Source organism: Azospirillum thiophilum, assembly GCF_001305595.1.
In the GTDB taxonomy this organism is placed as follows: domain Bacteria; phylum Pseudomonadota; class Alphaproteobacteria; order Azospirillales; family Azospirillaceae; genus Azospirillum; species Azospirillum thiophilum.
This window is the reverse complement of sequence record NZ_CP012402.1, coordinates 684,570-799,912: the sequence shown is the minus strand read 5'-3', so window position 1 is coordinate 799,912 and position 115,343 is coordinate 684,570. Positions and strand designations below refer to the sequence as shown.

General features: G+C 65.3%; 96 protein-coding genes and 1 pseudogene (2 of these 97 cut by a window edge). 47 read left to right on the top strand and 50 right to left on the bottom strand.

Features of this window, described 5'->3' with window-relative positions; genetic code table 11:
* The 4 genes from AL072_RS17140 to AL072_RS17125 all read right to left on the bottom strand — a co-directional run.
* Window positions 1-26: the 5' portion of a sensor domain-containing diguanylate cyclase gene (locus AL072_RS17140; protein ID WP_045583377.1), read on the bottom strand. 1,420 nt of this gene lie to the left of the window's left edge; only the first 26 of its 1,446 coding nucleotides appear in the window; it begins with the start codon at window positions 24-26; its stop codon lies beyond the left edge, outside the window.
* Window positions 27-37: 11 nt separating this feature from the next.
* On the bottom strand, window positions 38-1,573 hold the full coding sequence (locus AL072_RS17135; RefSeq protein ID WP_245636820.1) for an ABC transporter substrate-binding protein: 1,536 nt from the start codon (window positions 1,571-1,573) through the stop codon (window positions 38-40).
* 93 nt (window positions 1,574-1,666) lie between these two features.
* Window positions 1,667-4,315, bottom strand: a complete 2,649-nt coding sequence (locus AL072_RS17130) for a sensor histidine kinase (RefSeq protein WP_245636819.1) — start codon at window positions 4,313-4,315, stop codon at window positions 1,667-1,669.
* 250 nt (window positions 4,316-4,565) lie between these two features.
* Entirely contained in the window at window positions 4,566-5,546 is a 981-nt protein-coding gene (locus tag AL072_RS17125; protein WP_045583047.1) for a choline ABC transporter substrate-binding protein, read from the bottom strand.
* 151 nt (window positions 5,547-5,697) lie between these two features.
* Between AL072_RS17125 and betI the strand changes: the two genes are divergently transcribed.
* Window positions 5,698-6,273 carry a transcriptional regulator BetI gene (gene betI / locus AL072_RS17120; RefSeq protein WP_045583048.1) on the top strand — a complete coding sequence of 192 codons (576 nt, stop codon included), beginning with the start codon at window positions 5,698-5,700 and terminating at the stop codon, window positions 6,271-6,273.
* 2 nt (window positions 6,274-6,275) lie between these two features.
* Here the strand turns inward: betI and AL072_RS17115 are convergent, their stop codons facing one another.
* Together AL072_RS17115 and AL072_RS17110 are read right to left on the bottom strand one after the other, a co-directional pair.
* Complete coding sequence (locus AL072_RS17115) at window positions 6,276-7,172, bottom strand: ABC transporter permease (RefSeq protein ID WP_060721726.1); 897 nt, start codon at window positions 7,170-7,172, stop codon at window positions 6,276-6,278.
* Window positions 7,165-8,301 (bottom strand): quaternary amine ABC transporter ATP-binding protein, encoded by a 1,137-nt coding sequence (locus AL072_RS17110; RefSeq protein ID WP_342669604.1) that lies wholly within the window; start codon window positions 8,299-8,301, stop codon window positions 7,165-7,167. Before AL072_RS17110 ends, AL072_RS17115 begins: the two co-directional genes overlap by 8 nt.
* Before the next feature lie 714 nt (window positions 8,302-9,015).
* Here AL072_RS17110 and AL072_RS17105 point away from each other — a divergent pair.
* From AL072_RS17105 to AL072_RS17070, 8 genes are all read left to right on the top strand, one after another.
* A complete protein-coding gene (locus AL072_RS17105; RefSeq protein ID WP_245636818.1) occupies window positions 9,016-10,425 on the top strand; it encodes a globin-coupled sensor protein in 1,410 nt (469 codons plus the stop codon).
* A 181-nt stretch (window positions 10,426-10,606) separates the two neighbouring features.
* Window positions 10,607-11,629, top strand: coding sequence for an AbrB family transcriptional regulator (locus AL072_RS17100; RefSeq protein ID WP_045583051.1), 1,023 nt, complete (start codon window positions 10,607-10,609; stop codon window positions 11,627-11,629).
* A 99-nt stretch (window positions 11,630-11,728) separates the two neighbouring features.
* Window positions 11,729-12,889: a trans-sulfuration enzyme family protein gene (locus AL072_RS17095; protein WP_045583052.1), complete on the top strand. Its 1,161-nt coding sequence runs from the start codon at window positions 11,729-11,731 to the stop codon at window positions 12,887-12,889.
* A 157-nt stretch (window positions 12,890-13,046) separates the two neighbouring features.
* On the top strand, window positions 13,047-14,321 hold the full coding sequence (locus AL072_RS17090; protein WP_045583053.1) for an imelysin family protein: 1,275 nt from the start codon (window positions 13,047-13,049) through the stop codon (window positions 14,319-14,321).
* A 128-nt stretch (window positions 14,322-14,449) separates the two neighbouring features.
* The gene (locus AL072_RS17085) at window positions 14,450-15,934 is read left to right on the top strand and encodes a multicopper oxidase family protein (RefSeq protein WP_045583054.1); all 1,485 of its coding nucleotides are present in this window, start codon (window positions 14,450-14,452) and stop codon (window positions 15,932-15,934) included.
* Window positions 15,927-17,222, top strand: a complete 1,296-nt coding sequence (locus AL072_RS17080) for a di-heme oxidoredictase family protein (RefSeq protein WP_082109038.1) — start codon at window positions 15,927-15,929, stop codon at window positions 17,220-17,222. The genes AL072_RS17085 and AL072_RS17080 overlap by 8 nt, the downstream gene beginning before the upstream one ends.
* 51 nt (window positions 17,223-17,273) lie before the next feature.
* Complete coding sequence (locus AL072_RS17075; protein WP_045583055.1) at window positions 17,274-18,389, top strand: imelysin family protein; 1,116 nt, start codon at window positions 17,274-17,276, stop codon at window positions 18,387-18,389.
* A 3-nt stretch (window positions 18,390-18,392) separates the two neighbouring features.
* Window positions 18,393-19,553 carry a DUF1513 domain-containing protein gene (locus tag AL072_RS17070; RefSeq protein WP_245636817.1) on the top strand — a complete coding sequence of 387 codons (1,161 nt, stop codon included), beginning with the start codon at window positions 18,393-18,395 and terminating at the stop codon, window positions 19,551-19,553.
* A gap of 24 nt (window positions 19,554-19,577) precedes the next feature.
* Here the strand turns inward: AL072_RS17070 and fghA are convergent, their stop codons facing one another.
* Window positions 19,578-20,429 (bottom strand): S-formylglutathione hydrolase, encoded by an 852-nt coding sequence (gene fghA / locus AL072_RS17065; protein WP_045583057.1) that lies wholly within the window; start codon window positions 20,427-20,429, stop codon window positions 19,578-19,580.
* 67 nt (window positions 20,430-20,496) lie between these two features.
* Window positions 20,497-21,615 (bottom strand): S-(hydroxymethyl)glutathione dehydrogenase/class III alcohol dehydrogenase, encoded by a 1,119-nt coding sequence (locus tag AL072_RS17060; protein WP_045583058.1) that lies wholly within the window; start codon window positions 21,613-21,615, stop codon window positions 20,497-20,499.
* A 137-nt stretch (window positions 21,616-21,752) separates the two neighbouring features.
* On the opposite strand from AL072_RS17060, the gene AL072_RS17055 reads away from it, so the two are divergent.
* Both AL072_RS17055 and AL072_RS17050 read left to right on the top strand, forming a co-directional pair.
* Complete coding sequence (locus tag AL072_RS17055; RefSeq protein WP_045583059.1) at window positions 21,753-22,649, top strand: LysR family transcriptional regulator; 897 nt, start codon at window positions 21,753-21,755, stop codon at window positions 22,647-22,649.
* Window positions 22,650-22,735: 86 nt separating this feature from the next.
* Window positions 22,736-23,284: a hypothetical protein gene (locus AL072_RS17050; protein WP_045583382.1), complete on the top strand. Its 549-nt coding sequence runs from the start codon at window positions 22,736-22,738 to the stop codon at window positions 23,282-23,284.
* 30 nt (window positions 23,285-23,314) lie between these two features.
* On the opposite strand, the gene AL072_RS17045 is transcribed toward AL072_RS17050, so the two are convergent.
* Genes AL072_RS17045 through AL072_RS17035 form a run of 3 tightly spaced genes read right to left on the bottom strand, consistent with a single transcriptional unit; the run spans window position 23,315 to window position 26,902 of the window.
* Window positions 23,315-23,914 carry a PqiC family protein gene (locus tag AL072_RS17045; protein WP_245636816.1) on the bottom strand — a complete coding sequence of 200 codons (600 nt, stop codon included), beginning with the start codon at window positions 23,912-23,914 and terminating at the stop codon, window positions 23,315-23,317.
* A gap of 26 nt (window positions 23,915-23,940) precedes the next feature.
* Entirely contained in the window at window positions 23,941-25,623 is a 1,683-nt protein-coding gene (locus AL072_RS17040; protein WP_045583061.1) for a PqiB family protein, read from the bottom strand.
* On the bottom strand, window positions 25,616-26,902 hold the full coding sequence (locus AL072_RS17035) for a paraquat-inducible protein A (protein ID WP_245636815.1): 1,287 nt from the start codon (window positions 26,900-26,902) through the stop codon (window positions 25,616-25,618). The genes AL072_RS17040 and AL072_RS17035 overlap by 8 nt, the downstream gene beginning before the upstream one ends.
* 137 nt (window positions 26,903-27,039) lie before the next feature.
* Between AL072_RS17035 and AL072_RS17030 the strand changes: the two genes are divergently transcribed.
* From AL072_RS17030 to AL072_RS16980, 11 genes are all read left to right on the top strand, one after another.
* Window positions 27,040-27,942, top strand: coding sequence for a histidine utilization transcriptional repressor HutC (locus AL072_RS17030; protein WP_245636814.1), 903 nt, complete (start codon window positions 27,040-27,042; stop codon window positions 27,940-27,942).
* 65 nt (window positions 27,943-28,007) lie between these two features.
* Entirely contained in the window at window positions 28,008-28,838 is an 831-nt protein-coding gene (locus tag AL072_RS17025; RefSeq protein ID WP_045583384.1) for a transporter substrate-binding domain-containing protein, read from the top strand.
* Between the two features lie 73 nt (window positions 28,839-28,911).
* Window positions 28,912-29,559 carry an amino acid ABC transporter permease gene (locus AL072_RS17020; protein ID WP_045583063.1) on the top strand — a complete coding sequence of 216 codons (648 nt, stop codon included), beginning with the start codon at window positions 28,912-28,914 and terminating at the stop codon, window positions 29,557-29,559.
* Between the two features lie 4 nt (window positions 29,560-29,563).
* Window positions 29,564-30,268 carry an amino acid ABC transporter permease gene (locus AL072_RS17015; protein ID WP_045583064.1) on the top strand — a complete coding sequence of 235 codons (705 nt, stop codon included), beginning with the start codon at window positions 29,564-29,566 and terminating at the stop codon, window positions 30,266-30,268.
* Window positions 30,268-31,095, top strand: coding sequence for an amino acid ABC transporter ATP-binding protein (locus AL072_RS17010; protein ID WP_045583065.1), 828 nt, complete (start codon window positions 30,268-30,270; stop codon window positions 31,093-31,095). Before AL072_RS17015 ends, AL072_RS17010 begins: the two co-directional genes overlap by 1 nt.
* Window positions 31,096-31,317: 222 nt before the next feature.
* On the top strand, window positions 31,318-31,992 hold the full coding sequence (locus tag AL072_RS17005; protein ID WP_045583066.1) for an energy-coupling factor ABC transporter ATP-binding protein: 675 nt from the start codon (window positions 31,318-31,320) through the stop codon (window positions 31,990-31,992).
* A complete protein-coding gene (locus AL072_RS17000; protein ID WP_045583067.1) occupies window positions 31,992-32,633 on the top strand; it encodes an energy-coupling factor transporter transmembrane component T family protein in 642 nt (213 codons plus the stop codon). The genes AL072_RS17005 and AL072_RS17000 overlap by 1 nt, the downstream gene beginning before the upstream one ends.
* 27 nt (window positions 32,634-32,660) lie before the next feature.
* Window positions 32,661-33,209, top strand: a complete 549-nt coding sequence (locus tag AL072_RS16995; RefSeq protein WP_144428271.1) for a biotin transporter BioY — start codon at window positions 32,661-32,663, stop codon at window positions 33,207-33,209.
* Window positions 33,210-33,237: 28 nt separating this feature from the next.
* Window positions 33,238-34,683, top strand: a complete 1,446-nt coding sequence (locus tag AL072_RS16990) for a class I adenylate-forming enzyme family protein (RefSeq protein ID WP_245636813.1) — start codon at window positions 33,238-33,240, stop codon at window positions 34,681-34,683.
* Complete coding sequence (locus AL072_RS16985) at window positions 34,680-35,852, top strand: thiolase family protein (RefSeq protein ID WP_045583069.1); 1,173 nt, start codon at window positions 34,680-34,682, stop codon at window positions 35,850-35,852. Before AL072_RS16990 ends, AL072_RS16985 begins: the two co-directional genes overlap by 4 nt.
* Window positions 35,849-37,084, top strand: a complete 1,236-nt coding sequence (locus AL072_RS16980) for an MFS transporter (protein WP_045583070.1) — start codon at window positions 35,849-35,851, stop codon at window positions 37,082-37,084. Before AL072_RS16985 ends, AL072_RS16980 begins: the two co-directional genes overlap by 4 nt.
* A 65-nt stretch (window positions 37,085-37,149) precedes the next feature.
* On the opposite strand, the gene purT is transcribed toward AL072_RS16980, so the two are convergent.
* Together purT and AL072_RS35120 are read right to left on the bottom strand one after the other, a co-directional pair.
* Window positions 37,150-38,319: a formate-dependent phosphoribosylglycinamide formyltransferase gene (purT, locus tag AL072_RS16975; protein ID WP_045583071.1), complete on the bottom strand. Its 1,170-nt coding sequence runs from the start codon at window positions 38,317-38,319 to the stop codon at window positions 37,150-37,152.
* Window positions 38,320-38,420: 101 nt separating this feature from the next.
* Window positions 38,421-38,582, bottom strand: a complete 162-nt coding sequence (locus AL072_RS35120) for a hypothetical protein (RefSeq protein ID WP_162492058.1) — start codon at window positions 38,580-38,582, stop codon at window positions 38,421-38,423.
* On the opposite strand from AL072_RS35120, the gene AL072_RS16970 reads away from it, so the two are divergent.
* Window positions 38,581-38,943, top strand: a complete 363-nt coding sequence (locus AL072_RS16970; RefSeq protein WP_245636812.1) for a hypothetical protein — start codon at window positions 38,581-38,583, stop codon at window positions 38,941-38,943. The genes AL072_RS35120 and AL072_RS16970 overlap by 2 nt on opposite strands.
* Before the next feature lie 7 nt (window positions 38,944-38,950).
* On the opposite strand, the gene AL072_RS16965 is transcribed toward AL072_RS16970, so the two are convergent.
* The 5 genes from AL072_RS16965 to AL072_RS16945 all read right to left on the bottom strand — a co-directional run bounded on the left by AL072_RS16965 (window position 38,951) and on the right by AL072_RS16945 (window position 48,282).
* Window positions 38,951-39,226, bottom strand: coding sequence for a DUF5985 family protein (locus tag AL072_RS16965; RefSeq protein ID WP_045583073.1), 276 nt, complete (start codon window positions 39,224-39,226; stop codon window positions 38,951-38,953).
* On the bottom strand, window positions 39,226-39,495 hold the full coding sequence (locus AL072_RS16960; RefSeq protein ID WP_045583074.1) for a DUF5985 family protein: 270 nt from the start codon (window positions 39,493-39,495) through the stop codon (window positions 39,226-39,228). The genes AL072_RS16965 and AL072_RS16960 overlap by 1 nt, the downstream gene beginning before the upstream one ends.
* 85 nt (window positions 39,496-39,580) lie before the next feature.
* Complete coding sequence (locus tag AL072_RS16955) at window positions 39,581-39,955, bottom strand: hypothetical protein (RefSeq protein WP_045583386.1); 375 nt, start codon at window positions 39,953-39,955, stop codon at window positions 39,581-39,583.
* A 66-nt stretch (window positions 39,956-40,021) separates the two neighbouring features.
* The gene (locus AL072_RS16950; protein WP_045583075.1) at window positions 40,022-42,157 is read right to left on the bottom strand and encodes a response regulator; all 2,136 of its coding nucleotides are present in this window, start codon (window positions 42,155-42,157) and stop codon (window positions 40,022-40,024) included.
* Between the two features lie 227 nt (window positions 42,158-42,384).
* Window positions 42,385-48,282, bottom strand: coding sequence for a hybrid sensor histidine kinase/response regulator (locus AL072_RS16945; RefSeq protein WP_245636811.1), 5,898 nt, complete (start codon window positions 48,280-48,282; stop codon window positions 42,385-42,387).
* 965 nt (window positions 48,283-49,247) lie between these two features.
* Here AL072_RS16945 and msrP point away from each other — a divergent pair.
* Both msrP and AL072_RS16935 read left to right on the top strand, forming a co-directional pair.
* Window positions 49,248-50,195 carry a protein-methionine-sulfoxide reductase catalytic subunit MsrP gene (msrP, locus tag AL072_RS16940; protein ID WP_045583076.1) on the top strand — a complete coding sequence of 316 codons (948 nt, stop codon included), beginning with the start codon at window positions 49,248-49,250 and terminating at the stop codon, window positions 50,193-50,195.
* Between the two features lie 2 nt (window positions 50,196-50,197).
* The gene (locus AL072_RS16935; RefSeq protein WP_045583077.1) at window positions 50,198-50,932 is read left to right on the top strand and encodes a protein-methionine-sulfoxide reductase heme-binding subunit MsrQ; all 735 of its coding nucleotides are present in this window, start codon (window positions 50,198-50,200) and stop codon (window positions 50,930-50,932) included.
* Here AL072_RS16935 and AL072_RS16930 read toward each other — a convergent pair.
* The 4 genes from AL072_RS16930 to AL072_RS16915 all read right to left on the bottom strand — a co-directional run bounded on the left by AL072_RS16930 (window position 50,844) and on the right by AL072_RS16915 (window position 56,237).
* The gene (locus AL072_RS16930) at window positions 50,844-51,518 is read right to left on the bottom strand and encodes a dienelactone hydrolase family protein (protein ID WP_045583078.1); all 675 of its coding nucleotides are present in this window, start codon (window positions 51,516-51,518) and stop codon (window positions 50,844-50,846) included. The genes AL072_RS16935 and AL072_RS16930 overlap by 89 nt on opposite strands.
* Window positions 51,519-51,686: 168 nt before the next feature.
* Window positions 51,687-52,364 (bottom strand): GntR family transcriptional regulator, encoded by a 678-nt coding sequence (locus AL072_RS16925; RefSeq protein ID WP_082109041.1) that lies wholly within the window; start codon window positions 52,362-52,364, stop codon window positions 51,687-51,689.
* 111 nt (window positions 52,365-52,475) lie between these two features.
* On the bottom strand, window positions 52,476-53,204 hold the full coding sequence (locus tag AL072_RS16920; protein WP_045583079.1) for an amino acid ABC transporter ATP-binding protein: 729 nt from the start codon (window positions 53,202-53,204) through the stop codon (window positions 52,476-52,478).
* A 66-nt stretch (window positions 53,205-53,270) separates the two neighbouring features.
* Window positions 53,271-56,237 (bottom strand): FAD-dependent oxidoreductase, encoded by a 2,967-nt coding sequence (locus AL072_RS16915; protein ID WP_045583080.1) that lies wholly within the window; start codon window positions 56,235-56,237, stop codon window positions 53,271-53,273.
* A gap of 151 nt (window positions 56,238-56,388) precedes the next feature.
* On the opposite strand from AL072_RS16915, the gene AL072_RS16910 reads away from it, so the two are divergent.
* The 7 genes from AL072_RS16910 (at window position 56,389) to AL072_RS34380 (ending at window position 61,818) form a co-directional block, all read left to right on the top strand.
* On the top strand, window positions 56,389-57,309 hold the full coding sequence (locus AL072_RS16910; RefSeq protein ID WP_045583081.1) for a dihydrodipicolinate synthase family protein: 921 nt from the start codon (window positions 56,389-56,391) through the stop codon (window positions 57,307-57,309).
* 47 nt (window positions 57,310-57,356) lie between these two features.
* A complete protein-coding gene (locus AL072_RS16905) occupies window positions 57,357-58,199 on the top strand; it encodes an ABC transporter substrate-binding protein (RefSeq protein WP_045583082.1) in 843 nt (280 codons plus the stop codon).
* 78 nt (window positions 58,200-58,277) lie between these two features.
* The gene (locus tag AL072_RS16900) at window positions 58,278-58,973 is read left to right on the top strand and encodes an amino acid ABC transporter permease (RefSeq protein ID WP_045583083.1); all 696 of its coding nucleotides are present in this window, start codon (window positions 58,278-58,280) and stop codon (window positions 58,971-58,973) included.
* A gap of 10 nt (window positions 58,974-58,983) precedes the next feature.
* Window positions 58,984-59,667 carry a GntR family transcriptional regulator gene (locus AL072_RS16895; protein WP_045583084.1) on the top strand — a complete coding sequence of 228 codons (684 nt, stop codon included), beginning with the start codon at window positions 58,984-58,986 and terminating at the stop codon, window positions 59,665-59,667.
* A gap of 45 nt (window positions 59,668-59,712) precedes the next feature.
* A complete protein-coding gene (gene hydA / locus AL072_RS16890; protein ID WP_045583085.1) occupies window positions 59,713-61,137 on the top strand; it encodes a dihydropyrimidinase in 1,425 nt (474 codons plus the stop codon).
* A gap of 108 nt (window positions 61,138-61,245) precedes the next feature.
* Window positions 61,246-61,662: a DUF3830 family protein gene (locus tag AL072_RS16885; protein ID WP_045583086.1), complete on the top strand. Its 417-nt coding sequence runs from the start codon at window positions 61,246-61,248 to the stop codon at window positions 61,660-61,662.
* Between the two features lie 18 nt (window positions 61,663-61,680).
* Entirely contained in the window at window positions 61,681-61,818 is a 138-nt protein-coding gene (locus tag AL072_RS34380) for an ATP-binding protein (protein WP_425388591.1), read from the top strand.
* Window positions 61,819-62,057: 239 nt separating this feature from the next.
* On the opposite strand, the gene AL072_RS16880 is transcribed toward AL072_RS34380, so the two are convergent.
* From AL072_RS16880 to AL072_RS36120, 6 genes are all read right to left on the bottom strand, one after another.
* Window positions 62,058-63,101, bottom strand: coding sequence for a sensor histidine kinase (locus tag AL072_RS16880; RefSeq protein WP_045583087.1), 1,044 nt, complete (start codon window positions 63,099-63,101; stop codon window positions 62,058-62,060).
* A 177-nt stretch (window positions 63,102-63,278) separates the two neighbouring features.
* Window positions 63,279-65,192 carry a 1-deoxy-D-xylulose-5-phosphate synthase gene (gene dxs / locus AL072_RS16875; protein ID WP_045583088.1) on the bottom strand — a complete coding sequence of 638 codons (1,914 nt, stop codon included), beginning with the start codon at window positions 65,190-65,192 and terminating at the stop codon, window positions 63,279-63,281.
* Between the two features lie 25 nt (window positions 65,193-65,217).
* A complete protein-coding gene (locus tag AL072_RS16870) occupies window positions 65,218-66,120 on the bottom strand; it encodes a polyprenyl synthetase family protein (protein ID WP_045583089.1) in 903 nt (300 codons plus the stop codon).
* A gap of 1 nt (window position 66,121) precedes the next feature.
* Complete coding sequence (locus AL072_RS16865) at window positions 66,122-66,421, bottom strand: exodeoxyribonuclease VII small subunit (protein WP_045583090.1); 300 nt, start codon at window positions 66,419-66,421, stop codon at window positions 66,122-66,124.
* Window positions 66,422-66,559: 138 nt separating this feature from the next.
* Window positions 66,560-67,489: a histone deacetylase family protein gene (locus tag AL072_RS16860; RefSeq protein ID WP_045583091.1), complete on the bottom strand. Its 930-nt coding sequence runs from the start codon at window positions 67,487-67,489 to the stop codon at window positions 66,560-66,562.
* Window positions 67,490-67,845: 356 nt separating this feature from the next.
* Entirely contained in the window at window positions 67,846-68,235 is a 390-nt protein-coding gene (locus AL072_RS36120) for a sulfurtransferase TusA family protein (RefSeq protein ID WP_342669603.1), read from the bottom strand.
* 168 nt (window positions 68,236-68,403) lie between these two features.
* On the opposite strand from AL072_RS36120, the gene AL072_RS16850 reads away from it, so the two are divergent.
* Complete coding sequence (locus AL072_RS16850; protein WP_045583093.1) at window positions 68,404-68,784, top strand: ArsR/SmtB family transcription factor; 381 nt, start codon at window positions 68,404-68,406, stop codon at window positions 68,782-68,784.
* 31 nt (window positions 68,785-68,815) lie between these two features.
* Here the strand turns inward: AL072_RS16850 and AL072_RS16845 are convergent, their stop codons facing one another.
* Window positions 68,816-69,202, bottom strand: coding sequence for a DUF423 domain-containing protein (locus AL072_RS16845; protein WP_045583094.1), 387 nt, complete (start codon window positions 69,200-69,202; stop codon window positions 68,816-68,818).
* A gap of 92 nt (window positions 69,203-69,294) precedes the next feature.
* Here AL072_RS16845 and AL072_RS16840 point away from each other — a divergent pair, with 92 nt between their 5' ends.
* Complete coding sequence (locus AL072_RS16840; protein ID WP_245636810.1) at window positions 69,295-70,068, top strand: glycosyltransferase family 2 protein; 774 nt, start codon at window positions 69,295-69,297, stop codon at window positions 70,066-70,068.
* Window positions 70,069-70,336: 268 nt separating this feature from the next.
* Here the strand turns inward: AL072_RS16840 and AL072_RS16835 are convergent, their stop codons facing one another.
* From AL072_RS16835 to AL072_RS16795, 10 genes are all read right to left on the bottom strand, one after another.
* Window positions 70,337-71,716 carry an amidase gene (locus tag AL072_RS16835; protein WP_045583095.1) on the bottom strand — a complete coding sequence of 460 codons (1,380 nt, stop codon included), beginning with the start codon at window positions 71,714-71,716 and terminating at the stop codon, window positions 70,337-70,339.
* An 84-nt stretch (window positions 71,717-71,800) separates the two neighbouring features.
* Window positions 71,801-72,574 carry an HNH endonuclease family protein gene (locus AL072_RS16830; protein WP_052710109.1) on the bottom strand — a complete coding sequence of 258 codons (774 nt, stop codon included), beginning with the start codon at window positions 72,572-72,574 and terminating at the stop codon, window positions 71,801-71,803.
* A gap of 120 nt (window positions 72,575-72,694) precedes the next feature.
* Complete coding sequence (locus AL072_RS16825) at window positions 72,695-73,639, bottom strand: SDR family oxidoreductase (RefSeq protein WP_045583096.1); 945 nt, start codon at window positions 73,637-73,639, stop codon at window positions 72,695-72,697.
* Window positions 73,640-74,092: 453 nt separating this feature from the next.
* Window positions 74,093-75,262: a phosphoserine transaminase gene (locus tag AL072_RS16820; protein ID WP_045583097.1), complete on the bottom strand. Its 1,170-nt coding sequence runs from the start codon at window positions 75,260-75,262 to the stop codon at window positions 74,093-74,095.
* A gap of 315 nt (window positions 75,263-75,577) precedes the next feature.
* Entirely contained in the window at window positions 75,578-76,036 is a 459-nt protein-coding gene (locus tag AL072_RS16815; RefSeq protein ID WP_245636809.1) for a hypothetical protein, read from the bottom strand.
* A 135-nt stretch (window positions 76,037-76,171) separates the two neighbouring features.
* On the bottom strand, window positions 76,172-76,483 hold the full coding sequence (locus AL072_RS33545) for a hypothetical protein (protein ID WP_082109077.1): 312 nt from the start codon (window positions 76,481-76,483) through the stop codon (window positions 76,172-76,174).
* A 154-nt stretch (window positions 76,484-76,637) separates the two neighbouring features.
* A complete protein-coding gene (locus tag AL072_RS16810; protein ID WP_045583099.1) occupies window positions 76,638-78,257 on the bottom strand; it encodes an EAL domain-containing protein in 1,620 nt (539 codons plus the stop codon).
* 208 nt (window positions 78,258-78,465) lie between these two features.
* Window positions 78,466-78,936 (bottom strand): hypothetical protein, encoded by a 471-nt coding sequence (locus tag AL072_RS34375; RefSeq protein WP_144428270.1) that lies wholly within the window; start codon window positions 78,934-78,936, stop codon window positions 78,466-78,468.
* A 290-nt stretch (window positions 78,937-79,226) separates the two neighbouring features.
* Entirely contained in the window at window positions 79,227-81,284 is a 2,058-nt protein-coding gene (locus AL072_RS16800) for a sensor domain-containing protein (protein WP_045583101.1), read from the bottom strand.
* A 458-nt stretch (window positions 81,285-81,742) separates the two neighbouring features.
* Complete coding sequence (locus AL072_RS16795; RefSeq protein WP_425388590.1) at window positions 81,743-81,922, bottom strand: zinc-finger domain-containing protein; 180 nt, start codon at window positions 81,920-81,922, stop codon at window positions 81,743-81,745.
* A gap of 189 nt (window positions 81,923-82,111) precedes the next feature.
* Here AL072_RS16795 and AL072_RS16790 point away from each other — a divergent pair, with 189 nt between their 5' ends.
* From AL072_RS16790 to AL072_RS33540, 3 genes are all read left to right on the top strand, one after another.
* Window positions 82,112-83,110: an ABC transporter ATP-binding protein gene (locus AL072_RS16790; protein WP_045583103.1), complete on the top strand. Its 999-nt coding sequence runs from the start codon at window positions 82,112-82,114 to the stop codon at window positions 83,108-83,110.
* Window positions 83,111-83,174: 64 nt separating this feature from the next.
* Window positions 83,175-84,092 (top strand): alpha/beta hydrolase, encoded by a 918-nt coding sequence (locus AL072_RS16785; RefSeq protein ID WP_245636808.1) that lies wholly within the window; start codon window positions 83,175-83,177, stop codon window positions 84,090-84,092.
* A gap of 278 nt (window positions 84,093-84,370) precedes the next feature.
* A complete protein-coding gene (locus tag AL072_RS33540) occupies window positions 84,371-84,592 on the top strand; it encodes a hypothetical protein (RefSeq protein ID WP_245636807.1) in 222 nt (73 codons plus the stop codon).
* 79 nt (window positions 84,593-84,671) lie between these two features.
* On the opposite strand, the gene AL072_RS16780 is transcribed toward AL072_RS33540, so the two are convergent.
* Window positions 84,672-87,992, bottom strand: coding sequence for a maltotransferase domain-containing protein (locus AL072_RS16780; protein ID WP_052710111.1), 3,321 nt, complete (start codon window positions 87,990-87,992; stop codon window positions 84,672-84,674).
* 227 nt (window positions 87,993-88,219) lie between these two features.
* On the opposite strand from AL072_RS16780, the gene AL072_RS16775 reads away from it, so the two are divergent.
* The 4 genes from AL072_RS16775 (at window position 88,220) to AL072_RS16760 (ending at window position 94,483) form a co-directional block, all read left to right on the top strand.
* Window positions 88,220-89,065 carry a polyphosphate kinase 2 family protein gene (locus tag AL072_RS16775; RefSeq protein ID WP_052710112.1) on the top strand — a complete coding sequence of 282 codons (846 nt, stop codon included), beginning with the start codon at window positions 88,220-88,222 and terminating at the stop codon, window positions 89,063-89,065.
* 174 nt (window positions 89,066-89,239) lie between these two features.
* Window positions 89,240-90,052, top strand: coding sequence for an alpha/beta hydrolase (locus AL072_RS16770; protein ID WP_245636806.1), 813 nt, complete (start codon window positions 89,240-89,242; stop codon window positions 90,050-90,052).
* 30 nt (window positions 90,053-90,082) lie between these two features.
* The gene (locus AL072_RS16765; RefSeq protein ID WP_281178662.1) at window positions 90,083-91,261 is read left to right on the top strand and encodes an efflux RND transporter periplasmic adaptor subunit; all 1,179 of its coding nucleotides are present in this window, start codon (window positions 90,083-90,085) and stop codon (window positions 91,259-91,261) included.
* A 24-nt stretch (window positions 91,262-91,285) separates the two neighbouring features.
* A complete protein-coding gene (locus AL072_RS16760; protein WP_045583106.1) occupies window positions 91,286-94,483 on the top strand; it encodes an efflux RND transporter permease subunit in 3,198 nt (1,065 codons plus the stop codon).
* Between the two features lie 83 nt (window positions 94,484-94,566).
* On the opposite strand, the gene AL072_RS16755 is transcribed toward AL072_RS16760, so the two are convergent.
* From AL072_RS16755 to AL072_RS34370, 5 genes are all read right to left on the bottom strand, one after another.
* On the bottom strand, window positions 94,567-96,801 hold the full coding sequence (locus tag AL072_RS16755) for a tetratricopeptide repeat protein (protein WP_144428268.1): 2,235 nt from the start codon (window positions 96,799-96,801) through the stop codon (window positions 94,567-94,569).
* Between the two features lie 23 nt (window positions 96,802-96,824).
* Window positions 96,825-97,790 carry a hypothetical protein gene (locus AL072_RS16750; RefSeq protein WP_144428267.1) on the bottom strand — a complete coding sequence of 322 codons (966 nt, stop codon included), beginning with the start codon at window positions 97,788-97,790 and terminating at the stop codon, window positions 96,825-96,827.
* Window positions 97,791-98,181: 391 nt separating this feature from the next.
* Window positions 98,182-98,874, bottom strand: a complete 693-nt coding sequence (locus tag AL072_RS16745; RefSeq protein ID WP_045583109.1) for a helix-turn-helix domain-containing protein — start codon at window positions 98,872-98,874, stop codon at window positions 98,182-98,184.
* A gap of 190 nt (window positions 98,875-99,064) precedes the next feature.
* On the bottom strand, window positions 99,065-99,223 hold the full coding sequence (locus AL072_RS34945) for a hypothetical protein (RefSeq protein ID WP_158511076.1): 159 nt from the start codon (window positions 99,221-99,223) through the stop codon (window positions 99,065-99,067).
* Window positions 99,224-100,183: 960 nt separating this feature from the next.
* On the bottom strand, window positions 100,184-100,597 hold the full coding sequence (locus tag AL072_RS34370) for a hypothetical protein (protein WP_144428266.1): 414 nt from the start codon (window positions 100,595-100,597) through the stop codon (window positions 100,184-100,186).
* 358 nt (window positions 100,598-100,955) lie between these two features.
* On the opposite strand from AL072_RS34370, the gene AL072_RS16740 reads away from it, so the two are divergent.
* From AL072_RS16740 to AL072_RS16735, 3 genes and pseudogenes are all read left to right on the top strand, one after another.
* Window positions 100,956-102,032 (top strand): IS5 family transposase, encoded by a 1,077-nt coding sequence (locus AL072_RS16740; RefSeq protein WP_045583110.1) that lies wholly within the window; start codon window positions 100,956-100,958, stop codon window positions 102,030-102,032.
* Window positions 102,033-102,364: 332 nt separating this feature from the next.
* On the top strand, window positions 102,365-103,408 hold the full coding sequence (locus AL072_RS34365) for a helix-turn-helix transcriptional regulator (RefSeq protein WP_144428265.1): 1,044 nt from the start codon (window positions 102,365-102,367) through the stop codon (window positions 103,406-103,408).
* Window positions 103,409-103,452: 44 nt separating this feature from the next.
* Window positions 103,453-104,256, top strand: a pseudogene (locus tag AL072_RS16735) (IS5 family transposase).
* A gap of 362 nt (window positions 104,257-104,618) precedes the next feature.
* Here AL072_RS16735 and AL072_RS16730 read toward each other — a convergent pair.
* The 3 genes from AL072_RS16730 to rraA form a co-directional block, all read right to left on the bottom strand.
* Window positions 104,619-106,499, bottom strand: coding sequence for a right-handed parallel beta-helix repeat-containing protein (locus AL072_RS16730; protein ID WP_045583111.1), 1,881 nt, complete (start codon window positions 106,497-106,499; stop codon window positions 104,619-104,621).
* Window positions 106,500-106,835: 336 nt separating this feature from the next.
* Window positions 106,836-109,427, bottom strand: a complete 2,592-nt coding sequence (gene acnB / locus AL072_RS16725) for a bifunctional aconitate hydratase 2/2-methylisocitrate dehydratase (protein WP_045583112.1) — start codon at window positions 109,425-109,427, stop codon at window positions 106,836-106,838.
* Window positions 109,428-109,629: 202 nt separating this feature from the next.
* A complete protein-coding gene (gene rraA / locus AL072_RS16720) occupies window positions 109,630-110,160 on the bottom strand; it encodes a ribonuclease E activity regulator RraA (protein ID WP_045583113.1) in 531 nt (176 codons plus the stop codon).
* Window positions 110,161-110,356: 196 nt separating this feature from the next.
* Between rraA and AL072_RS16715 the strand changes: the two genes are divergently transcribed.
* Window positions 110,357-110,746 (top strand): hypothetical protein, encoded by a 390-nt coding sequence (locus tag AL072_RS16715; RefSeq protein ID WP_082109044.1) that lies wholly within the window; start codon window positions 110,357-110,359, stop codon window positions 110,744-110,746.
* Window positions 110,747-110,756: 10 nt separating this feature from the next.
* Here AL072_RS16715 and AL072_RS16710 read toward each other — a convergent pair whose 3' ends face one another.
* Both AL072_RS16710 and AL072_RS16705 read right to left on the bottom strand, forming a co-directional pair.
* Window positions 110,757-112,145 carry an ATP-binding protein gene (locus AL072_RS16710; protein ID WP_052710113.1) on the bottom strand — a complete coding sequence of 463 codons (1,389 nt, stop codon included), beginning with the start codon at window positions 112,143-112,145 and terminating at the stop codon, window positions 110,757-110,759.
* A complete protein-coding gene (locus AL072_RS16705) occupies window positions 112,145-112,831 on the bottom strand; it encodes a response regulator transcription factor (protein ID WP_045583115.1) in 687 nt (228 codons plus the stop codon). The genes AL072_RS16710 and AL072_RS16705 overlap by 1 nt, the downstream gene beginning before the upstream one ends.
* A gap of 162 nt (window positions 112,832-112,993) precedes the next feature.
* On the opposite strand from AL072_RS16705, the gene AL072_RS16700 reads away from it, so the two are divergent.
* Both AL072_RS16700 and AL072_RS16695 read left to right on the top strand, forming a co-directional pair.
* The gene (locus tag AL072_RS16700; RefSeq protein WP_063840355.1) at window positions 112,994-114,475 is read left to right on the top strand and encodes an efflux transporter outer membrane subunit; all 1,482 of its coding nucleotides are present in this window, start codon (window positions 112,994-112,996) and stop codon (window positions 114,473-114,475) included.
* Window positions 114,472-115,343, top strand: partial view of an efflux RND transporter periplasmic adaptor subunit gene (locus tag AL072_RS16695; protein ID WP_063840356.1) — the 5' portion only. 349 nt of this gene lie beyond the right edge of the window; the window shows 872 of its 1,221 coding nt (coding positions 1-872); it begins with the start codon at window positions 114,472-114,474; its stop codon lies beyond the right edge, outside the window. Before AL072_RS16700 ends, AL072_RS16695 begins: the two co-directional genes overlap by 4 nt.

The following is a 115,343-nucleotide window of genomic DNA, read 5'->3' as shown; positions in this document are numbered from 1 at the left end:
AACAGTTCCTCGTCTCGGTTGGACATGGCGGCGGCGCTCACTCGCTCTCGATGTCGACGCCCGTGAACACCTGGAGGAAGGGATCGATCCGGTAATTCCGGACTTCCCTGCGCAGGGCGACGGACACGATGGAGTGGGCGATGGGGTACCAGGGCAATTCCTGATGGAAGATGCGTTGCGCCGCGTGGTAATGAGCGATGCGTTCCTCCTGTACGCTGGTGCGCTTGGCCTTCACCACTTGGTCTTCGAAGGCGGAGTTGCACCATTTGGCGAAGTTGCCGCCGCCAGGGCGGGCGGCGTCGCAGCCCAGCAACAAGAACAGGAAATTGTCCGGATCGCCGTTATCACCGGTCCAGCCATAGATCGCCATGTCATGTTCGCCCAGCGCCAAGCGGCGGCGGTATTCCCGCCACTCGTCGGTAACCAGATTAACCTTGATGCCGACGCGCTCCAAATTGGCCTGGATCAGTTCCGCCGCGCGCTTGCCGTTGGGCATGTAGGCACGGGCGACCGGTGGGTACCACAGATCGAGTGTGAAGCCGCCCGCATGCCCCGCCTCGGCCAGCAGTCTGCGGGCTTCGTTCTGGTCGAAGGGATAATCCCCGATGCTGTCGTCGTAGGACCACATGATCGGCGGAATCGGGTTCTTGGCCGGCCGGCCGGCCTCCTGATAGACCGCGTCGAGCAGCATCTGCTTGTCGACCGCCAGCGTGATGGCGCGGCGCACCCGCGCATCGTCGAGCGGGGCCTTGCGCGTGTTGAAAGCCATATAGTCGAGGTTCAGTCCCTCGCGCCGTTGAACAACCAGATTTGGATCCCTGCCGATCTTCGCCAATTCGGCCGGGTTTGGAAAAACCATCAGGTGGCATTCGCCTGACCGCAATTTGTTCAGCCGCACCGCGGCGTTGGGATTGATGGCGAAGATCAGGGTGTCCAGCGGCTGGCGCCCGCCCCAATATCCTTCGAAAGCCTTGTAGCGGATCGCCACGTCCTTCTGGAAGGAAACCAATTGGAACGGTCCGGTGCCGACCGCCTCCTCGTCGAACAGGTCCAGCGTGCCGGCTTCCATCAGGGCCGCGGCATATTCCGCCGACTGGATCGAGGAGAAGGGCATGGCTAGGTTGGCCAGGAACGGGGCCTCCGGCCGATTCAGCGTAATGCGGACGGTATGGTCGTCAATCCTGTCCACTGCCTTCAGCAGCGCAGCCATCGACATATCCTTGAAATAGTCGTAGGTCGCCCTGCCCACCTTGTGAAAGGGATGGCCGTCCTTCCATTGCCGCTCGATGGAGAACAGCACGTCGTCCGCATTGAACAGCCGGGTCGGCGTGAAACGGTCGTTGGCATGGAAGCGCACGTCGCGGCGCAGCCTGAACTCGTAGGTTAGGCCGTCTTCCGACACCGTGTAGGATTCCGCCAGACCGGGCATCACACGAGTGGTGCCGCGCACGAACTCAATCAGATTGTTGTAGAGCGGCAATGCCGCATTCATGCTGGTGCCGGTGGTGGTGACCTGCGGATTGAAGCTTTCCGGATTAGCCTCTGAACAAAATACCAGGGACTTGTCCGCCATTGCCGGCCCGGCTGCCGTCAAGCCCAAAAGAAGAGTGGAAACGGCCAAACCTCTTGCAAAGGGATTCATCCGAAACGTCCGGGACACCAGCATTCAATGCTCCAGCGAAGACTGTGCCTCAACCAATGATCTCATGTTATCAGTAGCAAAACGACGTGGGAAGCGAATGGTGAAACGGACACCGTAGCCAACGGCACTGTCGACCGACACCCGGCCACCCAGCGCATTCGCCACTAAGTTGTAAACAATGTGCAGGCCGAGCCCGGTGTTCCCTGCCCCGCGCCGGGTGGTGAAGAAGGGATCGAACACCCGCCCCAGATGGATCGGTGCGATACCCTTGCCATCGTCGGCATAGACCAGTTCCACCATGTCGGGCATGATCGGCGCCGCGGTGATGGACAGATGGCCCTGCTGACCCTGGTCATAGGCGTGGGCGATCGAGTTCATCACCAGATTGGTCAGGATTTGCGCCAGCACACCGGGATGGCCGTCGATCTCCACAGGTTCGGGGCACTCCACCCGCAAGGTATGACCGGCCCGCCGCCATGACGGGCTGAGACTGGTCGCCAGATCCTCCAGATAAGGCTTCAGCATGAAACATCGTGCCTCCCCGCTGGTCTGGTCAGCTGCGACCTGCTTGAAACTCTGCACCAGTTCACCCGCTTGCCGCAGGTTCAGCACCATCAACCGGGTCAACTCCTCCGCCGTGCTATGGAAATCGATGAAATCGCCGCGGCGCAGGCTCCCGTCGCGGGCCAGCCGTACGACTGCTTCCAGCCTGTCCTGTAGATGGGTCGCGCCCATCAACGCATTGCCGAGCGGGGTGTTGATCTCATGCGCCACACCGGCAACGAGCGCTCCAAGCGAGGCCATCTTCTCGGCCTGGATCAGGTCGGCCTGGGTGCGGCGCAGGTCCTCCAGAGCATGATCGGCACGTTCCTTCGCTTGGCGCGCCGCCTGCTCGCGCAGGCCGATCTCGCGGATGAAGAAGTCGGCGGCCCGGGCCATCGCCCCGAACTCGTCACGGCGGCGGGTGCCGTCGATGCGGCCAGCCAGCGGATCGTCTGCCAACCGGGTCATCTGTTCTTGCAGGCGCAGCACCGGCCGGCTGATCGAACGCGCGACGACCAGGGCCGCACCACCGCCCAGCAGCAGGCCGATGGTCGCGCCCACGATCAGGATGCGGGTCAGCAATTCGCCGATGCCGGCGGCCTCGTCGCGGAAGGTCTCGTCCAACTGCCTTGCGGTCTCCACCAGGGCACCAGCGTTGCGATCCATGGCAACCAGCAGTTGGTTCAGTCGGCGTAGCCCCGCCGCAGTGCGTCCCAGGCTGTCGCGCCAGTTGCGGATCGCCGACAGCACCTCATCCTGCAACAGCGGCGACATGGGCAGGCTGCGGACGGTCGCCAGCAGGATGCCGGCATCGTCGACGATCCGATCCGCCTCATCCGCGTCGCGTACCGCGACCGCTTCGGCCGCCCGGCGGCCCAGCCGCAAGGCGACGACGGCGACGTTCTGGGTCTCCTGTTCCGTATCGTTGGCCTGGATGGCATAGGCGATCAGCTGTACCACCTCGTCCTGCACCGCGGCGTAGCCGGTGGACTTCACCATCAGGATTCGGGCGGTCAATGCCTCGATGGCCGCCGCCGCCTCGGTACCGGCACGCTGGGCCTCCTCCAGCGCCTGCTGCGCCTCGGCGGATCGCTCCTGTGCCTCGCGCAGACGGTCGAGCGGCAGACGCAACGACGGCAGCAACGAGGACAGGTAGGTCACGTCGGGCTGGCGGTCCAACGTGCCGGTCAGGACCAGCGCCCGCACCGCAGGCAGGGTCCGGATCACCTGCTCTGCAAGCATGCGTTCGGCCAGCGTGCCGCCATCCGCGGCATTGGCCACGACGTCGACCGCATGCTCAAAGCCCTCCAGCGCCGCGTCCCGCCCGGTCTGCGCTTCGCGCAGGGCGATGACCGAAGCTTGCAGCGCGGCGACTGCGGAGGCATAGCGGACGGCGGCCTCTTGCGCCGGATAGCGGTCGGCAAGCGGATCGGTCCGTCGCAGGGCGTCCCGAAGCCGAGCGGTGGTGGCGAACAGTTTGTCGGTTGCGATGCGGAAATCGGCGGGGGTTGATGGTTGCCCGGTGCCGAAGGCCAAGCCGGCGACATGCTGCGCCTCCATCCGCTGCAGGGACAGCATCGCCTCGCGCAGGTCATGGGCGCCGTCCACCACGTCGCGGCTGTCACGCAGGCGCCGGTCGGCCTCGGTCAGCGATCCCAACAGGTCGACATTTGCGGCATGCTGCCGTTCGCGGGCACGGTCGGTCAGGGCCATCAGCGAGGCGGCGTAGCGTCCCATGTCGTCAACCGCCGCGTCATTGGCTTCGGTCACCGCAATGAAGGCATGCATCTGACCGACATAGCGCTCCAGAACCATGGTAGCGCGCTCTACTTCCTGCCGGTGAGCGCTGGTGGACCCGACCTTGTCCAGCCGGCGGAGTTCGGCACCGGCTGCGTCAGACAGCGCCACGAACCGGGCAGCACGGCCGGAACGCTCGGCGGGAGCGACCTGGAGATAATCGATGCGAGCCGCAGTCGCGGCCAACACGTCGCGGTGGACCGATCCGGCCAGCACCGCAGCTTCATACACCCGCTCGCCGCGGCCCAAAAGCAGCCCGCCGGCGATGGCGATCACAGCCGCCACGGCGACCGGAACGCCTCCCACCACCGCAATGCGCGAGCGAATCCTCATGGCGCCGCCACCGCAAGCGCAGGTGTGCACGCTTCCCATGCAACGCGCCGTGATCGAAAAAAGGATGATGGGCGATCCGCCACGAGCGCTCCGAACTCAGGACCATCTGGGCCTTATCAGAGCAACGGGCTGGGGCAAAGGGATAAAGAACAGCATGCACAAGGGGCAGTGCCCTTGTGCGGCATCCGCGGTTGCCGCCTCCTTCCGCATCATCGATGGGACGGATGGCGGCAACCCATTGCTGGAGTTTCTACGACTTTGTCGGAACCCCGAGCTTCGACCGGACGGCGGCCAAGCCGTCCTTCCCGTCCAGGGTGGTGACACCGGACAACCAGCGCTCAAGAGTCTCGGGGTTCTTCTTCAGCCAGGCCTTGGCAGCGGCATCGGGCTTCTTGTTGCCATTCATGATGTCGTCCATGACGGCGTTTTCCATGTCCAGCGTGAAGCTCAGGTTGGACAGCAGCGTGCCGACGTTCGGGCATTCCGCGGCATAGCCCTTCCGGACGTTGGTGGCCACGGTGGCGCCCCCCAGATTGGGACCGAACCAGTCGTCGCCCCCTTCCAGATAGGTCAGCTCGAAGCTCTTGTTCATCGGGTGCGGTTCCCAACCCAGGAAGACCATCCACCCCTTGGAGCGCGCCGCCCGCTTGACCTCGGCCAGCATGCCGGCCTCGCTAGACTCAACCAGTTTAAAATCCTTCAAACCGAAGGCATCCGCCTTCAGCATCTTGTCTATGATCAGGTTGCCGTCGTTGCCAGCCTCGATCCCATAGATCTTGCCGCCCAGCTTGTCCTTGAACTTCACGATGTCGGTGAAGGTCTTCAACCCGGCGTCGGCTGCATATTTCGGCACCGCCAGCGTGTATTTCGCACCTTCCAGGTTGACGCGCGCCACCTCGACCGAGCCGTCTTCCAACACCGGCTTCAAAAAGGGCTCCATCGTCGGCATCCAATTGCCGAGGAAGACATCCAGCGACTTGGTCTTGAGGCCCGTATAGACCAGCGGGACCGAAGACATGATGGTGGTCGGCTTGTAGCCCAGCGCGTCCAGCGTGACGGAGGCAAGCGCAGTCGTCGCCGCAATGTCGGTCCAGCCCACGTCGCCGAAACGCACGGACTTGCAGGAGGCCGGATCGGCAGCAGACGCGCCGCCGGTCGCCAGCGACAGGATTGCCGCAACCCCTGCCAGAACACCCGCTACCCTCTTGGCCGGAGCCTTCCATTCCGTCATGTAGTCAACTCCACTTCTTCTGTTTTCGTTTCTTCTGTTCTGTCGTTTTCGCAATCGACGGAACGGGGAAAATGGCGCATCTGTTGCCACGCAAGCCAAGGCGCCGGTTCGGACCGGAGCCGGCGGAGAAGGACAGGAGACCACACACCCCATGCCCAAAGTCGGAATGGAACCGATCCGCCGCCGTCAGTTGATCGACGCCACCATCACCTCGATGGGCGAGCATGGGTTGGCCGACACCACGGTCCAGACGATCAGCCGTGGCGCGGGCGTGTCGCCCGGCATTATCCATCATTATTTCGGCGGCAAGGACGAACTGCTGGCCGCAACCATGCGCAGCATGCTGCAACAGTTGCGCGACGACGCGACACAACGGCTGGCGACTGCCACCTCTCCGCGTGCTCGGCTGGAGGCGATCGTCGATTGCAACTTCGCCCCCGGTCAGTTCGAGCCTCGGGTGGTCGCCGCCTGGCTGGGCTTCTGGGCGCAAGCGCCGCACAATCCGGCGCTGGCGCGGTTGCAGCGGATCAACGCCCGGCGCCTGCATTCCAACCTGCTGCACGCGCTGCGCCCGCTGCTGCCGGCGGACCGTGCGGAGCGGGTGGCCGTCGGGCTGGCGGCGATGATCGACGGATTGTGGCTGCGCTTCGCCCTGACCGGCGCCATCGATGGCAGCGCCGCGCGCGCCGTGGCGCTGGGCTACCTCGATTCCGAACTCGACGCCTAGGATCACCGCCACCACCGGTGCCGCTTCGCCTGGCTTGCAGGGGGGCGGCCGAAGCTCTGGGTGATGCGGTCAAGCATGACGGCGAGCAGAACGACGCTCAACCCGCTCTGCACGCCGAGACCGATGTCCAACCGCTGGATGCCCTGGAGCACCACATTGCCGAGGCCGCCGGCACCGATCATAGAGGCGACGACGATCATCGACAGCGCCATCATCATGGTCTGGTTGACGCCGGCCATGATCGACGGCAGGGCGTTGGGCAACTGCACCTTGTACAGCAGCTGATGGTCGCGGCAGCCGAAGGCACGGCCGGCCTCCACCAGTTCCGCCGGCACCTGCCGGATGCCCAGTGCGGTCAAACGCACCGCTGGCGGCATGGCAAAGACAACCGTGGCTATGATGCCCGGCACCCGACCCAGGCCGAAGAACATCACGGCGGGGATCAGGTAGACGAAGGCCGGCATCGTCTGCATCAGGTCGAGCAGCGTCTTGCCGACCCCGTCGGCCATTTTGCTGCGCGCCATCCAGATGCCCAGCGGCACGCCGCCGGCCAGGCTGAGCACGGTGGAGGCGAGCACGAGGCCGAGCGTCGAGACCGTCGGTTCCCACAATCCCATGACGAAGATCGCCCCCAGAGCCAGCAGGGTGAACAGGGCAAAGCCGCGGCCAACCCGCCACAGCGCGATCCCTACCATGATAAGCGCCAGCATCCAGGGTGGTGCCCCCAGCAGCACCCCGTCCAGCGCGCCGCCCACCCCATCCACCACGCCGGCGATGGCGTCCAGGGCGGGCTGCCCATGGTCGAGGATCGCCGTTACCAGCCATTCGGAGCCACGGGCGATGCCGCCGCCGATGGTCTCGCTCAGGCGCTCCACGTCGAGGAAATCCGCCTCAGCCATGTCGAACCCCGAGGCCGACGCCGTCGCAGCGGTCGAGCGCCGCCAGCAAAGTCGTGCGCGAGATCACGCCGACCAGGCGGCCGTCCGCTTCGACCACCGGCAATGGACAGGGGGCCGCCGCAACCCGACCCAGCAGCGTGTTCAGCGGTGCGTCCGCAGCCACCGGCTCAAGTCCGAACAGGGCGGACGCGCCGCCGCCGGCCAGGACGCCGCGGAAATGGCCGGCGGCGTCGGTCCGGTAGCGGAAACGCGCCGGTTCTCCCTCATCACCCCGGCTCGCGTCGCTTGGTGGGCGGGCTATGTCGCGGGCACGCAGCAGGCGCGACGCATCGACGCCACGGAAGAAGGCGCGAACATAGTCGTCGGCCGGCGCACGCAGGATCTCGGCTGGAGTCCCGATCTGGGCGATGCGCCCGTCTTCCATCACCGCGATGCGGTCGGCCAGGCGCATTGCCTCCTCCGCGTCGTGGGAGATGAAGACGATGGTGCGCGCGTCCTCGCGCTGCAGCCGGAGAAGCTCGTCCTGCATGTCGGAACGGATCAGCGGGTCCAGTGCCGAGAAGGCCTCGTCCATCAGCATGATGGTTGGATTCTTGGCGAGCGCGCGGGCCAGTCCGACGCGCTGCTGCATGCCGCCCGACAGTTCGTTCGGGTAGCGGTCGGCATAGGCGCCCAGTCCCACCCGCTCCAGGGCTGCCAGTGCCGCTTTACGCCGTTGCAATCGCGGCATCCCGGCAATTTCCAACCCGAAGGCGGCGTTCTCAAGCGCATTACGGTTGGGCAACAGGGCGAAGGACTGGAAAACCATGCTCATGTCCCGCCGTAGCACCGAAACCAGTTCGGCCTGCGTCAGTCTGGTCAGGTCGCGACCATCCAGCCTGATCTCCCCCTCCGACGGTTCGACCAGCCGGTTGAGCAACCGCAGGATGGTCGATTTGCCGGAGCCCGACAATCCCATGATGACGAAGATTTCGCCGGCCCGGATCTCGAATCCGGCATCGACCACCCCGACACTGACGTTCAGCCTTTGCAACACCTCAGCCTTCGTGGCGCCACGGTGAAGCATTTCCAGCGCCGGACGAGGGTCGTCGGCGAACACTTTCCGCAGGCCGCGAACAGCCAAACGCACCTCTCCCGTTCTCGTTGAAGACGAGGCGGCAGGCGGAGGCGGGATCACGGTCATGGCAAGACTTCCAGAAGGCAAAGGCTCGGAGAGCGACAATAGGGCCGTAGATTGCCCCGGGACGAGAGCGCGGTCGATAGCGGCGTTCATGGAGTTTGCATTTTGATGACGCCGAGGCGCGATTGACCGGGCGGGCAAAGGGCTTTATTTTTGATTGATCGTTCAATGAAAAGAGATTTTGTTGATATTACGGCGGATCCGCGGGCTCATACTGTCGAGCATCACTTAACAGTTGGATCGATTCGAACGGTTGCCACATCCATCTCGTCCCCCCATCGGAGACCACGACCTCATCCCCGCACAGGCTCTCTCTCAATCAACGATTTGCCTCGACAAGGCTTGCAAAGAACGTTTGATTATACGCGAAGCGAGCAATCAGGATAATATCAATAATATTTTTGCAGTGATTCAATTCTAATATTTCTATCTGGTTAAAGCTACCTCTGACGAAAGTCAGATGGATAAGCCAAGAACGTAAGTAAAATATTCCATTACGAACGTTCTAGACTTTCAGATCACCCGTAACAAAATATTTATCTAAAAGATTACACTTTATTCACATCGCTCTATCGTGTTTAATAATTTTAATGCATACTGCAGTATGCCGGCAACGTAGATCGCGGAAATCGTATCAAACGTCGGTTTAAAAAGCCGTCGGCTGTGACGGCCGCACGCAGGAATTTGGAAAATAAAGGATATCCGATTATGAATGTCGATCTGTCCAATAGGCACGCGAATCGCCTGGCTGCCTTCTCGATCACCGACGGGGATCTCCGCCTGCTGCAGAAAAACTGCGACTTCGCGGAACGACACCTTCCCGGTCTTTTGCAGCAATGGCACCGTCACTTCTCCGCTTGGCCGGAAATCCAGTCGGCTTTGACCTTGCCTGAAGTTCATGCCGCCCGTGTCGATCATTGGACGCGCGCCGCATCCGGCCGGATCGACTCTGCGTTCGGCGACTCGGCTCGCCGACTGGCGTCGCTGTTCTACGAGAATGGCGTGCCGGCCTATGCGGTTTCGATCTGCCATTACATCGTCAGTTCCAACATTGCCCGTGAACTGGGCCTGACCGGCGGCAGCGACGATGGCATGCTGGCCGGGCTGTTCGGTGCCGCCGACCGCCGCACCCGGGCCGCACAATTGGAGGCGCTGACCAAGGTGGCGTGGTTCGACATGGAACTGTTGCTGGAGACCTACAAAGAAGCGGAGGAACGCAGCAAGCGCGCCACGCTGGACGAACTTGCCGGGAACTTCGAGCACAGCGTGCAGAGCATCGTCGAGGGCACGGTCGCCGCCTCCAACCAGATGCAGGCTCACGCCCAGCGCATGTCAGAGATTGCCGGCGCCACCAGCCGCCGCTCGTCCGATGTGGCGTCGGAGACGGAAGTCGCCTCGGCAAGCATGCAGACGGTCGCCAGCGCCACGGAGCAGCTTTCGGCCTCCATCGCCGACATCAGCCGCCACGTCAACGAATCCTCCCGCATCTCGACCTCGGCGGTTGAGGAGGCCGAACGGACCAAGGATACGGTCAGCGGCCTGGAAGCGGCGGCACAGCGCATCGGCGAGGTGGTAAGCCTCATCAACAACATCGCCAGCCAGACCAACCTGTTGGCTTTGAACGCCACCATCGAGGCGGCGCGCGCCGGCGAGGCGGGCAAGGGGTTTGCCGTCGTTGCCAACGAAGTGAAGCATCTCGCCAACCAGACCGCCAAGGCGACGGAGGACATTTCCGTCCAGATCGCCGGAATGCAGAATGCCGCAGGCAGTGCCGCCGAAGCGATCCATGGGGTCGGCCGCACCATCACCCATATCAACGAGATCGTCACCACCGTCGCCGCCACGGTGGAGGAGCAGGCCGCCGCCACCCAGGAAATCACCCGCAACGTTCAGGAGGTCGCGATCGGCGCCCGCCGGGTCACCACTTCGATCGGACAGGTGACGCAATCCTCGTCGGAAACAGGCGACATCGCGCATGAAGTGCTGTCGGCCGCCGGTCTGCTGCATCGGCAGGCTGACGAACTGCATCGCGGCGTTGGCGACTTCCTGGCCCGCATCCGCTCCGCCCGCTGAGCCCGCAAGGCCACCCTCCCGCATCGCGACGCATGGCTGCCTCCTCCGGCCGCGCCGGTTCCATGGCTGGACGGAAGGGGCTACCGGCGGGCAGCATGCCAAGGGTGCGAATCATTTGTGCAGGTATGAGTCCGTGGCGGATTTTTGGAAAGGAGCGGGGCGTAACCAGCTGAAATCCGCGATGCAGTGGGCGGGCCTGCTTATCCTGTCGGCGATGGCGACGCTGGCGCTGAATGAGATCGGCCTTGCTGCCGCTTGGTTGATCGGCCCGATGATCGCAGCCATCGCGCTGGGGGTCGGCGGTGCCTCGGTCCGAGTGCCGACATCGGGCTTCACAGTGGCCCAAGCCATCATCGGCTGCCTCGTCGCGCATGCGGTCACCCCATCGATCCTGCTTTCCATAGCCCATAACTGGCCGTTGATGCTGGGTACGGTCGGGCTGACGGTGCTGGTCAGTGGCGTCGTCGGTTGGCTGTTCGTCCGCTATGGCAGCCTGCCGGGCACCACCGCCGCTTGGGGCGTATCGCCGGGCGCCGCCTCCGCCATGGTCGCGATAGCCGGGGATTATGGTGCCGACGCCCGGCTGGTGGCGGTGATGCAATATCTGCGCGTTGTCCTGGTCGTGCTGAGCGCTTCACTTGTGACACATGCACTGACTTCCGGGTCGCCGGGAGCCATCCTGCCGGCGGCACCGGTCGAGGCACTGGATCCCCGAGGGCTGGCCGCCACTCTGTTGGTCGCGGCAGTCGGAGGCTGGATCGGACATCGGTTCCATATCCCGTCGGGCGCTTTGCTGGTACCGATGGTGCTGGGCGCCCTCGTCCAATCCGGAGCGGGAGTGGCACTGCAGCTTCCGCAGCCGCTGCTGACCATCACCTACACCGTGATCGGTTGGAGCATCGGCCTGCGCTTCACCCGCGAGGTACTCGGCCACGCCCTGCGCGCGGTGCCGCAGATGCTGCTGTCGACCGGGTTGATGATTGCGCTGTGCGGCCTTTCGGCCTGGATGCTGGTCACCCTGCTTCCGACCGACCCGCTGACCGCCTTCCTAGCCACCAGCCCGGGCGGACTCGATTCGGTTGTGGTGATCGCGCTCGGCACCGGCGTCGACCTGCCGCTGGTCCTGGCATTGCAGACCTTGCGGCTGTTCGTGGTGGTGCTGACCGGTCCGCCGCTGGCCCGCCTGATCGCCCGCTACGCCTGAGCCTCCCCCAAATGGACCGGCGGCCACGGCCGCACCGTTGCGCCGGCCCTGCCCACGGCTCTACTGTTCTCTCTCCTCTTTCTCCGGAGTGCCCCGGCAATGACCGACCAGCCCCATCGCCCCGAAACCATCGCCGCCGGCGCCCTGGGATTCGAGGATGCCGCCAGCGGCGCGGTCATTCCGCCGATCCACCCGTCGACCACCTATGTCCGCGATCCCGACAACGGCTACAGCCGGGGCCGCGTCTATGCGCGCGCCGACAATCCAACCTTCGACATTCCGGCCCGCACCATCACAGAGCTGGAAAAGGGCGTCGACACGCTATTATTCGCATCCGGCATGGCCGCAGCAACGGCGGTGTTCCAGGCGCTGGACCCGGGCGACCATGTGGTGGTGCCGGAAGTGATGTACTGGGCCTTCCGAAATTGGGTGCATGGGCCGGCCACACGCTGGGGCTTGCGGGTCGAAGGGGTTGACACCAGCAACACCGATGCGGTGCGCGCTGCGCTGCGACCGGGCGAAACCCGGCTGGTGTGGGTGGAGACGCCCGCCAATCCGCTGTGGACCATCACCGACATCGCAGCGGTGGCGGAACTGGCGCATGAGGCCGGCGCGTATCTGGCGGTGGACAGCACGGTGGCGACCCCGGTGCTGACCCGGCCGCTGGAACTGGGCGCCGACATCGTCATGCATTCGGCGACCAAGTACCTCAACGGCCATTCGGATGTCGTCGCCGGCACGCTGACCGCAGCCCGCATGGACGAATTCTGGCGCCGGATCAAGGCGGTGCAGGCCCAGCAAGGTGGTATTCTCGGCAGTTTCGAGGCATGGTTGCTCCAACGCGGCCTGCGCACCCTGTTCGCGCGCGTCCGTTGGCAAAGTGCCGCCGCCATGTCGCTTTCGGAGCGTTTGTCCATCCATCCGCAGGTGGCCGAAGTGCTCTATCCCGGCCTGCCTGGCTTCCATGGCCACGGCATCGCCGCCCGGCAGATGACCGGCGGCTTCGGCGGCATGCTGTCGATCCGGGTGAAGGGAAATGGAAGTGCCCAAGCCACCCAGGCGGCCATCGACACCGCTGCCCGCGTCGGCATCTGGCGCCGCGCTACGTCTCTGGGCGGCGTGGAAAGCCTGATCGAGCATCGCTCCAGCATCGAAGGTCCATCTTCTCCGGTGCCGGGCGATCTGTTGCGCCTGTCGGTTGGATTGGAGTCTCCGGACGACCTGTTCGAGGATCTGGATCAGGCTCTGCGCCGGGGCTGACCTGCGCCCCGGTCACCACCTTTTCGCCGGCCGTTAGCGGAATCCGAGTATCCCCAGCGCGGATAGGGCTTGACAGTGAGAATGATTCGCGACGTTATTCGCTGAGAATCAGTCGCACATTTGTCAATACCGACCACCGACGTTCGAGGAGACCTCCATGTCGAAGCGCGCTGCCGGCCTCGCCGCCGTAGCCGTCGTTGCCCTTCTGCCCTTCGCCGCCAATGCGGCGGCGCCGGCTTACAAGGACGTGGCGAAGAACTACGCCGACATCGCCCATGCCGCCTATGAGGACGCCACCAACGGCGCAAAGGCGCTGAAGAAGGCGGTGGACGCCCTGGTCGCCAACCCGACCGAGGAAAACCTGGCGAAGGCGCGCGACGTCTGGAAGACCGCCCGCGTTCCCTACATGCAGACGGAAGCCTTCCGTTTCGGCAATCCGATCGTCGACGAATGGGAAGGCAAGGTCAACGCATGGCCGCTGGACGAGGGCCTGATCGACTATGTCGACGATGGCTATGCCGGCGGCGAAAGCAACCCCTATGCCAAGGCGAATGTCATCGCCAACCCGAAGATCACGGCCGGCGGCAAGACGATCAACGCCACCAAGATCACCAAGGATCTGCTTGCCGGCAAGTTGCACGAGGCCGGCAAGGTGGAGGCGAACGTCGCCACCGGCTACCATGCGGTCGAATTCCTGCTGTGGGGCCAGGATCTGCACGGCACCGGTCCCGGCGCAGGCGAGCGCAAGGCGACCGACTATGCCAAGGGCAAGGACTGCACCAACGGCCACTGCGACCGCCGCGCCCAGTATCTGACCGTCGCCACCCAGATGCTGATCGACGACTTGGCCGAGATGACCGCCGACTGGGCGCCGAAGGGCAAGGCACGCGCCTCCATCGCCAAGACGCCTGAGAGCGAGGGCGTCGCCCGCATGCTGACCGGTCTGGGCTCCCTCAGCTACGGTGAACTTGCCGGCGAGCGCATGAAGCTCGGCCTGATGCTGCATGATCCGGAAGAGGAGCACGACTGCTTCTCCGACAACACGCACAACTCGCATTATTACGACGAAGTCGGCATGGTGAACGTCTACAACGGCAACTACAAGCGCACCGACGGCAAGACCGTTTCTGGCGCTTCGCTGTCGCAGTTGGTCGCCGCCAAGTCCACCGATGCTGACGCCGCGGTCAAGGCCGCCATGGCCGACACCATGAAGGCGATGCAGGCGATCAAGGACACCGCCGACAGCGGCAAGATGGCCTACGACCAGATGATTGCCGCCGACAACGACGAAGGCAACAAGCTGGTCGCCACCGCCGTCGACCGTCTCGTCGACCAGAAGAAGGCGCTGGAAGGCGCCGTCAACGCTCTTGGCGTCTCCATCACCGTCGAGGGTTCCGACAGCCTTGACGACCCGTCGAAGGTCGGCAAGTAAACAGCGTCTTCCGGCTCCGGTCCCGCGCCCGCGCATGACCGCTCCCTTCCTTCCCTTCCGGACCGATCCGGCGTGGGGAATGCGGGGCCGGAGCCGTTCTTTTGCCTTTCGCTTTTTGGACCGCCGTAATGCCGCACCGCCTCGCCGACCCGCTGTCCCGCCGTGCCGTCCTGCGCGCCGGGGGTGTCGCCTTCGCGGCGACGGCACTCGGCGGCACCGGCCTCACGGCACCGGCCGCCGGTGCGCTGAAAGCCGGCCTTGCCGATCCTGCCCCGGTCACCGCCAGCGGCGATCTGGTCGAGGTGGAACTGGTCGCCCGCCAGCGCATGCAACGGATCCTGCCGGAGCCGGCCGCACCATCGCCGCTGATCACCTATGCCGACAGCTTCCCCGGTCCGATCGTCCGCATGCGCAAGGGCCAGCGGCTGCGCGCCACCCTGGTGAACGAGTTGGAGGAGCATACCTCCGTCCACTGGCACGGCATCCGCCTGCCGAACCTGGAAGACGGCGTGCCCTACCTGACCCAACCGCCGACCAGGCCCGGCGAACGCCATGTCTATGAATTCACCCCACCCGACGCCGGCTCCTTTTTCTTCCATCCCCACTGCAATACGGTGGAACTGCTGGGCCGCGGGCTGGCCGGCATCCTGATCGTCGAGGAACCGGATGCCCCGAAATTCGACGCCGATGTGGTCTGCCTGGTCAAGGACTGGCAGATCGACAAGAGCGGCAGCTTCGGTACCTTCATCACCGACCGCGGTGCCTCGCGCGCCGGCACCTTCGGCAGCGTTTCCACCGTCAACGGCGCAATCGATCCGGTCATCGAAGTGCCAGCCAACGGCGACATCCGTGCCCGCTTCTACAACATCGATAGCACCCGCGTCGTCGATCTGCGGATCGAGGGGGCGGAGGCGTGGATCGTCGCGGTCGACGGCAACCCTCTGCCGCCGCGGCCGCTGGACGGCTGGCCGATGGGGCCGGCGATGCGCATCGATGTGCTGTTCCGCGCCCCTGCCAAGGCTGGACAGAGCCTGCGCCTGACCAACGTCTATTCGGCCGAACCCAAGCCGCTCGCCACCTTCCGGGCCATCGGCCCGGCCCGGCCCAACAAGCGCTTCAAGCCGCGCGCCCTGCCGGCCGCCGGCATCCCGGAGCCCGATCTGAAGAACGCGCCGGTCATTCCGATGGCCTTCTCAGCCACCGCGGTGGCCCAGGGCTTCGACGCTGCGACGATAGCCGGCCTGCCCTATGCCGATTCGCTGTGCCTGTCGGAAAAGACCTTCTGGGCGATCAACCAGCAGAGCTGGCCGGAAGGCGGACACGAGCGCCTGCCGCCGCCGCTGGTCACTTTGGAAAAGGGCCGCAGCTACGTCTTCGAATTGGCCAACCTGACGCCGCACCTGCACCCGATCCATATCCACGGATACACCTTCAAGGTGCTGTCGTCGGACGGACGCAAAGTGGTGCCGCACCACGCCGATACCGTGTTGCTGGAACCCAAGGAGCGCCTGCGCGTCGCGATCAAGGCCGACAATCCTGGTGACTGGATGTTCCACTGCCACATCATCGAACATCAGGACACCGGCATGATGGGATACATCCGCGTTGCTTGAGTCCCGCCTTTCAAAGCTCCGCCGTGCCGCCCTTGCCGCCGGCCTGCTGCTGTCCCTCGCCCCAGCGGCCCCCGCAGCACATGCCGCCGAAAGCCTCGACAACCGCATCGGCGAGGCGCTGTTCCGCCGCATGTGGGTTGCCGCACCCACCGCCACCCAGGCGGCCGACGGTCTCGGCCCGCTCTACAACGCGCGGTCCTGTGCGACCTGCCATCCGCGCGGCGCCGGTGGCCGTCCGCCCGACCCGGCGGTGGAGGGCGATCAGGGCGTCGGCTACGCCATCAAGCTGAACGACGACCCTGTCTATGGCCGTCAGATCCAGTCGAATGCCGTTCTGAGGCAGGTGATCGAAGGTCGTCCGCGCGTCACCTACCGCGAGGAGGAGATCCGCTTTCCCGACGGCGCCATTGTCCGGCTGCGCCGCCCGACACCGGTGGTGACCGACCTGGGCTATGGTCCGCTGGCGGAAGCGACGGTGATGTCCGCCCGCGTGCCTCCGCGGGTCCATGGCATGGGGTTGCTCGACCGCATCCCGGCCGGCGAGATCGAGGCCGAGGCGGCGCGGCAGGCGGCAGCCGCCGGCCCGGTGGCCGGGCGGGTGAACCGCGTGACGGTTGCCGGCAAGCCCGAAGTCGGCCGTTTCGGCTGGAAGGCCATGCATCCGACATTGGACCATCAGGATGCGGAAGCCTTCAGCCTCGACATCGGCATGTCGACACCGGCCTTCCGTGATCCCTGGGGCGACTGCACCCCTGTACAAACCGCCTGCCGCGCGGCGCCGCACGGCGATTCGAAGCAGTTCGAAGGGTTGGAGATTCCCAGCACGGTCATCGGCCTGATCGACGGCTATCTGCGCGACCTGCCGCCCGACGGCAGCCTGGAGGCTTCGAAGGACAAAGCCGGCATCGCGCTTTTCATCGACACCGGCTGTGCCGCCTGTCACCGCCCGTCCTGGCGGACGGCCGTGGCTCCGGCCCATCCGAGCCTGTCCGACCGCGACATTTTTCCGCACAGCGACATGCTTCTGCACGACCTCGGGCCGGGGCTGGCCGACGCCCTGCCAATGGGCGAGGCCCGCGGCCAGGACTGGCGCACCACGCCGCTGTGGGGCCTGAACCGGCTGGCTGCGAAGGACGGGCAACTGTCCCTGCTTCATGATGGCCGCGCCCGCAGCGTGACCGAGGCGATCCTCTGGCATGGTGGCGAGGCCGAGGAGGCCAAGGGCCGCTTCATGAACCTGCCTGCTGAGGCGCGGAAACGGCTGGTGCGCTACGTGCTGGGTTTGTAAAGGAAGAGCGGGATTTTCCTTTGCGGAAAACGACAGAAGGAATGTGATGGTATGCGACGCCGCATAGTGCTTGGACTGATGTCGGCCGCCGCCGCCGTGGCGGCGCTGCTGCCGCGAACGCCGGCCTTCGCCGCCCGCCAGTCCGACAAGGACAGCGCCTTCCTCGTCGGCATGGTCCGCAGCCACGCCCTGCCCCGCTTCGACGCACTGGCGGGTGCCGCCACCGCCTATGCCGATACGCTCGACCGCTTTGCCACCGGTCCGACAGCGGCAGGGTTGGATGAGGCGCGGGCCGCCCATGTCAAGGTCACCGACGCCTGGGCCGGGGCCCAGCATCTCCGGCCGGGGCCGCTGACGCTGAACCTGCGCGCCGATCGCATGTCCTTCTGGCCGGAGCGGCCGGGTGTCGTCCAACGGCAGATCGCGCAGATCCTGCGCGACCAGGACCAGCGGCTGCTGCAGCCGGGCGCGCTCGCCCGCCAGAGCGCGGCGGTCCAGGGTCTGACCGTGCTGGAGCGTCTGCTGTTCGATGAGAATGTCACCGTGGACAGTTTCACCGGCAGCGACGCCAAGCATTTCCGCGCCCAGCTCGCCGCCGCTGCCGCCCACAATATCGCCGCCATCGCCACCGACTCGCGCGATGGCTGGAAGGAGTTGGAGGCGCCGCTGGCCGCCGGCCAACCCACCATGCTCGGCCCGACCGCATCCGAAGCGGTCAACACGCTGTTCTCCTCCGCCATCACCGCGATGCAGGTCATCATCGACCAGAAGCTGATGGCTCCGCTCGGTACTGGCATCGAGGACGCCAAGCCGACGGTGGTGGAGGCGTTGCGCAGCGGTCGCGCGCTCCGCAACATTGCGCTGAACCTGGAGGGGCTGCGGGCTCTGCTGATGGGCGAGCATGGCGGTCCGGGGTTCGTCACGCTGCTGCCCGCCAACGACGACGGCGCCACCGCCAAGCAGGCCATCGATGAGAGCTTTGCCGCCGCCATCAGCGCCATCGAGGCGGTGCCCGGCCCGCTGAACAAGGCAATTGCCGATCCCGCCGCCCGCAAGAAGACCGACGGAGCGCTGCGCCTGATCAAGGCGGCTCGGGTGGAGATGCTGGGGACGCTCGCCCCTCTGCTCGACATCACGCTGGGCTTCAACGAACTGGATGGAGACTGAGCCATGACGGGGAATGGGGCGATGGGCCGTCGGAACCTCCTCGGCGTGCTGGCCGGCAAAGCGCTTGGGGCCCGTCTGCTGGCGGGTGGACGCCTGCTGGGCGGCGGACTGCTCGCCGTCCTGTCAGGCAAGGCGCACGCTGGAGCCGCCGGCACGATCTACCTGAATGCCTATGCCACAGCCGGTGCCGAGCCCAGCTTCGGCGTCGCGGCGCTGGATGGAACCGGCAAGCTGCTGTTCACGACCGCAACCCCCGGCCGCGCCCACGGCATCGTGCCGCGCCCCGGCATCGCCGAGGCCGCTGTCTTCGCCCGCCGGCCGGGACGCTGGTTCCAGACCCTGTCGCTGGCCGACGGCACCCCCGGGCCGGTGGTGCGTGCGCTCGACGACCGCCGCTTCACCGGTCATGGCGACTATTCCGCCGACGGCCGCATCCTCTATGTTGCCGAGGACGACGTCCCGCGCGAAGAGGGCGCCATCGGCATCTATGACGCCACCGACGGCTACCACCGCATCGGCGCCATCCCGACCCACGGGCTTGGTCCGCATGAACTGATCCTGATGCACGACGGTACGACGCTGGCGGTCGCCAACGGCGGGGTCATCACCCATCCCGACACCGGGCGGGCCAAGCTGAATCTCGACAGCATGGATTCGTCGCTGACCTATGTGGAGGCGGCGACCGGCACGCTGCTCGACAAGGTCCATCTGCCGGAGGAGCACGCCAATCTCGGCATCCGTCACATCGCCCTGCTGGAGGACGGTGGCATCGCCTTCGGCGTGCAGGACGAACGGCCGATCGGCATGCTGCAGCCCCTGACCGGCGCGCACCGGCCCGGCGGCGCCATCCGCCTGTTCGACACTCCGGAGGATGTGCTGTCGCGCATGCAGGGCTATATCGGCAGCGTCGCGTCGGACGGTATGACCGTCGCCGCCAGTTCGCCGATGGGCGGGGTGATCGGGCTGTGGGACGCCGGGAGCGGGGCCTGGCTCGGCTCCACCGCGCTTGCCGACGGCTGCGGACTGGCGCCGAACGGCGACGGCTATCTGGCGACCAGCGGGTTGGGCGTGATCGAGACGGTGTCGAAAACCGCCGCCGCCGGACCGGAGCGCCGGGCGCCGGCTTTCCGCTGGGATAACCACCTTACGCGGCGGGTGGCCTGACCCGGTGTTGCCCGGCACGGCGATTCAGGCCAGCAGCGCCGCCGCATGGTGGCGCAGATGGTCCTCAATGAAGGTGCTGATGAAGAAATAGCTGTGGTCGTAGCCCGGCTGCATCCGCAGCGTCAGCGGATGGCCTGCCGCCTCGGCTGCCGCGACCAGTGCCTGCGGCTTCAATTGGGTCTCCAGGAACCCGTCGCGATCCCCTTGGTCGATCAGGATCGGCAGGCGTTCGGCAGCCTCCGCGATGAGGGCGCAGGCATCCCATTCCAGCCAACGGTCGCGATCCAGGCCGAGGTAGCGCTCGAACGCCTTCTCTCCCCACGGCACCGCCGTCGGGTTGACGATGGGCGAGAAGGCCGACACCGCCTTGTAGAAGCCCGGATGTTTCAGTGCGCAGACCAGCGCGCCATGTCCGCCCATCGAATGGCCGGCGATGGACCGGTTGCCGGTCACCGGGAAATTGGCCTCGATCAATGCCGGCAGTTCCCGCGTCACGTAATCGTGCATGCGGTAGTTGCGCGCCCAGGGCTCTTCGGTCGCATCGACGTAGAATCCGGCACCCTGGCCGAAGTCCCATGCCCCGTCGGGATCTCCCGGCACCCCGTCGCCGCGCGGGCTGGTGTCGGGGGCGACGATGGCCAGCCCCAGTTCGGCGGTGACGCGGAAGGCACCGGCCTTCTGGGTGAAATTCTCGTCAGTGCAGGTCAGGCCGGACAGCCAGTAAAGGACTGGCACCGAAGCTCCGGCCTCCACCTGCGGCGGCAGAAAGATCGCGAAGGTCATCGCGCAGTCCACCGCCGCGGATTGATGCCGCACCTGCTTCAGCCAGCCGCCGAAGACGCGGGTTTCCGACAGGATGGTGAGGGAGTCGGTCATGGAGGCGCCTTTGTGAAAACGAATGCCGGGAAGAGGCCCTCTCCCAGGTCCGGAGAGGGTGATTCCGTCACTGGTTGTACAGGATGACCGAGCGGATGCTCTTGCCCTCATGCATCAGGTCGAAGGCGTGGTTGATGTCCTCCAGGCCCATGGTATGGGTGATGAAGGTATCCAGCTCGAACTCGCCGCGCAGATAGCGCTCCACATACTCCGGCAGCTCCGAGCGGCCCTTGACGCCGCCGAAGGCGGACCCGCGCCAGACGCGGCCGGTGACCAGCTGGAATGGGCGGGTGGAGATCTCCTCTCCGGCGCCGGCGACGCCGATGATCACCGACTCGCCCCAGCCCTTGTGGCAGCATTCCAGCGCGGCGCGCATGATCTTCACGTTGCCGATGCACTCGAAGCTGTAATCGACGCCGCCATCGGTCATCTCGACCAGAACCTCCTGGATCGGACGGTCGTAGTCCATCGGATTGACGACGTCGGTGGCGCCCAGCTGCTTGGCGATCTCGAACTTCGACGGGTTGATGTCGATGCCGATGATGCGGCTGGCCTTGGCCATGGTGGCGCCGATGATGGCCGACAGGCCGATGCCGCCGAGGCCGAAGATCGCGACGGTCGAACCGGGCTCGACCTTCGCGGTGTTCATCACCGCGCCCATGCCGGTGGTGACTCCGCAGCCCAGCAGGCAGACCTTCTCCAGCGGGGCGGCCTTGTTGATCTTGGCGAGCGCGATCTCGGGCAGCACCGTGTATTCGGAGAAGGTCGAGGTCCCCATATAGTGGGCGATCTCCTTGCCCTTCAGGGAGAAGCGGCTGGTGCCGTCGGGCATCAGGCCCTTGCCCTGGGTGGCGCGGATCGCCTGACACAGGTTGGTCTTGCCGGACAGGCAGAATTTGCACTTGCCGCATTCCGGCGTGTAGAGCGGGATCACATGGTCGCCGACCGCCACCGAGGTGACGCCGGGACCGACCTCGACCACCACGCCGCCACCTTCATGGCCGAGGATGCAGGGGAACACGCCTTCCGAATCCTTGCCGGACAGGGTGTAGGCGTCGGTATGGCAGACGCCGGTGGCGACGATGCGAACCATCACCTCGCCAGCCTTGGGCGCCGCGACCTCGACCTCTTCGATCTCGAGCGGACGGTTGGCTTCCCAAGCGACGGCGGCGCGTGACAGGACCATGTGGGCTATCCTTCCCAGAAAGCGGATTGGCAATTGGTTGCCGCAGTGTAGACCGCTGCCGGTCATTGCCAGAACGGCAAATTCGAGAATAGATTTTTGCTGTATGGGGATAATCGGCAAGGAAGGTTGGAGGTGCCATGAGCGGATGGGACGGCATCGACGAGTTCGTGGCGGTGGCGGAAGCCGGCAGCTTTTCTCGAGCGGCAGAGCGGCTGCGGGTTTCGTCCTCCCATGTCAGCCGCTGCGTCGCGCGGCTGGAGGATCGATTGCAGGCCCCGCTGTTCTACCGGACGACCCGAAAGGTCAGCCTGACGGAGAGCGGCCGTACCTTTCTCGCCCGTTGCCAGCGGCTGGCGGAGCAGCGTGACGATGCCTTCCTGGCCGTGGGCGCCCTTCAGGGCGGCGACAGCGAGGTGAAGGGCCTGCTGCGGATGACCTGCGCCACCGCCTATGGCGAGCAGTTCGTCATGCCGCTGATCAACAGCCTGATGGAGCGCAATCCGCAACTGAGCATCGAGGTGGAACTGACCAACCGCCGCCTCGATCTGGTGCAGGAGGGCTACGATCTGGCGATCCGGTTGGGCCGTCTCAGCGAGTCCAGTCTGGTCGCGACCCGCATCGCCCCGCGGGTGATGCATCTGTGCGCCGCCCCCACCTATCTGGAGCGGCATGGTGCACCGGGCAACCTTGCGGACCTGGGCACCCATCAATGCCTGATCGGGACTGCCGACCATTGGCTGTTCGACGACAGTGGCCAGGACTGGCTGTTCCGCCCACGTGGCCGCTGGCGCTGCAACAGCGGCTTTTCCGTTCTGGACGCGGCGCTGCGCGGCTTCGGGCTTTGCCAGTTGCCGGATTATTACGTGCGGGGACCGGTTGCCGAAGGTCGGCTGGTCTCCCTGCTCGACCGCCACCGCCCCCCCAACACCGCGGTATGGGCGGTCTATCCGCAGAAGCGGCATGCCCCGCCCAAGGTCCATGCGGCGATCCGGCATCTGAAGGACGGTCTGGCGCGGAGAACGGAATATCGCTGAGCCAGCGATATTTGCAAATGCGAATCACTTGCAATTGGGGCGAGGCGGTCATAGGCTGCTTCAGTTCATCGCAAGTGGAGTTCGCCATGACGACCATGTCGTCCCATCGCCGGGCCACACCGTGCCGCGAGCGGTTCCAGGACCTGCGTACGGCGGAGGCGCTGGTCGTCTCCGTCCTGCGGCTGTGGGCGGAGCCCCTGCGGGAGCCCGACCGTCCGCATCCGCACTGGCAGGATGGAATGACCGCAGCCGGCCTGTCCAACGACGCTGCGGTTGCGTTCGATACGTTGATGCGGATCGTGCTGGCTGCCACCACCCGTCCACTCGACCTGCACCGGCCGCCCTGCCCCGCGCTGGGTACCGACGAAGCCATGCTGCTCGACATGTTGCGGCTGGTCCAACAAGACCGTCATGGCGAGGCCGGGCTGTTGATGAACGACTGGCTGCCGCTGGCTGGAGTGCGGATGGCGATGGCGCCGCTCTGCGTCCTGGCGTCGGCATTGACCCGCGCTGGCCTGCAGATGCCCGACCCCTCCGACGCGCCTCTTACAGACAGAGCGATTGACAGGGTTAACGCAAGGCGGATGGAACGCGTGCAGCCGGTGGCCGACCGCGGCGCCACCCTGCTGCACTGACGCGGTTCCGCCGCGATGCCGGTCTTGCGGCTACCGCCGCACCCCGGTGGCGATGCGGTCGGTAAAGGCGGCGACCGCCTGACTCATCGCCCGGACCAGGGTATCCGGCTCGGCATCGGCGGCCGGAATCTCCACGGTCTCGCGCGATGGGCCGATCCTGCGACCAGCCGTTCGGCCGCCTGCCATGTCAATCGACAGGCTCCATTGCGCATCCAGCACAACACGGCCGGCCCTGTCGGCGTCGAACCGCAGGATGGTGACGGCCAGCACCGCGGTCCCCTCCGCCACGGAGGCCCCTGCCACCGGCAGAACGGTCATTCCAGGCAACCGTGCCGCCAGATCGGCGGCGAGGGTGGAGCGCAATCCGTCGGCCAGCGGTTCGGCCCAGCGATCGAATTCCAGAGCTTCGACCCGGTTGCCGTCGATGCGGCGCACGATCTGCGGTCGGTCGATCAGCATGGGCAAATCCAGCGATCCGAGCGCCAGCACCTGAGGTGTCGTCCGGGTTGCCTGCACCGATCCGGACGGTGGAACCATCGCCAATGTGTAGAGCCGGCTGTCCGGCGTCGATTGACAAGCTGCCAGCAACAGAAGCGGTGCCGCCAGCACCGCCCCTCGCCATCCGCGCATCCACCTCATTGCGTTCCCTCTTGTCGTCACGGTGTCTTGCCCCGAAGCAGTGCTTCCGGATGGCGCTCCAGGTAATCTGCCAGCACACGGAAGGAGCGCGCGGCGTCATTCAGCTGCCGCAGCACGCCGGACAGGTCGGCTTGTCCGCCTCCACCGCCCAGCAGGCCGTTGGCGCTGTTCAGCGTGCCTTGGGCAGCGGTGGCCACGCCGCGCAGGCTCTTGACCAGCTCCGGCAATTGACGTCCGGTATCGCGCATCAGCACATCGGCACTGCCCAACGCCTTGGCGAGCGCCGCCAGCGAACGCGCGAGGTCCGGCGAACCGGCAACGCCGGTTACGGACTGCAAAGTACCGCGCAGATCGGCGACCAGCCCGTCCAGCGGCAGCGCCGCCACCTTGTCCAACACGGCGCCGGCCGACCGGGTGATCGAATCGATATCGCTGGAGGCAACGGTCGGCAGTTCTGACCGCTCGGTCCCTGGCGCTGTCGGCGGATGGCCGGGTTCATAGTCGAAGGACACCAGCTTCTGCCCGGTCAGCAGATTGCCCGACGCGAGCCGGCCCCGCATGCCCTTCTCCACCTGCACGGCGATCAGCGTGCGCACCGCCGGTTCGTCCATCGGCTTGCCGTCGATCACGGCATAGGTCCGGGCCACCAGATCGGGTTCGATGTCAATCTCCACCGGAATGTGCAGTTCCTGCCGGGCCTCGTCATATTCCAGCCGAACCGCCGAGACATGGCCGACGGTCAGGCCGCGCATCAGCACCGGCGCTCCAGCCTGCAGCCCCTGGACCGATCCGGCGAACTCCAACCGGTAGCGCACACGCAGCCGGTCGCGGGCCGCCGCCGCGGTCGCCTGATCCTCGTAAAGCGTGAAGCTGGCCCAGTCCTTCGCGGGGCCCCCTGCTTGAGGGTCGGGCGGAGTTTCCAGCACCACGCCGCCCAACGCCAACGTCTTCAGGGACTCCGTCTGGAACTTGAAGCCGTCCGCTCCGGCGGAGATCTGGATGCCCGATGAGCGCCAGAAACGGCTTCCCTCATGCACGAGCCCCTCGTACGGCGCGCGGACGAAGATCGATACCGACACCATCCGGTCCTGTGGTGACAGGCTGTAACCCATTACCTCGCCGACCTGGACGCCGCGGAAATAGACCGGGGATCCCTGGGCCAGCGACCCCAGTTGTTCCGTCTTGAGGTTGAAGCTGCGGCCGGGCACGTCGGCGCGGATCACCGGCGGTTCGTCGAGTGCGTCGAATTCCCGCCGGTCGTCGCCGCCGCCGGGCTCCATTTCGACATAGGTGCCCGACACCACGGTGCTCAGCCCCGACACTCCGCCAAGCCCGAGACGCGGCGCCACCACCCAGAAGCGGGTCCCGTCCTTGAGGTGGCGGGTGGCGGTGCGGTCCATCCGCGCGGTCGCGACCACTTGCGACAGGTCGTCAGACAGCCTGACCGATTCGATGACGCCCAGTTCGACGTTCTTGTGCTTGATCCGGGTCCGCCCCGCCTCCAAACCGTCGCCGGACTGGAAAGTGATGACGATCTGCGGCCCGCGTTCCTCCAGCCAGCGCCAGCCGAGCCATCCCGCTATCAATGCCGCGACCAGCGGCAGCAGCCACAGGAAGGACAGGCGCCGACGCGTGGAAACATCCACCTCGGGCGGATGAGGCGGTGGGATCGGTAAAGGCTGTTGGCCGGCTTCAGTCATGCCGCCGCTCCTCCGCCCGGTCCCACATGACGCGGGGGTCGAAGACATGGCTGGCCAGCATGGTCAGGATGACCACGGCGGCAAAGGCGATCGCGCCGGTATCGGCACGCACGGAGGCGACGGCGCCGAACTGCACCAGCGCCGTAAGGATGGCGATCATGAATACGTCCACGTTGGACCAACGCCCGATGGCATCGATGAAACGATAGAGACGGGTCCGTCCCTGCAGCCTGACGGCCGATCCGCGCCATGCCGTGACGACGAACCATGCCAGACCGCCCAGCTTCAGGACCGGAACGGCGACGCTGGCAACGAAGACCAGCAGTGCCAACGGCCACATGCCCGAGCCGGCCAACTCCCCGACGCCGCCCAGGATCGTGCTGGGGTCGCCCTGGCCGAAATTGACGACGGTCATCACCGGCAACAGGTTGGCCGGCACATACAGGATGGCGCTCGTTGCCACGAGCGCGGTCGTTCGTCCCAGGCTGTCGGGCTCGCGTGCATGCAGACGGCTGCCGCAGCGGGTGCAACGGTGCGGATCGGCACCGCCATCACAGGAGTGGATGCGTCCGCATACCGAACAGGCGATCCAGCGATGAGGGGGAGGCGCCGGATCGGACGGCACATGGTCGATCGCCGACCATAATGCCCGGCGGTCGAGCCACTGGTCCATCACCGTGATCGCCAGCACGTAGCCGCCCAGCGCCAACCCACCGGCCAGCACCTCGGCATTGGCAAATCCATACAGCTTGGAATAACCGACCAGTAGCCCGAGGAGGAAAACATCCAGCATTGCCCATGGGCGCAGGACCTCGGTCAGGGCGAACAGCCGGGCGGTCGCCCTCGGCGAAGCGGCGGACCGCCCGGTGTGCAGGCGCAGCATCACGGCGATGACCCCCGCGACGCGTGCCACCGGCGCCCCCAGCACCAGCAGGCCGACCAGAAGCGCCAGCGGCCACATACCCTGAGCGGCCAGCGCCTCGATTCCGGTCGTCACCAGCCCTGCCCTGTCGTTGCCCTGGATATGCACGGCCATCAGCGGTTTAACGGCGATCAGCCCCAGCAGCAGCAGCGCCGTCAACGCCATCGGCAACGCATGCTGCGGACCGCCCGCCACATGCCGGTACAACAACGCGCTACATCGGGTACAGCCGGCACGACCGCCAGGCGGCAAGGAACGGACCTGATGCAGCCGTCCGCAATCCGGACAGGCGACCAGATCGTCACGGACCACTCCCTGCACTCCACTCAACCCAACCTTGCCCGACACTGTCGACATGCAAGCACTCGAACCGATTCCATCAGGAAAACCCGCACTCCAATTGGCTTTTTTGAGCTGCAACACAAGCCCTGGCAAAGGGAATAGGCGAAAATCTGCTGCGATGCAGCAAGGAAAGGCATTGGCAGGGACCAAGCGTGGAATTCACGATTGACCGTCGGATTATGTACATACATTATCTTCGAAACGTCATATCGCAGCGCGGCGCGGAGAGCGGGGTGCAGGGGTTGGCACGGCAAGGCCTGACCGGACAGGATGGATTTGGCGGGCCGGCACGCAAGCCGGAGAGCCTTGCGCTCGACGGCCTCGCGCTCGATGGAAAGGGCCCGCTGTTCGACCAGATCAAGCGCGCCGTCGCCGGCCAGATCCTGCGCGGGCGCTGGCAAAGCGGTGAGCGCCTGCCCAACGAAGCGGAGTTGTCGGCGCTCTACGGCGTTTCCCGCCAGACCGTCAACAAGGCCATCGCGCTGCTGGCGCGCGAAGGCTTCCTGGTCCGCCGCCGCCGGGCCGGCACCTTCGTCGCCACCGGCCGCCGCGACCGCTTCGCCCTTCCCATCGAGGACATCGGCGACGTTGTCGCGCGCGAAGGGCGTGTGTATGAATTCCGCATCCGGGAACGCAGGAGCCTTCGCAACGGCGAGGGTATCCGCTGGCCGGACCTGCCGGACGGTACGCCGATACTGGCACTGGAATGCCTGCATTTCAGTGATGGCACACCGATCCAGCACGAGCGCCGTCTGCTCAATCTCGATGCGGTGCCGGAGGTCGCTGAGGAGTCGTTCGAAAGTACGGCGCCCAGCCGTTGGCTGGTCGACAGGGTGCCCTGGTCATCGGCCGAGCATACAGTGCGCGCTGTAAACGCGACTGGAGACATGGCGGCACTGCTGGGTGTGGAGGCCGGTACGGCCTGCCTGTCCATCCGTCGGCAAACCGTGCATCTCAATCGGCCGATCACGCTGGTTCATTTCCTCTCGGTCGGCGACCGCTTCAGCCTGAGCGGCTCGTCGATCACCGACAGTGCGACCGAGTTGAATTTGTAAACACAAAAGGACCGGCCTCATCCGCCGGCCGCAACAGGGGTATGTTCACGATGGAGAGCAAGGGCATGGTTCGCACGATGTTCAAGGCAGCACTGCTGGGCGCCACGCTGCTGGTCGCCGGTGCAACCGCCGGCACGGCGATGGCTGACACGTTGGCCGACGTCAAGAAGGCAGGAGTCATCACGGTCGCCACCGAAATGCAGTTCCCACCCTTCGATTTCCTTGAAAACAACGAATACAAAGGCGTCGACCGCGACCTGATCGACGAGGTGGCGAAGGAGCTGGGCGTCAAGCCCAAGTATATCGACCTGCCCTGGACCAGCGTCCTGCCGGGCCTGGAGGCCAAGAAGTTCGATCTGGTCATCGCGCCCGTCACCATCACCAAGGAGCGTATGAAGCGCTACTCCTTCACCGTTCCGATTTCCGAGGCGACTGCCGCGATCATGAAGCGCGCCGACGACAAGAGCATCAACAAGCCGGAAGACATCGCCGGCAAGAAGGTCGGTGGCGGAAAGGGCACTTCCCAGCTGGCGCAGGTCAAGGAGTTCGGCCAGACCCTGCCGACCCCGCCGGATGTGCGCGAGTATGTCGACAGCAACCAGTCCTACGCCGACCTCGCCGCCGGCCGCGTCGATGCGTCGGTCAACTCGCTGCCGAATCTCGCTTTCGCCGCTGCGCAGCGCAAGGAGACATTCGCCGTCGTCCTGCCGCCCTTCGGCAAGCCCTCCTACTTCTCCTGGGTCGGTCGGCCGAGCGACGATGACAAGAGCCTGATCGAAGCGGTCAACGCCGCCTTGGTGAAGATCCAGAAGGACGGCCGGATGGCCAGCATTCAAAAGAAGTGGTTCGGCGTCTCGCAGGAGCTGCCGACCACGGTTCCGGAACCGCAGCTCTAAGAAAGTCGCATCCTTCCCTCTCTTCCATTGAGAGAGGGAAGGAGTCCCGGCCCTGCCGACAAAGGCCCATTCGATGAAGTTCAGCGTCATCATCGACGCCTTTCCCCATCTGCTGGGGGCGGCCGTCACGACCGTCTGGGTCTCGCTGCTCGGCGTGCTGCTGGGGCAGGTCATCGGCGTGCTTGTCTGCGTGGCGCGTCAATCCGGCGGACGGGCGGCGGACATGGCCGGCGGGGTCTATGTCAGTTTTTTCCGCGGTGTGCCGCTGCTGATCCAGCTTTTGCTGATCTACTACATGTTGCCGCTTGTCGGCATCGACGTGCCTCCGCTCGTGGCCTCCATCGCAGCGCTGGGCCTCGCCTCCGGCGCCTATGTGTCGGAGATCTACCGGGGGGCGCTCAATGCGGTGCCCCACGGCCAGTCGGAGGCGGCATTGGCACTCGGCTTCCCCGGCGCAGCGATCTGGATCCGCATCCTGCTGCCGCAGGCCTTCCGGATTTCTGTGCCGGCCCTGGTCAACGAGTTGATTCTGCTGCTGAAGGCGTCCTCGCTGATCTCGGTCGTCGGTGTGGCTGAGTTGACGCGGACGAGCCAGACCATTTCGGCCAGCAACTTCCGCCCGCTCGAAATCTATCTTGCGGCGGGCGTCATCTACCTGGCGATCAACGGCGCGCTGGCCCTGTTCGGCACGCTGGTCGAACGCCGGTTGCAACAGGGTTGATGCGATGCTCGATCTTTCCCTGCTGGTCCAGTACGGCCCGGCGCTGCTGCGCGGCTTCGGCGTCACCATTCTGTGCTGGGGGGCCGGCTGCGCCATCGGCATCGTGCTGGGCTTTGCCTTGATGCTGCTGCGACAACTGCCGTTCAAGCCGCTACGCTGGATCATCCGTGCCTATGTCGAGGTGATCCGCGGCACGCCATTCCTGATCCAGCTGTTCCTGCTCTACAGCGGCGGTCCGTCCATCGGCCTGCGGCTGGAGGCGACGGCGGCCGGCATCCTTGCGCTGGGCATCTACGGCAGCGCCTATTTCGCCGAGATCTTCCGCGCCGGCTATCAATCCGTTCCGAAGGGACAGGTGGAGGCGGCGCTCAGCCTCGGCATGTCCTACAGCGCAATCCTGCGCCGGGTGATCGTGCCGGCGATGCTGGTCTCGACCGTGCCGGCCATCGTCAACATGATGGCGATCCTGACCAAGGAAACGGTGGTTCTGTCGATCATCACCGTGCCGGAATTGATGTACGAGATGCAGACCATGGCGGCGGAAACCTTTGCCACCTTCGAGACCATCCTGGGCATGGCGCTGTTCTACTGGCTGCTGGTGGAGGTGGTGTCGCGCCTGGGCCGTCGGCTGGAGGCCCGCGTCACCCGTTTCCTTACCCATGCGTCGCCGCAGGGCTCCCCGACCCAGACCGCAACCGCGAGGGCGTGATGATCGCCGTTTCCGAAACCACCACCCCGCCCCGCGCTTCCTCCGGCACGGACACCGTGCCGATGGTCTCGATCCGCAGCGTCGGCAAGAGCTTCGGCACCAACGAGGTGTTGCGCGACATCGACCTGACCGTCAACAAGTCGGAGGTCGTCTGCCTGATCGGCCCAAGCGGATCGGGCAAAAGCACGTTGCTGCGCTGCATCAACTTCCTGGAAGTGTATGACCGCGGCGAGATTCGCATCGAAGGCAAGCTGGTCGGTTACAGCGAAGGCACCCCGCGTCGCCGCCTGTCCAACCGCGACCTGCGGACTTTGCGCCGCAACGTCGGCATGGTGTTCCAGCAGTTCAACCTGTGGCCCCACATGACCGCGCTGGAGAATGTGGCGGAGGCGCTGGTACAGGTCCGCGGCATGGACAAGGCCGCAGCCGCGGCCCGTGCCCGCCAGATGCTCGAGCGCGTCGGTCTGTCCGCCAAAGCCGACAGCTATCCAGCCCGCCTGTCCGGCGGCCAGCAGCAGCGCGTCGCAATCGCCCGCGTCATCGCGATGGAACCCCATCTGATGCTGTTCGACGAACCGACCTCCGCGCTCGACCCCGAATTGGTGGGCGAGGTGTTGCAGGTCATGCGCGATCTGGCGGCCGACGGCATGACCATGGTGGTGGTGACGCACGAAATGGGATTTGCCGCCAACGTCGCCGACAAGGTGGCCTTCCTCGATCATGGCCGAATCGCCGCCTTTGGCACGCCGCGCGACGTATTCCACGAATGCGCAGAACCGAGGTTGAAGCAGTTCCTCCAAACCTACCATGAGAGGAACAGCTTCTAACGAATTGGTTTTCTTTATAGTTTCAGGATTTCCCTCGCTGCTCCGCGGACGGGAGGGTTTTCCGGTATCGTGGTGGGCCCATGCCCGCCGGCCTAGGAAATGGGGGCGGAAAAGCATTGATTGCGGCATTGGCTACCTCACCCCTGGCACCCCGCCTGCAAACCGGCTAAGTAACTTTCGCATGCGCAACAGAATCGCAACGCGAAAGTCCAGCGCCCGTCGATGATCGAACTCCGGTCCATCACCCACGCCTATGGCGACCGTCCCGTGCTGCACGACCTTTCCCTGCAGCTGGCGGAGCGACGCATCGCCATCCTCGGCGGCAACGGCTCGGGCAAGAGCACACTGGCGCGGCTGTTGAATGGCCTGATCGTGCCGAACGCCGGCAACGTGAGCGTGGACGGGCTGGATACCCGGACCGATGGACGCGCGGTACGCCAGCGGGTCGGCTTCGTCTTCCAGAATCCCGACACCCAGATCGTCTATCCGACTGTGGAAGAAGACCTTGCCTTCGGCCTGAAGGCTCGCAAGCTGCCAAAGCCCGAAATCGCCCGCCGGGTGTCGGTGGCGCTGGAGCGCTATGGCCTCGACAGCTACCGCCATCAACCGGCGCACCAGATGAGCGGCGGCGAAAAGCAATTGCTCGCCATCGCCGGTGTGCTGGTGCTGGAGCCGGCCTATGTGATCTTCGACGAACCCACTACCCTGCTCGACCTGCGCAACCGCCGCAAAGTGGTCGAACTGCTGCGGGGCTTGCCGCAAACCGTCATCGTCGTCACCCACGACCTCGACATGGTGATGGATTTCGACCGGGCGCTGGTGCTGGAGGACGGCCGCATCGTCGCCGACGGTCCGCCTGCCTTGGCCGTGCCGGCCTATGTCGAGCGGCTCGGCTGATGCTGGGGCTTTATCTTCACCGGGACTCAGTGATCCATCGGCTGCCGGCGGGGGCGAAACTGGGTAGTCTGCTGCTGACGACGGCACTGGTGCTGGTGCTGCCGGGCGTCTGGGGAGCAATGGCCGCCGGCCTGGTCGGCACCGCGGTTCTGATCGCGGCGAGACTGCCGGCGGGACGGGTGCTGCGCGAGTTGCGGGCGCCGGTCGTCATGCTGACGCTGTTGTTCGGTTTTCAGGCACTGCTCGCCGGCGGCGGCTGGGAGGATACCGCCGTCGGCGTCGCCCGCTTCGCCGCGCTGATCCTGCTGGCGACGCTGGTCACGCTGACCACCCGCGTCATGGACATGGTCGATCTCTTTGAATGGCTGTTCAGCCTGATGCGCCCGCTGGGCGTCAATCCGGCCAAGATGGCGCTGATGCTTGCGCTGACCATCCGCTTCATCCCGATGTTGGGCGAGCAGGTGCGCGAAGTGCGGATGGCTCAGCGCGCCCGCGGTGTCGAACGCAACATAGCCGCCTTGTTCGTTCCGCTGCTGGTTAAGATTCTCACAATGGCCGATGATCTGACCGCCGCGCTGGAAGCGCGCGGCTATGACCCGGCCGATCAGGACTGTCAAAGCACCAAGAATATTCAGCGATAACGTCACCCTCCGAAGGAAGCGTCCATCATGCTGTCGACCCGCGACCTTGTTCTCTGTGCGCTGTTCGCCGCCCTGCTCGGCGGCCTTGGCATGGCGCCGCCGATACCCCTGGGCTTCCTCCCGGTGCCGATCACCGCGCAGACCTTGGGGGTGATGCTGGCGGGCACCATCCTGGGCGCCAAGCGCGGCGGTTTGGCCGCGTTGCTGTTCGTGCTGCTGGTCGCGGCCGGGTTGCCGCTGCTGGCTGGCGGGCGTGGTGGCATCGGCGTACTGATGGGACCGACCGGCGGCTTCGTGCTTGCCTTTCCGCTGGCCGCCTTCGTCACCGGCTGGCTGGCGGAGCGCTTCGCCACCAACGCCAATCCTGTCCGCCTATTCGCGGTCAGCGTTCTCGGCGGGATACTGGTCGTCTATGCCTGCGGCATCCCCTGGCTGTGGCTGGTTGCCGGCCTGCCGATCGAGAAGGCAGTCTATGGCTCGCTGGCCTTCGTACCGGGCGACCTGATAAAGGCTGGAATCGCAGCGGTCGCTGCCGCCGCCGTCCGCCGTGCCGGCATCCTGCCGATCCATGCCTGATCGACCCGTAACCGGAGAGTTCACCGGGTTGGACAACCTCGCGCGCGCCTTTGCGAAGGTCGCCGAAGACGATCCCGGACATCCGGCACTGATCGTCGACGGTGTGAAGCTGTGCTATGGCCGGTTGCTGGAGCAGGTGCGACGGGTGGGCGCCGGAGTGTCCGCACTGCGGTCCGATGGGAAGCCCCCCCGCGTCGCCCTGAGCCTCGGCAATCGGCCAGAGTTGCCGGTCTTGTTCCTTGGCACCGTCGCGGCCGGGGGCGTCGTCGGGTTGCTCGACCCGAAATGGAGTGCCGGGCAGGCCGCTGCAGCGCTTGAAACGCTCCGTCCCGACCTGCATCTGACCGCCGAAGCCGCCGCCGCCTGGATTGCGGCGCAACCGGCGGGCTGGAGCATTCCCACGGTGGACCCGAAGACTCCGTTCCTGGTCGGCTTCACCTCCGGCACCACCGGCCGACCGAAGGCTTTCATCCGCAACCAGGGATCATGGCTGGCTACGCTGGAGGCAAGCCGGGTGGAGTTCGGCATCGGCCCCAGCGATACCGTGCTGGTGCCCGGGCCGCTTGTCCACGGCCTGGGTCTCTATGGCTTGGTGGAAGGACTGTCGGCCGGTGCGACGGTGTGGGTGCAACCCAAATTCGATGCCGCCGATGCCGCAGCCCGGCTGGAAGAGAGCGACATCACCACGCTGGTGCTGGTCCCGACCATGCTGGTCGGCATCCTGGATGCCGCGGAACGTGATGGTCGACGCTTCCCTCTCCTGAAACGGGTGGTCTGTTCCGGGGCGAAGCTCGCACCAGCGGTGCATGAGCGGCTGACCGTACTCTGCCCCGAGGCCGCGATTCTGGAATATTACGGCGCATCGGAATTGAGCTTTGTCAGCCTGCGCTCGTCGCACGAAGGCGCCCCTGCGGACAGCGTCGGCCGCCCTTTCCACGGCGTGGAACTCAGCCTGCGCGACGATGACGGCAACCCGGTCGAGCAGGGCCGGCCCGGCACCGTCTGGGTTCGCAGCGGCATGCTGAGCGATGGTTATCTCGGGACTGCCGACAGCGCCGGCTTCCGGGAGAGTGACGGATGGGGCACGGTCGGCGATTACGGCTGGATCGATGCCAAGGGTTGGCTGCGGCTGGTCGGCCGGGCCGGCGACATGGTCATCACCGGCGGCCTGAACGTCTATCCGGCAGAGGTCGAAGCGTCGCTGCGGGCTCATCCGGCAGTGGCCGAGGCGGTGGTCTTCGCCCTGCCCGACCCCTATTGGGGTGATACCGTGTCGGCTGTGGTGTGGTGGCGGGGGGCGCAACGTGCATCGCTGGCAGATCTGCGCAGTTGGTGCCATCAACGGCTGGAAGGCTACAAGGCACCGCGACGGGTCTTCGCAGCGGCGGACATGCCGCTGACCGGCAGCGGCAAGATCGCGCGGGCGGATGTGCGTGACCGGGCGATTGCGGGTAGGCTGGAGACACTGGAATGACCGGCCGCCCGATCATCGTCGCGGCACGCCGCACTGCGGTCGGCCGCATCGGCGGCTCCCTGCGCGACCTGCCCGTCCAGGACCTCGCCGCGCCCGTCATCCAAGCCGTGCTCGCCGACGCCGGGATCGATCCGGGCGAGGTGGATGACGTCGTGCTCGGCAACGCGGTCGGCCCCGGCGGCAACGTCGCGCGACTGTCGGCGCTGGCGGCCGGGCTGCCGGTGTCGGTGCCCGGCGTCACGGTGGACCGCCAGTGCGGGTCGGGCCTGGAGGCCATCAACCTCGCAGCCCGGTTGATCCAGGCCGGCGCCGGCGACGTATTCCTGGCCGGCGGGGTGGAGAGCACGAGCACCGCGCCATGGCGGGTCGCCAAGCCGACCAACCTCTACCGCAGCCCGGTCTTCTACGACCGCGCCCGCTTCGCCCCGGACAGCGTCGGCGACCCGTCGATGATCGAGGCGGCGGAGGCAGTCGCAGCCGCGTACGGCATCGACCGGGCCCGCCAGGACCGCTATGCCTTGAACAGCCACCGCAAGGCGGTCGCCTCCCGCCTCACCGGCCGTTTCGACCGGGAAATCGTTCCGCTCACCCTGCCGGACGGCCGGATCGTCGACCGCGACGAATGCCCGCGCGCCGACACCAGCCTGGACCGTCTGGCGATGCTGCGCCCCATCGTAAGGCCGGACGGGACGGTGACTGCGGGCAATGCCTGCCCGGTCAACGACGGTGCCGCCGTGGTCGCGGTGGTGTCGGAGAGGAAATTCCAGGCGCTGGGCCTGACCCGCGGCTTGATGGTGGTGGATTCGGCTGCGGCAGGGGTCGCCCCCAACCTGCTCGGCACCGGCCCGATTCCTGCGGTACGCAAACTCCTGACCCGCAATCCCGGGCTGACGGTCGCCGGTATCGACCTCATCGAGTTCAACGAGGCGTTCGCCGCCCAGGTGCTGGCCTGCCTCGACGCACTGGAGATCGAAGAATCCCGTGTCTGTGTCGGCGGCGGCGCCCTCGCCCTCGGCCATCCCTACGGCGCGTCGGGAGGCATCCTGGCAACCCGGCTGTTCTCCGAACTTCTGTTCCCGGTCGCGGGCACCGCCCCCCGCAGGGGCCTCGCCACGCTCGGCATCGGTGGCGGGCTGGGCCTCGCCACACTTCTGGAATCTGTTTCATGACCAGCGCCCCCGTGGCCGGGGACAGCTTCCGGTCCGCCTTCCGTCACCGTGCCTTCGCCCTGTTCTGGTGCGCGCGGGTCTGTTCGATGCTGGCGATCCAGATGCAGGTAGTCGCGGTCGGCTGGCAGGTCTATGCCATGACCGACAATCCGCTCGACCTCGGGCTGGTCGGACTGTTCCAGTTTTTGCCAACCCTGGCGCTGGTGCTGGTGGCCGGGCATGTGGTCGACAACAACGACCGGAAGACGGTCCTTTTCGGCGCACTGTCGATCGAGACGGTCGCAATCGCCGCCCTGTTCCTGTCCACCATGGCGGGGTGGCTGTCGCCGCAGGCGATCTTTGCCGTGGTCGCGCTGATCGGGCTGGCGAAGTCGTTCGAGGGACCCGCCAACCAAGCGATTTTGTCGGCAACGGTGCCGGTGGAGGATCTGCCGAACGCCGTCGCCTGGCAGTCGTCAGGAGTACAGGTCGCGCAGATCTCCGGCCCGGCGCTGGGTGGGCTGCTCTACATCGCCGGCCCAGCCGCGGTTTATGGCGTCAGCACGGCGATGCTTATCCTGTCGGTCCTGCTGATAGCCACCTGCCGCCCGCGGCCGGTGACGATGACCAAACGTGCCATGAGCCTGTCGAGCATGCTCGCCGGAGCGGCCTTCATCCGCAGCCGGCCCGAAATCCTGGGCGCCATCTCGCTCGACCTGTTCGCCGTGCTGCTGGGCGGAGCGACGGCCCTGCTGCCCATCTACGCCCGCGACGTGCTGCATGTCGGCCCCTGGGGACTGGGGCTGCTGCGCAGCGCCCCGGCGCTAGGAGCGCTCGCCATGGCAATGGTCATCACCCGTTGGGGCGTCAGGCGTCATGCCGGGCGCTGGATGCTGGCCGCTGTCGCCGGTTTCGGCGTCGCCACCATCGCTTTCGGCCTGTCGGCCGATCCGCTGCTGTCCTTCATCGCCCTGCTGGCGGTCGGCGCAACCGATCAGGTCAGCATGTTCGTGCGCCAGACGCTGGTTCAGTTGTCCACTCCCGACGACATGCGTGGTCGGGTGGGCGCCGTCACATCATTGTTCATCGGTGCATCCAACCAACTGGGCGAGTTCGAATCGGGAAGCGTCGCGGCGTTGATCGGCGCCGTTCCGGCGGTCGTACTGGGCGGTGTCGGTGCGGTCGTGCTGGCCGGGCTGTGGGCGACGCTGTTTCCGGCGCTGCGGCGGGTGGATAAGTTGTTGGGACGGTAATGCCCCTCCCCCGCATTGGACGGGAGAGGGACGGCCAAAAGGCGGCAATTGCAGATACAGAGGCTTTACAGGTAACGGATCGTCACCTTGTCCGCCGCCTGCTTGGCCCGCGCACGGGCATCGTCGGTGTCGCTGCCGGCTGCAAGTGCGACGCCCATGCGGCGGTTCTTGCGGGTGGTCGGCTTGCCGAACAGGCGAACATCGACCTCCTGCTCCGCACTGCCCAGGCTCAGGGCACCGGAAAGCCCCTCGATGCGGAAAGTCTCGGCCTCGCGGTCGGCCAGGATGACGGCGGAAGCCGATGAGGCGCGACAAGTGATGCTGGGGATCGGCAGCCCAAGGATGGCGCGGGCATGCAGTTCGAACTCCGATAGGTTCTGCGACAGCAGGGTGACCATGCCGGTGTCGTGCGGCCGCGGCGATAGTTCGGAGAAGACGACCTCGTCGGCTGTCACGAAGAACTCGACGCCGAAGATGCCATAGCCGCCGAGGTTGTCGACGACGCGCGCCGCCATCGCCTTGGCGTCGTCCAGCATCCGCTGGGGCATGGCGACCGGCTGCCAGGACTCCTGGTAGTCGCCGCGCTCCTGCCGATGGCCGATCGGTTCGCAATAGAGGATGCCGTCACGGGTGCGGACGGTCAGCAGGGTGATTTCGTATTCAAAGGGAACGAATTCCTCAACTATCACCTTGCGGCGGTCTCCGCGCATGTTCGCCACCGCATAGTCCCAGGCTGCTTCCAGCCCGTCGGCATCCTGAACCGTGCTCTGCCCCTTGCCCGAGGAAGACATCACCGGCTTGATGACGCAGGGGAAACCGGTGTGCTCCGCCCCGGCCCGGACCTCGTCCAGGCTTTCGGCATAGCGGTAGCGCGAGGTGCGCAGGCCGAGCTCGGCCGCCGCAACCTCGCGGATGCGATCACGGTTCATCGTCATGGTGGCGGCGCGGGCGGACGGGACGACGGTGGTGCCGGCCTCTTCGAACTCGTGGAGCACTTCGGTGCGGATCGCCTCCACCTCCGGCACGATGTAATCCGGATGGTGCTTGGCTATGGCGGCGCGCAACGCATCGGCGTCCAGCATGGAGAACACCTCCGCTGCATCGGCGACCTGCATCGCCGGGGCGTTGGCATAGCTGTCGCAGGCGATGACCTCACAGCCGAGCCGCTTGGCCGCGATAACGAACTCCTTCCCCAGTTCCCCGGAGCCGAGCAGAAGGATCTTGGCGGTGAACATCAACGCACTCCCGTATTGGCGACAGCGGGCCGACCATAGGGCTTTGCGCCAGCCGGGCCAAGTCCCCCTTGCACATGGACATGCAATCCCCATGGCAACGGTCAATACGAACAAATATTTCTAAAAAGAAATTGTAATGGTTCTGGATGAAAATCATGACCCGTGCGTTCATGCATGAAAGAACCCAGATATTGGAAGGCGACGATGGGCACGGTAACCGGCAAGGTGGAGCGGCGGGGATTTTCCGGGAAGAGAACGGTCATGGCGGTCCTCATTGTGGCCTCGTTGCCGTTGCCGGGCTGTGCCGGCAACGGCAACGACGATATGGCTGGTGCGCTGCTGATCGGCGCTGCGGTGGTCGGACTGGGCGTGCTGGCGGCCACCGCCGACGATGACGACAACGACAGCAATCATAAACGCCGGCACCGCTCCCAGCACAGCGGCGGTTATGACAGGGGTTATCAGGGAAGCGGCTACGAGGGCGGTCGGGGTCGCGGCGGCTACAGCCGTTATGCTGGGAATGGCCAGTGCGACGACGCCCGCTATCGCACCTCCAACGGTGGACGGGCGGAAGCCGGCAGCGACGAATGGGATTGCCGCCGCTTTGGCGATGGGCGGAAATAACACCGCCTCAACGCTGGCGTCCCTCCAGATTCTTGCGGACGACCGCGGCAATGATCAGCAGGAATGCAAGCAAACGCAAAAGATAGATCCAGCTCTGCTCCTCCCGCTCGAAACCGCCCAACGCCAAAAGGATCTGGTTCAGCGCCAGCAAGGCAAAGGCCATCGCGAAGGACATGAACAATGCATCACGCGTTCGTTTCCAGAATCTGAGGAAGAACAGTCCGGCAACGGCATACAATGCTGCAAGTGCGCCCGTGAAGAAGCTGGAAGTCGTGGACAACATCAATCGGCATCCCAGATGAAGCCGTACAGCAGCCCCCCCACCCCGACCAGGGCAGAGAACTGGCGATAGGGCAGCAGGTCGACTTGTGTCGGCAGAAGGACCACGTCGATGAACAGCAGCAGGTTGTTGATCGCCAGCGCCACGAAGCAGAGCGTGCTCCACAACAGCAGGCGGCTGCGTGACCGCAGATAGCTGCGCAACAGCAGAACCATGCACAGCAGGCTGGCGGCAAAGCACAGCAGATAGACCCCGGACTTCACGACGTCCATCTCAGCGCTCCCTCCCCCTATGAGGAGAGGAAGGCCGGCAAGAGCACCCGGCATCGCCCACAGAGTTCATTTCTTTCACTGCATCTCAATCATTGAGTCGGAAACGGAAAGAATCGGCGAAAATCTGGACCTTATTTCCAGGAGCCGCGAAGATCTCCCGGATGATCGCGGACGGACGGATGGCATAGGCCTGTTCGATCTCCTCAACCCACTGATCCAGCATCGGCGCGGCGGGCTGGTAACGGTGGCTGCCGTCGGCCTGCGCCACCAGCAGCCCGGCACCGCGAAAGCCGGCGAGCGCCTCCTGCACCACCACTTCGCTGCCACGCAGTTCGCGGACCAGATCGGCGTTGGACCAGTCGCGATCGGAATGGCGGCGCAACAACAGAATAAGCTCCAGAGCCCAGACCGAGCGGATCGAGCCTCTAAGCAGGGTAAGCGCATCGTCTGACAAAGCCATGAACCAAAACCTGACCTGGTGTGCGTAAACGGCCGGCATGGGACGATGCCGCCCTCGTTCCCCATATCACCCCCGGACGACCTCCGCCGGAGCAATAGGAGCCTGCAAATCCAGCGCGCGGCGCAAAGCACGGGCAAGAACACCATCGCGATAGGGCTTGGCCAGCGTCTCGGCCCGGCCCAGCACCGCCCCCAGCACAGCGCCGGGATCGTCTTCCCGGGTATCGGGAACGGATCCGCTTTCCCATCCCGGCGCACTGGTACCGTTGGCATAGCCCGATGCGAACAGGATCCTCAATGCGGGGTGGCGGCGTAGGCCTTCCCGCGCCAACTCTCGTCCATTCAAACCGCCCGGCATCACGATGTCGGTGAACAACAGGTCCACCGGCTGCCGGTCCAGCAACGTCAGTGCGGCCTCGGCTCCGTCGGCCTCCAGCACGCGATAGCCCAGTGCCCCCACTGCCTGGACTGCGACCGCCCTCACATCGGCGTCATCATCGACCACCAGCACCGTCTCGCCGCGACCGGCGAACGCCTCGTCGGCACCATCTTCGGCCGGGGCGGCGCCGTGCGACATTTCCATCGTGGCCCGCGGCAGGTAGAGGCGAAAGATGGTGCCGGCATTCGGGATGCTGTCGATGCCGATCAGTCCACCCGACTGTTTGACAAAGCCGTGGATCATGGCAAGGCCGAGGCCGGTCCCCTTCCCAGCCTCCTTGGTGGTGAAGAATGGCTCGAAGGCGCGCTCCAGAACCTCCGGCGCCATACCGCCGCCGCTGTCCGACACCGACAACAGGATATAATCGCCGGCCGGCACGGTCATCCCAATTGCTGTCCGCGGTGCCTCGAAGCGGGTGTTCTCGGTGCGGATGCGCAGGCTGCCACCGCCTGGCATGGCATCTCGGGCGTTGATGACAAGGTTCAACAGAGCCGATTCCGCCTGCGACCGGTCGACGGAGGCAGTCCACAGCGGCGGGGAGTCGGCAGGCGGCGCTTCGATGGCAATGGCTACCCCTCCGCCAAGCGTCCGCTGCATCAGTTCACCCATGCCGGCGACCAGGGCGCCGAGATCAACCGGTTCGGGATGGAGTTGCTGCCGACGCGCGAAGGTCAGCAGCCGCCGCGTCATGTCGGAACAGCGCAAAGCAGCCTGGAGCGCCATCTCCGCCCGGCGCGCCGCCTTGGAATCATCCGACAGGCCGGGGAGCAGGCGTTCCAGACTGCCGATCACCACCATCAGCATGTTGTTGAAATCGTGGGCGATGCCACCGGTCAACTGCCCGACCATCTCCATCTTCTGGGCATGGGCGAGCTGGCGCTGCGCCTGCCTGGTCTCGGTGACGTCCAGGATCGTACCGAACAATTCACCCGGTCCGCCGTCCTCGCCGAACACGACCACTGCTTGGTCCAGCAGATGGCGCTCGCCACCGTCCGGACAACGCCAGCGATATTCCACTGTGGTCAGACCGGTTTCATGGATCGATTCCAACTGCCGCAGCACCCGTGCGCGGTCGTCCGGATGCAGCCCCCTTTCCCAGAATCCGGCATCGTTGACGAAGCGGCCCGCCGGATAGCCAAGGACTCGCTCCGCCGTTTCCGACAGGTAGCGGAACGGGATGCCCGGAGTCAGGTCCGCCGTGTAGAGCACGATGGGCAGTTGTTCCAGGATCAGTGCCTGCCGCTCCTCAGATCGGCGCAGCGCCTGCTCGGCCAGCCGCATCTCGCGCCGCACCCGCTCGTTCTCGTCGAGCAGGCGCTGCTTGGCCTCGACCTCGCGCTTGACCTCCTCGGTCTTGCGGTAGAGGTCAACGAACACCGACACTTTGCATTTCAGGATCTGAGGGTCGACCGGCTTGAACATGTAGTCGACGGCCCCGGTTGCATAGCCGCGGAAGATGTGCGTTTCGTCCTTGTTTATAGCGGTCAGGAAGATGATGGGAATGTGACGCGACTTCTCGCGCAGACGGATCAGTTCCGCCGTCTCGTAGCCGTCCATCCCCGGCATGTGCACGTCCAGCAGGATCAGTGCGAAGTCCTGGCGCAGCAGGTGCTTCAGCGCCTCCTCACCCGACCGGGCGAGGATGAGCTGTGCGCCCAGCTCCTCCAGCGTCTCGCGGACGGCGAACAGGTTCCTGGGGTCGTCGTCGACGATCAGGATCGCGACGTCCGCCCTGTCGGGCTGCGGATGCGGATCGGAGGTCATGGTCCCGCTGTTCCATCCCACAATCGCATCGCCGGATGGCACAGGCGGGGCGGCGGCTGGATTCGAAGGTGTCACTTCCGGGGGCAGAAGCGTCTGACGGATCGCCTCCTGATGGCTGGCCGTACCCAGCAGCCCCGACCGCCTCGCCGCCCGTACCGGGGGAAAGGCCAATGGCGGGGCGAAGGGGCCGCGGCGCGGGGTACGCGCCGGACGGAGCTTGCGGCGCGTCATGCCGGCATTCCTCCACGCGGCTGGGACCGGCCGCCCTTGGCGGTCCAAATCCGCAGCAACGACAGCAGATGGTCGATATCCACCGGCTTGGCGATGTAGTCGGTCGCCCCGGCCTCGATGCACTTGTCGCGGTCGCCCTTCATCGCCTTGGCGGTGACGGCGATCATCGGCAGGGCGCGGAACTCGTCGATGCTGCGGATGGTGCGCATGGTCTCGTAGCCGTCCATCTCCGGCATCATGATGTCGACCAGAACCACGTCGACCGCCGGATCGGCGCGCAGCTGCTCGATGCCCTCGCGCCCGCTTTCTGCATGCAGGACCTCGATCCTGTGCGCCTCCATCACGCTGGCGAGCGAGAAGATGTTGCGGATGTCGTCATCGATCACCAGTACCCGCTTGCCGGCCAGCGACGGATCGTGCTGGCGCAGGTCCAGAATGCTGCGGCGCTTGTCCTCCGGCAGGCGGTCGACGGCACGGTGAAGGAACAGTGCGGTTTCGTCCAGCAGGCCGGCGGGCGACCGGGCACTCTTCAACACCACCGTCTCGGCCAGCCGGCGCAGCCGTGCCTCGTCCTCGGGCGCCACGGCGGGGGAGACATAGACCACGACCGGCATCCAGGCGATCGTATCGCGGGTGCGCAGCCATTCCACCAGTTCCATATCGGCGGCGGTCGGACCGGACAACATCGGGCTCGACAGGTCGAGCACCATGCAGTCGAAACGGTCGGCGGACAGCGCCGCCATCGCCGCTTCGACGGAGGTGACGGTGTGCGTCTCCACGTCGCCGTTGCCGATCAGGCCGGCGACCAGCCCCGGCTGCGGATTGTCCTTCTCCACCACCAGAAGCCGGCGGTGGCTGCGCTCCTTGAAGCTCCTTACCCGGTTGAGCGCATCGAAGATGGCCTCACGCTCCACCGGCTTTTCCGAATAGTCGAAGGCGCCCATCGAGAGGCCGCGTCGCCGCTCGTCCTTGGCGGAAATGACATGGACCGGTATGTGGCGGGTCTGCGGGTCGCGCTTCAGCAGGTCGAGGAGCGCCCAGCCGTCCATGTCCGGCAATCCGATGTCGAGCAGGACGGCGTCGGGCCGGAATTTTCGCGCCAGCGGCAGCGCCGCTGACCCGCCTCCAGACAGCACGGTGCGGAACCCCTTCTCCCGCGCCAGATCGAGCAGGATGGAGGCGAAGGTCGCATCGTCCTCCACGATCAGCACCACGGGTTCGCCGGGTCGGATGCGGTCGCGGTCGTCGCCGGCCGGGTGTATCTCCAGCAGGGCCAGCCCATCCTGCGAGCCGGCAGCCATCACCGGACGGATCACCGCCTCCGTCCGCTTGGGCAACAACAGGGCGGCGGGCTGGCCTCCGGCCGGCGCCATCGCTCCGCTCGCCGCGGCGAGCGGAGCGATGGCGGTCCCCTCCACCGCATCGTAGCTGCGCGGGACGTACAGCGTGAAGGCGCTGCCCTTGCCGGGCGCGCTGGTGACCCGGATCTCCCCGCCCAGCAAGCGCGCGATCTCGCGGCTGATCGACAGGCCGAGGCCGGTGCCGCCATATTTCCGGCTGGTGGTGCCGTCGGCCTGCTGGAAGGCCTCGAAGATGATGCGCTGCTTGTCCTCGGGAATGCCGATGCCGGTATCGATGACGGCGAAGGCCAGCACGGACGTCGCCGTGTTCAGCGTCGGATGGGCCGCGCTCCACCCTTCCGTCGCCAGTGCAATGCGGAAGGTGATGCCGCCGGTGTCGGTGAACTTGAAAGCGTTGGACAGCAGGTTGTTCAGCACCTGCGCCAGCCGCTTCTCGTCGGTCTGGACGCTGGCGGGCAGCGCCTCGTCCATCTCGATGGCGAAGCTCAGTTTCTTTTCCTGCGCCAACTGTGAGAAGGTACGCTCCACATGGTTGCGCAGGTCGCCCAGGACGACCTCGCCGATCTCCAGGGTGACGGTGCCGGATTCGATCTTCGACAAGTCGAGGATGTCGTTGATCAACCCCAGCAGGTCCGACCCGGCGGAATGGATGGTGCGGGCGAATTCCACCTGACGGTCCGACAGGTTGGTGTCCGGGTTGTCGGCCAGCAGCTTGGACAGGATCAGCAGGCTGTTCAGCGGCGTGCGCAACTCGTGGCTCATGTTGGCCAGGAACTGCGACTTGTATTTGGAGGTCAGGGCAAGCTGTTCTGCCTTCTCTTCCAGCGCCGCCTTGGCGAACACGACCTCGCGGTTCTTGCGTTCGACCTCGATGTTCTGCTTCTCGAGCTGCTCGGCCTTTTCCTCCAGCGCCTCGTTGGTGGTCGTCAGCTTCTCCTGCTGGGCCTTCAGCAGCTCTTCCGACTTGCGCAGCGAGGCGGCCTGCTGCTCCAGCCGTTCGTTGGTGGTCTTCAGCTCCTCCTGCTGGCTTTGCAGTTCGGTTGTCAGGCGCTGCGACTGTTTCAGTAGCCCTTCGGTCCGCATGTTGGCGGCGATCGTGTTCAGCACGATGCCGATGCTCTCGGTCAACTGCTCCAGGAAGCTCTGGTGCGTCTCGCTGAAGCGGCCGAAGCTCGCCAGCTCGATCACCGCCTTCACATCGTCCTCGAACAGCACCGGAAGGACGATGATGTTGAGCGGCGGCGCCTCGCCCAGTCCGGAACTGATGGAGACATAGTCGCGCGGCACATTGGTCAGCAGGATGCGCTTCTTCTCATAAGCGCACTGTCCGACCAGACCTTCCTTCAGTTGGAAGCGGTTGGACAGGTTCTTGCGCTCCTTCAGCGCGTAGGATGCGACCAACTCCAGCAGCGGCTCGTCGCGGTCGCGGGTGGCGACATAGAAGACGCCGTGCTGGGCATTCACCAGCGGCGCGATTTCCGACAATATCATGTTGGAGACGGTGACCAGATCGCGTTCGCCCTGCAACATGCGGGTGAATTTCGCAAGATTGGTCTTCAACCAGTCCTGTTCCGCATTTTTCAAGGTAGTATCGCGGAGATTGCGGATCATCTCGTTGATGTTGTCCTTCAGCGCCGCGACCTCGCCCATCGCTTCGACGGTGATGGAGCGGGTCAGGTCGCCCTTGGTCACCGCGGTCGCGACCTCGGCGATGGCGCGGACCTGGGTGGTCAGGTTGGCGGCCAGCTGGTTCACGTTCTCCGTCAGATCCTTCCAGAGGCCGGCGGCGCCCGGCACACGGGCCTGACCGCCCAGCTTGCCTTCGATGCCCACCTCGCGCGCCACGTTGGTGACCTGATCGGCGAAGGTCGCCAGCGTGTCGATCATGCCGTTGATGGTGTTGGCCAGCGCCGCGATCTCGCCCTTGGCATCCACCGCCAGCTTGCGTTTCAGATCGCCGTCGGCGACCGCGGTGACGACGCTGGCGATGCCGCGCACCTGCCCGGTCAGGTTGGCCGCCATCATGTTGACGTTGTCGGTCAGATCCTTCCAGGTGCCGCCGACGCCCTCCACCTTGGCCTGACCGCCCAGCTTGCCTTCGGAGCCCACCTCGCGCGCCACGCGTGTCACCTCCGACGCGAAGCTGTTCAGCTGGTCCACCATCGTATTGATGGTCGATTTCAGTTCGAAGATCTCGCCCTTCACGTCGACGGTGATCTTCTTCGACAGGTCGCCCTTTGCGACCGCCGTCGTCACCTCCGCGATGTTGCGCACCTGCCCCGTCAGGTTGGCCGCCATCATGTTTACGTTGTCGGTCAGATCCTTCCAGGTACCGGCGACCCCCTTGACCTGGGCCTGACCGCCCAATTTGCCCTCGATCCCCACCTCGCGCGCCACGCGGGCGACTTCCGAGGCGAAGCTGTTCAACTGGTCGACCATGGTGTTGATTGTCGATTTCAGCTCCAGGATCTCGCCCTTCACGTCGACGGTGATCTTCTTCGACAGATCGCCGTTGGCGACCGCCGTCGTCACTTCGGCGATGTTGCGCACCTGGCCCGTCAGGTTGGTCGCCATCGCGTTCACATTGTCGGTCAGATCCTTCCAGGTGCCGCCGACACCTTTCACCTGGGCCTGCCCGCCCAGCTTGCCTTCGGAGCCCACCTCGCGCGCCACGCGCGTCACTTCCGAAGCGAAGCTGTTCAACTGGTCGACCATGGTGTTGATGGTCGATTTCAGCTCCAGGATCTCGCCCTTCACATCGACGGTGATCTTCTTCGACAGATCGCCGTTGGCGACCGCCGTCGTCACTTCGGCGATGTTGCGCACCTGCCCCGTCAGGTTGGTCGCCATCGCGTTCACGCTGTCGGTCAGATCCTTCCAGGTGCCGCCCACACCTCTGACCTGGGCCTGCCCACCCAGCTTCCCTTCGGAGCCTACCTCGCGCGCCACGCGCGTCACCTCCGACGCGAAGCTGTTCAACTGGTCAACCATCGTGTTGATGGTGTTCTTCAGCTCCAGAATTTCGCCCTTCACCGGCACGGTGATCTTCTTCGACAAATCGCCATTGGCGACCGCCGTGGTGACGTCGGCGATGTTGCGGACCTGCCCCGTGAGGTTCGCCGCCATCAAATTCACGCTGTCGGTCAGATCCTTCCAGGTGCCGCCAACGCCCTCCACCTTCGCCTGCCCGCCCAGCTTTCCTTCAGAGCCCACCTCGCGCGCCACGCGCGTCACCTCTGACGCGAAGCTGTTCAACTGGTCGACCATCGTGTTGATGGTCGATTTCAGCTCCAGGATCTCGCCCTTCACGTCGACGGTGATCTTCTTCGACAGGTCGCCCGTTGCGACGGCGGTGGTGACGTCGGCAATGTTGCGCACCTGCCCCGTGAGGTTGGCCGCCATCATGTTCACGCTGTCGGTCAAATCCTTCCAGGTGCCACCAACACCCTTGACCTGGGCCTGCCCGCCCAGCTTGCCTTCGGAACCGACCTCGCGCGCCACGCGCGTCACCTCCGACGCGAAGCTGTTCAACTGGTCCACCATCGTGTTGATGGTCGATTTCAGCTCCAGGATCTCGCCCTTCACATCGACGGTGATCTTCTTCGACAGGTCGCCCTTCGCGACCGCAGTCGTCACCTCCGCGATGTTGCGCACCTGCCCCGTGAGGTTCGCCGCCATCATGTTCACATTGTCGGTCAGATCCTTCCAAGTGCCGCCGACGCCCTCCACCTTCGCCTGACCACCCAACTTGCCTTCGGAGCCCACCTCGCGCGCCACGCGCGTCACTTCCGAGGCAAAGCTGTTCAGCTGGTCCACCATCGTGTTGATGGTCGATTTCAACTCCAGGATCTCACCCTTCACGTCGACGGTGATCTTCTTCGACAGGTCGCCCTTTGCGACCGCCGTCGTCACCTCCGCGATGTTGCGAACCTGACCGGTCAGGTTGGCCGCCATCACGTTGACGTTCTCGGTCAAATCCTTCCAACTGCCGGCGACGCCCTTGACCTGGGCCTGCCCGCCCAGCTTGCCCTCGATGCCAACCTCGCGCGCCACGCGGGTCAGCTCCGTCGTGACGGTGACGAGTTGGTCCACCATGGTGTTGACGTTGCGGGCGGTGCGCAGGAATTCGCCTTGCAGCGGGCGGCCTTCGATTTCGAGCGCCATGGTCTTGGACAGGTCGCCCTTGGCGACCGCACCGATGACCCGTGCGATTTCCGTCGTCGGTTGGATCATGTCGCCGACCAGCGTGTTGATGCTGTCGACACAGGTTTCCCAACCGCCCGATGCGTTGTTCAGCTTGGCACGCTGACTGATGCGGCCTTCCTTGCCGATGGCGACGCTAAGCCGGCTGACTTCGGCGGTAAGGTTCTGATTAAGTTCCACCACATCGTTGAAGGCGGCGGCGATCTCACCGTCGATGCCGGTCAGGTCGAGCGGCAGCCTTGCCGAGAATTCACCTTTGCGCAATTGCCGCAAGGCCATCAGCAGAACCTTCGGATCCAACGCTTCCGCGGTCTCCACCATCGCCGTCATACCATTCCCCATCCGCGCGCCGACCCACCAAGGGCCGCGTTCCAACACACCCGCCGACCAATCCCAGGCCGATCAAGAAAACGCAATCATCTACAGTTGAAATTCGAATACCCGTATCGAGATTGCGTATACGCAGCCATAGCCGGCGAGTGACCGTGCAGTCGTACAGTTCCGTACGATGAAGTAAAGTCTATTCCGGTCAATTTGGCCTTTGGTAGGCGTCACCGCTTCCCGCATAGGTTCTATGTATATGACCTAGGGAGGATATCTAATTTTATAGGGTTTGAAGAATTTTCCTTACAGTCTGCCTTGTTCGCAGCGAGAGACGTTTCAACGAACAGCCGGTTGTTCGAGCCGGTCGACAGGGCAACAGGAACGCGAAACGGAGTTTAGACGCAAAGAAGTGCTTGGCAGCCGAACGTCCGGGGGTATCCGATCCGCCACGGCACCGTCCATTCGATATGGCGGCAGCCTACGAATGAGCCTCGCCTGACGTATATAGGTTGGAACGTTTCACCAGCCCGTATCGTTTATCGTTCCGAACGCGATGGAGCAGTCTGGCCAATGAACATCGCCCGCCGGGTAAGAATTCTTGCCTGTCAACACAGCCCAAGGATCCGTCATGATTCTGTGGACATTTACCATGCAGACTTCAATCTGCTGTATGCTCACTTGGATGCAGTCCTGCAACCATGGCATAGCCTTGGCTCTCTCTTTCGCCGAAATATCGCTGCCTGGAACTCCCCGCCCTTCAGCCGATGTTCTGCCCTTCCCGATCCGGCGGATGGTTCGTAGGGACGGCTTCGGTGGACCAGCCACAGTGATCCCGCTTGGGCCTCGCTGACCTCTCCGGCACACACATCGGGTTCGATTCGCTCACGCAAACGTGTAGACGCCGTGATTTGCCGGCGACCCGCTCCAGACCTATGGTTAGTAGCAGGAATGGTCCGTTCTGGAGAGGGTCGATGCTGTTCAAATTTCCCACTGCCTCGCAGACACGCGAGGATGAGGTGACGCCGCGGGATCTGTTCCTGTCGCGCCGCAGCCTGATGGCCGGCGGTGCTGCTGCCTTCGCGCTGGGTAGCATACCGCTCGCAAGCAACGGCGCGCTGGCTGCGACCTTTACCGTACCGACCACGATCAAGCCTGCCGACCCGAAGCTCGACCCGACGACACCGATGAAGTCGGCAACGACCTACAACAACTTCTATGAATTCGGCACCGGCAAGGGCGATCCGGCCGACAGCGCCGGTATGCTGCGCACACGCCCGTGGGAGATCGCCATCGGCGGCGAAGTGGCGAAACCGATGACCATCGGTATCGAGGATCTGCTGAAGTTTCCGATGGAGGAACGCATCTACCGCCTGCGCTGCGTCGAAGGCTGGTCGATGGTGATCCCCTGGGTCGGCTTTCCGTTGGCCGAATTGCTGAAGCGGGTCGAGCCGACCGGAAATGCCCGTTACGTCGCCTTCCAGACCTTGAACGATCCCAAGCAGATGCCGGGACTGCGGTCCTGGGTGCTCGACTGGCCCTATACCGAAGGGTTGCGGCTGGACGAGGCGATGCATCCGTTGGCCCTGCTGGCTGTCGGCATGTATGGCGAAGTTCTGCCCAATCAGAACGGTGCGCCGATCCGGCTGGTGGTGCCCTGGAAATACGGGTTCAAGTCCATCAAATCCATCGTCAGCATAAGCTTGGTGAAGGACCAGCCGCCGACCGCCTGGAACAAGTCTCAGCCGCGCGAATACGGCTTCTATTCCAACGTAAACCCAGAAGTTGACCATCCGCGCTGGAGTCAGGCGACCGAACGTCGCGTCGGTGACTTTTCCCGCCGCAAGACCCTCCCCTTCAACGGCTATGGCGAGGAGGTCGCATCGCTCTATGCCGGGATGGACCTTCGGAAGAACTATTGACCATGGCCGCAGCAATCCATATCCCCGATTTGCGTGCCGCCGCCAATGCCGCCCTGACGTCACGCTGGGCCAAGCCCGCCGTCTTCATGTTTGCCCTGATTCCCCTGATCTGGACCGTCTGGCTCGCCTACACGGGTGAGCTTGGGGCGGAGCCGGTGCTGGAGAGCGTCAAGGCCAGCGGTTTGTGGGCCCTGCGATTCCTGCTGATTGCGCTGGCGTTGACGCCATTGCGCATGTTGACCGGAGTGGCAGGGCTGGCACGCTTCCGGCGGATGCTCGGATTGTTCGCCTTCTTCTATGCCGTTGTCCACCTGTCCACCTATATCGGGTTGGATCAGTTCTTCGACTGGACGGCGATTTGGCAGGATATCGTCAAGCGCCCCTATATCACCGTCGGCATGGGCGCGTTCATGATTTTGACGACGCTTGCCGCCACATCGACCGGCGGCATGGTCAAGCGGCTGGGCGGCAAGCGCTGGCGTCTGCTCCATAAGGGAGTCTTTGTCGCCGGGCTGGCCGCCTGCCTCCACTTCATCATGCTGGTGAAGGGCTGGCAGACGGCGCCGCTGGTCTATGCGCTGATCTGTATCGGGCTGCTGGCCTTCCGCCGCTGGCCGATCCGGCTCGCGCGGCGGAAGGAGCCGGCGGTCAGAACACGGCCCGCAGCAGCCCCACGGTCCGCCGAAGCGCCAGAACCGCGCTTTCCGGATGGAAGCTCCCCCGCTCGTCGCAGTTGAAGCCATGGCCAGCCGGATAGACATGAATCGGCAGCCATGGATAGCGGGAGCGCACGCCGTCCGCCACCGACAGTGGGATGGCATGGTCCTGCTCCCCGAAGTGCAGGAGCGTCGGCACGCGCGGGGCGGTATCGAGGGACTTGCCGATTTCGCCGCCATAATAGCCGATCGCCGCGCGCAGTGGCAGAGCGGCAGCCGCAGCCCAGGCGATGCTCCCGCCCCAGCAATAGCCGACGATGGCAGCCGCGCCGGCACCGCCCAGATGGGCCAGCGCAGCGGCAACGTCCTGCATCGCGTCGGCGGTAGGCACCGCCCCCTTCAACGCGATGCCCTTCTGGATACCGGCATCGTCATAGGCCAGTTCGACCCCACGCTCGGCCCGGTCGAACAGGTCCGGTGCCAAAACAGTGAAGCCCTGCTGGGCGAATCCATCGCACACGCTGCGGATGTGATGATTGATGCCGAAAATTTCCGGCGCCACGATCAGCCGACCGATCTCTTCACCCTTGGCCGGCGCCTTGTAGGCGCGCAGCCGGTGACCGTCCACGGCCTGCAGTTCGATCCAGCTTGCCGTCGCATCACTCATATCCCGAACCCTCGTCTTTGAAGACCGTCGACGCGGCCATTGGGTTGAATCATAGACACCTAAAGCGTGGCGGCAACCGGGCAAGGTCGGTTCCTTGCGCCGCCACCTGTCACAAATTCCGGATCCATATCAGTGCCGCCTCTACGCGGCGTCGATGAGCAACCCTGCTCAGCTCTTGGCGATCTCGCCCAGTACGTCCTTGGCCAGGCTGCGGATGTGCCGCTCCATGGCGGCACGGGCCTCCGCCGGGTCGCCGGTTTCCAGCGCGGCGATGACGTCGAGATGCTCGTCGCAATCGGGACGGATGCGCGATGGCAGGCCTGACAGCTCGAACAGCCGCGTCGTCACCCGCAGGTCGCGGATGATCTGCGCCAGCACCGCGTTGCCGGACGCCTCGGCGATCAGAGTATGCAGTTCCTCGTCGGCCGCCCAATGGTCCTCGAAGCGGATCTTGGGCTCGTCGCGCAACCGCAGCATCTCAGCCTTCATCGCCTGTAGCCGGAGGGGGTCGATCCGCGACGCGGCGGCTGCGATCGCCTCCCCCTCCAGGATCTCGCGCAGGCGCATGCTCTGGAAATATTCGCGGTTGGAAACCTCGCGCACCCGGTAGGGGCGGTTGAACTCCTTGCGGATCAACCCCTCGCTGGCCAGCCGCACCAGCGCCTCGCGGATCGGCGTGCGTGAAATGCTGAGCGCGGTGGCCAGCCGGTCCTCGACGATCACCTCGCCGCTGGGAATCCGGCGGTCGAGGATCATCTCCAGGATGGTCCGGTAGGCCATGCTCGCCAGATTCACGCCGGCAGCGGCCGGGGTCGCTGCTTTCGGGCTGTCCATCTCCATGCTCATACCAGTCCTGCCCCCTGACGCTGATCTCTCCCTAACAAAGCAGACGGATCATTGTCCTGCAAAGGTTCTGAACGTTCCGGCGAGCCGGCGGGGCGTGGCTCGACGCTTCGCTCAATGTTGCAGGATCTTGGCAAGGAACTGGGCGGCGCGCTCCGAACGCTGGGTCTCGAAGAACTCGGCCTTGGTGCAATCCTCGATGATGCTGCCATGGTCCATGAAGATCACCCGGTGGGCGACCTTGCGGGCGAAGCCCATCTCGTGGGTGACGCAGATCATCGTCATGCCCTCGTTGGCGAGTTCGACCATGACGTCGAGCACCTCATTGATCATCTCCGGGTCGAGCGCGGAGGTCGGCTCGTCGAACAGTATGGCGATCGGGTCCATCGCCAGGGCGCGGGCGATGGCAACGCGCTGCTGCTGACCGCCGGAAAGCTGACCGGGGAACTTATGCGCCTGGTTGGCCAGCCCGACCCGCGCCAGCAGCGCCTCTCCCTTGGCTTCGGCCTCGGCGGTCGGGCGGCCCAGCACCTTGCGCTGAGACAGCGTCAGGTTCTGCATGATGGTCAGGTGGGGGAACAGCTCGAAATTCTGGAACACCATGCCGACGCGGGCGCGCAGCGCCGACATGTTGGTTGCCCGCGCGCCGACGTCGATGCCGTCCACCTTGATCTGGCCGGACTGGAAGGGCTCAAGCCCGTTGACGCACTTGATCAGCGTCGACTTGCCCGACCCGGAGGGGCCGCAGACCACCACCACCTCCCCCTTGCGCACGGTGGTCGTGCAGTTCTTCAGGACCTGGAAGGTGCCGTAGGTCTTGCTGACATTCTCGATGGCGATCATGAGGGATTCTCTTGGCGATGGGCGGCGCCGCAGCGGCGCCGGAACGTTGGGGGAAGGGGGGGCGTTTCAGCGGAACCGGTCGATCAGGAACGGCGTCGGGTCGATGTCGGTGCGGCCGTCCAGCAGCAGGTCGGCGGTCATGCGGGCGACGACCGGGGCCAGGGTGAAGCCGTTGGACGTCACCGTGTTGAAGAATCCCGGCAATCCCGGCACCGGGCCGAGGATCGGCGCTCCGTCGATGTTGATGTTCATCGCCGCCCAGGCGCGCACCACATGCAGCCCGGCGATCTGCGGCAGCACATGGCGGGCGACCCACAGGTTGCCCTCGATGCTGGAGCGCGACACCGTGTTGAAGCGGCGTGCCGGGTCGAAGACGGCGGTCCAGGCACCGCCGATGATCAGCCCGCCGGTGACGGCCTGCTTCAGGCTGAGATGGCGGTCGGCATGAGCGACGAGCTGGCTGACCAGCTTGGGCGCCGGTTCGGTGACGATCATCTGCAAGGGCGCGCTGTGCACCGGCACGTCGATGCCGACCAGCCGCCCGGTTTCGCGTGCCCAGGGGCCGCTGGCGTTGATGATCTGCCTGGCACGGATGCGGCAGCGCGAGGTCTCGACCCGCCAACCGCCGCCCTCATTGGCGGGTGCCGCGGCGATGCCGGTGACGTTGACCCCGCGCAGGAAGCGGGCGCCCTGGCGGCGGGCCTGCTCCAGCACGGCGTAGGTCGCGCGCAGCGGGTTGATCTTGCCCTCCTGCGGGGCGTATTCGGCACCGACCAGCCCGTCCGACAGGGCCGGGGCGAGGCGGCGCAGCTCGGCTGCGTCGATGATCGCGTTCTCGACACCGTATTGCCGTTCCAGCGCCGCCTTGGCGCGCAGGAACTCCATGCCGGCCGGGCTGTCGGCGACCATCAGCCCGCCGGTGACGGCCAGCTCGAAATCGGCGCCACAGGCCTTCTCCAGCTCGCGCCACAGCGCGACGGAGCGCGGGCCGAGCGTCAGCGTCGCCGCGGCCGGGCCGCCGCCCGCCTCGGCCCGCGCTCCGAAGTCGAAGGACAGGAGCTGGACATGCAGGCTGCCGGCATTGGCGCCCGACGCCTGGAGGTTGATGTCGCCGCGCTCGACCACCAGCACGTCGCGGCCGGCCTGCGTCAGGTAATAGGCGAGGCAGGAGCCGACCACGCCGCCGCCGACGATCAGGATCTCTACCTCCTGGTCAGGCAGCGGGCCGTCCTCCAGCGGGCGGGCGAGGTTGGGGGTGATGGCGCGCTGATGGCCGCCCCATTCCGGCTTCTCGAAGGCAAAGGCGCCGGCCGGCGTCGGCTTGGCCGGCAGGCGCGGCGCCAGATACTGCTCGGGCGCCCGCGGACGGCCGGTGGCCTGCTCCAGCAGCAGTGCGGCGGTCGCCGCGCAGTAGCGCCCCTGGCAGCGGCCCATGCCGAGCCGGGTGTTGCGCTTCAGTGCCGCGAGGCTGTCATGGCCGGCGGCGATCTCGGCGCGGACCTGGCCGAAGGTGATCTCCTCGCAGCGGCACAGCATGGCGTCGTCGGGTACGGCGCCGAGCCGCACCGGCGGCGCCCGGTAGATCGACCACAGCGCGGCCTGGAAGCCCTCGGCCCGTCGCAGGTCGGCCAGCGTCCGCCGGCTTTCCTCCGGGTACGTGTCTGTCAGGCCGAGCTGGGTGGCGGCGGAGATGCCGGCCAGCGTGCCCCGCGCCTGCGCCACCCGTGAGCCGCCGAGATCGACGCCGTCGCCGACCGCGAAGACCCCCGGCAGACTGGTGGCGCCGTCCACCTCGGTCTCGGTGGCGAGGTAGCCGAGATGGCGATCGACCAGCCGGTGGGCGCAGCCGAGCGCGCGGGCGATCTCGGTCGAGGGGATGAAGCCGTAGCCCAGGCACAGTGCGTCGGCGGGAACACTGACGGCATCGGCCAGCCGCGGCGTGCCGTCGGCACCGAGCGGGGCATAGCGCACATGGTCCAGCCGACCGTCGCCCTCTGCCGCGCCCTCTGCCGCGACGATGCCGTGCGACCACAGCATCGGCACCCCGGCACGCCGCAGCGTCAGCATATAGCGGGCGCCGTCACCGATCAGGCCGGGGGCCGCGCGCAGCGCCTTCAGCAGCTCGCGCCAGCGGGCGGGCGACGGGCGCGGCGCGCTTTCCAGAACGGCGACCACCTCGACACCCCCCTGCACCAGCTCGCAGGCCAGTTGCAGGTTGAGCGGGCCGTTGCCGGCGACCACCACCCGGCGGCCGGGGGCCACGCGGTAGGCGCGCGCCAGGGTCTGGCCGGCGCCGGTCGTCATCACGCCGGGCAGGGTCCAGCCCGCGAAGGGCGCCGGCCGCTCGTAGGCACCGCTGGCGATCACCAGCCGGCGTGGCCGGTAGACGGTCTCGCGCCCAGCGACGACGGCGACAACTTCGTCGGGGGCGTGGGCGCCCCACACCGTCGCCTCCTGAACACTGGTGGCGCCGGCCCGCTTCGCCGCCTCGACCAGGGCGAGGCCGGAGCGGAACTGGCGGTCGGTCGGTTTGTCGGTGTTATGCGAGGGGGCAAGCGGCTTGAAATACTGGCCGCCGCTCTGCGGCCGCTCGTCCACCACCACCACGTCGGCACCGCGCCGCGCAGCGGCCGCCGCCGCGGCCAGACCGGCCGGGCCGGCTCCGATCACCAGCAGGTCCAGCGTCCGCTCTTCCGGCGCCGTACCCTGCGGCGGCGGCACCAGCGGGGCCAGCGGATCTTCGGGTGTGCCGGCCGGCGGCTGCGAGCGGATGGTCTGGCCGTCCGCCACCTTGGTCAGGCAGGCGCGCTGGCTGGCTTTGCCGTCCACCGTCACCAGGCATTCGAAGCAGGCGCCCATGCCGCAATAGAGGCCGCGCCGCCCGCCGTCGCGGCTGTGGCGATAGGCGGCGACACCGTACGCCGCCAGGGCTGCCGCCACCGTCTCCCCGGCCAGCGCGGGAATCCGCTCGCCGTCATAGGTGATCTCGATGGGGGCGCCGTCGCGGCGGACGCTGGAATGTTCGAGGCGCATGGGCGGGAAGGCTTTTCCGGATTGCGGTGGGAAACGGTTTGGCGAGGGGCTTTTCAAGGCTGCGTCAATTTGCGCTGGATTCCTGTATACAGTTAGTATACGAGTAGTATTTAGGCAAGGTCAAAAATTAGGCAGGAGCTTGGGGGAACCCATGACGGCATTGCGCGGCACCTACACGGTCCTGATCACCCCCTTCACCGCCGACGGCGGCGCGGTGGACGTTCCGGCGCTCAAGAAGCTGGTGAACTGGCAGATCGAGCAGGGCATCCACGGGCTGATCCCGCTCGGCAGCACCGGCGAGTTCCTGTCGATGACCCCGGAGGAGCGGGCCCAGGTCATCGAGATCTGCGTGGCTGAATCGGCGGGCCGCGTGCCCGTGCTGATCGGCACGGGCGCGGAATGGACCCGCGACGCGGTCGCCCACGCCAAGGAAGCCGAGCGGATGGGTGCCGACGGGATCATGGTGATCCCGCCCTACTACAGTTCGCCGACCCCGGACGAACTGTTCGAGCATTACCGCCGCATCGGCGAGGCGATCTCGCTGCCGGTGATGATCTACAACAACCCGGCGACCGCCAACGTCGACCTCACGCCGCCGATCGTCGCGCGGCTGAGCGAGATCGACAACGTGCTGTACATCAAGGAATCGACGCTGGAGGTGACGCGGGTCCGCGACATCATCGAGCTGTGCGGCGACCGCATGACGGTGTTCGCCGGCATCCTCGGCTACGAATCCTTCTGGCTCGGCGCCCAGGGCTGGGTCGCGGTCTGCTCCAACCTGATCCCGCGCGATTCGGCCCGGCTGTTCGAGCTGGTGGCCGACCACAGCGACAAGGAGCAGGCGCTGGCGCTCTACAAGAAGATGCTGCCGATCGTCCGCTGGGTCGGCGGCCACCGCTACGTCGCCGCGTCGAAGGCCGGGCTGGGCATGATGGGCCTGCCGGTGGGAGCGCCGCGTGCGCCGCGCCTGCCGCTGCCGACCGGCGATACCGAGGCCCTGCGCGCCGATCTGGCGGCGTACGGCCTGATCGATTCCCTGGGCGCCTCCCCCGCTGGTGGGACCAGGCGCTGACCGGGTGCAAGTGCTGGACCGTCCAAACACGAGAGAAGGGGATTAGAATGACCATTCGCAAGCTGTTGATCGCCGCCGGCCTGACCCTGTTCGCGCTCCCGGCAGCCGCCCAAACCGCACCCCAGTCGGCTGCGTGCAAGCCGGCAGTTGCCGATTCCGAGCTGGTCAAGCCGGGCACACTGGTGATGTCCACCAACCCGACCCTGCCGCCGATGCAGTTCATCGATTCGAGCGGCCAGCTGAAGGGCATGCGCATCACGCTGGGCAACGAGATCGCCAAGCGGCTCTGCCTGACGCTGGAATATGTCCGCATCGAGTTCTCGGCGATGATCCCCGGCCTCCAGGCCGGCCGCTGGGATCTCATCAACACCGGCATCTTCTGGACCGAGGAGCGGGCCAAGATGATGCCGATGATCAATTATGAATCGCAGGCGATCAGCATCTCGGTAACCAAGGGCAACCCGTTGAAGATCGTCAAGCCGGAGGATCTGGCGGGTCGCCCGGTCGGCGTCGAACTGGGCGGCTTCGAGGAGCGCAAGCTGCGCGAGCTCGACAAGATGGTGACGGCCAAGGGGCTGAAGCCGATCGAAATCAAGACCTTCGACAATTTCGCCACGGCCTACCAGGCGCTGCGCGCCGGCCAGACCGAGGCGTCGGTGGCGATCGATCCGACGGCGGCGGAATACAGCAAGCGCGGCGACTTCGACCGCGCCCTGCACGGCCTGTTCCCGACCCCGGTCGCCCTGGCGATGAAAAGCAAGCCGCTGAGCGAGGCCGTGGTGGCCGTCCTCAACGACATGCAGAAGGACGGTTCGTACAAGAAGCTGATGGACGAATACGGCCTGCTGCCCAACGACGGCGCCTTCAAGGTCAACGGCCCCGGCATGTGAGACGCGGGGCACGGGCGGCGGCAGGGGGCATGGCCCCGTCGCCGCCCGTGCGCCGGACAAGAGTGAAAGGTTGACGGAATGACCAGCGGCTGGAACTGGGACGGGTTCTTCGACTACCTGTTCAACGGGTATCTGCTCAGCGGAGCGCTCACCACCCTGTGGCTGACGCTCGCGGGAATCGCCGGCGGCCTGGTGGTCGGCTGTCTGCTGGCGCTGCTGCGGCTGTCTCCCTACCGCTGGGTGGCGGTGGCGGCACAAGCCTACATCTGGGTGTTCCGCGGCACGCCGCTGCTGGTCCAGCTCATCATCATCTACACCGGCCTGCCGCAGATCGGCATCAAGCTGTCGGTGACGGAATCCGCGCTGATCGGCCTGATCCTGAACGAGGCCGCCTATCTGGCCGAGATCATCCGTGGCGGCATCCTCGGTGTCGCCGCCGGGCAGAGCAACGCCGGCCGCGCGCTCGGGCTGAACTCGGCCCAGGTGATGGCCTACATCGTGCTGCCGCAGGCCGTCCGCATCATCATTCCCGCACTCGGCAACAGCGTGAACGGGCTTTTGAAGACCACGTCCGTCACCTCGGTCATCTCGATGGAGGAACTGCTGCGCAGCACCCAACTCCTCATCCAGGAGCGTTTCATGGTGCTGGAGCTGTTCACGGTGGCGGCGCTCTACTACCTGTTGATGACTTCGCTGTGGGACATCGTCCAGCGCCGCATCGAGCGCCATTTCGGCCGCGCCTACCGCAACGTCGCGATCGTCGACGGCCAGTGAGGCACCTGTCATGCCCCCGCCCCCGCCCGACTCGCTGTTCCCTCGCCCCACCAACCTCGGCGACCAAACCCATGGGCATCTGCGCGAGCTGATCCTCAGTCGCCAGATCCCCGGCGGCGCCGAGGTGCCGGAAGGCCGGCTGGCAGAGCGGTTGAACGTGTCGCGCACGCCGATGCGCGAGGCGCTGGTCCGGCTGGTCGGCGAGGGGCTGCTGGAGCGCACCAGCGAGCGCAGCTACCGGGTCCGAATCGTCTCGGCCCGCGAGTTCTTCGAGTGCATGCAGATGCGCGAGCTGCTGGAGTGCCACGCCATCGGGACGGCGGTTCCTCAGATCGGCGACGCCGATCTGGCGGAGTTGCGGCGCGGGCTGGACTCGCTGGAGGACGGCGAGGACGACATGCAGCACTGGCTCTACGACAACCATTTCCACAGCTTCTTCGCCCGCGTCAGCGGCAACGAGACGCTGGCCGACACCATCACGCGGATGCGCGTGGTCGCCCGCCTGTTCCGCATCTCCAGCGCCTTCCACCGCAAGCGTGAGATCGACGCCGAACACCGGGCGGTGCTGGAGGCGGCCGAGCGGCGCGACGCCGCCGCCGCCAAGGCCGCCATGCTGGCGCATCTGCGCAACCTTCAGGACGACGCCCGCCGCGCCATCGCCGTCGAGGCCAACCCAGGCGGCTATTTCCTGTAAGACCCCCGCCGCAAGAACCGTTCTTCGAGGACCAGGGAGAGTTCCATGCCGCAATTCGACACCGTGATCCGCCATGGCACGCTGGCCACCGCTTCCGACGTGTTCGCCGCCGACCTCGGCGTGATCGGCGGCCGCATCGCCGCCATCGGCACCGGGCTCGGGCCGGGTGTGCGCGAGATCGACGCGACCGGCAAGCTGGTGCTTCCCGGCGGCGTCGACGGCCATTGCCACCTCGACCAGCCGACCAGCGATGGCTCGCAGTCGGCCGACGATTTCGAGACCGGCACCCGCTCGGCCGCCTGCGGCGGGACCACGACGGTCATCCCCTTCGCCTGCCAGTTCAAGGGCCAGTCGCTGCGCGACGCGGTGAGCGACTATCACCGGCGGGCCGACGGCAAGGCGGTGATCGACTACGCCTTCCACCTCATCGTCAGCGACCCGACCGAGCAGCTCCTCGGCCAGGATCTGCCGGCGCTGATCCATGACGGCTACACGTCGTTCAAGATCTACATGACCTACGACGACATGAAGCTCAACGACCGGCAGGTGCTGGAACTGCTCAGCGTCGCCCGGCGCGACGGCGCCATGGCGATGATCCATGCCGAGAACGCCGACTTCATCGGCTGGCTGACCGACAAGCTGCTCGCCGCCGGCCATACCGCGCCGCGATACCATGCGGACTCACGCCCGATGTTGGTGGAGCGCGAGGCGACCCATCGCGCCATCGCCATGGCGGAACTGGCCGACGTGCCGATCCTGATCGTCCATGTTTCGGGCCGCGAGGCGATCGAACAAATCCACTGGGCGCAGGGCCGCGGCATGCGCATCTACGCCGAAACCTGCCCGCAATACATGGTACTGACCGAGCACGACCTGCACGGCCACGGGATGGAGGGGGCGAAGTGCATCTGCAGCCCGCCGCCGCGCGACAAGGCCAACCAGGCGGTCATCTGGGACGCGCTGGCCGGCGGCACCTTCCACATCGTGTCGTCCGACCACGCGCCGTTCCGCTACCAGGACCCCAAGGGCAAGATGCTGCACGGTGCCGACACCCCCTTCAACTGGATCCCAAACGGCGTGCCGGGCATCGAGACACGGCTGCCGATCCTGTTCTCCGAAGGGGTGAAGAAGGGCCGAATCAGCCTCCAGCGCTTCGTCGAGCTGTCCGCCACCAACCCGGCCAAGATGTACGGCCTGCACCCGCGCAAGGGCAGCCTCGCCATCGGCGCCGACGCTGACATCGTGATCTACGACCCGGACCGCAAGGTCACGATCACCAACGGCATGCTGCACCACAACGTCGATTATACCCCCTACGAGGGGCTGGAAGTGACCGGCTGGCCGGAGACCGTGCTGTCGCGCGGCGAAGTCGTGGTGGAGGGAGGCGCCTGCGTGGCGCAGCCCGGCCGCGGCGCCTTTCTGCGCTGTGACACGCCGGATCTGGCGCGGCCGAAGGTGGCGGCGGTCTGAGGGGACACGTGACCCCACCACATACGCCCCCACCCTACCCCTCCCTTACTCTCGCAGAGGGCTAGGGCCGGGGCAGGTACGAACCCGAGACACGAGGATCATCACACCATGGACGCCCTGACCATCACCGCTGGCCCCTTCACCTTCGGCGCCCGCTTCGAAACCAGCGCCGCACCGAAGACCTGCGCCAAGTTCCGCAACCTGCTGCCCTACGAGGGCCAGATCGTCCATGTCCGCTGGAGCGGGGAAGGCGTATGGATTCCGCTGGGCGATACCGATTTCGGCCTCGGCTACGAGAACCACACCAGCCACCCGGCTCCGGGCCAGATCATCCTCTATCCGGGCGGCATCAGCGAGACCGAGATCCTGCTGGCCTATGGCGGTGTCCAGTTCTCCAGCAAGATGGGCCAGCTCGCCGGCAATCACTTCATCACCATCACCGAGGGGCTCGAGAATCTGGCGGAACTCGGCAAGCGCACCCTCTGGCAGGGTGCACAGCCGATCCGCTTCGAATTGACTCGCTGACACAGAAGAGGCACCGGCTTGAGCTTTGCCGAATGGTCGGCCGTCTTCGGCGGCGATGCCACGATGACGACGACCTTGCTCGACCGGCTGACGCAGCGCTGCGACATCTTCGAAGCCGGCAATGAAAACTGGCGATTCAAAAAAGATCGTTCCTGAGCAACCCAACCCATTCACCCGCTCGTTGCCCAGGGGAACCCACTGGCCCCTTCCATCTGGGCAATCGGGTGAAGAAGCTTGATCATATTTTGAGTTTCCGGTCATCCCTGCGAAGGTGGGGATGACAAATCGGCTGCAACAACATGCCGGATACAGGAATGCATCCTTTTCGGCCAGTCAGTGCGGATTCTCTCTGGCGCCGGAAGGGCCATCCGCCCACAGGTTTCGAGCGGGAAGTTTCAGGCTGGAGGAAAGTCCACCGTTACACGGGTGCCGCTGGGATCGCTGTCGGCGCTCAGCTTGCCACGCAACTGGCCGACGAAGGCGCGCACCACTTTCAGGCCCAACGTCGCCGCCCTTGCGACATCCACACCGGCAGGCAGACCGGTCCCACGGTCAGAAACCTCCAGGCGAACACCGCCACCCTCATAGCGGTCCAGCCGGACATCGATGGTGCCGGGCACTCCAGCCGGAAAGGCATGGCGCGCGGCATTGCCAACCAACTCGCTGACGATCAGGCTGAAGGGGATGAGCGCATCCGCCGGCATCTCGGCAACCTCCGCCGCAACTTGAATCCGGTGAGCGCCGGGCAAAGTCGCCTCCAATTCCAGGCACAACTCGCGAAGAAGAACGGCTACATTGATGCAACCAGAGCGCAAGGCACCATGTGAATGCTGATGAGCCTGGGTAACGATACCGACACGACCTCCAGCACTTTGCAGCGCCCGCCGCACCTCTGGATCCTTGGTTGATAACGTCTGAAGGGTCAGCAGGCTGGAGACCAGTTGCAACGTGTTCTTTAGCCGGTGGCTGACGTCACGCAGCCGGCGTTCATGTTCGGCTGCCGATTCCGGCGTTTCTTCCACGGTGACGATCAGGGCACGGACGACGCTGTTGACCCCCATCATCGGGGTAATCCGCACATCCCAGAACCGCACGCCGTCCAGGGCGCCGTCGCCAACTGCACGGCTGCGCTGAGGCCTGCCGGTCTGGCGCGCCTCAGCCAACAGCGCGGAAGGCAGCGCCGGGAAACGCTCTGTCAGATTCGTTCCAGCAACGACGCCGAGCGCGCGGAAGGCCGCATTGGCGAAGATACAGCAACCTTCCTCTCCATCCACCAGTGCCGTGGGCGTCGGTGTCTGGTCCAGCAGGCAGCGCAGCGTTGCCGGGTCGTCGATACCGACGCCGGCTGTCACGACCCCACTTTCCGTCGGCCGCTCCGCCCCCGGTTCGGTACCGAACTCCGCATTCCGGTAAGCCGTGACCGCCATAATGTGCGCCATCGCCCCCAACCTCGCCTGCCGCCCTGGGCTGCCGGTTCCCGCGGCCGTTCCCGACGGGTACCATTTCAGCCTGGTAAGTGTAAGGCTTCGTTCGCGCTCGGCACCAGTCCAACAACCCGAACACCTGCTAGACAAATGGCATTACGCCCTTTGGAAGGTTTGGGCGGAGACAACTGGTCAGGCCCGGGCGGCGGCGCTCTCCATACCCAGCGCCTGCAAGGCGGTACGAACAATGTGCTGGGCGGTCAGGCCAGCGATTTCATACTGCTTGGCTGGCGCGTCATGGTCGAGATACAGGTCCGGCAGAACCATCGGCCTGATCTTCAGACCGCCGTCCAGCAGACCCGCCGTCGCCAAGAACTGCAGCACGAAGCTGCCGAATCCACCGATCGATCCCTCCTCGACGGTGATCAGAACCTCATGCTCAAGGGCAAGGCGCCGCACCAGTTCCTCGTCCAGCGGTTTGGCGAAACGGGCATCGGCCAGCGTGGTGGACAGGCCGCGGGCCGCCAGTTCGGATGCCGCACGCCTTGCCTCACTCAAGCGGGTGCCGTAACTGAGAATGGCGATCTTGGTGCCTTCCTGCAGGATACGGCCTTTGCCCATCGGCAGGATTTTGCCGCGGTCAGGCAGTTCCAGCCCCACACCCTCGCCACGCGGATAACGCAGGGCCGACGCACGGTCGTCGATGGCGGCCTGCGTCGCCACCATATGCATCAGCTCCAGTTCGTCAGCAGCTGCCATCAATACGATGTCGGGCAAGCAGCCTAGGTACGCCGTGTCGAAAGCGCCCGCATGGGTCGCTCCGTCCGCTCCAACCAGACCGGCGCGGTCCAGTGCGAATCGAACCGGCAGATGCTGCAGTACCACGTCATGAATGACTTGGTCGTAGGCGCGCTGGAGGAATGTGGAGTAAATGGCGCAGAAGGGCTTGAAGCCCTCCGTCGCCATGCCGGCGGCAAAGGTCACTGCATGCTGTTCGGCGATGCCGACGTCAAAGCAACGGTCGGGAAAACGCTCTTCGAACAAATCCAGCCCTGTGCCCGATGGCATGGCCGCGGTAATGCCGACAATGGTCGGGTCGGCAACTGCCTCCGCGATCAGACTCTGAGCAAAGACACGGGTAAAGGTTGGAGCATTCGATTTCGGCTTGGCCTGGGTGCCCGTCACCACATCGAACTTGGCCACCGCATGTAGCTTGTCGGCCGACGCCTCCGCCGGTCCGTATCCTTTGCCCTTCTTGGTAACGACGTGGATCAGCACCGGCTTGTCGTCGTCGGCCTCGCGGACATTCTGCAGAACCGGAAGCAAATGGTCCAGATTGTGGCCGTCGATCGGCCCGATATAGTAGAAGCCCAACTCTTCGAACAAGGTGCCGCCAGTAACCATACCACGGGCATATTCCTCCGCCCGGCGGGCGGCGTTGCGCAGCGGCCGCGGCAACTGGTCGGCGATCTCCTTCGCAAGATGACGCAGGGACAGGTACGGCTTGGACGAGATTAACCGTGACAGATATGCGCTCATCGCCCCAACCGGCGGAGCGATGGACATGTCGTTGTCATTGAGGATAACGATTAGCCGCGACTTGGTTGAGGCCGCGTTGTTCATCGCCTCGTACGCCATACCGGCGCTCATTGCACCATCGCCGATCACGGCGATGACATTGCGCCGCTCACCCTTCATCTTGCTGGCAACCGCCATGCCCAGCCCGGCGGAGATCGAAGTGGAGCTGTGACCGGCGCCGAACGGATCGTAGTCGCTTTCGGACCGCTTGGTGAATCCGCTGAGACCGCCCCCCATACGGAGCGTGCGGATGCGGTCGCGCCGGCCAGTCAGGATCTTGTGCGGATAGCACTGGTGCCCGACGTCCCAGATCAGCCGGTCGTAAGGTGTATCGAAGACGTAATGGAGCGCCACCGTCAGTTCCACAACCCCCAGTCCGGCGCCGAGATGACCGCCGGTCACCGACACGGCATCCACGGTCTCGGTACGCAGTTCGTCGGCAAACTGGCGGAGCTGTTCGGGCTTCAAGGCCCGCAGCTTGGCTGGCGTCGGACAAAGGTCGAGCAGCGGGGTCTTGGTGGCGGTCACGTCTTGCGGGTCCTCAAAGCGTTGGTCAGGCGCGGCGCACGACGACGAAGTCGGCGACGGCCTTCAACATATCGGCACGCCCGTCGAAAATGTCCAAGTGCTGCGACGCTTGACGGGATAGCATCTCCGCCTGAGCACGGGCGCGGTCACGGCCCAGGATCGATACGAAGGTCGCCTTGCCGGCCTGAGCGTCACGGCCGACCGTCTTGCCGGTCTCCTCCGCCGTGCCTTCCACGTCCAGCAGGTCGTCGACGATCTGGAAAGCCAACCCCAGATCGTGGGCATAGGCGCGCAACGCCGTGCGTTGCGGCGGGTTGGCCTTGCCCAGGATACCGCCGGCCTCGCAGGAAAAGGCGATCATCTCACCGGTCTTCATGCGCTGAAGTCGGGTGGTGGTGCCGAGGTCGAAGGTCTCATGCTCCGCGATCAGGTCCAGCATCTGGCCGCCGACCATGCCATGGCCACCGGCCGCCTTGGCCAATGCCGACACCAATTGGCAACGGATGTTGGGGTCCTCGTGCGTCGCCGGGTCGGCCAGCACCTCGAACGCCAGGGTCAGCAACCCGTCACCGGCCAGGATTGCCGTCGCCTCGTCGAATTGGCGATGACAGGTCGGACGTCCTCGCCGCAGCTCACCGTCGTCCATCGCCGGCAGGTCATCGTGAACCAGCGAATAGCTATGGACCATCTCCACCGCCGCGGCCGCACGGATTGCGCAGTCTGGATTGACGCCGAACAGCGCAGCGGACTGCATCACCAGGAAGGGGCGCAGACGCTTACCGCCGTTCAGGCAGCCGTAGCGCATGGCGTCGAACACCCGCGCCTCCGCCAAGTCGGCGGTCGGCAGCAGGGCACCGATCTTGACCTCGACCGCCTGCGCGATTTCCGCCAGGGCGGACTTCAATTCGATTTGGGATATGGTCTGCACGTCAGTCGATCCGGACGGATTCGGTGCCGAGAGTGCCGTCGGCGCTCACGGTGATGCGGTCGATCTTGGCCTGCGCTTCACGCAGCTTCATCTCGCAATGGCGCTTCAGCGCAGTGCCCCGCTCATATGAGGAGATGGCATCGTCGAGCTTGCCGCGGCCCTCCTCGAGCTGACGGACGATCCGCTCCAGTTCGGCGAGCGCGTCCTCGAAGCTGAGGGCGGCAATGTCGGGCGGGATAGCGGCGGAGGGCGGCTCGGCGGACCGGTGGGCGACAGAAGGGGGCATGTCGGGCAGAACCATGGTGGAACCTCGAGCCCGCGAAGGTATGCCCCGCCCACGTCATGTGCAAGGGCTGAGGCAGGTCGAACCACGGCCCTTGCGGCCTATGCGTTCGGATAGCCTCTCCCCCTTTCGAGCAGGAGGAACTCTCCGGGCGATTTAGCAGTACATCAATTCGCGTACATGGGCGGCGCTGGCCGACGCCAGTGCGCGCAGGTTGTAGCCTCCCTCCAGAACCGAGACGATTCTCGCCCCGCAATGGGTGCGTGCCAGTTCGCCCAGCTTGCGCGTGGCCCATACGAAATCGTCGTCGATCAAGTGCAGGCCCGCAAGCGGATCACGCGAATGGGCGTCGAAACCGGCCGAGATGATCAGCAGGTCCGGCTTGAAATGGTCGATGGCCGGCAGAATGATGTGGGTCATCGCATGCCGGAACTCCGGCGAACCGGCCATTGCCGGAAGCGGCGCATTGACGCAGTTGCCGTATTCCCCCTTCTCACCCGCATCGCCCGTGCCTGGGTAGAGCGGTGACTGGTGGGTCGAACAATAGAGCATGTCAGGGTCGTGCTGGAAGATGTCCTGCGTGCCATTTCCATGGTGGACATCGAAATCCATCACCGCGACGCGCTGCAGGCCGTGTTCGGCACGGGCATGATAGGCGCCGACCGCCGCATTGTTGAACAGGCAGAATCCCATCGCCTTCTCCCGCTCCGCATGGTGGCCGGGCGGGCGCACGGCGCAAAAGGCATTGCGCGATTGCCCGGTCGCCACTGCGTCGACAGCGGCGCAGACCGCCCCGGCCGCACGGAGCGCCGCCTCCCCGGATCCGGGCGAGACGACGGTGTCGGCATCGACGCCGGCATGCTCGACCTCGGGAATGAGGGACAGCACACGGTCGATGTGCGACTGTGGGTGGGCTCGCAAAAGCTGTTCCACCGTGGCGCGTGGCGCCTCCTGCCGTTCCAGCATATGGAACTCTTCCGTTTCGAGCGCGGCGAGCACGGCGCGCAGGCGGTCAGAGCATTCCGGATGACCTAAACCCGTATCGTGCTCCAGGCACGCGGGGTGGGAGAACAGGGTGGTGAACATCGATTTTTCAGTCGTTATCGTTGGTTTTCGAGGCGGCGTTCAGCGCGTTTCCAAAGACCATTCTTCCCGGATCGCTAATGAAAGTACAGGCTGAATCCAGGACGATTCGTCACAGCCCACTTTTGGGATCCGGGGCAATCCGTAACACGGCAGGACTGACGGGCGGAGTGTGCAGGAAATTATGTCGGCGACAACTCTCTTTCGTCTCCATCAGAAACTCAAGAGTCGCTGACCTCAGGAAATCATATTCCCTGGAATCTGGACATCGTCCCGTCGATTTCGTCGACATGGCAATCGGGAAAAGTTCCCTTCCTCAAACGCACGCAATGTAGGCCGCAGCTTTCGAGCCCGCTTGTTCAGACCAACCGTTCAATAACGAAGCGCAATACCCCCCCCACTTCTTCGACGGACAACAGACGATTTCCCGTCGCGTCGCAGAAAGCGGGGAAATCCTTGCGGGAGCCTGGATCGGTCGCCTCTACAGTCAAGGTGTCGCCAACGGCGATGGCCTTCATCGCCTTGCGCGCGCGCAAGACGGGTAGCGGACACTGCAAGCCCTTGGTATCCAATGGATGATCACTCATGGCTGGAATGCTAGCCGACCGGCCTGTCGTTGTCACCGGTTGATATGACAAAGCCGTTTCGAGCCGCCATCTCACCAACCGCAACCCAGGCGTGATGTCTTTGTTTGATTTCCAATCGCCCAGCGTAGAAAAAGCACCGGCGTAGGCAATGGTAACGCTCAAGCCCTCGACGGCGCAAAAGCAGCGGCTGACTCCTATGACGGATTCCCACAGGTGGACAATGCCGCATGTGTAAGAATATACTATCATGCGAGCATTTTTATTTTTCGTGCCATTCAACGGCGGCACGGACGCAAAACGAATCGGAACGGACAGGGCGACGATAAAGCAATGAAGATCGAGGATTTGCAGGCCAATGCGCGCCGGGCGAGTATATTGCTGAAGGCGATGTGCAATGAACGGCGCCTCCTCATCCTGTGCTATTTAAGCCAGGGCGAGCGATCGGTGGGTGAATTGGAGGACTTGGTCGGGCTCAGCCAGTCGGCCCTGTCGCAGCATCTTGCCCGCCTTCGCACGGATAATCTGGTCCGCACGCGCCGCAGCGCCCAAAACATTTACTATTCGCTGAACGGGCACGAAGCGCAGACGATCATGACCACGCTGCACGGCCTCTATTGTGCCTCCAGTGCGGAGAATGACGATTCTGCCAACGACCGTGACGGCATCCCCTCTGACGGCACATCTGCTTTACGATCCGCAGCCTTGGGTTGAAATCTGCAGCATGCGCAGGCAGGCGCAAGCCTCAGTCGCGCGCCCGAAGCGCTGCGACCGCCAGCGCCACCCAGCCCAGCATGAAACTCCAGCCTCCGGCCGGCGCCGTCATCGGTACCGGCAGCGGGCCGACCGTTGCCAACGCATATAGCGTGCCGCAGAACAATAGAATCCCGACGGCGAAGAGCCATCCGGCCAAGCGCATCGCAAGATGTCCACGCTGCCCGATCCGGGCACCCAATGCCACCAGCAGGACCAGCGCCAGCGCATGGGCCATCTGATACTGTCCGGCGATGCGGAACCACTCCTGCGCCTGGGGTTGCGCTGCCAGCGCGTGGCTGGCATAGGCGCCGGTGCCAACCGCAACGGCACCGTTCAGCGCGGCGAAAACGATCCAGATCCGGTCGACTGATCCCACGAGCCTCGCTCCCTTCCTTCACGCCACCGCCTGCCTGCGGGCGATGCTATTCTGTCAACTGTGTACACAATGGCTGTCCGCACGAGCAAGAAATGACCATGAAAGCCGCTATCGCCTCGCCGCCGGCCACCTCACCGCTGGTCAGCATCATCACGCCCACCTGGCAGCGGGAAGATTTCCTGCCTCTCCTTCACGCTCGCATCCAGGCCCAGACATATGCGGACATCGAGTGGCTGGTGTTCGACGACAGCCCTCGCCCATCGGCCTATCTGAAGCCGCTGGCGAACCCGAAACTGAAATATATCTATTCGCCCAGCCGCTACGCCATCGGCGAGAAGCGCAACATCATGGCAGAACATGCCCAGGGTTCGGTGATCGTCCATATGGACGACGACGATTTCTACGCCCCGACCTATGTGGAGCGAATGCTCGATTGGCTGGATCAGGGAAACGATGTGGTGAAGCTGTCGGGCTGGTTCCTCTACAGCACGGTGCATCGGCGCTTCGGCTACTGGAACACAGCCGTCGGCGGCTCGCACCACCGCTGGGGCCGCCAGACCTGTACCTATGTCGAAGCACCGGATGACCCGCCCTCGGCCGACAACCTCGACGGCTACGGCTTTTCCTACGCGTACCGGCGCAAGGTTTGGGAGACGGCACACTTTCCGCCGGTGAACGCCTGTGAGGACGCTCCCTTCGTCAAGGCCGCACGCGAACGCTTCAGCGTCGGCACCTTTCCCGATGTCGAGGGGCTGTGCCTGCACATGATGCACGCTCGCAGCACCAGCCTGTGCCTGCCGCAATATGAACTGCCGCCCACCTTGCTCGAACGCCTGTTCGGGTCGGATATTGCGGCCTACACCTGAACGTCAAGAAACATGCCACGGCGGTAGTTGCGTGGCAGCGTCAGCACCCCATTGACGACCAGGGCTGCCAGCTCGCGCAGGTTCGGTATGCGCTGGCGTCCCTGCTGAGCGACACCATCGGCCCGCGCCCGCCCGCCGGCAGCAGGAACCCGTCCGCCGGAGTCGGGCCGGATGGGCTCGTTCGAACGGTCGCCGGTTCGTCTGGTTTCTACCATGGAAAATTATTTACCATAAGTATCCGTTACGGGGAAGAGATCGAGCTTACCAATCAGCGGCATGCCCAATGGTGAACGAAGCCAGCCTCGCGTTCGAGCTTGCGCCCCAGACGGATCAAGCGCCATTCCTCGCCGGGACGGGCGATCAGTTGGATGCCGAAAGGCAGCGCACCGCCCCCCACAGGCAGCGTCAACACGGGAAAGCCGATCAGCGTGACGATGGCGGTGACACCGAGATAATCAAGGATAGTCTCGACCGGCTCGCCGTCTATTGTCGTCACCTCGCCGTGTGCGTTCGGCCAGGGCAGCACGCCGCAGGCCGGAGCAGCCAGCACGTCGATCTCCTCGAACAGCGCCACGAAGCGGCGATAGAGTGCAGTACGGGCTGCCTGAGCCTGCAAATAGGCGTCGGCGCCGATGCCGGCCCCCGCCTCGATGTTCCATCGTATGGTATCGGTCAGCGCCTCGCCGTGCTTCGCCAGCATCGGACCGAAAGCGTGGCGCGTCTGGGCCGCACGCAGGGTGCGGAAGGTCGCCATGGCGTCGCCGCAATCGGGATAGCAACGCGCAACCGGCCCCCCTGCCCGTTGCAGCCGGTCAACCGCCTCGGCGAAACGATCCCGCACCGCCTGCGAGACGGAGGCCGCGCCGAAGTCGGCGGTAGCGCCCAGACGGCTGTCCGACCCGTCGTCGCGGTCCCCGAACAGGGAGGTCGGATCGCGCAGGTCACTCCCGGCCATCGCCGACAGCAGCAGGGCGCAATCAGCGGTGTCGCGGGCCAGAACCCCATGGGTCGCCAGCGTATCCCAGCCGAGCGCGCGGCCCGGTGCCGGAATCAGCCCTGGCGTCGGCCGGATCGAGGCGACGCCGCAGAAGCTGGCCGGCACCCGCACCGACCCTCCGAAATCGGTGCCATGCGCCAGCGGCGCCATGCCGACCGCGACCGCCACTGCCGATCCACCGCTTGACCCGCCGGAGGTGAGTTCCGGGTCTACCGGGTTGCAGGTCGGACCATACAGCCGGTTCCGGCAGATGGCACCGAAGCCGAATTCCGGCGTGTTGGTCTTGCCGATGACAATACCGCCCGCCGCCTCGATCCGCGCAACGGCGATGTCGCTGGACACCGGCACATGGTCGGCATAGAGCGCCGAACCGTAGGTGGTGCGGATGCCGGCGGTGTCTGTCAGGTCCTTGACCGCGATGGGCAGGCCATGCAGCGGTCCGACCGGCGACGCTTCCGCATCCAGCAGGTCGGCGCGGGCGAGTGCTGCTTCGGCGGCGATAGTCAGGAAGGCGGAAAATGCCGGCTCCATGGCCCCGATGCGCGACAGGTGTGCCTCCACCGCCTCACGTGCCGACAAATCCCGCCGCGCCAGCCGTTCCGCCAGGGCTGTCGCGCTTTCCTGCCAAATGGCGTCCGTCCGGATGCTCATGGATCCTCCCGTTTCCGGCTCGGACGGTAGCGCGAAATGGCCGGCACGCCAATTCCGTCGGAAAAAATCCGGATCCGAAATGCCTCAACGCTGCTGCGCGGCGGAAGCGCGACAGTCGGCCAGGATGTTGCCGACGGTGACGCGCTCGCGTTCGTCCATGCTGAGTTCCCATCGCGCCTTCACCAGAATCCAGTCGGCAACGTAAAGGCAGATGCCGTCGCGCTTGGGCGGCAACCACTCCTCCGGCCCCTTGGAGCCCTTGGCCCGGTTGGCCTCGCGGCTGGCGGCCAGCAGGGTCAGCGGGTCGCTGGTATCGTTGGCATAGGCGGCACGGCGTTCTCGGCTCCACTCATGGCCACCGCTGGAGTAAGCCTCTTCAAGCGGCACGCGGTGGTCGATGTCGACCATCTGCGGATCGGTGAAGCGCTCTCCAGTATAGAGATCGATCCACTCCCCGGATTTTACGGTGCAGCCCTTGGCGTCCAGCGTCGCCGGACGCCGGGAATCGCGGATCAACACCTTCTCACGCGCGTTCAGACAACCGCCATCCAGGGCCAGCCAATGCGGCCACGCCTCTCGCTCGTAACCCCGGCGCTTTTCCGGCGCGACGCGGATTGTGTCGAGCCGGCGCGCCACCTCTGTATAGTCGATGCGGTCCGAAGAACTGGCGACCACCGGCGGCGGCGGTTCGGCGATCTGTGACCTGCGGGGTTGGCGTGCGCGCTGGGCCTCCTGCCCCAACAGCCGGTCGAGCGTGCCCGGCGGGAGGATGTCAACGCGTTCGGCCACCGCGATGGCAGCAAGGATGGCAAGGACGATGAACAGCCCCCGCAGGGTAAGGGAACGGCGGCGGGCCATGTCAGGCCACTTCCCCGAGCCGCTTCCCGCCCAGCCGTCTGAAAGCGCTCACCATCCCCACCCAATCCGCCGCATATCTGACGATGTCATACCGTCCGGCGGCACCAATCTCAATCGAGCTCAGGGCATGCGGCCGGTCAGCGTTGCGCTGAGCCCCTGGAGCAGGCCGATCTGGCACATGGTGTCGAATGTGGAGCGCATCAGCGACGGGTCGCCGATCGACACGCGGATATCGCCGGCCCGGGCTTCGGTGTGGTGGCGGCGGACTTGGCTGCCGCAAAGCTCCTGCAGGACTTCGAGCAACATCACCAGCGAGGTCGCGCGGCCGGTGCAGAGGTTGTAGACCTCCGCACCGCAGAAGCGCCGTTCCATCGCCAACGACAGGATGCGCACCACGTCGCCGACGAAGACGAAATCGCGGACCTGCTGGCCGTCGCCATGCATCTCAACATCCTCCCCGCGTGCCACCCGGTTGGCAAAGATGGAGATCACGCCGGAATAGGGCGACATCGGATCCTGGCGCGGACCATAGACGTTGAAGAAGCGGAAGCCGACCGTCGGCACCCCCTGGATCGACCAGGCGACACGGGCGTGCATCTCGCATCCCAGCTTGTCGACACCGTAGGCCGACAGAGGGCGCGGCAGTTCGTCTTCCTTCAGCGGCGTGTTGGTATTGTCGCCGTAGATCGCAGCGGAGGATGCATAGACCACCGGCACCGGACCGCCACGCCTGGCATCGCGCGCCGCCTCGAACACGGTGACGGTGCCGAGCAGGTTGGTGCGGTGTGTCTCAGCCCACAGTTCCCGCGATTTCTGGACCGAGGCCACGGCAGCGAGATGGAAGACACCGTCGACCCCCTCCCATCCGTCGCCGGCCATGGCTTCGCGCACCGCATCAGGATCGGCCACGTCGCCCACGACCAGCTTTGCGGCGGCCGGCTTGTTGTCCAACCGGCCACTCGACAGGTTGTCGAGAATCGTCACCCGATGCCCGTTGGCCAACAGCCGGTCAGCCAGATGCGAACCGATGAAACCGCAGCCGCCGGTGATGAGATAATGCGCCATGGTCCGTCCCAACCCCTTCCTTGCAGTAAGCCGGCTTGCCGCGATGCGGTGGCATGCCGGAAAGTCCATTTATAGGGTCGGGACACAGCCGCCGGATCTCCAGACCATCTTCGGGATAGGGCAGCGCCTCAACCGGACAATCCAGCGCCCCATTCGGCGAGACCTGGGCCGAATCGGTCGGTATTTCACCATGACGGTTTCGAGACAGGCGGGACCGCTGGTTCAACAGGCTTATCCACCGCCTTGTCCACGGTTCTGTGGATAACCCCGGTCAAGCGCGCGGGGAGCCGCAGCGCGTCGGACCGGTTACACTGGTGCAGAAATGCTGCTGCATACCAACGATCATCGGGAAGTTCCTTTGCTGCACGGCACAAGACATCCAAATGCAAAAGGCCCCTCCGTTGCGTCATTGCCACGGAAGGGCCTTCGGTCCAGTAGCGGTCGCAGTCCGACCTAGGCTTTCCTGCTGCCGATCATCTCTGCCTTGACGGTGGCGAAGGCCCAGTCGAGCCAGGGCAACACCGCCTCCATATCCTCGTTCTCGACCGTGGCACCGCCCCAAAGGCGCAAGCCGGGAGGCGCGTCGCGATAGGAGCCGGCGTCGAAGGCGGCCTCCTCCTTCTCCAGCAGGGCCGACAGCTTCTTGGCGAAGGCGGCCTGCGCCTCTTCCGTCAGGGCGGTCACCTCGGGATCGGTGAAGCGCAGGCAGATCGAGGTGCAGGATCGGGTCGCGGGGTTCTTGGCGAGGAAGCCCGCCCAGGAACTCGCCTCGACCCAGTCCGCGACGATCCGCAGATTCTGCTCCGATCTGCGGATCAACTGGGTCAGGCCGCCCAGCGACAACGACCAGCGCAGTCCGTCGATGGCATCCTCGACACAGAGCATCGACGGCGTGTTGATGGTGTCGCCTTCGAAGATGCCTTCGATCAGTTTGCCGTTCTTGATCAGCCGGAAGATCTTGGGCAGCGGACGGTCGGGCTGGAAGCTCTCCAACCGTGCGACCGCGCGGGGGCCGAGCACCAGCATGCCATGCGCCGCCTCGCCGCCCAGCACCTTCTGCCAGGACCAGGTGGCGACGTCGATCCGGTTCCACGGCATTTCCATCGCGAAGGCGGATGAAGTGGCGTCGCAGATGGTCAGGCCCTCGCGGTCCGCCGGGATCCAGTTGCCGTCCGGCACACGGACGCCGGCGGTGGTGCCGTTCCAGGGGAAAACGACATCGCGGCTGAAATCGACCGCAGACAGATCCGGCAACTCGCCATAGGGGGCGACGAAGGTGCGGACGTCCGGCAGCCTCAACTGCTTGGTCACGTCGGTCACCCACTCCTTGCCGAAGCTTTCCCAGGCCAGCATGTCGACGCCGCGCGCGCCCAGCAGCGACCACAGCGCCATCTCGACCGCGCCGGTATCCGACGCCGGAACGATGCCGATGCGGTAGTCGCCCGGGATGCCCAGCACCGCACGGGTGAGGTCGATGACCTCCTTCAGCTTGGCCTTGCCTGGCTTCGAGCGGTGGGAACGGCCGAGCAGCGCACCGTCCAGCGCGTCGAGCGACCAGCCCGGACGCTTGGCGCAGGGTCCGGAGGAAAAGAGCGGATTGGACGGGCGGTGGCTGGGCTTCATGGCAGACTTCCTATCCCGGAACGGGAGTGTGCGGAGGTCCGGACCTTAAAAGCTGAGCCCGCGTCCGTCAATCGAGGGGCTGCCGGTAGAGGCGAATGGAACGTTTGAAACCGGGTGAAACAGCTCCGGGCCGCCGTTCCACTGTTCCATTCGCCGCAGCATGATCGGGGAAGTGCCGGCGAATCGCCAAGGAAACGCATAGACCACGACATCCGCAAACCCTCGTGACAGGAAAGGACCGCCCTTCCCTTCCTAACACGGCGGCTCGGCTGGGATAAGGGCAGGGTGCAAATCCCCGAGCCCACATCCGCCCCCTCACCGAGAGCGGGCGATGCGCCCCTTGCTGTAGGTCCAGGCGGCGTCACCGCCACCGGCCGGCACCGGCATCGAGACGGTAAGGGTATCGCCGTCGATGGTCACCTGGGCGGCGTCGCTGCAGGAGCCGAAGGGATAGGAGACCAGGGGCTTCGTCCCGCCGACTTCGACGATGCGAAAGCGGGTCGGGCAGTCCTTGGCACCGGTGTCGGACTGGAACAGCGCGACCCAGCGATCCTTCATCGAATAGGCCCCGACGAAGGACAGCATGTCGCTCTCCTTGTCATCGAACACCGGAGTCTCGTCCACCGACACCTGGGTATGCTTCGGGCCAATGTCGGTCACCGTCAGCACCGTGTTGCCCAGCGCCGCCATCAGACGCGGCTCGGCCGCCTGGACGGATCCCGTGGCAATCACCAGGCTGCCCGCCACCGCGGCGCACACACTAAGAACCCGCAAAGACCGTCTCCCTGGCTGCTTCGCCCCGGTGGGGCGGCTTTCCAAACGGGGCGCACCATAATGCGGAGCGCCCCCCACCGGAAGCCGTCCTTTGCGGCGACCCTTTGCTCCAATCGAAACGACTGCCGGAGAGGCTCAACGGATATTGACGCTGAGGCCGAATCCCGGAACCACCGGCCGCGGGGCGTACACCACCGGCGGCGGTGCGTAGATCACGCGCGGCGGCGGCGCATAAATAACGGGTGGCGGGGCGTAATACACATCGCGCTCTCGCCAATGGCGGTGGTGGGGGCGCGGACGGTCCCAACCGCGCCATTCCGGACCACCACGGCCCGGACCATGCCAGTCGCGGCCATGGTTTCCACGCCCGCGCCAGTCGTCATGCGCGGCGGCGGTGCCGGCGGTGGCACCCAGCATCGATCCGGCGACCAGAGCGCCCAGAACCACGGCTTTCAATCCAAATCCAAAGCGGCCAGTCATTCCGGCGTCCTCCTGGTGTCGGGGAGCGTTCGTTTCCCCTATGACCGGATGAACGCAGCCGTTCGCGCTTTCATTCCACCCATTCACAAAAGATTTCGTCCTACGACTTCGGTAGAAGGGGTCATGACCGCCCTCTCGACCCTATTCCCGGCACCGGGGTGAACAGATTGGGCGGACGGTAGGCAGGGCGGTCGGCCGGACGGCCGAAATGGTAGCCCTGCGCCAGTTCGAATCCCCAAGCGTTGAGTTGGGAGGCCTGGTCGGGCGTCTCCACCATCTCGGCGATGACCTGGACGCGGATTTCCCGGCACAGACCGACCATGGCGCGCAGGATAGCATCGTCGCGCGGACTGCCACCTAACCGCCTGACATAACTGCCGTCGATCTTTACGAAATCGACCGGCAGCGCCTGGATGTAGGGAAAGGAGGCGGCACCGGCACCGAAATCGTCCAGGCAGATGCGGTGGCCGACACGTCGTAGCTCCTCCAGGATACGGGCCGCGCGCGGCAGGTCGGTGAGGCCGGTCGATTCCGTCACCTCAACCAGCAGGCGGGATCGCAAGGCCGGATTGCGGCCGACCAGCCGCTGGAAGGCGACGACGAAGATGTCGCTGCCCAGAGAGGCCGCGGACATATTCACGGCAATGTGCAAGGCGGGGTCGGCGGCAAGAACCTCCAGCGTCTTCTCGCAGACCAGCAGGTCGACGTCATGGACCATGCCGACCTCCTCGGCGAAGGCGATCGTCGGTCCCGGAGCGCCGTTGGGGAAGCGGGCCAGGGCTTCGTAATGATGAAGGCCACGGGTCGCAAGCGAGACGATGGGCTGGAATTGCAGCTTCAGCCGGTCGTCGGTCAGGGTAGAGCGCAGGCTGGTCACCCGCGTCACCGTCTGATCGACCAGCAGCTTCACCGCATCATGCATGGTCGAGATGTCGAACCCGGAGGGCTGCTCGGCGAAGTTCTTCACCGTGAACATCAGCACCCGGCCGGCATCTTCCCGGCTGAGCCCGGGAGCGGCCATATCGAGCGTCAGGTTCTCCGTATCCAGCGGCTGGCCATCCCGCGACAGGCCGGCTCCGGTCATCGAGATCTCGGAAGCCAGCTCGGTAGGGGAGACATCGCTGCCATGGACCAGCCCGAAGCGGTCCTCGCCCAGCCGGGTGGCCAGCGTGTCGTCGGCGGCGTGGATGCGCAGAAGCGCCCCGACCTCCCCCAGCAAGCGCAGGGTCAGCTCCGGCCCCAGTCGCGACTTGACCTCGCCGAAGTTGGGAATCTTGATCAGCGTCAGCTTCGGCGGCGCGTTGCCGACATCGACGCCGAACCGCTCTCCCAGTTGCGCCTGGAAGGCGTCGGCATCGAGCAACCCGGTTTCCGCGTCGCGCGCCGGTTGACCCTCGCCACCGGCTTGGTTGTCAAGCCGGGTCAGCGTCAGTTGCACGTTGGGCGAGCGGCCGAGCCGATAGCCCGACAGAGTGGCCTGAACGCCGCCGTTCAATGAAATGACGCGCGGTTCCAGCCGCCGGTTGGATCCTGCTGTCCGTAAGAGGCGCCGTGTCAGCCCGCGGTCGCAGGCGGCGATGATCCGGTCGACCGGCTGCCCGATCAATTCCGCGTCGGTAATGCCCAGGAGATTCTGCAAGGCCCCGGCGGCAAAGCCGATGATCCCCCGCGCATCGACCTCGATCAACACGTCGGCGTTGGCAAACGCGAAACCGAGGAAGCGCGCGACGTCCGATGTCATGGAGCCTCGACATGAATCGCTGATGGACGGAGGAGAACCGACGCACCATCTCACTCGTGGCGCAATAATACGTCTACTAAAGATTCGCAGCCTAAACGTAAAGGAATTGCTACCACTAACGAAATTTCGTGGTTGGCGGCATTCGTAACGCGACGAGGTTGGGGAACGCTGCCGGAAGAGGTGCCACACCGTGTCTCGGAGCGGAGCTTCAAAACCAGCTGTCGTCCAGGACGGCACCGATTAGCAAGGCTACCGCCTGCATTTCCGGCAGCAGGAAACCGTTCAGCAAGTCCGGCGGAACCAGATCGCGGAAATACACCAGCGATAGCCCACCCACCGGCCTGCCGCCGATCCGCACGGGGATCGAGGCAATGCGCAGGCCCGGCGCCAGGGCCGGATATTCCCAAACGGTGTAACCGCAGTCGTGCGTTGCCGCGACCAGGGCAAGCGTGCCTCCACCGTATGCGGTACGGAGCCGTCGGGAACCGAGTCGCGGATGACGCGGGCAGCCTCGGCCTTGGGTAAGGCCGTCAGGTCGGCGAGGCCGGTGACGGAGGCGAGCATCGGGGAGCGTCGGTTTTCGAACAAGTTCAGCTTGATCGGGGCGGCGGAGCGGTTCGAACACCTCGATGACGACGAAGCGGCCCGCAGCAAGAAAGAATTCCGATAGCCATTTCACCCGAGCCCTCTACTCGTCGAGCAGAGGTTGCGCCATTTGGGCGATGGGGATCCGCCCCACCAGGGCGCAGTAAAGGTTGCGGACCCGGGCGGTGACCTTATAGCCCTCCGCCTCGCCGAGATCCTCCAGATGGCCTTGGAGGACCAGCGCTGGACCAGCCGGATTACCGTCGCCTTCGGCAGTCGGGACCTACGCACCAATTCGGCCACCATCGAGCGCTGAATCTCGTTGGCGACCTGTGGCCATGGGCAACGGTCATGGTCAGGCCTCATAGCGTCTGGCTGGCGCTGTCAGGCTACCACCACGCTGTTGCGCAGGAATGCTTCGAACTGGTCGACCGGCAGCGGCCGGCTGATCAGGAAGCCCTGGATGCGGGTGCAGCGCTGCTGACGCAGCATGTCCGCCTGCTCCTGCGTCTCCACTCCCTCGGCGATGGTATCGAAACCCAGACTTTCCGCGAGGTTGACGATGGTGCCGACGATCGCCGGATCGGTGGTGGACTTGACGATGTCGCGGACGAAGCTGCGGTCGATCTTAAGCGTGTCGATGGGAAACCGCTTCAGATAGGCGAGCGAGGAATAGCCGGTGCCGAAATCGTCGATGGACAGCCGGACGCCGATGTCCTTCAGCCCGTTAAGGATGGTCACCGCCTTCTCGATGTCGCCGATCATGGCGCCTTCGGTCAGTTCCAGTTCGAGCCGGCCGGCCGGGATACCTGCGGATTCAACCACGCTGCGGACGAAGCCGACGAGGCGGGCGTCCTGGAACTGGCGCGGCGACAGGTTGACCGACACCGACGGGATCGGCAGGTCGCGTTGGATCCAGTCCGCCAGACGCCGGCACGATTCCACGAGGGTCCAGGCGCCGATTTCCCAGATCAGGCCGGTTTCCTCGGCCAGCGGGATGAACTCGGCCGGGCTGACCATGCCACGGACCGGATGACGCCAGCGGATCAGCGCCTCCGCCCCGATGGTGCGGTTACCGGCAAGGTCGATCTTCGGCTGGAAATGCAATTCGAATTCGCCGCCGCCGCTCGCGCGCCGCAGGTCGCTTTCCAGCCCAAGGGTGAAGCCCGACCGTTCGCGCATCCCGCCGTCATAGAAGACGTATTTGTGTTCCGGGTTGCGTTTGGCGTGGTACATCGCGAGGTCGGCGTTGCGCAGCAGTTGGTCCGCCGTGTCGCCATCGTCGGGGTAGAAGGCGATGCCGATCGACGCCCCGCAGAATAGCTCCTGGTTGTGGACACCGAAGGGCTCGTCCATCGAATAGAGCACCTTCTCGACCAGCCGGGCACCGGCGGAGCGGTCGGCGGCGTCGGGGGCGACTATCAGGAACTCGTCCCCGCCCAACCGGCCCACGGTGTCGGTCATGCGGGTGCAGTTGCGCAGCCGGCGCGCCACCAGCTTCAGCAACTCGTCTCCGGCATGGTGGCCCAGCGTGTCGTTGACCTGCTTGAACCGGTTGAGGTCGAGGAAGGCGACGGCCACCTTGCTGTGGTTGCGCTGCGCCCGGGCGATGGCCTCCTCCAGCCGCTCGCAGACCAGCCAGCGGTTGGGTAGGTCGGTCAGCCGGTCGAAGCTGGCCTGGTAGCGGATCTGGTGTTCCTGCGACTTGCGTTGGCTGATGTCGGCGATGGTTAGGACGTAATGTTCCAGCACGCCGTTCGGCGCGCGGACGGACGTGACCGAAAGGGCGGCGGCGAAGGCATCGCCGGAATGGCGGAAGCTGGTGACCTCGCCCTGCCAGCGGCCGGACTGCCGCGCAGTGGTCCAGATCGCGTCGATGAAGTCACGCTCGTGCGAGCCCGGGGCGAACAGGACCAGCGGATGCCTCAGAAGCTCCTCGCGCTGGAAGCCGGTCATGATCTCGTAGGCGGGATTGATCGCCTGGACGGTCAGTTCGGGATCGACGATCAGGATGCCGTCGGCGACGCTGTCGAACACGGTGGCCAACAGCCGGATCTTCTCCTCGTGCTGCTTGCGTTCGGTGATGTCCTGGACAGTGCCTTCGTAATAGCGGATTCGGCCCGACGAATCGCGCACACAGCGCGCGCTTTCCGAAATCCAGATGATGGAGCCGTCGCGGCGGAAGACCCTCGCCTCGAAACTATGGACGCGGTCCTGGCGGGCCATCAGGTCGGCAAAGGCCTCGCGCTTGCCTGGATCGACATACAACTGGCAGGCGATGTCAGTGAGATTGGCGATCAGGTCGGCAGGAGAGGCGTAGCCGTAAATGTCCGCCAAGGCGGGATTGACCCGCAAGTAACGTCCATCGACGGTGGTCTGGTAAATGCCCTCGACGGCATTTTCGAAGATGCTGCGATACTGCTCTTCGGTGTCATGACTCATAATGCGCGCCTCATCCGACGCCAATTCCGAACCGTCTGGAAACAACATAAGCGTTCGACTCAAACAACGATTGTGGAACTTCCACCCTTCCGCAATGCGGCAAAGTAGACGCCGGTTCGATGAGGCCCGTCAAGCGACATCGCCGATACTGTGACATAGGACGAATCGAAAATATAACAAAAAGGTAACCCATTCTGTCCCATGAGAAACAGATTCGGTGCAATGACTGGGCAAGTCTCTGATTGATAAGGAGACTTCCATCCCGCATTGTTGAAAAATTGTAAGACTTCGCCCGAAGTGCGGGACCGAAGACAGGAAACGGGCGCGGCGTTTCCCGGCATTTATTCCTGCATAAATGATTGATTTTTACTCAGAGGCGCACAGCCGTTGGGCAGATCATGCCCCGACCGGCCTGCCGGGCATAAAAGCCGGCCGGCCGGCAAGGCCAGCGATACCCGTCAGTGGCCGTGGGAGACCTTGGCGCCTTCCTTCAACTGGTAGACGCGCGAACAATAGGGACATTCGACCTTCCCGCCGCGCTCCAGCGTCAGGTAGACCAGCGGATGGCCCAGCGCACCGCCGCCGCCGTCGCACCCGACGGTCGAGGTTTCTACTAGGATCGTCTCGGTCGGCTGCATGGCAGTCATCCTCTGTTTTGACAGGCGCGCCGGTTCACGCCATCGTGGACGCGCCCGCATGTCCGGACCCCCGTCGGGGGTGCCGCGCGCGCGGGCCGGATGATACCGATCGCGCGCCGCGGATCAACGGGGGAAACCACCGGATCCCGGGGCTTTTTCACCAACCGCAATCAAAATGGTTCAGGATCAATGGCCGCGCCCACCGATACCCCCACGCCCGTCTCGCTCCCGGCCAACGCGGTCGAACTGCGCGGTCTGACCAAGATCTACCAGCCGACCGGCAAGGCCGGGCCGAAGCAGGCGCTGAAGGGCATCGACCTCGCCATCCCGCGCGGCTCGCTGTTCGGCCTGCTCGGCCCCAATGGCGCCGGCAAGTCGACGATGATCAACATCCTCGCCGGGCTGGTGAACAAGACCGGCGGCACCGCCAGCATCTGGGGTCACGAGGTGTCGGAGCATCCGCGCCGCGCCCGCGCCTCGATCGGCGTGGTGCCGCAAGAGCTGAACATGGATCCCTTCTTCACCCCACGCGAAATGCTTGAGCTCCAGGCCGGCCTCTACGGCGTGCCGAAGAGGGAGCGGCGGACGGACGAGTTGCTGGACGCTGTCGGCCTCGCCGACAAGGCCGATGCCCACGCACGGTCGCTGTCGGGCGGCATGAAGCGCCGGCTGATGGTGGCGAAGGCGATGGTCCACACCCCCCCGGTGCTAATCCTGGACGAGCCGACCGCCGGCGTCGATGTGGAGCTGCGCCGCCAGCTCTGGGATTATGTGCGCACGCTGAACAAGTCGGGCACCACCGTGCTGCTGACCACCCACTATCTCCAGGAAGCGGAGGAGTTGTGCGACACCATCGCCATCATCAACCATGGCGAGGTGGTGGCGTGCGAACCGAAGACGACCCTGCTGCGCCGGGTGGACAACAAGGCGCTGTGCCTGACGCTGGAGCGCGACCTGCTCGCGGTTCCCGCCTCGCTCGACGGCTACACGGTGGAGCTGCCGGAGCCGCGGCGGCTGGTCGTCCGCTACCAGCCCAGCCGCCAGCGAGCCGGAACCATCCTGTCGGCACTTGCCGCGTCGGGCATCGGGATCATCGATGTCACGACCGAAGAGTCGGATCTTGAGGATATCTTCCTTCAACTGACGGGTGGTGCGCACGGCAACACAGGGGTAATCCATGCGGCATAGTGGATTGGCGGCTGTTCTGGGGTTGGGGCTTCTGCTTGGCGGCTGTGCCGCTGATTTCCAACCGATGGGAACGGCCGTCGTCCAGCCGGAGTTGAACGACCGCGTGCTGATCGCCGCCGATGGCTTCGAGCTGCCGATGCGTTCTTGGCTGCCGGCGGACGGCAAGGTGCGGGCGGCGGTGGTCGCCCTGCATGGCTTCAACGACTATTCCAACGCCTTCGACGGTGCCGGCCGCGATTTCGCAACACAGGGCATCGCTACCTATGCCTATGACCAGCGGGGGTTCGGCGCCACCCGCGAGCGCGGCGTCTGGGCCGGCACGCCGACGCTGGTCAGCGATGCCCGCACGGCGGTGGATATGGTGCGCCGCCGCCATCCCGGCGTGCCGGTCTATCTCATGGGTGAAAGCATGGGCGGAGCCGTGGTGCTGACTGCGATGACTTCCCCCAACCCGCCCGAGGTCACCGGGACAATCCTGGTCGCTCCCGCCGTGTGGGGCCGGCAGGCGATGGGCTTCTTCCCGCGCGCCGCGCTGTGGCTGACCTACAATCTGGTGCCGGGCATGGTGGTGCATCCGCCGCGCGATCTGGACATCCATCCATCGGACAACATTGAGATGCTGCGTGCGCTGGGCCGCGATCCCATGGTCATCAAGGGGTCGCGCGTCGATGCGTTGGAGGGGCTGACCGACCTGATGGGCGCAGCACTCGACGCCTGCCAGCATCTGCAAACGCCGTCGCTGGTCCTCTACGGCGCGCATGAAGAAGTTTTGCCGCCGCGGCCGGTCGAACGCGCCCTGAAGGATTTCGAAGCCGGCGGGAGACACGTCGTCGCGGTCTATCCCGACGGCTACCATATGCTGCTGCGCGACCTGAAGGGCCGGCTGGTCGTCAATGACATCGTCGCCTGGATCGACAACCCGAAAATCCCGCTGGCCAGCGGCGCCGACCGCGCCCCGCGTGCGCTGCTTGCCGCCAAGTGAGCCTTCAGGAGCAGGCTGCGGCACGGTGTCGCCCCTTCGATTGTGGTTGAATGTGCGTACCGTTGTCCTTGCTGTCCATTGCCGAAGCCGGGCGTGCGTAAGGCCTTGGCGGACCGATGGTTATCGGTTGCGCCTACCTGAAAGGCGCAGCAAGGCGATCGGTCCTTTGCAGCCAAAGGTATAATACCCCTTAAGACCAAAGCCACTCTGCCACTCCCGGCGGTTGAGGGCTAAGGTACCGCATAAGCGGACACCGAACGTCCCCGATGGGAGGAACCATGCACAGCGTAGAACCCCAGGGTACCCCGTCCATCCCAGTCCATATCTCCGGCAGCCAATCCGCCGACGTACAGTTGATCGCCGACCGCTATGGCTGGTCGACGCCGATGGCCCGCTGGTGGATGGCCTTCGCCGCATCCTCCGTCGGTCCGAAGCAGGACACCATGATCGCCTTCCTCGACAAGACCGTCGGCGGTGTGACGATGATCCGCCGGCGCTGAACGCCTGCGCGAAGGAAACGGTGAAACGGCCCTGCGGGGCCGTTTCGTGTTTGTGGAGGTTTGTGCCGGCCTGAAGCACTCACCCCCCGGGCGGAACGACCCGCCAGATGGCGGCAGGATTGCGGTTGGGATCCAGCCAGACATGCTGGAACTTGCCGATCCAGGTGAAGCGGTGGCCGCTGAACAGATCCTCGACCTGGACATGAGCCCCGTCGGACAAGCCCAGTTCCCACAGCGGCACCTCGATGGTCCCGCCATGGCCGTTGTGGGGATCGAGGTTAACTGCGATCAGGATCACGTTGTCCTTGGCCGCCGTCATCTTACCGTAGAGCAGAATGTTGTCGTCATAGGCGTTGTAGAAACGCAGGTTGGTGAACTGGTGCAGCGCCGGATTCTCGCGGCGGATGCGGTTGATGGCGGTGACGTAGTCGCGGATGTTGCCGGGCTTGTTCCAATCCCAGTGCCGGACCTCGTATTTCTCAGAGTGGTTGTATTCCTCCTTGCCAGGATAGGCTTCCGCCTCGCTCAGCAGGTAGGGGCCGTAGAGTCCATAGACACCGGCCAGCGTCGCCGCCAGCACCGCCCGCATCATGTGCGCCGGCCGGCCGCCGTGGGTCAGGATCGGCGGCAGGATGTCGGGCGTGTTGGCGAAGAAGTTCGGGCGCATGTACTCCCGCGATTCGCCCTGGGTCAGCTCGGTCAGATACTCGGTCAGTTCGGGCTTAGTGGTGCGCCAGGTGAAGTAGCTGTAGGACTGGGTGAAGCCGACCTTGGCCAGCCGCTTCATCAGCTTCGGCCGGGTGAAGGCCTCGGCCAGGAACAGCGCGTCGGGATAGCGGTCCTGCACCTCGCGGATCATCCATTCCCAGAAGGGGAAGGGCTTGGTGTGCGGGTTGTCGACGCGGAAGATGCGCACACCCTCCTTGCACCACATCAGAACCACGTCGCGCAGCGCGTACCACAGGTCCGGATAGGACTGGCGGTAGAAGCTGACATTGACGATGTCCTGGTACTTCTTCGGCGGATTCTCCGCATAGCGGATTGTGCCGTCGGGACGCCAGTAGAACCAGTGCGGATGTTCCTTGACCCAGGGATGGTCGGGAGAGCATTGGACGGCGAAATCCAGCGCGATCTCGATGCCGTGACGACCGGCCTCGCGCACCAGCCGGCGGAAGCTGTCGAAATCGCCGATCATCGGGTCGATGGCATCGTGCCCGCCCTCCTCGGCACCGATGGCATAGGGCACGCCGGGATCGTCCGGCCCGGGATTGAGCGTGTTGTTCCTGCCCTTGCGGAAGGCCCGGCCGATGGGATGGATCGGCGGGAAATAGAGCACGTCGAAGCCCATGTCGCGGACCATCGGCAGCAGGGTCACCACGTCGTCGAAGGTGCCGGGGCGCAACGGGTCGGGCGAGGCCGAACGCGGGAAGATCTCGAACCATGCCGAATACGCGCCGGCGGTTCGGTCGACATAGACCTCCAGTTCGCGGACATAGCGGGACTTGTACTGCCGCTCGCCATAGCGGGCCATGACGCGGCGCGGCTCGTCCGACAGGGCGTAGTCGATGGCCTCACGGCCGGTGAGCGACTGCATCCGCTCGATCACCGCCTCCAGCGCAGCGCGGCCGTCACCATGGTTCAGGTCCAGCGCCTGCTCGACGAAGCGGCGGCCCTCCACCAGTTCCAGATCGACGATCAGTCCGGCATCGACCTTCTTCTTGAAGTCGGCGCGCCAGCTTTCCCACACGTCGCGCCACGCCTCGATGCTGTAGGTATAGCGGGCGTTGCGGGTCAGCGGCACGCGACCGACCCAGCGGTCGTTCTCGAACAGGCGCATCGGCGCCTCGCTCCACTCCTCGTCGCCGTCCGCCTTGTACATGACCGATGCGGCAAGCACGAAGGTGCCGTCGGTGTAGATGTCGGCCCACACCTCCATCACGTCGCCGACCGCGCGCTTGATGGCGAAGCGGCCACCGTCCAGTTCGGGATAGACGGCCTCGATGGTCATGCGGCCGGCGGCAATGGAGTCCATCCAGTCCCGCTCCTCCACGTCATGCAGTTCGATCGCGTGGCTCCTGGCGGCACGGGCGCGGAAGACGCGCAGTTCCATCGGGCGCAGCATCATCGGCGTGCCGGGTTCCATCAGCAGCGCCTCGGCCTCCGGCGTTACGTCCTCGAACGCCTCGTAGGTGCCGCCGGTGGCGGCCAGCACCGGACCGACATCAAGCGTATGCGGCCGGTTCTCGTCCGGGTTCAGCAGCAGGATGGCACAGCCGTCGGGCTGGTCGAGCGCAGCGCCATCCACCTGCCGGATCAGACCCAGCACCGGCCCGTGGGGCGAGGTCACGCGGCGCTGCGGCCCCTCTACGTTCAAGGCGGGAGTGGCGGCCTTCATGGCGTTGACCGCGCCGATGAAGCCGGTGAGGTCGAGCTTCTGCTGCTCCCAGTCGGCGGGACTGGTGTTCACCACGTCCAGCTTGCGGGTGAAGCCGTATTCAAAGCCGACCGGCATCATCACGCCGGTCGAGAAGCTGGCGGCGAACAGGTAATGCATCTTCATCTGGGCGGCGAGGCGGACGGCATCCTGGCTGCCGACCTCAGCCGCCAGACGGTCGGTGTCGTGGCTCTCGGGGAAGGCAATGGACGGCGCGATCCAGCGGAACTCCTCATATTGGTCCAGCAACCAGTCGGCCTTGAAGTCCCACCATTTGGCGCTGTTGAACAGGAAGTCGAAGCCGGCGCCGCACAGCTCGCGCACCTGCTCCACCGTGCAGCCCAGCGTCTCGGCGAAGAACTTCACCTCCGGGTTCACCGCATGGGCGGCTTCGATCAGGCTCTTCCAAACCTCCGCGGGCACCTGATAGGCGGCATCGCAGCGGAACCCCTTCACGCCCAGACCGATGTAATGGCGCAGATAGTCGCTCCAATAGCTGATCAGGCCGGCACGCGACTCCGTCCTGTCATAGTCCAGCGACGCGAGGTCGCCCCAGACCGTGACGTTGTCGGTGTTGTTGGGATCGACGGCGCCGGGGCGATGCAGGTCGCCGTCGGGGCCGCGCCTGTACCAGTCGGGATGCCGGTCGACCAGCAGCGCGTCGCGGGAGGTGTGGTTGATGACCAGATCCATCATCACCGACTGTCCGTGCGCGCCGGCCTCGGCGATGAAGCGGCGGAGCAGTTCGTCGTCGCTCTCCTGCGCGCCGCCGCGCAGGGCGTCGTGCAGGCGGTAGGGATCTTTCACCGCATAGAGGCTGCCGGAAAATCCGGGCTGGTGGATCGGGTTCAGGAAAATCCAGTCGAATCCCATCCCCTGGATCCGCGGCAGGTGCCCGGCCCAATCGCGGACCGGTCCGACCAGCGTCGGAAACAGGTTATAGATGCGCGGTCCGACGATGCTCATGGAACCCCCTTCCTTGGCCCTGCTTCTTCGTTGACAGCCCACCCGTCGCCGTTGTCGGATCGACGAAGCGGGATCGGCACCTTTTCCCCGGGTGCCCGTCCTGGGTACGCGCCACGACCGGTAAGGTTGGCACCAAGCCCCCGCCGGTCAACCCGGCGGGGAGGCGAAGGTTCCGCCCACCTCGTGTGGCGGGCGGCAATCGACACCATCAGAACAGGATGCACCGCATGGCCGAGAAGTCCGGAAAAATCTCGAAAATCCGCCTCGGAAAGCTGGATCAGAGCAAGCTGCGGATCGACACGGCGGAGGAGTATGACCGCCGGCTCGGCAAGCTGCAGAAGGAACTGCTGCACATCCAGCAGACCTATTGGCACGAGAAGCGCCGGGCCATCGTGGTGTTCGAGGGCTGGGATGCCGCCGGCAAGGGCGGGGCCATCCGGCGCATGACAGAGCCGCTCGATCCCCGGGGCTTCCATGTCTGGCCGATCTCGGCACCGACGCCGGAGGAGCAGAGCAAGCATTACCTCTACCGCTTCTGGACGAGGCTGCCGGCCGGCGGCACCTTCGCCATCTTCGACCGGTCCTGGTACGGCCGGGTCCTGGTGGAGCGGGTGGAGAAATTCGCATCCAAGGACCAGTGGAAGCGCGCCTACGACGAGATCAACGAGTTCGAACGGCTGCTGACCGACGACGGCGTGCGAATCGTCAAGCTGTTCATGCACATCACCCCGGAAGAGCAGCTCGAACGTTTCCGCGAGCGCATGAAGAACCCCTACAAGCGCTGGAAGCTGACCGAGGAGGACCTGCGCAACCGCGCAAAATGGGACGACTACGTCAAGGCGACGGAAGCGATGTTCGACCGGACCTCCACCCCCCAGGCGCCATGGCACGTGGTGGAGGCGAATTCCAAATGGCATGCCCGGATCAAGGTGCTGGAGATCGTCACCGCCACCTTGAAGGAGGGGGTGAACATCGCGCCGCCGCCAGTCAACGGCAATGTCGCCAGGATCGCCGCGGAGATCCTGGGCGTCCATCCCGGCGTTTCGGAGGAGGAGAGAACGGCGGAGAGCTGACCGGCACTCCCCTCCCGATTGTTCGTTCCAGCCGAATTGTGTTGCCGCTGACCCGGTATTTATTCGGGTGCCGCCAAGCCTGACACTCCACCGCATTGCAATGCGGGAGGGGTGCCTCGGCACCGGAGCGGAATGGGTCGGTCTTCTAAGACACAGCGGAGCGGCGGGGAGCGGGTGGCGACGCCCTGCCCCTTCGCCGTCGATGACCGGACCATCGCCGGCCATGCCCAGGATATCCGGCTGCGGCTGTACCGCCCGCTGATCGGGCTGGCGGTTCCGGCCCTGCTCTACCTGCATGGCGGCGGCTTCACCTCCGGCTCGCTGGAGGAGGCGGAGGAGGCCGCGTCGGCCATCGCCGCAGCCGTGCCGGCGCTGGTGGTGTCGGTCGGCTATTCGCTGGCCCCCGCCCACCCCTTCCCCACCGCCGCCCAGGACGCCTACCGGGCGGCGGTGTGGACAGCCGATGCCGGGCGCGACCTCGGCATCGCCCGCGGCGGGCTGGGGGTCGTCGGCCATGACGCCGGCGGCCATGTCGCCACGTCCCTGACCTTCCTGGCCCGCGATCTCGGCGGCGTCACAATCGCCGCGCAGGCCCTGCTCGGCCCCATGCTGGACCCCAGCCTGACGAGGGCCAGCCGCGGCAGCGTCGGCGACGCACGCAGCATGCTGTTCGACCCGACCATGGCCGACTGCGCCCGCTGCTACCGCGCCTATCTGCCCGAGGCGGCGCAGCGGCTGCATCCCTATGCCGCACCGCTGGAGTCCTGCCGGCTGGGCGGGCTGCCGCCGGCCCTGATCGTCACCGCCCAGGACGACCTGCTGCGCATCGAGGCCGAACACTATGCCGCCGGCCTGATCGCCGCCGGGGTGCCGACCGAGGTCACCCGCTTTCCCGCCATTTCGCACGACGCCCTGCCCGGCCACCAGCCGGCCCTGCAGGCCGTCGCCGACTTCCTCCGCCGCCGGTTGCCCGGCGCGCGTGCCTGATAGTTTCCTCCCATGCCGGAGATGCACACCATGACCAGGTCCCGTTCGAAGCTCGCCATCCTTCTCGTCGCCGGGGTCGCCATCGCCGGCGGCATCGCCGTCAGCCAGAGCCATGCCGATGCGCCCCAGGCCGCGGCGGCGGCGCCGCCCCCACCGGAGGTCGACGTCGCCCCGGTGGTGGTCCGCAAGATCACCGACTGGCAGTCCTATTCCGGCCGGCTGGAGGCGGTCGAACGGGTGGAGGTGCGGCCCCAGGTGGCCGGCGCCATCACCGCCGTCCATTTCCGCAACGGCGCGCTGGTGCGCCAGGGCGACGTCCTGTTCACCATCGACCAGCGCCCCTTCGCGGCGGAGGTCGCCCGGCAGGAGGCCCAGGTCGCCGCCGCCCAGGCCCGCGTCCGCTTCACCGCGTCGGACCTGGAGCGCGCCCAGCGGCTGGTCCGCGACGACACCATTTCCCGCCAGTCCTTGGAGAGCAAGGAGAACGAGGCCCGCTCCGCCGCCGCCAACCTGAAGGCGGCCCAGGCGGCACTGGAGATCGCCCGCATCGACCTGGAGCACAGCCAGCTGCGCGCCCCGGTCTCCGGCCGCGTCTCGCGCGCCGAGGCGACGGTCGGCAACGTGGTTGCGGCCGGAGCCGCGGCGGCACCGCTGACCACGCTGGTCTCGGTCTCGCCGATCTACGCGTCCTTCGACGTCGACGAGCAGACCTACCTGACCTACATCGCCGGGATGAAGGACGAGTCCGCCGTGCCGGTGCAGCTCGGGCTCGCCAACGAGGCCGGCTATTCCCGTGACGGCGCGGTCGAGCATGTCGACAACCGCATGGACGCCGCGTCCGGCACCATCCGGGTGCGTGCCCGCTTCGACAATGCCGACGGGCTGCTGGTCCCCGGCCTCTATGCCCGCATCAAGGTCGGCGGCAGCCAGCCGCACGACGCGCTGATGGTGGACGACCGCGCCATCGGCACCGACCAGGACAAGAAGTTCGTGCTGGTGGTTGCGGAGGACGGCACCGTCTCCTACCGGACCATCGTGCCCGGCGCCGCCCAGGCCGGCCTGCGGGTGGTGAAGAGCGGGCTGGAGCCCGGCGAGCGCATCGTCGTCAACGGCCTGCAGCATGCCCGCCCCGGCACCCGTGTCAGCCCGCGCACCGTGGCGATGGACGGCATGGCGCCGGCCATCCGCACCGCGTCCACGGCGCAGTGACCGAGATCCGCCGGGAGAGCCGTCATGAATATCTCTAAATTCTTCATCGACCGCCCGATCTTCGCGGGGGTCCTGTCCGTGGCGCTGTTCCTGGCGGGTGCGATCTCGCTGTTCCAGTTGCCGATCTCCGAATATCCGGAGGTGGTCCCGCCTTCCGTCGTCGTCCGGGCGCAGTATCCGGGCGCCAACCCCAAGGTCATCGCCGAGACCGTCGCCGCGCCGCTGGAAGAGCAGATCAACGGCGTCGAGAACATGCTGTACATGCAGTCGCAGGCCAACAGCGACGGCAACATGGCGCTGACCGTAACCTTCCGGCTCGGCACCGATCCGGACAAGGCGCAGCAGCTGGTGCAGAACCGGGTGTCGCAGGCCCTGCCCCGCCTGCCCGAGGACGTGCAGCGGCTGGGCGTGACCACGGTCAAGAGCTCGCCGACGCTGACCATGGTCGTGCATCTGCTGTCGCCCAACGACCGCTATGACATGACCTATCTGCGCAACTACGCCATCCTCAACGTCAAGGACCGGCTGAGCCGGATCTCGGGCGTCGGCGAGGTGCAGGTGTGGGGCGCCGGCGACTATTCGATGCGGGTCTGGCTCGACCCCAACAAGGTGGCGGAACGCGGGCTGACCGCTTCGGACGTGGTAGCGGCGATCCGCGAGCAGAATGTCCAGGTCGCGGCCGGCGTCATCGGCGCGTCCCCCAGCCTGCCGAGCACGCCGCTGCAGCTGTCGATCAACGCGCAAGGCCGGCTGAAGACGGTGGACGAGTTCGCCGGCATCGTGCTGAAGGTCGGCCGGGATGGCGGCGTCACCTATCTGCGCGACGTGGCGCGGGTGGAACTGGCGGCGGCGCAGTACGGGCTGCGGTCGCTGCTGGACAACAAGCCGGCGGTGGCGCTGGCGATCAACCAGGCGCCGGGCGCCAACGCCCTGAACATCGCCGACAATGTCCGGGCGACGATGGCCGAGCTGAAGGGAGACATGCCCGACGGCGTCGATTTCAGCATCGTCTACGACCCGACCCGCTTCGTGCAGTCGAGCATCGAGGCGGTGATCCACACCCTGCTGGAGGCCGTGGCCCTGGTGGTGCTGGTGGTCATCGTCTTCCTGCAGACCTGGCGGGCGTCGATCATCCCGCTGCTGGCGGTGCCGGTGTCGATCGTCGGTACCTTCTCCCTCATGCTGCTGCTGGGCTATTCGATCAACGCGCTGTCGCTGTTCGGCATGGTGCTGGCCATCGGCATCGTGGTCGACGACGCCATCGTCGTGGTCGAGAATGTCGAGCGCAACATCGAGTCCGGCCTGTCGGCCAAGGAAGCCACCTACAAGGCGATGCAGGAGGTCAGCGGGCCGATCATCGCCATCGCCCTGACGCTGGTCGCCGTCTTCGTACCGCTGGCGGCGATGACCGGCCTGTCGGGCGAGTTCTACAAGCAGTTCGCGATGACCATCGCGATCTCCACCGTCATCTCCGCCTTCAACTCGCTGACCCTGTCGCCGGCCCTGTCGGCGGTGCTGCTGCGCGGCCACGACCAGCCGCAGGACTGGCTGACCCGCGGCATGAACCGGGTGTTCGGCGGCTTCTTCCGCCTGTTCAACCGGGTCTTCAACCGGGCATCCAGCGGCTACGGCCGCGGCGTCGGCGGGGTGGTGCGGCACAAGGGCCTGATGATGCTGGTCTATGTGTTGCTGCTCGGCGGCACCGTGCTGCTGGGCCGGGCAGTGCCGATGGGCTTCGTCCCGGCGCAGGACAAGGAGTATCTTATCAGCTTCGCCCAGCTGCCCAACGGCGCCTCGCTCGACCGGACGGAGGCGGTGATCCGCGAGATGACCGACATCGCCCTCAAGCAGCCGGGCGTCCAGAGCGCCGTCGCCTTCCCCGGCCTGTCGGTCAACGGCTTCACCAACAGCTCCAGCGCCGGCATCGTCTTCGTCACGCTGAAGCCCTTCTCCGAGCGCGGCGACGCCAGCCTGTCGGCCAACGCCATCGCCGGCACCCTGCAGATGCGCTATGCCGGGCTGAAGGAGGCCTTCGTCGCCATCTTCCCGCCGCCGCCGGTGATGGGGCTGGGCACGCTGGGCGGCTTCAAGCTGCAGGTCGAGGACCGCGGCGCCCTGGGCTACGAGGCGCTGAACGCAGCGGTCGGCGCCTTCGTCGCCAAGGCGATGCAGACGCCGGAGCTGGGGCCGACCTTCTCCAGCTACCAGATCAACGTTCCCCAGCTCGACGTCGATCTCGACCGGGTGAAGGCCAAGCAGCAGGGCGTGTCGGTCGGCGAGGTGTTCGACACCATGCAGATCTATCTGGGCTCGCTCTACGTCAACGACTTCAACAGCTTCGGCCGCGTCTACCAGGTGCGGGTCCAGGCCGACGCGCCGTTCCGGGCGGAAGCCGCCGACATCGGCCTCCTGAAGACCCGCAACGACCGCGGCGACATGGTGCCGCTGTCCTCGCTGGTCCGGGTGGCGCCGAGCTACGGCCCGGAGATGGTGGTGCGCTACAACGGCTACACCGCCGCCGACATCAACGGTGGGCCGGCGCCCGGCTTCTCGTCCGGCCAGGCCCAGGCGGCGGCCGAGCGCATCGCGGCGGAGACCCTGCCGCGCGGCGTGCGGTTCGAGTGGACCGACCTGACCTACCAGCAGATCCTGGCCGGCAACTCGGCGCTGTGGGTGTTCCCGATCAGCATCCTGCTGGTGTTCCTGGTGTTGGCCGCCCAGTATGAGAGCCTGACCCTGCCGCTGGCCATCCTGATGATCGTGCCGATGAGCCTGATGTCGGCGCTGGCCGGCGTGTGGCTCACCGGCGGCGACAACAACATCTTCACCCAGATCGGCTTCATGGTGCTGGTCGGGCTGTCGGCCAAGAACGCCATCCTGATCGTCGAGTTCGCCCGCGAGCTGGAGGAGCAGGGCCGCAGCACGGTCCAGGCCGCCATCGAGGCCAGCCGCCTGCGCCTGCGCCCGATCCTGATGACCTCGATCGCCTTCATCATGGGCGTGGTGCCGCTGGTCACCTCGACCGGCGCCGGGTCGGAGATGCGGCACGCCATGGGCGTGGCGGTGTTCGCCGGCATGATCGGCGTGACCCTGTTCGGCCTGATCCTGACCCCGGTCTTCTACGTGCTGCTGCGCCGGATGGCGGGAGCCCGGACGAAGGAGGGGGGCGAGCGGGTGGCGGGTGCCGGCGCCGCGCTGGCCGGAACGGCCTATCATCATTGAGGGGAAACGGGACGATCCTGCTTCCGCGGCTGGGGGAACGGGATTCCCCCGGCCGCCGACACAAGATCGAGTGGCCGCCCTTCTCAGGTAAGAAGGGCGGTTTCCTGTGCAGTTTGCCGACATACCACTGTCACAAGATCGCGCAGTTTGTCGCGATCCACTCCGGCCCTTCGGCGGATATCGTCCGGTTCTACCTGCGTGTCATTTTCAAATTCCCACTGCCTGCGCAAATAGGCATGAATGGTCGCCAGTGGCGGATCGGACGGAGCCTTTCTGATCGAGAGGAATTTCGCCAACGCCACAGCATCTTTGTTCGTAGAGACATCACCGGCAAGCCGTGCCAGCAGAACCAAAGGACGCCTCGCCGGCACCTCCCGGACCAGCGCATTCAGCTTCTCCGCATCCTTGTGCCGGAAGGCGGCAAGCAATTTCAAACCGTAGGCTCCAGCGAAGGCCTCTTCCAGCTTGACCGGAACAGAGCGGCCATGGAGGTCGCCCACCAGCAGAGCCAAGGGATGGCTGGGTGTGCGGGAAAGCACCGCATCGATATCGGCCCAGGCACGCTCACGCAGAGAACTCCTGGATTCCTCTTCCAAGATGTCTAGCGCGGCTCCAAGGCGGAAATCGGCCCGAGAGCAGAGACCGTCATCGACAGCGAGACTGACTTTCTCGCTAACATCGGACAATTCAGACGCGTAAACCTGCGCGGCGTACCAATCCTGATGCTCCGAACTCGGCAAAGGGAATTCCGGAATTGACTGCCCGTCATCTCCATCGATCAATCTCGAAACATAATATAGACCCTTTTTTGCAACTCCGTCATTTCTGTTTTTCTCCAGCACTTCTTCAAATATCTTCTTTGCATCTAAACGACGATCGATGAAGCGCATCAGCAAATAGCCCAATGCGTTGTATGCAACGAAGTTGTTAGGGAAGTCCGCCATCGTCTTGCGGAACATCGCTTCGGCTTCCCGGCCGCGGCCTGGTTGACCGACAAGAAGCTGAGCCAAGGCATTTCGGGCAATTTTGTCGCGGGGAAAGCGGGCGACCGTCTCAACGAAGATCGCTTCAGCCTCTTGCACACGGGCGGGATCCGCACCGATAAGACCAGCAAGGATGTTGCGGATGGCAGCCACCTCGGGAAAGCGACGTCTTGCCTCCCACAGCACCATCTCAGCTGTCGTGGCCTGACCACTGCGGATCAGCACCCTCCCCCACAGGGACCAGCCATAAGAGTTGTTGGGGCCCCAATGGACCATGTGCATGGCTAGGTTGAGCGTCAATTCCCGGACCGAAAGCGGGATCGGGTCGCTTCGCAGCGCCGCATTGCCGATGGCGCCGGCCATCCGCAGGAACGGTTCGGCAAAGCCAGTGCGCTCCATATGCAGGCGTTGCGCCTCCAGCATCTGAAGAGCGTCAGGCATGACCTGCGATAAGGGCTTCGCGTTCAGCCGGTCCAGCATCCTGTTCGCCTCCTCGCGCGCGGGGAGATGGGGAAACGCGCTCTCCTCGATTCGCGAAGCTGCACATTTTGCCGACCGCATGCCGAGATCCTCCCGCCACCAGCGGGCTGCTGGCGTACGGGCGAAACTTCTATCCTCTAGCAAGGGTGAGACCAGCCGGCGCCATGTATCGGCAGAGCGGGGAAAAAGAACCTCCTTTTCCAAATGCCAGCGACGCATGAACAGGTCACGCTTGTCCGTTTCGTCCGGCAAGCCCGTAGCCCACCGGGCGAGCCCGTACAACAGCTCTTGCGGCGGCCGTTCCCGGCCGGGCAGGTTTCTTAAGCCGCAAAGCGCGATATCGATATAATAATCGGGCAGCAGGCCGCTTTTTGCCTTGTCGATCAGCTGATGCCAGCGGTACAGGCGCGGCTGGTCGGCGGGCTGGCGCAGCGCAAGGATCGACAGCAGTTCCGCCAACGGATCATGGGATTCCCCCAGCCGCAGGGGTTCCGCCCAGTTCCGCCAGACCGCATCACGAGCGTTCAGATCAGCGATCGTGCCGCGCAGTTCCAATCGACGGACGGCACGGAGGGCTGCGACCGTTTCACCGACGAAACGGACGATGCCATAGTTTACCCGATCGGTAGCCGAAACGGACCGGCGTGCGTCGAGCCAGGCCAGCATCGCCACGTCCAGGGCGTCACGATAGGCCGGATCGCCGTCGATCTCGCCGCTGACCATGACCAGCACGTCATCCGGCTCACCGCGCCAGTAAGGCGGCACGATCGTTGCGCCGCCAAGAAGCTTGGCAAGCGTGCGGCCTGGCCGCTCCATGAAATCTCGGACCCAAGGATGCCGCGTCTCGTCGGACATGTTCAGCGTGACGTCCACGGTGGTCAGACCAATTCTTCGCCGAAGGTAGCACAGCCCGGCTGCCGGCGCAGGCAGGCGAGATGCTGATTCCGTCTTCCTATCAGGTCCAAGATATCGTCCACCCGCCTCACTTCCGCAACGTCTATCAAATGATCGGGAGCATAATCGATGCGGCGGTGCAGGACTTCGGCGGTCAAGCGCCGGCAGTCGGAATCACTGTGCAGGGAAAGCGCGCGGCCGTACCGCAGTTCGGCGGGGGCCGGAAAGAAATAGGGATTAAGTGGGCCGTCCAATGCCGTGGGCACGGCGAAACAGGAGGCACGCTCCGCCCGTGGCGTCGCGTCCAGCACGGCCTTCACCGGGTAGCGCATCAAAGCGACCAGAATCGAATTCGTCCCATAGGGAGTGATATGCCCAAGACCAAGCCGTGAGCGCAGGCGATGCACCCAATCATCGGCATCGGCGTCGTCCGCGACCTCGTCGGCAAAGGCCGCGAACATCGGCCGATTGTCCCGCTTGCCGTTCCAATGGAAAATCAACGTGCCGACGAATGCCCGGAAGCCGTTCGAACGCTGGTCCGGCTCCTTGTCGAATTCCGGCTTGAATCGCAGGAATTCAGCCCTTGTCAGATTATGGACACCCTTGTCCAATACCCAATCCAGCATTTCCAGACGGAGGAGCTTCTGGTCCGGCTGCGGCGTTCCGACAACGGCGTCACCGTTCACTATGGGTTCGAATGTTTCGGGAAGACCGGTCGGCATGATGCTGCCGACCGGTGAAAACCCGACATTTCTAGCGAGATACCCGGTGTGATGGGCAGCAATCGCTTCCTCGATCGTATCGTCCAGATCCTGCTTGAAGTTTTCGCGGTAACGGTTTTTTCGAACGTCTGACAGTCGCTTATCGTGATTATAGTTGTACGGTATGATCCGTGAATGAAGGGCCGCGGAGCTTTCCAACCTGCCCATTACCGCTTCGAGTTCCGACATCGCAGAAGCACCTATTATGCGAACTGGTCGGATGCTATTACCTCTTTTCGGATATGGCAAGCACTGCGGTCCGACCGGCCGGGGACGAGCGGCGCCATCATGCGCCAAACCGTTAGAATGCTTGAAATCATTCATTATATCAAAGGATTGCCCTCCGTTTCCGTGAGAGGAAGGCTCCAGCGGGGCACTGGCTGTCCCCCACATCAGGCAATGCAAGCTTCCGCTCTCATGGCCCGGATTCGTCCTCGGCGCCGGCCGGGGCGGCGTCGTACGGCCGAGCCCGGTCGGGCCGAGTCCGGCGGAGTGGAACGTTTGAAACCGGGTGAAACAGGGCTTGGGCCCTGTTTCATCGTTTCAGGGGCCGGCGTTCCGGCGGCGGGCTTGGTGGCGGTCATGCCCCGCGCCCGCCCCTGCGTTCGGCCGCCGAGCCGAGGTTGGGATAGCGGTCGTCAGGGTTGAGGGTCCAGGGATAGACGCCCTTCGGCCCCTCGGCCTCCGGCCGGGCGAGGATGGCGGCGACCGCCCGCGGGTCCGGCGGCGTCCGTTCGCGCAGCGCGCCCGGAACGCGGTCGTCGGCATCCATCGCCGCATCCATCGCCAGTTCAATGGCCGCATCCATCGTCGTCTCCCGGTCGATGTCCGCGGCGGGAACGGCAGGCGCGGCAGCGGCGGGCTTCGCGGCCTGCGGCCGGTCGTCGCCGGAGAACAGCCCGAGCCGGTCAGCCAGCCAGCGCAAGGTGGCGGGATCGCCGGCCGAGACCAGCCGCTCGATCTGTTCCGTCACCATGCCGCGCAGCGAGTGCAGGCGCAGTTCGGCCTCGCGGTTCAGCGACTGCCGTTCCCACCAGACGCGATGACGGAAGGGCTGCGAGCCGTAATAGGCCCGCCACAGCGTGGTGCGGCTGCACCCCATCGACCGGGCGACCTGCTGGAAGGACGCCCCGCGCGCCAGCATCCCGGCGGCCATGATCCACTGCTCGCCATGGAAGCGGGAGTTGGGAACCAGTGCACCGTCCGGCGGCACCGGCGGCTCGGCCGCCCAATGGGGGAAGGACTCGGCGGACATCAGGCAATCGGGCGGCATGCGGAACCCTCCATGATCAGGAATTAGCTATTAATTCCTATAGAAAGGCGGCTTCCCTGGCAATGGTAGGTTCAAAATCCGAAACTGTGTCGACGGCCCGAGGCGGCCTCGGCTCTGCCGGCAGGGTGGATCCGTTGACCGGGCCGGCCGGGTGGCAAGACCTCCGCCCGACCGGCCGCAGACCGGCGCCTCAATGGATGGTCGATCCCTCGCTGTCCATCATCGCCAGCAGCCGACGCTCGACACGGATCAGATATTCACGCGCGACGATATCGTGGCAGCCTTTGCTGTGGATACGAACGGTCTGCACGGCACGGACGGTGGATAGGTTGATCGGCGGCGGCCTCATACTCCCCTCCATCGAAAGGACTAAGAGAGAATAGGCTTAAACGCATAGCCTTGGCGAGTCGGAATAGAGGGTGTGACAAATTTTTGTGATGATCGATGGTTTCTTTTGTAATCTTTTGGAGCCGGATGAGCTCGGTCGGGCCGCCGGAAATTGGAAGCATGCCGTGCGGATATCGAAAAAGTGTGGAAGGACAAGCGCGCCTCCCTGCTGTTCTCAGGGAAAACAGCGGAAGGCGAAAGGTCGGCCAGAGGACGCAGCACGCACGTCAATGTGGAGGTGCGCGACAGCCCGGGTCAGATGACGTCGGAGGACCATGGCAGGATAGCGGCCGATAACGGGCTGGCCGCTGCCGGTGGGCTTCATCCGCAACGCCACGGAGGAACGCTTCGGCCACGATGCCGTGGCTGGCAGTACCGTACTCGGAGTCGATGGTCACTGGCCATGGCGAACCGATGCAGGGGACCGGGATGTGCACTGCCCTGTATCGGCTGACGAATTCGAGTGGGTCTAATTATTGATTTCGGGTCAGCGGATTCCGCTTACGTAATTCCCGGTACTTACCATAGGCTTGACCTTATGGACGGATTGGATCGTCTTCCCTCACGAACTCTACACCTATGGGCTGACTATTGAGCGTGATATTTTTATATATGATGCTGCCATGTCCTGTACCGCCTCTACATACTTTTATGGTAGCCCTTCCATTCCCCTTGAGGGTGATTACCCCGGCATCGCGGTTGCACACCCGATCAAATATAGAAAATTGAAAGACGTCTGATGACAATATATGCGTCCCCTCAAATGTTATCACCATCATTTCTTGAGATTAAGATGCATTTGAAGAGAACATACCAGACGACTGCAGACAAAATACGAACATGATTATACGGTTTCTTATTGATGCCGTCATTTTTCCGCTCCTTTTTGATGGGATTTGATGGCATTTTCACGGAAAATATATTATTCTGTCAGAACATGAATACAAATTGTCTTTGGGTGGCTTTTTCTCCAATTCTTCAAGCTGGTGGAAACCAACGTTGATCCATCGGATTGGCTTTGTATGTTAATATCGTCCAGCCAAGCACCCCAGTCCAATGAGCTCGCTGTCCGGTAATAGCTTTTTATTTTGGCTTCTTTTGGAATCGTAACACTTGCTGTGCCACACTTTATACAGCCATCCGGGTTGAACCCGTTGGCAACACAGTCTCCACAACTATATCTTTCTCCAGCAATATTTCCTCCAGCTTTTTCTATATTTGTACAATTTTTGTACTCTCCCGCGTGAACTGTGTTGGCTGGCCATCCCGATACAGATATCATTACAAGTGAAATGATAGCGATCTTAGTTTTCAAGCGCTTTGAGAATAACATCATAGCTGTCCTCCTGATTTTGACATGTGATTTCCGAAATCTATTAATTAAAATGGCACGATTAAGTGCTAAAATTTTGAAGTTTATCTATGTATTACTACTTTAAAAGTATAATTTATTGACTATCATTCAGAAAATTTTCGGAAATATTTATCGGAGACTGGAAAAGGTTCTTCTTGGCAGAGAAGACAATATGTCGTGGTTACCTTGATCCAGCAGACAAAATCCAGAGGGTTACGTCCTGCTCCTTGGTGCATGGTGACGTCCTTAATGCCCTTAACAGGATGCGGAAAAAGGTCTGTTCCCGGCAGTTCGGTCGTGATTCTCTTTGGTCGAAGAGAATGCGGCTGGTGAGGGGGCGATGCGGGGTTCGGACGAACGCAGCGAGGGTCTTTTCAGCTATGTGAGCTGCGAGGTTCGGGTTCCGGCCGATCATCCGCTGCGGCCGATCCGGGCCATTGTGGACGAAGCGCTGGAGGTGATGTCGCCGGCTTTTGAGGGGCTGTACTCGAAGATCGGGCGACCGTCGATCCCACCGGAGAAGCTGCTGCGGGCTTTGCTGCTCCAGGCCTTCTACTCGGTGCGCTCGGAACGCCAGTTGATGGAACAGCTCGACTACAACCTGCTGTTCCGCTGGTTCGTCGGCTTGTCGATGGACGCCCCGGTGTGGGACGCGACGGTCTTCACCAAGAACCGGGAGCGTCTGCTGGCCGGCGACGTGGCGGCCAAGTTCCTGGCCACCGTGCTTGGCCAGCCGAAGGTCAAGGCGCTGCTGTCGGACGAGCATTTCTCGGTGGACGGCACGCTGATCGAAGCCTGGGCGTCGGTGAAGAGCTTCCGGCCCAAGGACGGCAGCGGCGAGCCGCCGGGGCCGGGTCGCAACGGCGACCGCGACTTCCATGGTGAGAAGCGGTCCAACGAGACCCATGCGTCGACCAGCGATCCTGAGGCGCGGTTGTATCGCAAAGGCAACGGGCAGCCGGCGAAGCTGGCCTTCATGGGCCATGCATTGATGGAAAACCGTCACGCTCTGGTGGTGAATGTCCGGCTCACCGCGGCCACCGGTCTGGCTGAGCGCGAAGCGGCGGTTTCCATGGTCGAGGCCATCCCCGGCCGCCACCGCATCACGGTGGGTGCCGACAAGGCTTACGACACCAAGGATTTCGTGGCGAACATGCGCAGCCTGGGCGCCGCTGCGCATGTCGCGCAGAACACGAGCAACCGCCGCTCGGCGATCGACGGCCGGACCACCCGTCACCCCGGCTACGCCGTCAGCCTGAGAATCCGCAAACGGATCGAGGAGGTGTTCGGCTGGATCAAGGGAGCCGGCTTGCGCAAAACGCGTCATCGCGGCACCGCCCGCGTCGGTTGGATGTTCACACTGACCGCCACCGCCTACAACCTGATCCGCCTGCCCAAGCTGCTGGCGGCGGCATAATCACGCCCGGAATCCGCCTGAATGGCGGTTCCGGGAGCCACAGAGCGCGAAAAGGCGCTCCATTCTGACAAAAACGGGCGTCGGAAACCCCATTTCCAAGCCTCAGCCGAGGAAAAAAGCCGGAATATGTTCGTTTTTCCGTGTCCTGTTAAGACACTCCCATATGGGAGTCTGTAAGTGGAAAAAATTACTTGTTACGGTACCGCCAAACACAAGTCTCCGTTGGCGAGTTCATGATGAACTTATCCGAAATTTCTCAAATAATTGGGATAATTTATGAAGCGGTCGACGACGATCATGCATGGCCGCGCATATTAGACAAAATAAGACTCATGCTTCGCGCTGACAGCGCGCTCCTGTTTACGCCTATGAATAGCCAATATGATGATGGTATAGAAGTGATCATAAATTCTGATGAATGGTCGGTAAAGGCTTATCATGATCACTTCAACAAGCACGATATATGGTATTCTGGATCAAAGATAAGAAAACTTGATCGACCTGGGAATGTGGTTCTGGGAGAAGAACTGGTTGATGATGAAATTTTCCAAAAATCAGAATGGTTTAATGATTTCCTGATTCCATCCGGACAATGCAGGTTATTGGGAGCCAATTTGGATTTTGATCACCATGCAAGCATTCCTGCATTTTTAAATTTCTACAATAAGAACAAATTTGATAGCTTCTCGGAAGATGACAAAAAGATTGTCAAATTCTTAATCCAACATATGCAAAAGGCGTTTCTTATGCGTGCGCGGCGCAGGGAAACTTTGAAAGCCAAGGCTCTCCTGGAGGGAGCCTTCAATGCAGATGGCAAGTCCTATTTGATCTTGAACACCAACCTGCACATTGTGATGAAAAACAGCATAGCAATTGATGTCCTATGCAAAAAAGATGGATTGTATGCGTCTTCGGATGGCCGGTTGCGCTGCACGAGGAGACAAGACGGAGAGCGACTGTCCAAGATGATCACCCGCGTGAGCGCCGTCGCTCCTCTTGGTCATACTACGATTGGAGACCTTATTTTCCATCGCCCCTCGGACGGAAGGGCCGTTCTTCTGCAGGCATCCGCAATGGAAAACCTGCCGTGCCAGGAAAAGCACATACTGGTCAGCTTGACCCTTCTCGGTGCGGACCATTCCCGCGTCTCCATAGCGGCATTGCGTGAACTTGGACTGTCCGCGTCCGAGGCCCGGCTTGCCGCAATCATAGGATCGGGCATTGCGCCTATCGACGCCGCAGCGGAATTGAATATCTCGGAAGGCAATGTGCGCACATCTCTCAAAAAGATCTTCGCAAAACTTGAGATCAACCGACAAAGTGAACTTGCGGTGATCGTCACAAAGCTTGCGAATGGGCGTGTCCCGGTTCGATGAAATAAGAGCGCGTAACAGAACCGGCGTTTGGGTGTTGTGAGGGCATGGCAGCCCCTCTCGTATCCGACGACCTGTGGGCGTTCATCGAACCGCCGATCCCGCCTGAGCCGCCGAGGCCGAAGGGCGGGCGGCCTCGTCTGGATGATCGCGCCGCGCTGACCGGCATCCTGTTCGTGTGCGCACCGGAATCCCGTGAGAACTCCTGCCCATGGAAATGGGCTGCGGGTCTGGAATGACGTGCTGGCGGCGCCTGCACGAGTGGCAGGAGAAAGGGGTATGGGAGCGCCTCCACCGAGCCCTGCTCGACCGGCTCGGCTACGCCAACGCCATCAACTGGGAACGGGCCGCGGTGGACAGTGCGTCAGTCCCGGCAAAAAGGGGGCCAAGAGACCGGGCCGAACCCGACAGACCGCGGCAAGCCGGGTTCCAAGCGTCATATCCTCGTCGATGCCAACGGCATTCCACTCGCCCTGACCATCTCCGCCGCCAACCGGCACGACAGCAAGTTCCTGGAGACGCTGGTCGATGCCGTGCCGGCCATCCGCCAGTGCGCCGGCCGACCACGCCGTCGCCCCGCCAAACTGCACGCCGACAAGGGGTACGATTTCGCCCACTGTCGGCGCGCCCTGCGCAAACGCACCATCATTCCCAGGATCGCCCGTCGCGGCATCGAAAGCAGCCAACGCCTGGGCCGCCACCGGTGGGTGGTCGAGCGCACCCTGGCATGGTTCGCTCGATTCCGCAGGATCGCCGTCCGCTACGAACGGCGCGCCGACATCTTCACAGCCTTCCACCACATCGCTGCCAGCCTCATCTGCTGGAAATTCGTCCAGAGATGGTTCTGTTAGGCGCTCTAAATCAGGCATCGGCCCCGGCGGGAGACCGACGATGATCACCGGAACGGGATTGTTTATTGCTGTCGGCAAGCGCCACCCGGCCTCCATCAACAGAACCGCTTGATCCGCGCCACCAGTGCTCCGGCGCCGTCGCGCCCGGACATCGACAGCCAGGACGAGGACGCCGAGCAGGAAACCGGAGATGCCGACCGCCATGTGAAGTCGATGCCCCTCGACCCTCTTGGCCGTTTCGACGTTTCGGTCGCTTCCTTTTATCCTGCCTGTCTTGCACCGCCGCCCCTACGTAGACCAATGGGCCGCCCGGTGAGGGGCGGCCCGCGGTCAGGATGGATGGTGCAACCGGGTGGGATCGGTCAGGCCAGCAGGCCGATGTCGTGGACGGCGATGTGGTCGAAGCCGAGAGCGTAGACCGACGAGTCCGACGACAGGCTGTAATCCTGCGCTCCCGGATTGACGAAGCCCGGATCCAGCGTCACCGACCCCTTGTCGTAGCCCGCCGCCTGCCAGGCCGCCAGATTGCCTTCGGCACCGGTCGCCATCACCTGCGGCCAAGCGTCGAACAGCGTCTCGGACGTGTTCAGGCTGCTGTAGAAATTGTCGTGCAGGTTGCCGACACCGGCCGGGCCGTAGATGTGGACCGCCGTGCCGTCCCGGACATCGACGATGTTGCCCGAGATGTCGTTGCCGCTCATCTCCTTGCCCTGCCAGCCGCTCCAGGCGACGTCCTGCTGCAGGCCGATCTGGGCGCCGCTGTTGTCGGCGATCACGTTCTCGGTGACTGTGTTGTCCCAGCCGCCATGCAGGAAGACACCGCCGATGTTGCCATGGACGAGGTTGCCCTTCACCGTGGCGCCGCTGGTCCAGTCGTCCAGGTAGATGCCCCAGCTCGACACGTCGCCCGAGGGGGTGGTCGCGGTGGTGCCGGTCACCTCGTTGTTGACGACGGTGTGGTCGGTCAGATCCTGCTGGCGGTTGATCAGGTAGATGCCGCCGCCGTCGTTCGAGTCCAGGTTGGCGTCGATCACCTTGTTGTAGGCGATGGTCACCCGGTGCGTCGCGTCGCTGCCATCCGTCTGGACCGAGCCGACGGCGATGGCCTTCTCCGGAGAATCCTCGATCTGGTTGTGCGTGACCTTGACGTCGGAGCTGCCGTTGATCCAGATGCCGGCGTCGCCGCGGTCGGCCGCATTGGGATGCTTGATCAGGTTGTCGGAGACGATTGTGAAGTCGGAACCGGCCTTCACGAAGATGGCTTCGGCGCCGGTGCTGTCGAACTGGTTGCCGACGACCTGGGACTCGGCGCTGTTCTGCACCGTGATGCCGTAGCCACCGCCCTTCACCACATTGTTGGCGAAGGTCAGGCCAGCGGCGTTGTCGGCGAAGACATAATGGCCGCCGACGACGCCATCGGCGAAGGTCAGGCCCTCGATGGTCACGTTCCTGGCGCCGCCGAGACCGAACGACACCGACGCCTGCGACCCGCCGTGGATCACCGCCGTCTCGTTGCCATAGCTGGTGAAGGTCACGCCCGAATCCTGGCCGTCCAGCCACAGCCCGTTCTGGTGATAGTCGCCGCCGCGGATGTAGGTCGTGTCGATGTCGCTCGACCGCATGGCGGTCTGGGCCTTCTGCAGCGAGGCGAAGGGGCCGTCGGTGCCGTCGGCGTTGGGAGCGGCCAGCGTGCCGGACCAGCTGTCGTTGCCGTTCTCGGCGACGTAGAAGCCCGGGCCGGTCGGCTTGGGCACGCTGGGCGTGGAGCCGTCCACAGGCGTCTCGGCCGGCGTCTCGGCCGGCGCTTCGGGGGTCGTCGGCACGGTGGGGGCCGCAGCGATGTCCGTGGGGAAGAAGCTCTTGTCGGCGTCGACCACCAGCGTACCGTTCCACCACAGGCCGGCCCGCCCGGCGACGACGTCATGGCCGTCGAGCGCGCCCTTGTCGTAGGTGACGTTGTCGTCGGTCGGCAGCACCGACCTGCCGTTGATCGAGATCGCGTCGACGAACAGGTTGCGGTCGGTCCCGTTCACGATGCCGTCATTGTCGTACTGGACCTGAACCTTGTGGCCCTGGCCCTCCACGATGTCCGTCTTGAAGACGAAGTCCTTGGCCGTGTCATCCGTGGTGCCCTCGCCGATCTTCCTGCCGTCGACCAGCAAGTCGAAATGCGCGTTGGCGGCACCCTTGGCGGTCACGATGATGGTCGAGTTCCCGGCGGAGTTCCCTGCGGTCGTGGCCATTGATCCGTATCCTTTGCGGTTGCTGTGCGGCGCCACGATGTCCGGATGGCTGGGGCATTTGTGAGCCATCTTCCCGGGATTCCACGATTAGGTGGTAAATTCCGTTATATTCCTGCGACCAATTCCGAAGTTATTCCAGAAAAAATGAAGACAAATCGAAAGAACCTGTGCAAAGGACTGTAGCCATGACCCTTAGCACACTGTCTGAATTGATTATAACCAGGATCGGAATTTGCCGATCTCCGGGAGCTTCTTTCGCCAATTCTGTTGCGGAAAAGAAAACCCCCGCCGGATCGCTCCGGCGGGGGTTTCGTCACTGGGCGCTGCGTCCGGCCGTTACGCCGGGACGGCAACCTTGTCCGCGACATCCTGGAAGGCCGGGATTTGGTCGAAGTTCATGTAGCGGTAGACGTCGGCAGCCGCCTTGTTCACCACGCCGACCTGCGCCAGATATTCCTCGGTCGTCGGGATCTTGCCCAGCAGCGCCGCGACGGCGGCCAGCTCGGCCGACGACAGGTAGACGCGGGTGTCGATGCCCAGGCGGTTCGGGAAGTTGCGGGTCGAGGTCGAGATGGCGGTCGAGCCCTTGCGGATCTGCGCCTGGTTGCCCATGCACAAGGAGCAGCCCGGCATCTCCATGCGGGCGCCGGCCTTGCCGAGGGTGGCGTAGTAGCCCTCCTCGGTCAGCATCATCGCGTCCATCTTGGTCGGCGGGGCGATCCACAGGCGGGTCGGGATGTCCGACTTGCCGTTGAGGATCTTACCGGCGGCGCGGAAATGGCCGATGTTGGTCATGCAGGAGCCGATGAACACCTCGTCGATCGTGTCGCCGGCAACCTCGGACAGCGTCTTCACGTCGTCCGGATCGTTCGGGCAGGCCAGGATCGGCTCCTTGATGTCGGCCAGATCGATCTCGATCACCGCCGCATACTCGGCGTCGGCATCCGGGCGCAGCAGCTGCGGATCGGCGATCCAGGCCTCCATCGCCTTGATGCGGCGCTCCAGGGTGCGCGCGTCGGCGTACCCGTTGGCGATCATCCACTTCATCAGCGTGACGTTGGAGGTCATGTACTCGATGATCGGCTCCTTGTTCAGGAGCACGGTGCAGCCGGCCGCCGACCGCTCGGCCGAGGCATCGGTCAGCTCGAACGCCTGCTCGACCTTCAGGTCGGGCAGCCCCTCGATCTCCAGGACGCGGCCGGAGAAGATGTTCTTCTTGCCCTTCTTCTCGACCGTCAGCAGGCCGGCCTTGATCGCGTAGAGCGGGATGGCGTTGACGAGGTCACGCAGGGTGACGCCCGGCTGCATCTCGCCCTTGAAGCGGACCAGCACCGATTCCGGCATGTCCAGCGGCATGACGCCGGTGGCGGCGGCGAAGGCGACCAGACCGGAGCCGGCCGGGAAGCTGATGCCGATCGGGAAGCGGGTGTGGCTGTCGCCGCCGGTGCCCACCGTGTCCGGCAGCAGCAGGCGGTTCAGCCAGGAATGGATGACGCCATCGCCCGGACGAAGCGCGACGCCGCCGCGGGTGGAGATGAAGTCCGGCAGCTCGTGATGGGTCTTGACGTCCACCAGCTTCGGATATGCCGCCGTGTGGCAGAAGGACTGCATCACCAGATCGGCCGAGAAACCGAGGCAGGCCAGATCCTTCAGCTCGTCGCGGGTCATCGGGCCGGTGGTGTCCTGGCTGCCGACCGTGGTCATCTTCGGCTCGCAATAGGTGCCCGGACGGACGCCCTTGCCTTCCGGCAGGCCGCAGGCGCGGCCGACCATCTTCTGGGCGAGGCTGTAGCCCTTGCCGCTGTCGGCCGGGGCCGCCGGCTGGCGGAACAGCTCCGACGCCGGCAAGCCGAGCGCCTCGCGGGCCCGCGTGGTCAGGCCGCGGCCGATGATCAGCGGAATGCGGCCGCCGGCACGCACCTCGTCAAAGATCACCTCGGACCGCACGGTGAATTCGGCGATGACCTCGCCGTTCTTCAGCGCCTTGCCCTCATAGGGGCGCAGCTCGATGACGTCGCCCATCTCCATCTTGTTGACGTCCAACTCGATGGGCAGCGCGCCGGCATCCTCCATGGTGTTGAAGAAGATCGGGGCGATCTTGGTGCCGAGGCAGACGCCGCCGAAGCGCTTGTTCGGGACGAAGGGAATGTCTTCGCCGGTGAACCACAGCACCGAGTTGGTGGCCGACTTGCGCGAGGAGCCGGTGCCGACCACGTCGCCGACATAGGCGATCAGGTTGCCCTTCTTCTGCAGCTCTGCCAGCTGCTTCGTCGGGCCGCGCTGGCCCGCCTCGTCGGCCTCGATGCCGGGGCGCGGGTTCTTCAGCATGGCGAGCGCGTGCAGCGGGATGTCCGGGCGGCTCCAGGCATCCGGGGCCGGCGACAGATCGTCGGTGTTGGTCTCCCCCGACACCTTGAAGACCGTCAGCGTCATCGAGGCCGGGACTTCCGGACGCGAGGTGAACCACTCGGCATCGGCCCAGGACTGCAGGACGCCCTTGGCGTTGGCGTTGCCCTTGTCGGCCAGTTCCTTGACGTCGTGGAAGAAGTCGAAGACCAGCAGCGTCTTCTTCAGCCCTTCCGCGGCGGCGGTGCCGCACTCGGCGTCGCCCAGCAGGTCGATCAGCGGCTGCACGTTGAAGCCGCCCAGCATGGTGCCCAGCAACTCGGTCGCCTTGACCTTGGAGATCAGCGGCGAGCTGTCGCTGCCCTTGGCGACGGCAGCCAGGAAGCCGGCCTTGACGCGGGCGGCATCGTCGACGCCGGCCGGAACGCGGTGGGTGATCAGGTCGAGGAGGAACGCCTCCTCCCCCGCCGGCGGCGCCTTCAGCAGGTCGATCAGCTCGGACGTCTGCTTGGCGGTCAGCGGCAGGGCCGGGATTCCGAGGGCGGCGCGTTCGGCCGCGTGCTGGCGGTAGGCTTCGAGCACGGCAGGGTTCCTCATAAATGAAAGGCCGGCCCGTGGATGGGAACCGTGAGACGGCCCGCTTGAACTCAGGTCGGGTTTATATGCCCGCTCAAATGAAAGTGCAAGGGGGCGCCCCGCTTACGCGCAACGGACAGGTCGAGGCGGCCCCTGTTTTTGCACTGGTATTACCGGACCTTGGTATGACCACTTCGGGCCCGGTGCTTTATTTCAGCCCGGCCGCCTGCTCCGCCGTCAGGAGGACGATGCCGTCCTCGTCGGCGAACAGGATGTCGCCGGGCCGGACGGCGGCGCCCGGCAGCTCCACCGGCACGTCCACCAGCCCCTGGTCGCGGCGGGTCGAGGCGCGCGGGATCGCCGCCAGCGCCTTGATGCCGAGCGGCAGGGCCGCCAGCTCCGCCACGTCACGGACGCAGCCCCAGATCACCACGCCGGCCCAGCCGTGCTTCACCGCCGACGCCGCGATCATGTCGCCCATCAGGGCGCAGCGCAGGCTGCCGGCGCCGTCGACCACCAGGACGCGGCCGGCGCCGGGGGTGGCCAGCAGCTCCTTGACGCGGGAATTGTCCTCGACGCACTTGACGGTCACCACCGCGCCGGAGAAGCGGGTGACGGCGCCGAAGTCGTGGAAGCCCGGCAGGACATAGCGGGCGTCGTCCTTGAAGCGGTCGAACAGGTCGCAGGTCGGGACGAGGGCCGGGGCGGCGGCTGGAGAAAAACTCTGGTTTTCGGTCATGGAATGGGGCTCCGCAGCGAGAACGGTGCAGGGACTTGTCCCGTCACCTCTTGCGCCAAAGCCGGGCGGGAGGCAAGCGCGGCAAGCCATGGGCGCCCCCCGCCGGCGATCTTGCCGCAGCAACCCTGCCGAACGGGCAATCGACGGCGGGCCGCCGCCAGCCTACATGTCTGGGACAGACGGAGGAAACACCACGATGTCCTTCAGGAAAACGCGGAAAACGACGGTTCCGGCCCTGATGATGGCCGGCGGACTGGCTCTGCTGACCGCCGGCTGCGGCGGCATCGCGCCGCCGCCGATGGCGCCGCCGGACCCGGCGACGCTGGCGACGCTGGATCGCTTCGTGTCGAATGACTGCAACCCGGTGGCCGCCTCGGCGCTGACCGGGATCGGCATCCCGGCCAGCGACATCCGGGGAGCGAATTACGGCATCTATCGCGATGAATTCCGCGACATCATCGTCCGCTGGGATGCCTGGGTCTACTTGCACAGCCAGCCGGGCGCGGTGGTGGTGACGATGGACGAGGATTGCCGGCCGATCCAGATCTATGCCCGCGAAGGGGCGACACTGCCGGGCAGGCGGTAACCGCCGCGGCTCAGACTGCAGCGCCCGCAGCCGGGGCGGCGGCCGGGGCGATGGCCGGAGCGGCCGACAGGGCGGCCGGCAGCGTGACCGTCACCGCAAGCCCGCCCTGCGGCGAGGCGGCGGCCCGCACCGTGCCGCCATGCGATTCGATGGCGCGGCGGGCGATGGCGAGGCCCAGGCCGAAGCCGCCCGCGGTTCCGGCCCCACTCCCGGACCCGTCCAGACGCAGGAAGGGCTCGAAGATCCTGTCGAGCATCTCCGCCGGCACTCCGGGGCCATGGTCGACCACCTCCACGCCGAGGCCGCCATCCGCGAGCGGCTTGACGGCGACCTCGACCACGGTGCCGGCGGCGGTGAACTTCACCGCGTTGCGGATGATGTTCTCGAAGGCGCGGCACAGCACCTCCGCCGCGACGGTGCAGACGAACTGGCCGTCGGCGGCGAAGCGCACGCCGCGGCCGCAGGCCTCGGCCTCGAAGGTCGCATCCTCGGCGATGGCGGCCAGCAGCTCGACCAGATCGACGCGCTCGCGGGCGATCACGCCAGAGCCGACCTCCAGCCGGGCGAGCGTCAGCAGCTCGCCGACCATGGCGTCCAGCCGCTCGGCCTCGCGGTCGATGCGCTCGATCATGGCGGCGGTCTTGGCCGGATTCTGGCGCAGCAGGCCGATGGCCGCCTGCATGCGGGTCAGGGGCGAGCGCAGCTCGTGCGAGATGTCGTGCAGCAGGCGCTGGCGCCCCTCCACCAACTGCTGGAGCCGGTCGGCCATACGGTCGAAATCGGCGCCGAGCGCGGCGATCTCGTCGCGGCTTCCGCCCATGCGATGGTGGACGCGGGTGGCGAAGTCGCCGCGCGCGACGGCATGCAGCGCCCAGCTGAGCGTCCGCAGCGGGCGCGACAGCGACCAGGCGAGCAGGCCGCTGAACAGCAGCGCCACCACGCCGCCGGACACCAGCGGCACCAGGACGGAGGGCCGGGGACCGGGAGCGCCGGCGGGCTCCACCGCGGCGGCCAGGATGTAGCGGCGGCCGTCGGCGCCCAGCACCGTGCGGCGGTGGCCGCCGGCACCCGCCACCGCGGCGGGAGAGCCGACCAGACGCCGGCCGTCGTCGGCGACCAGGGCGACCGGGGGAGCGGCCGGATCGGCGTTCCAGCCGGCGATGGCCGACACCGCGGCGTCGGTGCCGGTGCGGGCCAGCAGCCCTTCCGCCGTCGACAGCAGCACGCCGGTCCGCACCGCGTCCAGACTGTCCGTCGCGTCGCGGTAGCCGGCCAGATGCAGGTAGGAGACGCCGCCGGCGAAGGACAGCATCATCGCTAGCCACAGCGACAGGAACAGCTTCCAGAACAGGCCGCCCAGATCGAGGCGGAGCGGGCGCAGGGAGGGGCGGGGCATCATCAGTCGGCAACCAGCTGATAGCCCATGCCGCGCACCGTCTGGATCCAAGACCGGCCGTCGTCGCGCGTGCCCAGCTTCTGCCGGATGCTGCTGATGTGGACGTCGATGCGGCGGTCGAAGGGGCTGAGCGGGCGGCCCATCGCGCGTTGCGACAGGTCCTGCTTGCTGATGAGCTGGCCGGCCCGGCGGGCCAGCGCCTCCAGCAGGTTGAACTCGGTGCCGGTCAGGTCGAGCGGCCGGCCGGCCAGCGTGGCGGTGCGGCTGCCGGGCCACAGCAGCAGCGGGCCGGCCTGGACGGAGGCGGTCGCGGCGGCTGCCGGCTGCGGCTCGGTGCGGCGCAGGATGGCGCGCAGGCGCGCCACCAGCTCGCCAGGGGTGCAGGGCTTCGGCACATAATCGTCGGCGCCGAGGTCGAGGCCGGTGATGCGGTCGATGTTGTCGCCGCGCGCGGTCAGCATCAGCACGGGAATCGGGCTGGACTGGCGGATGCGGCGCAGCGCCTCGATGCCGCTGAGGCGCGGCATCATCACGTCCAGCACCACGATGGAATAGCCGCCGCCGAGCGCCGCGGCGACGCCGTCCTCGCCGTTGTGGACGGCGTCGGCCGCGAAGTTCTCCTGTGCCAGATATTCGACGAGCATCGCCGTCAGTTCGACGTCGTCGTCGACGAGCAAGACCTTGATCATGCCGCACAGTCGATCCGGCGGACGGGATCTGTCAACGGCGAAGCCCCCTGATCGCGGCGGCTTCCGGCGACTTTTACCCAACTTTACGCTGACTTAACGCCGCTTGACACGGGCCCGCGCTATATCGGGGCGACCGATGGGATGAACGGACCGTAGGGCGGCATGGCCTGTGCTTTTCGAAACGTCGCGGCGCTGGCCGCCGCCCTGGCGCTGGCGGCCTGCGCGGTCGGGCCGGACTACCGCGCGCCGGCGGCGGATGCCGCGGCGCACTGGGCGGCGCCCCTGCCGGACCGGGCGGGCGGCACGTCGCTGCTGGACTGGTGGGACCGCTTCGACGACCCGGTGCTGACCGGGCTGCTCCATGCCGCGGAAACGGACAGCCCGTCGCTGGCGCAGGCCTGGGCGTCGATCGCCAAGGCACGCGCCACGCTGGCGCAGGACCGGGCCGACCGGCTGCCCACCGTGACGGCCGGCGGCTCGGCCCAGCGGGCGAAACAGTCGGCGCTGGGCGGGGTCGCCACCGGGAACAGCCTGTCCGGGACGCTCGACGCCTCGTGGGAGCTGGATGTGTTCGGCAAGCTGCGCCGGACCCAGGACGCCGCCGAGGCGCGGGTCGAGGCGCGGACCGACGACTGGCACGATGCCCGCGTGTCGCTGGCGGCCGAGGTCGCCGACGATTACGTGCAATACCGCGCCTGCCGGCTGCTGGCCCGCGCCTATGCCGGCGAGGCGGCGTCCCAGGCCGGCACCGCGCGCGCCACCGCCACCAGCGTGCGGGCCGGCTTCACCTCCCCCGGCAACGGGTCGCTGGCCGAGGCGAGCGCCGCCAGCCTGCGCGCCAGCGCCATCGAACAGCAGGCCGAATGCGACGTGCTGGTCAAGGCGCTGGTGGCGCTGACCGGGCTGGCGGAGGCCGATCTGCGCCGCCGGCTGGAACCGGCATCGGGAGGCTCGCCCGCCCCCCTGCCCGCTCCGGAGGGCTTCGCGGTCGACCGCGTGCCGGCAGCGGCGCTGGCCCAGCGGCCCGACCTCGCCTCGCTGGAGCGGGAACTGGCGGCGGCCAGCGCCGAGATCGGCGTGGCCGAGGCCGACCGCTACCCCAGCCTGTCCTTCAGCGGCGAGATCGCGCGGTCCGGCACGGCGCTGGGCAGCCTGATGTCGACATGGCTGCTCGGGTCGTCGCTGACCGCGCCGCTGTTCGACGCCGGCAAGCGCGCCGCGGCTGCCGACAGCGCAAGGGCCGCCTACGACTACCAGCTGGCCGCCTATCGCGACGGGGTGCGCACCGCCATCCGCGAGGTGGAGCAGGCGCTGGTCCGGCTCGACGCCGCCACCCGGCGCACCGGCGATGCCCGCACCGCGGCCGAGGGCTACCGCAGCTATTTCGAGGCCATCGACCGCAACTGGCGGGCCGGCGGCGCCAGCCTGCTCGACCGCGAGGAGGCGCTGCGCAACGCGCTGAACGCCGAGATTTCCCTGATCACCGTGCAGCGCGACCAGATCGAATATTGGATCGCGCTCTACAAGGCGCTGGGCGGCGGCTGGCAGGCCGGAACGCCGGCCAGGGCACCAGTCGGGACGGCGGCCAAGACCGCGGCCGGGGCGGCCGCAGCGAACAACCGGAAGAGCGGAGACGCATCGTGAGCTTCCCCATCCTCAGGCGGATCGCCAAACTCGGGGCCGGACTGGGGCTGGCCTTCGCGGTCGGCGTCGGCGCCGCCGCCCTGACCGGAGCGCGGACGGAAACACCGGACGACGGCGCATCGCAGGACGCCGCCGGCACCACAACCGGTCCCGCGGCGCGCAGCAGCGTGCTGACCGTCACCGTCACGCTTCCCCATACGGAGGACTGGGCACGGACCCTGCCGGCCAGCGGCGCGCTCGCGGCGTGGCAGGAGGCGGTGATCGGGGCGGAGACCGGCAACCTGCGCATCACCCACCTGTTCGCCGACGTCGGCTCCACCGTCACCCGCGGGCAGGAGCTGGCGCGGCTGGCGCAGGACAGCGTACAGGCCGACATCCGCAAGCAGGAGGCGCTGGTGGCCCAGGCCCGGGCGACGCTGACCCAGGCCCAGGCGAACGCGAGGCGCGCCCGTCTGGTCAAGGGCAGCGGCGCGCTGTCGGAGCAGCAGGTGACCGACTATCTGGTGTCCGAGGAGACGGCGAAGGCCAGCCTCGCGTCGGCCCAGGCGGATCTCGACAGCAGCCGGATCACGCTGGCGCGCACCCGCATCCGGGCGGAGGATGACGGGGTGGTGACCTCGCGCTCCGCCACGCTGGGCGCGGTGGTGTCGGCGGGGACCGAGCTGTTCCGCCTGCAACGGCAGGGCCGGGTGGAATGGCAGGCGGAGCTGGATGCGCGGCAGCTGCCGCAGGTCCGGCCGGGACAGGCCGCGCGGGTGACGCTGCCCGACGGGCGGATCGTCGAGGGGACGGTGCGGCAGACGGCCCCGGCGCTCAACAGCGGCACCGGCCGCGGCATCGTCTATGTCGCCCTGCCGGCCGGCAGCGG

Bases quoted from the DNA above. Each gene is read 5' to 3' on its own strand.
- AL072_RS17135 (WP_245636820.1), bottom strand. From the start codon at position 1,573: ATGGCGGACAAGTCCCTGGTATTTTGTTCAGAGGCTAATCCGGAAAGC.
- AL072_RS17130 (WP_245636819.1), bottom strand. From the start codon at position 4,315: ATGAGGATTCGCTCGCGCATTGCGGTGGTGGGAGGCGTTCCGGTCGCC.
- AL072_RS17125 (WP_045583047.1), bottom strand. From the start codon at position 5,546: ATGACGGAATGGAAGGCTCCGGCCAAGAGGGTAGCGGGTGTTCTGGCA.
- betI (WP_045583048.1), top strand. From the start codon at position 5,698: ATGCCCAAAGTCGGAATGGAACCGATCCGCCGCCGTCAGTTGATCGAC.
- AL072_RS17115 (WP_060721726.1), bottom strand. From the start codon at position 7,172: ATGGCTGAGGCGGATTTCCTCGACGTGGAGCGCCTGAGCGAGACCATC.
- AL072_RS17100 (WP_045583051.1), top strand. From the start codon at position 10,607: ATGCAGTGGGCGGGCCTGCTTATCCTGTCGGCGATGGCGACGCTGGCG.
- AL072_RS17095 (WP_045583052.1), top strand. From the start codon at position 11,729: ATGACCGACCAGCCCCATCGCCCCGAAACCATCGCCGCCGGCGCCCTG.
- AL072_RS17090 (WP_045583053.1), top strand. From the start codon at position 13,047: ATGTCGAAGCGCGCTGCCGGCCTCGCCGCCGTAGCCGTCGTTGCCCTT.
- AL072_RS17085 (WP_045583054.1), top strand. From the start codon at position 14,450: ATGCCGCACCGCCTCGCCGACCCGCTGTCCCGCCGTGCCGTCCTGCGC.
- AL072_RS17075 (WP_045583055.1), top strand. From the start codon at position 17,274: ATGCGACGCCGCATAGTGCTTGGACTGATGTCGGCCGCCGCCGCCGTG.
- AL072_RS17070 (WP_245636817.1), top strand. From the start codon at position 18,393: ATGACGGGGAATGGGGCGATGGGCCGTCGGAACCTCCTCGGCGTGCTG.
- fghA (WP_045583057.1), bottom strand. From the start codon at position 20,429: ATGACCGACTCCCTCACCATCCTGTCGGAAACCCGCGTCTTCGGCGGC.
- AL072_RS17060 (WP_045583058.1), bottom strand. From the start codon at position 21,615: ATGGTCCTGTCACGCGCCGCCGTCGCTTGGGAAGCCAACCGTCCGCTC.
- AL072_RS17055 (WP_045583059.1), top strand. From the start codon at position 21,753: ATGAGCGGATGGGACGGCATCGACGAGTTCGTGGCGGTGGCGGAAGCC.
- AL072_RS17050 (WP_045583382.1), top strand. From the start codon at position 22,736: ATGACGACCATGTCGTCCCATCGCCGGGCCACACCGTGCCGCGAGCGG.
- AL072_RS17045 (WP_245636816.1), bottom strand. From the start codon at position 23,914: ATGCGCGGATGGCGAGGGGCGGTGCTGGCGGCACCGCTTCTGTTGCTG.
- AL072_RS17040 (WP_045583061.1), bottom strand. From the start codon at position 25,623: ATGACTGAAGCCGGCCAACAGCCTTTACCGATCCCACCGCCTCATCCG.
- AL072_RS17035 (WP_245636815.1), bottom strand. From the start codon at position 26,902: ATGTCGACAGTGTCGGGCAAGGTTGGGTTGAGTGGAGTGCAGGGAGTG.
- AL072_RS17025 (WP_045583384.1), top strand. From the start codon at position 28,008: ATGGTTCGCACGATGTTCAAGGCAGCACTGCTGGGCGCCACGCTGCTG.
- AL072_RS17020 (WP_045583063.1), top strand. From the start codon at position 28,912: ATGAAGTTCAGCGTCATCATCGACGCCTTTCCCCATCTGCTGGGGGCG.
- AL072_RS17015 (WP_045583064.1), top strand. From the start codon at position 29,564: ATGCTCGATCTTTCCCTGCTGGTCCAGTACGGCCCGGCGCTGCTGCGC.
- AL072_RS17010 (WP_045583065.1), top strand. From the start codon at position 30,268: ATGATCGCCGTTTCCGAAACCACCACCCCGCCCCGCGCTTCCTCCGGC.
- AL072_RS17005 (WP_045583066.1), top strand. From the start codon at position 31,318: ATGATCGAACTCCGGTCCATCACCCACGCCTATGGCGACCGTCCCGTG.
- AL072_RS17000 (WP_045583067.1), top strand. From the start codon at position 31,992: ATGCTGGGGCTTTATCTTCACCGGGACTCAGTGATCCATCGGCTGCCG.
- AL072_RS16995 (WP_144428271.1), top strand. From the start codon at position 32,661: ATGCTGTCGACCCGCGACCTTGTTCTCTGTGCGCTGTTCGCCGCCCTG.
- AL072_RS16985 (WP_045583069.1), top strand. From the start codon at position 34,680: ATGACCGGCCGCCCGATCATCGTCGCGGCACGCCGCACTGCGGTCGGC.
- AL072_RS16980 (WP_045583070.1), top strand. From the start codon at position 35,849: ATGACCAGCGCCCCCGTGGCCGGGGACAGCTTCCGGTCCGCCTTCCGT.
- purT (WP_045583071.1), bottom strand. From the start codon at position 38,319: ATGTTCACCGCCAAGATCCTTCTGCTCGGCTCCGGGGAACTGGGGAAG.
- AL072_RS16970 (WP_245636812.1), top strand. From the start codon at position 38,581: ATGGCGGTCCTCATTGTGGCCTCGTTGCCGTTGCCGGGCTGTGCCGGC.
- AL072_RS35120 (WP_162492058.1), bottom strand. From the start codon at position 38,582: ATGACCGTTCTCTTCCCGGAAAATCCCCGCCGCTCCACCTTGCCGGTT.
- AL072_RS16965 (WP_045583073.1), bottom strand. From the start codon at position 39,226: ATGTTGTCCACGACTTCCAGCTTCTTCACGGGCGCACTTGCAGCATTG.
- AL072_RS16960 (WP_045583074.1), bottom strand. From the start codon at position 39,495: ATGGACGTCGTGAAGTCCGGGGTCTATCTGCTGTGCTTTGCCGCCAGC.
- AL072_RS16955 (WP_045583386.1), bottom strand. From the start codon at position 39,955: ATGGCTTTGTCAGACGATGCGCTTACCCTGCTTAGAGGCTCGATCCGC.
- AL072_RS16950 (WP_045583075.1), bottom strand. From the start codon at position 42,157: ATGACCTCCGATCCGCATCCGCAGCCCGACAGGGCGGACGTCGCGATC.
- AL072_RS16945 (WP_245636811.1), bottom strand. From the start codon at position 48,282: ATGACGGCGATGGTGGAGACCGCGGAAGCGTTGGATCCGAAGGTTCTG.
- msrP (WP_045583076.1), top strand. From the start codon at position 49,248: ATGCTGTTCAAATTTCCCACTGCCTCGCAGACACGCGAGGATGAGGTG.
- AL072_RS16935 (WP_045583077.1), top strand. From the start codon at position 50,198: ATGGCCGCAGCAATCCATATCCCCGATTTGCGTGCCGCCGCCAATGCC.
- AL072_RS16930 (WP_045583078.1), bottom strand. From the start codon at position 51,518: ATGAGTGATGCGACGGCAAGCTGGATCGAACTGCAGGCCGTGGACGGT.
- AL072_RS16925 (WP_082109041.1), bottom strand. From the start codon at position 52,364: ATGAGCATGGAGATGGACAGCCCGAAAGCAGCGACCCCGGCCGCTGCC.
- AL072_RS16920 (WP_045583079.1), bottom strand. From the start codon at position 53,204: ATGATCGCCATCGAGAATGTCAGCAAGACCTACGGCACCTTCCAGGTC.
- AL072_RS16915 (WP_045583080.1), bottom strand. From the start codon at position 56,237: ATGCGCCTCGAACATTCCAGCGTCCGCCGCGACGGCGCCCCCATCGAG.
- AL072_RS16910 (WP_045583081.1), top strand. From the start codon at position 56,389: ATGACGGCATTGCGCGGCACCTACACGGTCCTGATCACCCCCTTCACC.
- AL072_RS16905 (WP_045583082.1), top strand. From the start codon at position 57,357: ATGACCATTCGCAAGCTGTTGATCGCCGCCGGCCTGACCCTGTTCGCG.
- AL072_RS16900 (WP_045583083.1), top strand. From the start codon at position 58,278: ATGACCAGCGGCTGGAACTGGGACGGGTTCTTCGACTACCTGTTCAAC.
- AL072_RS16895 (WP_045583084.1), top strand. From the start codon at position 58,984: ATGCCCCCGCCCCCGCCCGACTCGCTGTTCCCTCGCCCCACCAACCTC.
- hydA (WP_045583085.1), top strand. From the start codon at position 59,713: ATGCCGCAATTCGACACCGTGATCCGCCATGGCACGCTGGCCACCGCT.
- AL072_RS16885 (WP_045583086.1), top strand. From the start codon at position 61,246: ATGGACGCCCTGACCATCACCGCTGGCCCCTTCACCTTCGGCGCCCGC.
- AL072_RS16880 (WP_045583087.1), bottom strand. From the start codon at position 63,101: ATGGCGCACATTATGGCGGTCACGGCTTACCGGAATGCGGAGTTCGGT.
- AL072_RS16865 (WP_045583090.1), bottom strand. From the start codon at position 66,421: ATGGTTCTGCCCGACATGCCCCCTTCTGTCGCCCACCGGTCCGCCGAG.
- AL072_RS16860 (WP_045583091.1), bottom strand. From the start codon at position 67,489: ATGTTCACCACCCTGTTCTCCCACCCCGCGTGCCTGGAGCACGATACG.
- AL072_RS16850 (WP_045583093.1), top strand. From the start codon at position 68,404: ATGAAGATCGAGGATTTGCAGGCCAATGCGCGCCGGGCGAGTATATTG.
- AL072_RS16840 (WP_245636810.1), top strand. From the start codon at position 69,295: ATGACCATGAAAGCCGCTATCGCCTCGCCGCCGGCCACCTCACCGCTG.
- AL072_RS16835 (WP_045583095.1), bottom strand. From the start codon at position 71,716: ATGAGCATCCGGACGGACGCCATTTGGCAGGAAAGCGCGACAGCCCTG.
- AL072_RS16830 (WP_052710109.1), bottom strand. From the start codon at position 72,574: ATGGCCCGCCGCCGTTCCCTTACCCTGCGGGGGCTGTTCATCGTCCTT.
- AL072_RS16825 (WP_045583096.1), bottom strand. From the start codon at position 73,639: ATGGCGCATTATCTCATCACCGGCGGCTGCGGTTTCATCGGTTCGCAT.
- AL072_RS16820 (WP_045583097.1), bottom strand. From the start codon at position 75,262: ATGAAGCCCAGCCACCGCCCGTCCAATCCGCTCTTTTCCTCCGGACCC.
- AL072_RS16810 (WP_045583099.1), bottom strand. From the start codon at position 78,257: ATGACATCGGACGTCGCGCGCTTCCTCGGTTTCGCGTTTGCCAACGCC.
- AL072_RS16800 (WP_045583101.1), bottom strand. From the start codon at position 81,284: ATGAGTCATGACACCGAAGAGCAGTATCGCAGCATCTTCGAAAATGCC.
- AL072_RS16795 (WP_425388590.1), bottom strand. From the start codon at position 81,922: ATGCAGCCGACCGAGACGATCCTAGTAGAAACCTCGACCGTCGGGTGC.
- AL072_RS16790 (WP_045583103.1), top strand. From the start codon at position 82,112: ATGGCCGCGCCCACCGATACCCCCACGCCCGTCTCGCTCCCGGCCAAC.
- AL072_RS16785 (WP_245636808.1), top strand. From the start codon at position 83,175: ATGGGAACGGCCGTCGTCCAGCCGGAGTTGAACGACCGCGTGCTGATC.
- AL072_RS33540 (WP_245636807.1), top strand. From the start codon at position 84,371: ATGCACAGCGTAGAACCCCAGGGTACCCCGTCCATCCCAGTCCATATC.
- AL072_RS16780 (WP_052710111.1), bottom strand. From the start codon at position 87,992: ATGAGCATCGTCGGACCGCGCATCTATAACCTGTTTCCGACGCTGGTC.
- AL072_RS16775 (WP_052710112.1), top strand. From the start codon at position 88,220: ATGGCCGAGAAGTCCGGAAAAATCTCGAAAATCCGCCTCGGAAAGCTG.
- AL072_RS16765 (WP_281178662.1), top strand. From the start codon at position 90,083: ATGACCAGGTCCCGTTCGAAGCTCGCCATCCTTCTCGTCGCCGGGGTC.
- AL072_RS16760 (WP_045583106.1), top strand. From the start codon at position 91,286: ATGAATATCTCTAAATTCTTCATCGACCGCCCGATCTTCGCGGGGGTC.
- AL072_RS16755 (WP_144428268.1), bottom strand. From the start codon at position 96,801: ATGTCCGACGAGACGCGGCATCCTTGGGTCCGAGATTTCATGGAGCGG.
- AL072_RS16750 (WP_144428267.1), bottom strand. From the start codon at position 97,790: ATGTCGGAACTCGAAGCGGTAATGGGCAGGTTGGAAAGCTCCGCGGCC.
- AL072_RS16745 (WP_045583109.1), bottom strand. From the start codon at position 98,874: ATGCCGCCCGATTGCCTGATGTCCGCCGAGTCCTTCCCCCATTGGGCG.
- AL072_RS34945 (WP_158511076.1), bottom strand. From the start codon at position 99,223: ATGAGGCCGCCGCCGATCAACCTATCCACCGTCCGTGCCGTGCAGACC.
- AL072_RS34370 (WP_144428266.1), bottom strand. From the start codon at position 100,597: ATGATGTTATTCTCAAAGCGCTTGAAAACTAAGATCGCTATCATTTCA.
- AL072_RS16740 (WP_045583110.1), top strand. From the start codon at position 100,956: ATGCGGGGTTCGGACGAACGCAGCGAGGGTCTTTTCAGCTATGTGAGC.
- AL072_RS34365 (WP_144428265.1), top strand. From the start codon at position 102,365: ATGCTTCGCGCTGACAGCGCGCTCCTGTTTACGCCTATGAATAGCCAA.
- AL072_RS16730 (WP_045583111.1), bottom strand. From the start codon at position 106,499: ATGGCCACGACCGCAGGGAACTCCGCCGGGAACTCGACCATCATCGTG.
- rraA (WP_045583113.1), bottom strand. From the start codon at position 110,160: ATGACCGAAAACCAGAGTTTTTCTCCAGCCGCCGCCCCGGCCCTCGTC.
- AL072_RS16715 (WP_082109044.1), top strand. From the start codon at position 110,357: ATGTCCTTCAGGAAAACGCGGAAAACGACGGTTCCGGCCCTGATGATG.
- AL072_RS16710 (WP_052710113.1), bottom strand. From the start codon at position 112,145: ATGATGCCCCGCCCCTCCCTGCGCCCGCTCCGCCTCGATCTGGGCGGC.
- AL072_RS16705 (WP_045583115.1), bottom strand. From the start codon at position 112,831: ATGATCAAGGTCTTGCTCGTCGACGACGACGTCGAACTGACGGCGATG.
- AL072_RS16700 (WP_063840355.1), top strand. From the start codon at position 112,994: ATGGCCTGTGCTTTTCGAAACGTCGCGGCGCTGGCCGCCGCCCTGGCG.